The sequence below is a fragment of the Mesorhizobium sp. WSM4817 genome, from assembly GCF_055811135.1.
This window is the reverse complement of the sequence record NZ_JBVVQQ010000004.1, coordinates 170,370-283,887: the sequence shown is the minus strand read 5'-3', so window position 1 is coordinate 283,887 and position 113,518 is coordinate 170,370. Positions and strand designations below refer to the sequence as shown.

Genomic DNA, 113,518 nt, shown 5'->3' with positions numbered 1-113,518 from the left:
GTGTCGATGTCCTCGCGGTGGATCTCGATGAGCTTGAGTGGCAGGTCCAGCTTTGCCGATGCGTTGACCGCCGCATGCACGGCCTTGACCAGCGAGGATTTTCCCATGCCGCGTGCGCCCCACAACAGCACGTTGTTGGCTGTGTAACCGGAGGCGAAACGCTCGGTGTTGTCGACCAGTATATCGCGGACGCGGTCGACGCCGCGGATCAAACCGATGTCGACGCGGTTGACCTTGCGCACCGGCTCCAGATAGCCGGGATCAGCCTGCCAGACGAAGCAGTCGGCCCCGCCGAGATCGGTTTCCGGCACCGGAGGCGGGGCGAGGCGGGCGACCGCCTCGATCAGGCGGTCGAGCTTCCTGTTCAGGGCTTCGATGGTGCTGTCGGTCATTCTTGTCTTTTGTTTTTGCATTCACGAAGCAACGGAACCTATTGATTCCGGCGGTTTCGGAACCGGCTCCAACCTTTTGTTAGGGCACGATCTTTTTCGAGAACCGCGCTCCATCATTCGGGACCATGCTCTAACACGGCTCAACCAGCCGGAAAAGCAGCTGAAATGCTCGGCCGCAGTTGCATTGGCAACTTTACCGACTATATTCCGGCCAAATTTCACGGGGCCGCCAAATTACCCGTTTGGCGGCTGTTTTTCAAAATTCAGGAGTACTTCGATGTTCGTGACACCGGCATATGCCCAAGGCGTCGGCACCTCCCCGGATATGTTCATCAGCATTTTGCCGTTTGTCCTGATTTTCGTGATCATGTATTTTCTGATCATCCGGCCGCAGCGCACGCAGTTGAAGAAGCGCGGCGAGATGCTGGCGGCGGTGCGCCGCGGCGATACGGTCGTCACTGGCGGCGGTTTCGTCGGCAAGGTGACCAAGGTCATCGATGACAACGAACTCGAGATCGATCTCGGCGGTGGCACCAAGGTAACGGCGCTGCGCTCGACGATCGCCGATGTGCGCGTCAAGGGCGAGCCAGTGGCGAACCAGAACGCCAAGAAATAAACCGATTGTCGGCGAACGATCTGCGGAAACACCCAGACCGACAAAGCCATTTGCTGAATTTTCGCGCTTCAGGACGAACCTGATCTGGCTGGCCGCCGGTATCACGGGGCGCCAACGATCTCGTGATGCCATTGCGCGCTGGTCTCATGACGGCAAGATTGACAATAGTTGAAGAAAGCCCGATGGCAGCATCAAAGTGAACTGCCTTGTGCTCGACATCAACCTTTGTGCGGACCACGGCGAGCCAGTGGCGAACCAGAGCGCCTAGAATAACCCAATTCCAGGCGGAACGATCCGCCCGAATGCCGTGACGGACGACGCCATATGCTCTATTTCTCGCGCTTCAAGATGATCCTGATCTGGCTGGCCGTGGCCGCCACAGTGATCCTGGCTGCGCCCAATCTTTTTTCGGCAAGCACGCTCGCCAAGCTTCCCGACTGGGTTCCGAAGCGCCAGATGACGCTCGGCCTCGATCTGCAGGGCGGCTCGCATATCCTGCTCAGGATGGATCCGAACGATCTGATCAAGGATCGGCTGGAGACGACGCGCGACGAAATCAGGACGCGGCTGCGCGATGCCAAGATCGGTTATACCGGCCTTGCCGGATCAGGCCGGGCCGTTCAGGTCCGCATCACAGATCCCGGTCAGGTCGAAGCCGCCAAGACGGCGCTGAAGACATTGACCGACCCGGTGGCCGCCGGCCTGTTCAGCGGCGGCTCTGTCCAAGAAATGTCGCTGGATGATTCCGAGCCCGGCCTGCTCAAATTCGCCTTCACCGATGCCGGCATCAAGTATCGCACGTCGACGGCGCTGGCGCAGTCGCTCGAAGTCGTCGAGCGCCGCGTCAACGAACTCGGCACCACCGAGCCGATCGTGCAACGCCAAGGCGACGACCGCATTCTGGTCCAGGTGCCGGGCCTGCAGGATCCGCAACGGCTGAAGGACATTCTAGGCCAGACCGCCAAGCTGACCTTCCAGATGGTCGACCAGTCGATGCCGGTGCAGGACGCGCTCAACGGTCGTCCGCCGGCCGGATCTTCGGTGTTGTATTCGCAGGATGATCCGCCGGTTCCCTATCTGATCGAGAACCGCGTCATCGTTTCTGGCGAAAATCTCGTCGATGCGCAGGCGACGTACAATTCCCAGACCAATGAGCCGGTGGTTTCGTTCACCTTCGATTCCAAGGGGGCGGCGCGTTTCGGCCAGGCCACCTCGCAGAATGTCGGCAAGCTGTTTGCCATCATCCTCGACAATCAGGTGATTTCGGCGCCGCAGATCCGCGAACCGATCCTTGGCGGCAGCGGCCAGATCTCAGGCAATTTCACCGCCGAGAGCGCCAACGATCTCGCCGTGCTGTTGCGTGCCGGCGCGCTGCCGGCGACGCTGACGGTGATCGAAGAGCGCACGGTAGGCCCTGGGCTCGGCGAGGATTCCATTCACGCCGGCAAGGTTGCCGGCGTGATCGGCTCCATCCTCGTCGTCGTGTTTATGTTCGTGGCCTATGGCTTTCTCGGCTTCATTGCCAACATCGCGCTGGCGGTGCATGTCGCGATGATCATCGGGTTGTTGTCATTGCTTGGCGCGACACTGACATTGCCCGGCATCGCCGGCATCGTGCTGACCATCGGCATGGCGGTCGATTCAAACGTTCTCATCTACGAGCGCATCCGCGAGGAGCGACGAAACGGCCGCTCGGTAATCCAGGCGATCGACACGGGCTTTTCCAAAGCGCTGGCGACCATCGTCGATTCGAACGTCACCTCGCTGATCGCGACCGTGGTGCTGTTCTGGCTCGGGACCGGCCCGGTGAAGGGCTTTGCCGTAACCTTCGCCATCGGCATTCTGACCACCGTCTTCACCGCCTTCACCTTCACCCGCCTGCTGGTGTCGATCTGGCTTCGCCGCGCCCGCCCGAAGGAATTGCCGCGCGCGCCGGTGACCTTCGTCCCGCCGGGCACGCGAATTCCGTTCATGGGCATCCGCCGCTGGACATTCGCGCTGTCCAGCGTGCTGTCGATCCTGGCGGTCGTGCTGTTCATGACCGTCGACATCAATTACGGCATCGACTTCAAGGGGGGGTCGCTGATCGAGGTCCAGGCCAAGGATGGCACCGCCGATATTGCCGACATCCGCGGCAGGCTTTCGGAACTCAACATCGGCGAAGTGCAGGTGCAGCAGTTCGGCGACCCGAACGACGTCTTGATCCGCGTCGGCACGCAGGAGGGCGGCGAGAACGCCGAACAGACCGTCATCGACAAGGTGCGTGGCGAGTTGCAGGACCATTACGATTTCCGCCGCGTCGAGGTGGTGGGACCGACGGTTTCCGGCGAGCTTGCCAAGCAAGGCACCATCGCCATGCTGATCGCGCTGCTCGGAATCCTGGTCTATGTCTGGTTCCGCTTCGAATGGCAGTTCGCGGTCGGTGCCATCATCGCCACGGTCCACGATGTGGTCATGACCATCGGCTTCTTTGTCATCACCGGTCTCGAATTCAACCAATCGTCGCTTGCAGCGATACTCACCATCATCGGCTATTCGCTCAATGACACGATCGTCGTCTATGACCGTGTTCGCGAAGACTTGCGAAAATACAAGAGGATGCCGTTGCCACAATTGTTGAACAACGCCATCAACGAGACGCTGTCGCGAACGACGCTGACCTCGGTGACGACGATGCTCGCGCTGCTGGCGCTGGTGCTATTCGGCGGCGAGGTCATCCGCTCGTTCACGCTGGCGATGCTCTTCGGCGTCGTCTTCGGAACCTATTCGTCGATTTTCATCGCCGCGCCATTGCTCATCCTGTTCAAGCTGCGGCCGGAAACCGCGACGGCCGATGTGGAGAAGCCGGTGAGCGGCGGCAAAGCCATAGCAACCTGACGGGCGGCCAACGAGATGACCAAAGGCATTGTCATCCGTGAGGCGCATTTCCCCGGCCGTGCGCCGATCGAGGCCTATGGCAATGGCGGGTTTCGTTTCGCCGACATGTCGCATCGCGGCTCGCTCCTGTGCCTGCCGTCGGGCATCTATGGCTGGGAGCCGGCTGATCCCCTGGCACTGACGGCGGCGGATTTCGCCAAGCTGCTCAACGAGGCTGACCAGGTCGAGATCCTGCTGGTCGGCGCCGGCAAGGATCTCAGGCCGTTGCCGGCGGCGCTGCGTGCTGTGTTGAAGGCGGCGGGCATTGCGGCCGATCCGATGTCGACTGGTGCTGCCGTGCGGACCTACAATGTTCTCCTGGCGGAAAACCGTGCGGTGGCCGCCGCGCTGATTGCCGTCGAGTGACGTGAGCGAAAACGCCAAAATCGTCATGGAAACGGTGCGCGCCGCCGACCATGATCGCTATGTTTGCGCGCTCTATGCGCCCGAGGACAAGCGTGACGCGCTATTTTCGCTCTATGCCTTCAATGCCGAGATATCAGGCATTCGCGACCGTATCCGCGAGGCACTGCCCGGCGAGGTGCGACTGCAATGGTGGCGCGATGTCATCGCCGCCGAGGACGCCGGGGTAGGCACAGGCCATCCCGTCGCCGACGGGTTGAAGGCGACGATTTCCGCCCATCACCTGCCGAAGCCCGCCTTCGAGAACATGCTCGAAGCCCGTATTTTCGATCTCTATGACGACCCCATGCCGTCGCGCACCGATCTGGAAGGCTATTGCGGCGAGACAGCAGCGGCGCTCATCCAGCTTGCAGCGATGGTGCTCGATCCCGTCGAAGCGCCGCGTTTCGCCGAACTTGCGGGCAGGGCAGGTTGCGCACAAGCGATGACCGGCCTTTTGCTGCTGCTGCCATTGCATCGTAAGCGTGGGCAATGCTTTGTCCCGGCCGACATTCTGGCCGCGGCAGGATCGTCTTCCGAGGAGTTCGTTGCGGGCGATGACGGGCCTGGAGCAAAACGCGCCGTCGCCGCGATGATGGCGTTGGCGCAAGAACATCTTGCAGCATTCGAGCAGGGCGCAGCGTCGTTGCCGGATTCGCTCAGACCAGCATTTTTGCCGCTGGCCTTGTCGCGCGCCTATCTCGGCAAGATGGAAAGTTCTCGTCAGTCACCTCTGAACGAGGTGGCGCGGCTCTCGGCCTGGCGCCGGCATTTTCTGTTGTTGCGCCGCGCGACGCGAGGCTGGCCGGACGCCTGAAGGCTGCCAAGGATGAAGGAATCCGGAAAGCCGGAACTATCACGGCAGCCGTAGACGTCTGTCACGATGGGTCGCTCGATCCGCCATCGCGCATCAGCGCCTCATAGTCGTGACCGCCATAGAAGATGTTGACGATGCGGACGACATCGTCATCGACAACGCAAGCGATGATGGCAGAGTGCTCGAACGGCACTGTTCGCAATCCCGGCGCAATGTCATCGCGCGACCGGCCACCCCGAGGCGCATTGCCGATGCTCTGGCAGCGGTCTTCGATACGCAAGACGAATTTCAGCGCAACTTCCGGACTTCCGCCAGCCTCTACGATGCTCCTGAAAATGTCTGCCAGATCATTCCTGGCGGTTTCTCGATACTCGACTTCAAGCCGTTGAATCATCAGAACGGCTCGAAAGTCGGGCGACGAATCCCCGAAGGTGAGCGCGAACCTCTTCTCCTGAATAGAGCGGCCTTGTATCCTCGATCGATGCCTTCACGCGCGCCCTGATCGAGGCCATGCGCTCGGCATGCTCTTCCTCCTCGCGCTGGAAGGCGCGAAGGGCTGCACGGATGACCTCGCTCGCCGATCCAAAGGTGCCATCCTCGACCTTTTCGCGGATCATGCGCGCCATGGCGGGCGTGACAGTGACGGACAGTTTCTCTGCGGGTTCCATGGAATTGCTCCCTATAGTAGGATATTATCCTACTCTCCTGTCGACCGATCGACAAGAACAGACAGGCGGGCTACTCCGCCGCTTCCGCCTGGGAAGGCAGCCCCAGCCATTCGCGGCAGGCGGCCAGCGCGCGCGATGTCACCGCACGCCGCTTGGCGACGGTCTTGTCCTTGCCGCGCAGGCGTTTTCCCTCGGCTTTCGGCGCTTCCACCGGAGGGAACAAGCCGAAATTGATGTTCATCGGCTGGAATGAGCGCTTTCCTGGCTCGTCGTCGGAAACGATGTGACCGCCGGTAATATGGTTGAGCAGCGCGCCAAAGGCTGTGGTCATCGGCGGCAGCGCCGGCGCGTGGCCCAACCGCTCGGCGGCGGCAAAGCGCCCGGCAAGCAGGCCGATGGCGGCACTTTCGACATAGCCCTCGCAGCCGGTGATCTGGCCGGCGAAGCGCAGGCCAGGTCGTGATTTCAACCGAAGCGATTGGTCAAGCAACGTCGGCGAATTGATATAGGTGTTGCGGTGCAGGCCGCCGAGGCGGGCAAACTCGGCTTTTTCGAGGCCCGGGATGGTGCGGAACACGCGCACCTGTTCGGCGTGCTTCAGCTTGGTCTGGAAGCCGACCATGTTGTAGAGCGTGCCCAGCGCATTGTCCTGGCGAATCTGCACGACGGCATAGGCCTTTACCGACGGATTGTGCGCATTGGTCAGCCCCATCGGCTTCATCGGCCCATGGCGCAGCGTCTCGACGCCGCGCTCGGCCATGATCTCGATCGGCAGGCAGCCGTCGAAATAGGGCGTGCCTTCCCATTGCTTGAATTCGGTCTTTTGGCCGTCGACAAGCGCCTGCACGAAGGCAAGATATTGCTCCTTGTCCATCGGACAGTTGATGTAATCCTTGCCGGTGCCGCCAGGTCCGACCTTGTCGTAGCGCGACTGGAACCAGCAGATGTCCATGTTGATCGTGTCGAAATGGACGATCGGCGCGATGGCGTCGAAGAAGGCGAGCGCATCGGCCCCGGTCACTTCCGCGATCGATTGGGCGAGCCCAGGTGCGGTCAGCGGGCCGGTGGCGATGATCGCCTGGTCCCAATCCGCCGGCGGCAGGCCTGGCACTTCCTCGCGCTGGATGGTGATGAGCGGGTGCGCTTCGAGCTTTTTTGTCACCGCTCCGGAAAACCCGTCGCGGTCGACAGCCAGCGCACCGCCGGCCGGCACCTGGTGCGCGTCGCCGGCGCTCATGATCAGCGAACCGGCCAGCCGCATTTCGGCGTGCAGCAGGCCGACGGCGTTGGTCTGCGCATCGTCGGAGCGGAAGGAATTGGAACAGACGAGTTCGGCCAATCCATCCGTCTTGTGCGCATCGGTGCCGCGGATGGGACGCATTTCATGCAGCACGACGGGAACGCCGGCTTCGGCCGCCTGCCAGGCGGCTTCAGAACCGGCCAGGCCACCGCCGATGACGTGAATGGGATTTTTGTTCATGAGCGCCGAAATAATCCTTTGTAGCTGCGATTGCAATTACACGAGCCGGCCGTGTCGGCCGCGTTGTTGCCGCCAAGCGCTGCAATCGTCTACTGTAGGAGAATGGACGGGATGCTTGGGATCGTTGCCAGAGCGACATTTCTGACAGTCGTGATCGCCGTGGGCGGATCAGCGGCCGCCGGCGAACTGGCCGCGACGGCTTCCAAGCGGATCCCCATCTGCCACGGCTACAGCTGCAACTATCGCACGATGCTGGCGCTTGGCCCCGGTGACGGCGCGCGTTTCCGCTCTATCCTGCGCGCCGGCGCCGGTTCGCCCCAAGCCGAGCGTGCCGCCATTTCGAAGGCTGTTCGCTATTTCGAGCAGCGCATTTTCCGGGCCACCGGCATTCGCGATCTGCCGCAGTCGGAATTCGGCGCATCGCGCATCAGGGGCCAGATGGATTGTGTCGACGAATCGACCAATACACATGCGCTGCTGGCCTATCTTGCCGAGCGAAAATTGCTCAGGTTCCACAAGGTCGAGGACAAGGCCTCGCGAGGCTTGTTTGTCGACGGGCGCTATCCCCATTGGACGGCGGTGATCAGCGACCGCAGAGGCACCGAGTGGGTGGTGGATTCCTGGTATGCGCCGATGGGCGGCGCACCGGACATTTTTCCGCTCAGCCAGTGGAAGAAGAGGGGCGTGCTGGAAAGCGGTGCGCTCGACTGACAACAGGGGCTTCCCCGCCAGGACGAATTCCCAGAACGATTCTCAGAGTGTGCGTCGACCCTGAAAAACAACAACACCCGCCGAGGGAGGATCCGGCGGGTGTCGTTTTGCTGGTCGATCCTCGGGAGGAGGTGAAGATCGACCGTATTCGCCATCGCCGGGGAGGAGGTCGGCTTTGACGAAATTCCTTTCGCCAGATGAAAGGGGGCGAAACCCTTTTGGACGAAATCGCTTCGCCTTGGGGAAACAGCGCCCGCCGCGGGAGGAAGGTGCGGCGGGCGCCGTTTTTGTGGTCAACCCTCGGGAGGAGGTGAAGGCTGACCGTATCCGTCAGGGTCGGGGAGGAGGTCGACCCTGGCGAAATTCTGACTAGATCGCCTTGCGGGCGATGCTCTTGATCTCTTCGCGGACGATGCCGAGATCATGCAGCTGGCGGTTCGAAAGGCGACCCAGCTCGGTAACCGTCGAGCGATAAACGCGCCAGTTACGATAGTTGCGGATCAGGTTCATTGTCGTTCTCTTTTCAAGTCAAACTGGTTCGGACCATTTGCGGTCCGAAGAGGATTAGACCGCCTTGCGGGCGACGTAGTGGATGTCGCTGCGGCTGATGCCGAGGTCGGTCAGTTCACGGTTGCTCAGGCGGCTCAGCTCGGAAACGGTGTCCCGGTAGCGGCGCCAGTTGCGGTAGTTGCGGATCAGGTTCATGGTATTCTCGTTTCGTCTTTCTTCCGGATCATTCCGTCTTTGTGTACGCCATGAAGATAGGTCGGGTCATATCGATTTAAAAGCGCTATTGGTGCATAGCAGCAATGCAAATTGTGCAATGCACAATCCCGGCGATTCTCGTCTTCGACAGAGATAGGCCCGAATCGGAAAATGCCGTAGCGTCAACGGTTTGTCCGGGTCGGCTGAAGAAACGACCAAGCTGGAGGGAAAGGCATGGCGAGCTATTCGTCGCGGGTCAGGGCCGATATCACACGATGGCTGCAGGCTGGCCTGATCGACGCCTCGACGGCCGACGCGCTGACGCGCGACGTCGAGGCCAATGAGCGCAAATCACTGAGCTTCGGCTCGATCCTGGCGATGATGGCGGCGCTGCTTTTTGGTGCGGCCGTGCTGATCTTCGTCGCCGCCAACTGGGAAGCCATCCCGCGACTGGCGCGGGTGGCAGCGCTCTTCGCCATCATCTTCGCCGGCTATGTCGGCGGCGCCGTGCTGAAGACACGCGACCATGCTGCAATCGGCGAGGCACTCTGGATCGTCGCCGCGGCGGCATTCGGCGGATCGATCGCGCTGATCGGCCAGATGTATCATTTGTCAGGCGACGAAGCGTCGGCGTTGATCACCTGGGGCGCGGGCACCGCCCTGGCGGCAGTTGCGCTGCGCTCGAACCCGCTGACCGTCGCTTCTGTCGGCATTGCCGACGCATGGCTGTTCCTGAGAGGGTTCGACTATTTCAGGCGCACGGAATTTCCGCACCTCTTCGTCGTCATGGCGATCGTGTTGTTCGCCATTTCGTTTTGGACCCGCAGCCAGGCGGCGCGGCATCTGATCATCCTGTCGGTCATCTTTTATCTCGTGCTGTTGTTTACGGAATACGAAACGCTGCAGGTCGCCGTCCCGCTCATTGTCGTGTCGGCGCTGCTTTTCGCGGCTGCGATCTTCGCTGCCGAGCCTGTCGACGGGGTCTTGCAACTCGGTGGCAGGTTGCCGTTACACGCGCTGATCGGGTTTCTCACCGGCCTGGCGATGATCCAGTTCGAACTGGCCGGTGACAGCAATAACAGCGGCTTCGGCATTGCCTCGGCCATTGCGCTTGCCGGCATTGTCGCGGCAATCGTGCTGGGCGGCCGCGAGAGCAGGGGCTTGCGCTGGGTTGCCTATGCCGGCTTCGCCTTCGAACTCGCCATCATCTATGTGGTGATGCTGCAGTCGATGCTCGACACGGCAGGCTTCTTCCTTGCAGCCGCTGTGCTTCTTGGCCTGCTTGCCCTTGTCATCCTCCGCGTGGAGAAGCGCATGAGGCTCCCGAGCGTAGAAGGAGCAGCGGCATGATGACCGGCAAGAAACTGATCATTTCAGCGCTGGTGCTGGCACTCGTCCAGATCGGCTTCCTGAGCTGGATCATCGCCGGCCGGGCGGCGATGATCCGCGACGGCAAGCACGTGCTGCTGAGCGTCGAACCGATCGATCCGCGCGATCTCCTGCGCGGCGACTACATTATACTCAGCTATGATATTTCGCGCCTACCGGTGAAGCTGATCGCCAACATTCCGACCGGCAAGCTGGTGAGCGACGATACGCCGATCGTGGTCAGGCTGAGACAGGGCGCCGACGGCTATTGGGGCGCAACCACGGCCTGGTTCGGGCAAGCGCCTGCGCCGGCAGCATCCGATGAAGTCGATATCGTCGGGCATGTGTCAGAAGGCTGGGATCTCAGCGTAGCCACGACGATCGCGCCGGATTACGGCATCGAGCGCTTCTATCTGCCGGAAGGCGAGGGGATGGCGATTCAGAACGACATGCGGGTGCGGCCGTTTGGCGTCCGCGTCGCAATCGCGGCCGATGGCGCCGCGCAGATCAAGGCGCTGATGGACGGCGACAAGACGCTGTTCGAGGAACCGCTCTATTAGAATTGGCCCGGATTGAATTGGCAAAGCGTGGCCGGCTCGGACAGCATCAAACATGACGATTTTCGTGACGAGACGAGAAGACATATGGACGACGGAAGCACGCGCCGGCCGCTGCCGCGATGGCGATGCTGGCGGTGATCGCCTCGCAGGCGGACTCGACCCCAACGCCTTCCGGTACTGGAACCTTGATCCACTGTTCGAGGGGAGCAGTGGTGCGGGTAGAGGGACTCGAACCCCCACGTTCTCACGCCAGAACCTAAATCTGGTGCGTCTACCAATTCCGCCATACCCGCTGGCTTCGTTCACCGTGACATGTCTATGTCACAACCCATGTCACAAGTTCAACACTTAGATTTTCGAGGTTTTTGGGCCTCGCGTTGGTGTCCGGGGGGCAAGGCGCGGACTTTCTGTCCAAAGTAGGCGACGGCGGCGCGAACGAACTCGTCGGCGGCCGGGTCTTCCTGCCCAAGGATGTATTCAAATTCTTCAAATTGATTCGGACTATTTTTCTACCCGTAAGTCACGACCGCAAACATTGTTTCGTGTTAGCGATTCAAACACTCTCTGGGTTCGTTATTGCTAAAGTAGCAAATTTGAAACTGCTGCTGTGGGGTAATTACCAAAGGAGAGTGTCATGGCAAACGTCGTTAACAGCTTCGCCGCAGCTCTGGCCTGTAGTGCACTTGTTTTATCTCTTTTTTTTCCCGCCAGCGCAGGGGGCATTAGCGTCGGCGCCGGCGCATCGGTTGGCGGCCGAGGCGGCGTAAACGCCGGTCTCGGCGCATCGGTTGGCGGCCGAGGCGGTGTAAACGCCGGTCTTGGCGCCTCGATCGGCGGCAGTGGCGGCGTCAATGCGGGAGTCGGCGCTTCGATCGGCGGTAGCCGCGGGGTAAATACGGGAGCCGGCGCCTCGATCGGCGGCAAGAAACGCATTATCGCGGGTGTCGGCGCTTCGATCGGCGGCCGAAGCGGGGTGAATGCCGGCGCCGGTGCATCGATCGGCGGCAGCAGGGGCATTAGCGCTGGTGCCGGCGCCAATGTAGGCGGCACTCGTGGCGTCACGGCTGGCCTGGGCGCCAATGTCGGCGGCACTCGTGGCGTCACGGCCGGCCTGGGTGCCAATCTCGGCGGCACCGGTGGTATCACTGCTGGCGCAGGCGCAAATGTAGGCGGCACCGGCCTCGTTGCAGCGGGTGTGGGTGCCAATGTTGGTGGGACGACCGGGCTCGGCGTCGGTGTAGGCGTCGGCGATGGGACGCTTGCTGGCACACCCGGGACTCCTGGAACACCCGGGACTCTTGGCGTGAGCGTGGTCGCGCAGATGTCCAGCAGCCAGTTGATACGGATGAAGAAGCGCTGCGTCGATGTGCTCGGGAGCGGCGGCACATACGATCGCGACCTGCGTGAGCTTTGCTTGCTGATCGCCCGCCGCTGAGAAGACTGTTGCGCAAACGGGAGTGTCGCATCGGCCGTACAGGCTTTGACAACACTCTCCTGGCCTCGCGGCCGGGCCCGCCACTCGCAAGGTGGCGGGCTTCTCTGCATCAGGACCGCTGCGCTGAGCGGCTGACGACTTCGGGGTAGCTACACCAGCGGGAGCCAAGACGGGAGTGGAACCTAAATCCAGCGCGGCCACCAATTCCGCCACGTCCGCGTGCCCGGCAGGCAGCCATCATTCTGTCAATGTCGCGGTCAAAATAGCGGCCGTTCGCCAGCACATGATCCCGAAAAACGAAAAATCGTATTTTTGGGGATCATGCGCCAAAATCAAGGTGCTCCAGCTTCCTGTGCGCGTCCAAGATGACGCGCGGCGCTGTAGACGCGAAGATGGTTGAAAATCGGCCGCGCCTGTGACAAAAGGCGTGTCGAATGTGACGGGATGCGACGATCCACTTCTGCAGAATGTGATAAGAAGTCGGAAAAACAAAGACTTATTCACATTTTGGAGCGTGTTTCTGGACGATTTTGAGCCGCGTTGAGTGGACAGATCGCCAAGTCCCGCACCAAAAGCCATTCCCGGCAAGATCATACCGGCAGGCTGTAAACGGCAAGAGCCGTTTGGCTGCGGAAACGAAGGTTCTATGATGCAGGTCACCGAAACGCTCAACTCCGGTCTCAAGCGCGAGATCAAGATCACCGTGCCGGCCGGTGACATGGAAGCCAAGCTGATGGCGCGGCTTTCAGATGCCAGGAGCAAGGTCCGCATCAACGGCTTTCGCCCCGGCAAGGTGCCGGTGCAGCACCTGCGCAAGGTCTATGGCAAGTCGTTCATGGCCGAAGTGGTCAACGAGATCCTCAACGATTCGACCCGTTCGATCATTACCGGCCGTGGCGAAAAGGCCGCCATGCAGCCCGAAGTGATCATGACCGAGGACGAGAAGGAGGCCGAAAAGATCCTGGCCGGCGGCGCCGACTTCGAGTTCCGCCTGAATTACGAGATCATTCCGCCGATCGAGATCAAGGATTTCTCCGACATCAAGGTGACGCGCCAGGTGTTCGACGTGCCGGATTCGGAAATCGACGAGCAGGTCAAGCGTGTCGCCGAATCGGCGCGCACCTACGAACCGAAGACCGGCAAGGCCGCCGAGGGCGACCGCGTGACGATCGACTATGTCGGCAAGATCGATGGCGAAGCCTTCAGCGGCGGCGCCGGCACGGACCAGCCGCTGGTGCTCGGCTCCAAGGAATTCATTCCCGGCTTCGAGGATCAACTCATCGGCAGCAAGGCCGGCGACGAGAGGCAGGTCACGGTCACATTCCCGGAAAATTACCAGGCGGCGCATCTTGCCGGCAAGGAAGCCACCTTCGACGTCACCGTCAAGGAAGTGTCCCAGCCCGGTGCGTTGGAGATCAACGACGAAATGGCCAAGAATCTCGGCCTGGAGTCGCTGGAGCGCCTGCGTGAGGTGGTGCGCGGTCAGATCGAGAACCAGTTCGGCTCGATGACGCGCCAGAAGATCAAGCGCCAGCTGCTCGACCAGCTCGATGCCGCCTACTCGTTCGAGGCGCCGTCGAAGCTTGTCGAGGCCGAGTTCAACAACATCTGGAACCAGGTCAACCGCGATCTGGAAGCCGCCGGCCGCACCTTCGCCGACGAGGAGACGACGGAAGAAGAGGCGCGCGCCGAATATATGCGGCTTGCCGAGCGCCGTGTGCGTCTCGGCCTGGTTCTCGCCGAAATCGGCGAGAAGGCCGGCGTCGCCGTGTCGGACGAGGAATTGCAGCGCGGCCTGCTCGAGCAGGTGCGCCGCTATCCGGCCAACCAGCAGCAGGAAGCCTTCGAATTCTACCGCAGCAATCCCGAAGCGCTGAACACGCTGCGCGCGCCGCTGTTCGAGGAGAAGGTGGTCGACCATCTGCTCAGCCAGATTTCGGTCACCGACGTCAAGGTCAGCAAGGAAGAACTGATGGCCGACGACGAGGACAGCGAGACGGCCAAGGCGAAGCCGGCGAAGAAAGCCGCAGCAAAGAAGGCCGACGCCAACAAGTCCGACGCCGATAAGGCCGACGATGCGGAAGAGCCCAAGAAGAAGGCCGCGCCGAAGAAGAAAGCTGCCAAGGACGCCGAATAACACAACATTCTGCTGGATGTGAAAGGCCGCCCTCGATGCGGCCTTTTTCAATGCCGCCGACGTCGCAAGGCCGCTGCCGCCCTATTCGCGCGGCAATTGATTGACGAGGATCCGCATCACCGTGACCCGTTCGGGCAGCTCGACGAGGAACTCTTCGTCGCGCGGCAGGGGATGGATCTTGTGCGGGTCACCGCCGGTGAAGCTCGCCATGGCTTCGACGTCAGGCCAGTACGAGATCGTCACGAACTCTGTTTCTTCTTCACGATCTTCGCGAAGCAACTGCACGCCAAGTGCCTTCTCCTGAAGCGGCGGAATGCCTTCGCGACGTAGATAGGGCTCGTAGACGGCTGCAGATCACGGCGTGTCCTTCCCCGCCAGATCCGGGCGATTGTGGCATTGTCGATCATGGAGTGCGCTCCTTTTGATGGATTGTCATGAGGATGGGGCAGCGATGGCGGAATCCGCTGCGGTGTTGTGCGGGCGATTAATGCAGGACCTTGCCCAGAAACCGTCGCACCAGTGGCAGGGCGACCTCGAAGTGTGTCTCCAGCAGCCAGTGCCCTGCGTCGTCCAGCAAATGCAGCTCGGCCTCGGGGAGATCGCGCAGATAGGCGCGCGCTGCCGGCTCGGGCATGTATTCGTCCTTCGGTCCCCAAAGGATCATCGCCGGTGGCCGGTGCTCGCGCAGGTATGCCTGGTAACGAGGGAACCAGTCGAGATTAGCCTTGAGCTTCTCCATCAGTCCGACGGAAAGCGCACGCCGCACAGGCGTATCCATCAGCGGCCAATGCAACTTCCACAGATCGGGCGGGACACGTCGAGCGACGTCGTCATCGACTTCGCCTACGAACTCGGCGCGAAAGCCGTCTTCGCTCACCGCCTGTTCGAGCGGCGCACGGTTCGCTGGCGAAGGATCATGCCAGAAACGCCGGATCGTTTCATACTTCGGGCCAAGAGCATCGGCGTAGATGTCGCCATTCTGTATGATCAGGGCCCTGATCCGCGATGGGTGCGCTATGGCGTGGCGCAGGCCGATCTGCGAGCCGTAGTCGTGCAGCCATAGCGCGTAGCTGCCGAGCTCCAGCGCGTCGGTGAACCGCTCCAGGAACTTTGCATAGACATCAAAATCATAACCGAACCGTGCCGGATCGCCACTGTAGCCAAAGCCGGGGAAATCCGGCGCGACCGTCCGCCACCGGTCGGCGAGCGCCGGCATCAGCCGGCGATATTGGAAGGATGAGCAGGGATAGCCATGCGGAAGCAGCAACACCGGTGCGGTTTCAGGACCTGCTTCTCTGTAAAAGACGGTCTCGCCGTCGATCGTGCGGGTGCCGTGGCGCACCTCCAGGTCGCTCCTGTCGTTCATAGACACTTCTCTGATCTTTTGATCTTCCAGATGTTTAACCGTAGCTGGTCTAACGCCATTACCCGGTATGCGTTCCGATTGCGCTCGACGCCGATCGGCCTGCCTCGTCGCCTCTGCGGCGATCCCGCGGGTCGACTTCTTCTATCTGCCGGCCGGATTCTGTGGTATGTAGATGCCGCAATTCCATGCGGGAGACGCGAATATTCCGCTCTGTCGTGAAGGGGCGCATGCCGTGTCGGCACGCGCTGATCGTCCAAGGCAGATTTGGCGATCGGGAGGATATGCCATGCGTGCAATCGCGTTTTTCGCAGTCGTGTCCGTTGCGACCTTTGTCACGAGCCAATCCCAGGCACAGGATGCCGCCGCCGGTGAGAAGGTCTTCGCCAAATGCAAGGTTTGTCACGTCGTTGACAAGGACCAGAACAAGGTCGGTCCGTCGCTGAGCGGCGTCATCGGCCGGACGGCCGGCACGCATCCCGGGTTCAAGTATTCCAAAGCCATGACCGAGGCGGGCGCATCCGGCGTCAAATGGGACGACGCCACGCTGACGAATTATCTTCGCGATCCCAAGGCCATGATCAAAGGTGGGAAGATGGCGTTTCCCGGCCTCAAGAAGGACGAGGATCTCGCCAACGTCATCGCCTATCTGAAGCAATTCTCCAAATGAGCCGGTTCTTCCGCCAGGAAGTAACCCGGTTCTTCCGCCAGGAAGTGACCCGGTTCTTCCACCAGGAAGAAACCCGGTTCTTCCGTCGGCCGAGGGGTCGGCCCGATTGCGTGTGCCAACCGGTAGTCGCCTGAAATGTCGGCTCGGGAAAGCGGCCTCAAGGATACCGGTATCCAGATCTCTGAAGCGACGGTCAGTGATTTCTTCGCGCTTCTGAAACCACGCGTCATGGCGCTTGCTGTTTTTACCGCTTTCGTCGGGCTGATGGTGGCGCCCGGGGCGATGAATCCGGTCATCGCCGTGATTGCAATCGGTGCAATTGCGGTTGGAGCGGGCGCGGCCGGGGCACTCAACATGTGGTACGATGCCGATATTGACGCGTTGATGTCGCGTACGTCAAAGCGGCCGGTCCCGTCAGGCCGGGTCACGCCCGGCGAAGCGCTCGGCTTCGGCATGGTGCTTTCCGTACTTTCGATCATGACGCTCGGCGTGCTGGTGGGGTGGCTCGCCGCATCGCTGCTGGCCTTCACCATCTTCTTCTACGTCGTCATCTACACGATGTGGCTGAAACGCTCGACGCCGCAGAACATCGTCATAGGTGGCGCCGCGGGTGCCCTTCCTCCGGTCATCGGGTGGGCGGCCGCCACCGGCGCCGTCGGGATTGAAAGTCTCGTCCTGTTTCTGATCATTTTCCTCTGGACGCCGCCGCATTTCTGGGCGCTCGCGCTGTTCAAGATCGGCGACTATGCCGCGGCCGGCATTCCGATGATGCCGAACGTGGCCGGCCAGGTTTCGACCAGAAAGCAAATCTTCGTCTATTCGCTGATCCTGGCGCCAATCGGCGTGCTCCCTTGGGCTTTCGGATTCGCGAGTGGATTGTACGGGATTGTTTCGGCCGCATTGGGCGCGGGTTTCATCTGGCATGCCTGGAAGCTTCTGGTCGACAAAAGATGGGCTGAAGGATGGGAGATGAAACGCGCAAAGGCGCTGTTTGCCTATTCGATTCTCTATCTTTTCGCGATCTTTGCCGTGCTGCTTGCCGATACCGTTGCAATGCGTGTCGTCATGTCAGCCGGAAATTGACGGCATGACCTGCCTCGTGGCTGCATTGAATCCTGATGTTCTCGGATTTTTTGCCCGGTTGAGAATCGGCGATTGCTGAACGAGGTGCGCCCGAACCTGCTCAAACCTCACGTTGGCACTGCGCAGAATCCCAGCACCAGCAGAATAACTATGCCAAGGCCGAGTATAAGAACGGTCTTTCCATCCATGACCTTCACCCTTCAACCCAGCTTTGAGACTAGCGAAGAAAGGCCGTTAGAGCTAGCGGGATCACCGGAGCCGTCCCCGCAGACAAAGGGCGGCGACAAATGCCATGCAAGAGCGTATGTTGGTCATGGTGCAGGTCGCGGTTTTGCGTGGCCAGTCACGCTGAACGACAGCACCGTGAAATCGCGACCTTTACCGGACCTGGTCTGGAGGAATGGTCATGGCAAGTTTTCACGTGATTGCAGGCGCCAGCGAGACGCTGGAGCACACCAGAATTCGAAAGATAGGCGTTTCCGACCTTTTCGACGCGCTCAAGCGTGGCGTCGACGATTTCATGGTCAAACCGTCGCACATCGTTTTCCTCTGCCTGATTTATCCGCTTGTTGGCGTGGTGCTCGCTGTCTGGACGTCGGGCAACAACGCGTTGCCGCTGTTGTTTCCGCTGGTATCTGGTTTTGCGCTGATCGGTCCATTCGCGGCGCTCGGCCTTTATGAGATCAGCCGGCGGAGAGAGGCCGGGCTCGACGCCTCATGGAGCCACGCTTTCGAGGTCAGGAATTCTCCAGCGCTGCCGGCCATCGCGGCGGTCGGGATCATGCTGCTTGCGATCTTCATCGCCTGGTTGTTGACCGCGCAGATATTTTATCAGCAGGTGTTCGGTTCGGCCCCGCCGGAATCACTGTCCAGCTTCATCAGTGAAATATTCGCCACCGGACGTGGCTGGACGCTGATTATCGTTGGCCACGCGATCGGCTTCGTCTTTGCTGCGGTCGTGTTGTGCACCACGGTCGTCGCGTTCCCGTTGTTGCTCGACCGCGACGTCGGCGCCTACGAAGCCATCCATACCTCGGTGCGGGTGGTCCTGGCGAACCCGATCGTGATGGCTGTCTGGGGGCTGATTGTCGCCGTCGCCCTGATCATAGGCTCGCTGCCGGTGTTCGCCGGGCTGGCGGTGGTGCTGCCGATCCTCGGTCACGCCACCTGGCACGTCTATCGGAAAGTCATGGAATCGCCGGCCTCCACCAGACCGGCGGGCTGAAAAAATCCTGCCTGCCGCACCGGCGAGAGGCCGCTGCGGCAGGTTGGCAAGAGTGCTTAGTAAGCCGGGTAGCTAAAGCGGGCTTGTTGTGCGTCGCTGGTCAGGTTGCGGAAATCCTTGCCGCTGACATGCACGAGCGTCCTGTGGTCGCCACCCTCGAAATAGATATCGCCGGCATTGCCGAGGCTTTCATCGACAATCACCGGCACATCGTAGGCCGCGCCGATCGGCGGGATGGCGCCGGTGTCGCAATCCTCGAAGAGCGAAACCACCTCGTCCTCGGAGGCGAGCCCGATACGCTGGTGCATGACGTCCTGCAACGTGCCGAGCTCGATCCTGTGCGTACTGGGGACCACGGCCAGCGCATAGCCACCGTCGTGGTGAACCACCACCGATTTGGCCATTATGCTGCCGGGCACATGCGCCGCTAAGGCGGACTGCCTGCTTGTCGACGTGCGGTGGTGCTCGACGGTATCGTAGGAAATTCCTTTCTCGTCGATAAAGTCCTTCAATCTGTTTGCGATCGTCATCTTGAGCCTCCCTTCCTGGAGTTCGCGACGGAGAAACGACGAAAATCGTTCTCCTTCTGTCGTTTTCCGGTGGTGACAAAAATGGGCCAGCTGTCGACCGTTTCAAGGCAAGGTGGAGCGGGCCGTGAACAGCCCCTCGACGGGAGATGCTGCCCGACCCGGATTGCGCGTCAGGGCTCGGTCCCAAAAAACAGCGTCCGGGTAATAAGCGTGTACTCCGATTCGAAGACCATCATTGCCACGAACACCAGCACCAGGATCGGCGGCAATATGATCGCATAGGTCAGCGCCAGCCGCTCCCAGGCCATGTGCATGAAGACCGCGACGATCAGGCCGGCCTTGAGCATCATGAAGATCAGGATCAGCGACCATCTGAGATAGCCCTGGAGGCCGACATAATCGACCAGATAGGAGCAGGCGCTGAGGATGAACAGCCATACCCAGACCACCAGATAGAGCTTGATCGGGTGCTCCTGATGAACCTCCGCAGGGACGATGCCGGTTGCTCCCGCATCATGCGCTTGGGTTCCGTGCAGCGTATGTTGCCCCAGACCGTTTGCGGTTGCTTCAGCCATATCTGCCTCTCACCAAAGCCATGTCTGCCTCTCACCAAAGATAGAAGAATGCGAAAATGAACACCCACACCAGGTCGACGAAATGCCAGTAGAGGCCCATGATCTCGACGTGCTCGTAGCGGCCCCTGCGACTGGTGAAGAACCCGGGCCGGCCGGTTTCGTAATCTCCGCGCCAGACCTTTCGCGCCACGATGATCAGGAAGATCACCCCGAACGTCACATGGGTGCCGTGAAAGCCGGTGATCATGAAGAAGGATGACCCGAACTGCGCCGCACCCCACGGATTGCCCCAGGGCCGTACCCCCTCGGAGATCAGCTTGGTCCATTCGAAGGCCTGCATGCCGACGAAAGTTGCGCCGAGTGCTGCGGTCAAAAGCATCAGGATCGCTGTCTTGCGGCGGTCGTGGCGGTAGCCGAAATTCACCGCCATGGCCATCGTTCCGCTGCTTGAGATCAGCACGAAAGTCATGATGGCGATAAGGATCAGTGGAATATCGGAGCCGCCGATGTGAAGCGAAAAGACCTCGCTCGGATTGGGCCACGGCACCCGGGTGGACATGCGGGCGGTCATGTAGGAGAGCAGGAAGCAGCCGAAGACGAAGGTGTCGCTGAGCAGGAAGATCCACATCATGGCCTTGCCCCAGGACACGTTCTTGAACGCCCGCTGATCCGAGGACCAGTCGGCGGCGACGCCTTGCAAACCAGCTGGCCGGGCCTGTGCTTGGCCGGTATGCGTCACGGTCGTGTCTGCCATCCGTCCGCCCTCCTAGGTCAGCAGCTGTCGGCAAATTTCGATAAAAGTCGCGGCCCAGCCGGCCAGAAGTGCAAAAATGGCGAGCCAGACGAAAAGCAGGAAATGCCAGTACATGGCGCACAGTTCGACACTGAGGCGAAGCCGCTCCGGCCGTGCTCCGTTCCAGGCGCCGGCAGTTGTTCTGCCCAGGCCCACCAGCCCGCCCAGTATGTGCAGCCCATGCATCCCGGTTATCAGGTAGAAAAAACTGTTGGCCGGATTGGCGGTTAGCAAGTAGCCGTCGGCGGTCAGTTCCCGCCAAGCCACAAGCTGTCCAACCAGGAAGGCAAGCGCGGTGAGCCCAGCCGTGACGAGGCCGAGTCTGACCGCGTCGATCTCGCCCCGGCGCGCAGCGACCGAGGCGCATTGAAGCGCGATGCTGCTCAGGACCAGCACGCCGGTGTTGAACCAGAGCACGCGCGGCAGCGGCAGCGCCTGCCAGTCCGACAGCGCCATGCGCATGAAGTAGGCGCTGGTGAAAAGCGCAAACAGGCAGCCGACGACGGCGAGGAAGACGCCGAGGCCGATCTTGGCGGTCGGCAGCGCTGATCCTTCCGGGCCGATAATATCCCCGATCACACCTTGCTCGAGCCATGGCTTGGCCATCAGCCGCTGATGGGAAAGCCACCATCCGGCAAAGCCGACGATGACGAGGAGGAAGACCAGAATGACGCTCATGCCGGCTCCCTGGAGGATCCGAAGGAGCCCGGCACGTTTTGCGGGATAAAATCCTCCTTGGCGCCCGGAACGCTGTAGTCATAGGCCCAGCGATAGACGATCGGCAGTTCCTTGCCGAAATTGCCATGGGCGGGCGGTGTTTCCGACGTCTGCCATTCGAGCGTCGTGGCGCGCCACGGATTGCCGCCGGCCTCGCGGCCGTGGCGGATGCTCCAGATCAGATTGAACAGGAACACGATTTGGGCAAAGCCGACGAGGAACGCCATGATGCTGATGAACGCGTTCAGATCGTGGGCCGACTCGGTCATCACCGCCGTGTTGGTCAGTTCGTGGTAGCGGCGCGGCACGCCCATCAGGCCGATGTAGTGCATGGGAAAGAAAATCAGATAGGCACCGAGGAAGGTGACCCAGAAATGGAACTGGCCCATGGCCTCGTTCAGCATCCGGCCAGTGACCTTCGGGTACCAGTGATAGATCGCCCCGAAGATCACCAGGATCGGGGCGACGCCCATGACCATATGGAAATGGGCAACGACGAACATCGTGTCCGACAGCGGAACGTCGACGACGACGTTGCCGAGAAACAGTCCGGTCAGCCCGCCATTGACGAAGGTGACGATGAAGGCCAGCGCAAAAAGCATCGGCACGGTGAGGTGGATGTCGCCGCGCCACAGTGTCAGCACCCAATTGTAGACCTTGATCGCGGTCGGGACGGCAATGATCAGTGTCGTGGTGGCGAAGAAGAAGCCGAAATAGGGATGCATGCCGCTGACATACATATGGTGCGCCCAGACCACGAAGCTCAGCGCGCCGATGCCGACGATGGCCCAGACCATCATCCGGTAGCCGAAGATGTTCTTGCGCGCATGGGTGCTGATCAGGTCGGACACGATGCCGAAGGCCGGCAGCGCCACGATGTAGACCTCGGGGTGGCCGAAGAACCAGAACAGATGCTGGAACAGGATCGGGCTGCCGCCGCCGTGCTGCAGTTGTTCGCCCATCTCGACGATGGCCGGCATGAAGAAGCTGGTGCCGAGCGCACGGTCGAACAGCATCATCACGCAGGCGACAAACAGCGCCGGGAAGGCGAGCAGCGCCATGACTGTCGCGGTGAAGATACCCCAGACGGTCAGCGGCAGGCGCATCAGCGTCATGCCGCGCGTGCGGGCCTGCAGCACCGTCACGACGTAGTTCAAGCCGCCCATGGTGAAGCCGATGATGAACAGGATCAGCGAGACGAGCATCAGGATGATGCCCCAGTCCTGGCCGCCTGGTGTGCCGGTCATGATCGCCTGCGGCGGGTAGAGCGTCCAGCCGGCGCCGGTCGGTCCGCCGGGCGCAAAGAAGCTCGAGACCAAAACCAGCACGGCGAGCAGGTAGATCCAGTAGCTCAGCATGTTGACATAGGGAAAGACCATGTCGCGCGCGCCGACCATCAGCGGGATCAGGTAGTTGCCGAAGCCGCCCAGGAACAGCGCCGTGAGCAGGTAGATCACCATGATCATGCCGTGCATGGTGATGAACTGATAGTAGGCTTCCGGGGTGATGAAGTCGAACGTGCCGGGGAAGCCGAGCTGCAGCCGCATCATCCAGGACAGCACCAGCGCCACCATGCCGATTGCCGTCGCCGTCGCCGAATACTGGATGGCGATGACCTTGGCGTCCTGCGAAAAGACGTATTTCGTCCACCAACTGTGCGGATGATAGAGTTCCATCTCCGCGACTTCGGCTGGCGGTACCGCATCTGCAGGTGTGACATCGACCATATAGGAACACCTCCGTGTCCTTTTCGGCCAGGTTCGACAGTTTCGAGCCCTGCCGCAATTTCAATCCAAATCGCCGTCTTTGCCGGCGTCTAATCTGCCGAGCCCACCTGCTGGGGGGCCGACAATTGCGCAAAAGTCTGCTGTTCGCCGAGCCACGCCAGATAGTCTTCCGGCGTGTCGACCATGACCACGCCATTCATCAACGGGTGCCCCTGGCCACAAAGTTCGGCACACAGGACCTGGAAAGTTCCGGTCTTGGTCGGGGTGAACCAGAAATAGGTGACCGAGCCGGGGATCATGTCCATCTTGGCGCGGAATTCCGGCACGTAGAAATCGTGCAGCACGTCGATCGAGCGGAGCAGCATCTTGACCGGCTTGCCGACCGGCAGATGCAGATCGGCGGCTTCGACGACGACATCGTCCTGGCCGTTGGCGTCACTGGCGTTCACGCCGAGGGGATTTTCAGGGCTGACGTTGCGGGTGTCGGACGTGCCGAGCTTGCCGTCCTTGCCGGGCAAGCGAAAACTCCATTGCCATTGCTGGCCGACGACTTCGACCACTGTTGCGTCGCTTGGGACGCTGACGAACTGGTTCCAGACGAACAGGCCGGGAACCAGCATGGCGGTGACGCCGATTGCGGTGACGATCGTCAGCCACCATTCGAGCCGCTTGTTCTCGGGTTCGTATGCCGCCTGATTGCCTTCCCGATGACGGAAGCGGAAGACGCAATAAGCCATGAATAGGACGACGGCGGCGAAGACGACGCCGGTGATCCAGAAGGTGATGATGATGGTGTTGTCGATATAGTCCCAGTTAGAGGCAATCGGCGTCCACCACCATGGGCTCAGGAAGTGGAACAACACTGAGCCCACAACTACCAAAACGAGTACAAGCGCTATGGCCATATCCCGTTCCTCCTGGCATTCCAAGGGCGCGAAGCCGTCCCAGGAAATGCCAAATGCATCATAGCTCGATTTCCGGTCGAAATTCTAGTGCGGTCTTCCCGTCAGCCGAAAACGCAATGGCGATGATGTGGAAGAACCCAAGAAGAAGACGGCTGCGGCGAAGAAAAAACCTGCTGGCCCACCGAACAACACGGCGTTCTGCCGGATCGTGAAAGGCCGCCCCCTCGCGTGGGCTGAGGCTGGTTCGGGATGGTGCCGACGGGATCAGGCGATTGGTTTTTGAGCAGACCGGCTCCTGCTGTCCTGACGGTTCGGGCTGCTGTCGGGGCGAGGCAAGGCCGATTTCGACCTAACCGGGTTCAGCGAGGCGGTCGGCCGGAATCGCCGCAGCTGCAACGCCGAGTTGCCGCGATCGGATCAGCAACGCTCGCCTTGACCGCTGCGCTTTAAGAGATCCAGCGGGTTCTTCCGGCGCAAACGTCTCGAACGCAGCCGCGCAGCCAGCGGTGCGCCTGATCGGCATCCAGCCGCGGGTGCCACAAAAGTGAGACCGAGATTTCCGGCAGGGGAACCGGCAGAGGGAAACAGAACATTCCATCGCGCAGGTTTCCCGTATAGCGTTCGGGAACGCTGGCGATCAGGTCTGAGGCACGCGCCAGAGCCAGAGCTTCCGAAAAGCCGCCGACGACCGTCACGACCTCCCGTTTCAACCCTAACGGCGCAAGGGCATCGTCGACCGGTCCCCTGTCGAGCCCGCGACGGGAGATGAGGATGTGCCGTCCGGCTGCGTAGCGGGCAGGGGTCATCATCACCTCGCACAATGGATGTCCCATTCGCACGACGCCAACGAAACGATCACGGAACAGCGCTTGCGCGCGAATCTCCGGTCCCGTGGCCTTTCCGACAACGCCGGTCTCCAGGTCTACGCTGCCGTCGCGCAGAGGCGTGCTGTCCTTGTCCGGCTTCAGCACAAAACGCAGCCGCACGCCCGGTGCCTGTTCGCCGACGCGCGCAATGAGATCCGGCCCGAAATTCTCGACAAAGCCGTCCTGGTTTCTGAGCGTGAAGGTCCGCACAAGCCGTTTCAGGTCGAGCATCTCAACAGGGCGCAAAACGGCTTCGGCGTCCTGCACAAGCCAACCGACGCGCTCGCGGAGCTCGAGGGCCCGAGGCGTCGGAACGAGGCCGCGTCCGGCCCTGACCAGCAGCGGATCGCCCGTCGTCTCTCGTAATCGCGCCAGCGCCCGGCTCATCGCCGACGGGCTCAGCCGCAGCCTTCTGGCGGCGCGCGCCACGCTGCCTTCCGTCAACAACACGTCAAGCGTGACAAGCAGATTGAGGTCGGGATGCGACATATGATGATCTTAGCATGGCCGGCACGATCTGACATGGCGTCAAACGCAATGATTACGTGCAAATGATGCGCCTTCCGCCATCTCAAGCAAAGGACTACCTGTCTGCCAGCTCCGTTTCGGGAGTCGCGCCAGAAAACGGAGTTCATGTTGAAGCCAATCGATGCAGGACGGGCAGTCGCCGAAAATCCAGAACGGGCACCTGCGGTTCGGTGGGCGCTCGCCGGCCTTTCGCTATCGATGTTGCTGTCCTCGCTCGGCATCAGCATCGCCAATGTCGCCTTGCCGACGTTGACGCAGGCGTTCGACGCCTCGTTCCAGGAGGTCCAGTGGATCGTGCTGGCTTACCTCCTCGCCATCACCACCCTGATCGTCAGCGTCGGGCGACTAGGTGACATCACCGGTCGCCGGCGGCTGCTGCTGGCCGGGCTGTTCCTGTTTACGGTGGCCTCGGTCCTGTGTGGCGTCGCGCCGACGCTCTGGTTGCTGATTGCAGCCCGGGCGGCCCAGGGCTTGGCGGCGGCCATCATGATGACCCTGACCATGGCTTTTGTCGGTGAGACGGTGCCGAAGGCAAGGACCGGCAGCGCCATGGGGCTGCTCGGAACGATGTCGGCGATTGGCACCGCTCTCGGTCCCTCGCTCGGCGGTCTGCTGATTGCCGGAGCCGGTTGGCGGGCGATCTTCCTCGTCAACGTGCCACTGGGCTTGCTGGCATTTTGTCTCGCCTACCGCTATCTGCCGGTTGATCGCCGGGAGCCGAAGACGGATCGGGCCGGCTTCGACGTTGTCGGCACGCTGCTGCTTGCCCTGACGCTTGGCGCCTATGCGCTCGCGATGACGATCGGGCGTGGCAGTTTTGGTCAGCTCAACCTGGCTCTATTCGTGGCTGCAGTCTTCGCGGCCGGTTTGTTTGTGCTTGTCGAGGCGAGAGTGGCGTCGCCTTTGATCCGATTGGCCGCTTTCGGCAATACGACGTTGAGCGCGAGCCTCGCCACGAGCGCGCTCGTGGCGACGGTGATGATGGCGACACTGGTAGTCGGGCCGTTCTATCTGTCTCGTGCGCTCGGGCTCGACGCCGCTGTTGTTGGCATCGTCATGTCGGTCGGTCCGCTTGTCGCCGCGCTGACAGGTGTGCCGGCTGGTCGCATAGCCGACCGTTTTGGCGCTGGGCGCATGACCGTCATTGGGCTTATCGCGATAGCCGCCGGTTGCTTCATTCTATCCGTGATGCCGGCAATATCGGGCATCCCTGGCTACATCGCCCCGATCGCCGTCATCACATCTGGCTATGCGCTGTTTCAAACGGCAAACAACACCGCTGTCATGTCGGATATCCGCCCGGACCAGCGGGGCGTCATTTCCGGCTTGCTCAATTTGTCGCGCAATCTCGGGCTCATCACCGGCGCATCCGTCATGGGCGCTGTGTTCGCATTCGCCTCAGAGGCCATCGACATCGCAACGGCGCGGCCCGACGCCGTCGCGACCGGTATGCGGATCACGTTTGCAGTCGCGGCAATACTGATCATCGTCGCGCTCGTCGTTGCGGTCGGAGGCCGCGTTCTCGCGGCACGCCCGTCGCTGCCTGGCGTGTCATGACACGAGACCGGACGCTTTGGGGCCGATGCTTGTCCAAACAGGGCGTCAGATCAGCAGCAGGCCCTTCATGCTGGCATGACCCTTCTTGCCGATGATGATGTGATCGTGGACGGCGATGCCGAGCGGTTTGGCCGTCTCGATGACCAGCTTTGTCATCTCGATGTCGGCGCGCGACGGCGTCGGGTCGCCTGACGGATGATTATGCGCCAGAATGATCGCCGTGGCGGAGAGTTCGAGCGCCCGCTTGACCACTTCGCGCGGATAGACCGGCGTGTGGTCGACGGTGCCGACCTGCTGCACCTCGTCGGCGATCAGCGCGTTTTTCTTGTCGAGAAACAGGATACGGAACTGCTCGCGCTCCTCGAAGGCCATGACCGACCGGCAGTATCCGAGAACCTGCGTCCAGGACGACAGGACCTCGCGGCCCTTGATCTCGCTACGCGCCGCGCGTTGGGCGGCCGCGGCAACGATCTTCAGATCGAGTGCCACTGCCGGACCGATACCGCTGACCTCCTCAAGCCGTGCGACGGGGGCGCCAAGCACCTCGGCCAGCGTGCCGAAGCGTGCCAGCAATGCCTTGGCGACGGGCTTGGTGTCGGCGCGGGGGATCAGGCGAAACAGCAAGAGCTCCAGCAATTCGTAGTCGGGGAGGGCGTCGGAACCGGCCGCAAACCGTTGGCGCAAGCGGTCGCGATGGCCGAGATAGTGCGGCTTTTCGGGCGACTTATCGGCCGAATTGGCTTTCGCGAGCGGTTTTATCGGTGTTTCGGGAAAGAAGATCCGTTCGTCATCGTCGCTGGTCTTTCCCATAGGCCGCCCGCATTTTCTTGACCGGAAAGATCCGGCCCTCGCGCAAACACTATGCTGGCAGGCCGGGGCGGTCGAGGTTTTTTGGCGACAGCGTGAAAATCTCGCATCCGGTCTCGGTGACGCCGATCGTGTGCTCGTACTGCGCCGACAGCGAGCGGTCGCGTGTCACCGCCGTCCAGCCATCCGACAGCACTTTTACGTGCGGCCGGCCGAGATTGATCATCGGTTCGACGGTGAAGATCATGCCCGGCCGCATCTCGACGCCCTCGCTGGCGCTGCCATAGTGCAGGATGTTCGGCGCATCGTGAAAGAGCTGGCCGACGCCGTGGCCGCAGAAATCGCGCACCACCGAGCAGCGCTCGGCTTCGGCATAGGTCTGGATGGCGGCGCCGATGGCGCCGGTGCGGGCGCCGGGCCTGATCGCGGCGATGCCGCGCATCAGGCATTCATGCGTGACCTCGAGCAGGCGCTCGGCGGCGCGCTTGATCGTGCCCACCGGATACATGCGCGAGGAATCGCCATGCCAGCCATCGAGGATGTAAGTGACATCGATGTTGACGATGTCGCCGTCCTTCAACGGCTTGCTGTCGGGGATGCCATGGCAGACGACGTGGTTGATCGAGGTGCAGGACGACTTGGTGTAGCCGCGATAGTTGAGCGTCGCCGGCAATGCGCCGTGATCCATGCCGAACTCGAAGACGAAGCGGTCGATGGTTTCGGTGGTGACGCCCGGCGCGACGATCGACACCAGTTCGTCGAGGCAGCGCGCGGTGAGATCGCAGGCCTTGCGCATGCCGGCAAACCCTTCTTCGCCATAGAGGCGGATCTGGCCGGTGTTTCTGAGCGGTGCCGTGGCGGCGTCGAGATAGGTGACCATTGTGTCCATCTTGCCGGGTGAAAGGGCTTCTGTTGAGCCCGCGAGAAAAGTCCCCCAGATTTGGCACCGGACGGCGCCAGGTTCAAGGACGAACTGCCGGCGATTGGGCTCAAGCCGGCGATATTCATGCTTTGCGGCTTCATCTTGTGAGTGTCCGGCCCCATGCCGGGCCGTTCGTCCGCACTGACGACATATTTTGTGAGCAAGAAGTTTCTGGGCAAGAAGCGGGGCCTGAGCGGAAAGCTGGTCAAAGCAACTTTTTGCGGCGAGCGGCGTTGCTGCGCGTTCTGGAGAGACAGGAATGGACAGATTGCAATTCGAGGTGCCGGTGCGCATCACGACCGCGCCTGGTCTGCCGGTCAAGGAAATATACAGCGTCGAACAGGCGCTGGATTTCCTGCAAGGCTGGCCGGTTCGCCGCCAGGGCCCAGTCTATCAGGCCGCGTTCAACGCCTGCTTCGGCGCCACCGTCGACCTGGTCGAGACCGAGGAGGCTTGCCGGGCGTTCATGGCATTCTGCCGGGTGAGCCGCCTGCTGGCCAGGGATATGATGGTCCCGCGCAAGCGCGGAGGCGAGGCGAGGGGGCTGAGGGCTTAACGGCTGAGTGGGCAAGTCCCAGCAAATTGCTTGATGCATGGCTCCGTGTGTTGACGAGTGGCAAATCTGCCCTCGGTGCCAACGCCTGTCGGTGATGCTGTGCCAACCAGCCACGAATCGGCTATGCGTCGCGCATGCAGGAAACGTCTCTTTACATCCCGGTGAAGCGGTTTCTTGAGGGTCTGGACTTCACTGTCAAAGGCGAGGTTGGCGGCTGCGATGTCGTGGGACTGCGTGACGGCGAGCCGCCCGTGCTCGTCATCTGCGAATTGAAGCTGCAGTTCAACCTCGAACTCATTCTTCAAGGTGTTGACCGTGCTGCGTCATGCGATGAGGTCTGGCTCGCGGCGAGGATGTCAAGTCGAGGCAAGGGCCGCGAGCACGATCGCCGGTTCCGTGCGCTGTGCCGGCGGCTCGGCTTCGGCCTTCTCGGGGTTGGCTCCGCCGGCAACGTCGAATTGCTGCTCAGTCCGGCCGCCTTGCCGCCCCGGCGAGACCCGAGGCGAAGATCGCGCCTGGTGGACGAGCATCGGCGCCGGCGCGGCGACCCTGTAGTCGGCGGCGGCTCGCGTACGCCGGTCATGACCGCTTACCGGCAGGACGCGCTGGCCTGCGCCGCTGCCATGGTCGACGGCCCAAAACGCCCGCGCGATCTGAAAACCATTTCGCCACGCGCCGCCAATATCCTGCTTCACAATGTCTATGGCTGGTTCGCCAGGGCCGAGCGCGGCGTTTATGCGCTTACCGACGTTGGCCGTGCTGCGCTACAGCGCTGGCCTCAATCGGCTTCTGACGAGGCGGCACGAGTCGTTTGAGCGACTTGCAGCGGCAGGCAGACAACGAAGCCCCCGTCAAGTGACAGAAGAGGTGGAGCGGCTTACGGTTGCCGGCCGCGCAACCGTGAGCAGAGTGGTCAGCCCCAGCGGCAGCGACGGCTGGATGACGGGCTTCTCGCGCTCAGGTTTCTTTAGAATGTAGAGCGGCTTGGCTGTCCTCAACTGCTGCAATTGTCGCCGGGCCTTGGCGCGCAGGGCGGTTTCCGCGGGTGCGGGCGATCCATTCTCAAGGACCAGAGTGAAAGCCTGGGCCGCCTCATCCGTCCGCTGCAGGGCGAGAAGGCTGCGGCCCAGGGCATAACGCGCCAGAATGAGGCCTGGATTGAGGTCCGTTGCTCGCCCAAACGACTCGATGGCTGCGGAGTGGTCGTTTAGCGACTGCTGGGCAATGCCCAGGCAAAGCCAGGCGTTTACAGATTGCGGCGACATGGCTGCAAGCGCGCCGAAGCATTCCGCAGCCTGACGGTGATCGCCCTTGGTGCCCAGAACGTGACCGAGTCCGTACAGAGCCTGATCATGCGTCGGCTCGGTGTTCAGGATCTGGCGATAGATGTTTTCGGCCTGGATGATCCAACCCTTCTTGTGGAGGCCGGCCGCCTGCTGCAACGCGCCGACCAAGGATCGCCTGTCCAGCCGGTCGCCAAGGTTCCGGCCGGTTTTGGTTCGTACCAATGTGCAGTTGAGGACGGTGTCGTGGGTACCGAAGGAATATTTGTAAGGTTCGTTGCCGCGCAGGAAATCATATGTCCGGAAACCGTTCTCGATCGCGCGGCGGATGCAATAACCGTGCAGGACCAGTCCCGACGGCAGCATGTCGGCCGTCTCGTCGCGCCCGACCATGTGGAACAGCATGCTCTTCTTGACCGGATCGAGGAAGATCGCGAGAGCGCTCAAGGGCCGGTCGCCGTGCCAAAGCACAGGCACATACAGCGTGCCCCGTTCGAAAGCTTGCCTGAAAAGCAGTCGGTTGCTCTTGACCAGGCCGGGAACGAGATTCCCCTTTCGCGGCGTCCACTTGATGCGCCAGAACTCGAGCAGGATGTCGATATCGCGCTCGATGGTAGAGGCGTCGGCATGCGTTATGCGAAACTCGTCAGAGTTCTCCAGCTTCCGGAGAAATCTCCGCATCTTTTGGCGAGTGTTAGCGCTGAGATTGTGCAGAAGATAATCTTCCCATGAGGACGGGAGGTCGATCGCCGGGCATATGCAGTTGTCAACATTGTCAACCTGGTTGACGCGCCTCATTCGACGCATCGTCAGCCGATTGTCGGAAAGCTGCTCCATCAGCCAGCCTATCCTGCGTTCCGACATCCGCAGGTTTTCCAGATGCAGGCTGGCCCAATGCATCGTCTTCAGATGCTTCGCGAAAACCGCGATTGCCCGGTAGGCGTATTCCGGCGCGCAGAGGATGCCGGTATAATCGGCTGCAAGGTTTCCCCCCATATACACTTCATGGTAGATTTCGCCGGTTTTTTTCCTCATGCTGGTGCGCAGCCGGAGCGGCAGAAGCGCGACATAGGGAGAGCCCGGCGGCCCCTTGCGTGCCGCCAAAATGAACCATTCACCGTCGAAGCGTCGAAGATAGTGGGAAAGAAAGTCCCACGAGACGAAGAAATGCGCGTCGGGATCCCTAGCGTAGAGGTCGTCCCAGTTGTCGCGAAGCCCGTTCAGTTCTTCTGGGCGTGTCAAGACGTCGATCTGCATACTTACCCCCCGCCTCTACGGTCAGCGCTCATTAAATGCCCTAGCCATGCTGTCCTTGATCGGCTTGGACAGGTAGCTGAAAAAGGTCCGCTCCGCCGTCTGGATGAGAATTTCAGCGGGCATGCCTGGCGTCGGAACAAATCCAGGCACGCGAGCCAGTTCGCTGACTGGGAGGTTGACGCGCGCCAGATAAACCTCCTTTGCGGTCGGGCCGGAGGCGTCGGGGAGCGAGTCGGCCGAGACGTAGTAAACTTCGCCGTTCAGAACCGGCGTCGTGCGCGCGTTGAGCGCGACCAGCCGTACCGTCGCCTTTTGTCCGACCTTGACATTGTCGATCTCGGTGCGAGGCACCTGCGCTTCTATGATAAGCGGCACATTCGCCGGCAAGATCTCCATGATGCTCTTGCCGCTCTCGATCACGCCGCCGGACGTGTGGTAGAACAGCCGCACGACAGTGCCCGAAACCGGCGCATTGATCGTCGCTCGGCGCAGCACGTTTTGCGCCTCGCGGGACTGTTCGCGGATGCTGTCCAGTTCGGTTTCAACGCCCTCGAGTTCGTCGAGCGCCGCCTGGCGGTAGGCGTTTTCTGTCTGCCGCATCTCCTGTTCGTGCTTGATGACCTGGGCGCCGGTCTCGGATATCTCTGCTGAGAGCCGTCCCATCTGCCCTTCGGCATCTGCTATGGCGCGCTGAATCGCCTTGATCTCGGTCGCGCGGATCAATCCTTGGTCGAGCAGGGTCTTCTTGCCGGTATACTCCTCGCGTAGCAGACCGAGCTGTATCGTGACCGCTTTCAGCAACTGCTCATAACCGCCCGCCCGGAACTTCAGGGCGCCGATGTTCTGGTCGAGCAATCGGATCTCGCTGCTCATTTTGGTGCGCGAGCCCTCGAAGTTGAGACGCTGGCTATGCACGATCGAAGCAATTTCCGGGTCGTCGCGATTTTCGGTTATTGTGGCCGGGAACTGTATAGTCTCCGCCCCGTGCACCTCGGCGGTCAAGCGCGCCACGATCGCTTCAAGGCGCGCCTGGCGGAAGAACAACTGCCGTTCCTTTGCCCGCGCGGCCGTTTCGTCGAGCAGCACCAAAGGCTGATTGGTTACGACATGGTCGCCTTCGCTAACCAGAAGCTGCTTGATGATACCCCCTTCGAGGTGCTGGATGATCTTGTTCTGCCCAGTGGCCACGAAGCTTCCTTGCGCGACGATCGCGGCTGCGAGCGGTGCCGTGAATGCCCAGGTGCCAAATCCGCCGAAGGTGACGGCCATCAGCAGCAATCCGGCGGTCGTCTGCTTCCAAATGGAACGCGGAACGGCGCCATACCATTGAGCGTCTTCGATCTTGGCTATTTCCTTCACGGCCGTTCTCTCTCATTTGACCTGGATATTGGCAAAATGGCCGCCATCGAGGCTCATGCCGCGCGCCGCCAAAGCCTGGAGCACGTCCTGACGCATCCCGAAAAGAGCCACGGTGCCGTTGACGAGCACCAGGATCTTATCCACGGTCTGCAGCAAAGCAGGCCGCTGCGTGATCGTCACCATCGTGATCTTTTGCTCTTTGGCTTGCTGCAGGGCGCGCGACAAAGCCAACTCGCCAGCGGTGTCGAGGTTCGAATTCGGCTCGTCGAGGACCACCAGTTTCGGGCTGCCGAAAAAGGCGCGCGCCAGAGCGATACGCTGCTTCTGCCCGCCAGATAGCGGCGCGCCATCGGCGGCGACAAAGGTCTCGTAGCCATGCGGGAGCGAGGCGATCAGTTCGTGCACGTCGGCTAGCTTGGCGGCTTCGTAAATTGCGCCATCGTCGACGTTTTCGCGCATTCTGGCGATGTTCGCCTTGATCGACCCCGGGAAAAGCTGCACGTCCTGGGGAAGGTAGCCGATGCTTTCACCAAATTGCCGCTGATCCCAGTTCCGCAGGTCCATCAGGTCGAGCCGCACGCTTCCCGAAGTTGGAAGGATCGAGCCGACGAGCATTTTGCCCAGGGTCGTTTTTCCGGCGCCCGAATTGCCGATGATCGCCAGCGAGTCTCCGGCCTCCAGGCCAAAGCCGATGCCATTGAGCACGACACGTTTGGTTCCTTGCGGCACGAACAGCAGCCGCTCGACATCGAGGCGCCCTTCCGGACGCGGCAGCTTCAGGCGTTCGAAGTTCAGCGGGGATTCCTTCAGCAGCGCACTGATGCGGCCAAAGGCGGCGCGTGACTGCACAACCTGGTTCCACCCTTCAATCGCACCCTCGATCGGGCCAAGTGCGCGACCGGCAATGATTGACGCGGCGATGACCATGCCACCCGTGACCGAGCCTTCGATGGCCAGGTAGGCGCCCCAGCCGAGCATTATGACCTGGGTCAGCAGCCGGACGCCCTTGGAAAGAGAAGCAAAGGCTATGTTTCGGTCCTGAGCTATGACCTGCCATTTGAGCGAGTTGCCGGTATCCTTGCCCCAGATCCACACGGCTTCGGGGATCATCGCGAGCGCGTTGATGATCTGCGAGTTGCGCGACATCGAATCGACGTGGAGGTTGGCTTTGGTTTGGCTTGTGTTGGCCTCGCCGAACGGCTTGGCGGTTGCGCGCTGGTTGGCGAGCGTGATGGCCAGCAGCAGCAGCGCCGTCGCCACGACGATAAAGCCGAGGTCGGGGTGGATCAGGAATATCGCCAGCATGAACAACGGGGCCATCGGCGCATCGAGAAGAGACAGCAACGTGCCGGACACCAGAAACGTACGCAGCTGCTGAAGATCCCCCAGCGTCTGATATTCGCGCCCGTTGCTGTGCAGTGAAGCCCTGGCGGCTGCGCTGAGGATTGGTCCGCCCAGTTGGGCGGCGACCTCGACAGCTGTGCGCATGAGGATGAAGCGCCGGATGGCGTCAAATACCGACTGCAGGATGACTGCGCCGACAATCACGACCGTCAGCATCACCAGGGTGTCGACCGAGCGGCTCGTCAGGACGCGATCCGAAATCTGGAAGAGGTAGACAGGTATCGCAAGCACCAGCACGTTGGTCGCGATCGTGAAGATCATCACCGCGATGAGGTTCTTCTTGACCGCGCGAAGGCCGGCTGTGAGGCTTGCCGAGAGATCGACTGGGCCAAGACGCTTGTGGAACCCGCCGCCGCCATTGCCGCCGCCACCGCCACCGCCCTTGCCGGTTCCGGTCGGACCACCGCCGCCAGGCACTTCCCGGGCAAGCAAGGGACCGCGGTCGCCCTCGATTGTCACGCCGGGCAGAACCGGCTTGTTCTTCATCTCCTGCGTGGGCTGCTCGCCCACTCGCGCGCTCGGCTGGTCCTGCTTGCCGGGCGCGTCCTTCGGCGCGTTCGGCGTCTTGCGTTCCAATATTTCCGGCTCCGGCTTGCGCGCCGGTTCTTCCCTTGGTGGTACGGCGCGCTGGGTCGGCTCGGAGATCCGAGGGCTTGGTGGCCGGATCTCCTGCGTGGGCGGCTCTACTCGCGCGCTCGGCTGGTCCTGCTTCGCGGGCGCGTCCTGCAGTGTGCTCGGCGTCTTCCGTTCCAATATTGCCGGCTCGGGCTTGCGCGCGGGTTCTTCCTTTGGTGATACGGCGCGCTGGGCCGGTTCGGAGATCCGAGGGCTCGGTGGCCGGATCTCCTGAGTGGGCGGCTCGCCTGCTCGCGCGCTCGGCTGGTCCTGCTTCCCGGGCTCGTCCTGCAGTGTGCTCGGCGTCTTCCGTTCCAATATTTCCGGCTCGGGCCTGCGCGCAGGTTCTTCCATTAGCGCTACGACACGCTGGGCCGGCTCGGAGATCCGAGGGCTCGGTGGCCGGATGGGGTCGGGCTTTCTAATGCTGTCTGCGGCTGGAGCAGTGGGCGTGGCCGGCGACGGAGCCGAAGGCGCTTTTGCTTGCGGATAGGGTGGTTGCACCTCGCGTGGCTGAGCGCGGCTATCACCAGGTAAAGGCGCGGTGGAAGGGCGCGCTTGTTCGGTGACCCTGGCTTGTTCGGTGACCTTGGCTGGCGTCGCGTCGCGAACCGATGTTGGCGTTTCGGTTGGCCGGGCGCCCACTATGCGCCGCAATTCGGCAACGACATCGTCCAGTTCTTCCACCGAACGATCGACTGCCCTGCTATGACGAAACAAAGACTGTGAGATCGGCTCGGCGGCCTCGATAGACGCCTCGCTTCGCACGCCGTCATCCGGCCGATCCCATTCTGGTTCTTGGGCGAAAGCGCGCCCGGTTTGATCGCGATCTTCGGTCATTGCTGCCACCCCGGTTCGAAAATCACGCGAGAACGCTTTGCATCGGATCGGAATAGGTCTGCTCAGGCACGAGCGAGGGATACGCCACGTTTTGAGAGGCTTCCGGCGCCAGCATGTCGTCGTCGAGGAAAGCGACCGCTTCGTTCACCAGCACGTCGGGATTCTGGCCACCAAGATCGGGGCCGGTGGAAATCAGCTCCGCCTGGATGAGGATCTCGTCCGAATAGATGCCGCCGCCGACATAGGTCTTGCCGGTGGAATCCACGTCGGCAATGTAGGCATAATTGACCAGCGAGTTGGTTCCCGTCGAAACTGTCCAGTCCGCCTCCGGATGCGCCAGCGCATTCATGGCCAGGGCCACCTGATCGCTGTCACCAAGAATGGTGGTCTGTTTGATGTATTGTAGATTGAGGATGTCGCCGGAGACGTAGAGCACCCGAATCGCCCCGATGCCCGCGAATGCGCCATCGTTCAGTATGTCGGAAAGGTCACCGTTGCCGTTCTGCAGGCTTTCACACGCCTTGCGATAAGCTTCAGACATCTCCTCGAAGCGATCGCCGGCGCCGCAATTGACGATGTTGGCCTGGTTCCAAAGCAGATTGTCGCTGGTGGAGGCCGCGCCTTCGCCGGTTGTCTGGAAACCATCGACCGTGCCGATCAGGTCGTTGTCCAGGAGCACGTTCAACTGATGGATGATGTTGGCGTCATAAATGTTTCCGCCGACGACGATCAGGTCGTAATTGAAGCCCAGTTCGTCCAGCGAAATGTCGTTGGCCGCCGTGTTGGCGCCGGCTGTCACCAGCGTCTTGACTCCCGATGACGACAGGACGGAAACGTCATTGTCCATCATGAAGGTGTATTGCTGGATCCAGTTCATGATGAGCAGGTCACCTTCGACCTCGGTGACAACCCAGTGCCTGGGAAAGTCACCCTGGTTGGCCTGCGACGCCGCAGCTTCCGCCGACGGATCGATGCGCTTGAACATCGCGATATTGAAGCCTTGGGTCGGATCGGTGGCGTTCAGGCCCCAACCGTTGATGGAGGCACTGACGAGATCGCTGTCGCACGAAACATTGATCTGAATGATCGCGTTGAGCTCGACATGGTCGCCCATCACCGCGCAAACCGGCGACTGCAGCCAATTGTTGGCCATCGACACGCTGTTGACGAGGAGATTGCCGCCGGCTTCCAGCTCGACCGAAACATCGATGTCGATGCTTCCGGACCCAGGCGTGTAGGAGGGTTGCTCGGGCTCTTCTTCGTCGTCCTCTTCCTCATCGGCCCGACGGTGCTTCTCCGGGAGGTGATCGTCGAGCTTGGGCGCTTCGTCCACGGACTGCCCATTGACGTAAGTGCCTTCGATGACGTCGGCCTTGACGACGAAAACATCGGCTTCGCCATCCGTTTCCTCCGGATAGCCGTTGAGCCGTTCGCCGGCTGTCTTGATGACAGCCACTATCTCCTCGGACGAACCCGGCATTTCCAGATCGTCGATCGGCGACAGATCCGCCGCCGCGCCCAGCAAGGCCGTCATTTCGGCAGCATGGTCGGCTGCTGCGGGGGAGAATTTCAGGCCATGTCCGCCAGCGCCGACATAGTCGTTATCGGAGAGCTGAAGCTCCTGGTTGATAAGGACCGCCACCGAGCCAGGGGGCTCGATATGGGGCAGGATCAGGCGTGAAGGCGCACTCCCCATCGGCGGTGCGTCCGGGTGGAACACGAAACCTGGATAGGCGACGTCCGGCTGCGGGATCGCAGGGATGTCTGGAGGAACGAATTGGAAATCCGACCAGGGTGTCGTCAGGACAAGTTTTGGTGGAACTGGCGAATACTCGATGGAGGGAACGAAATCCTCCAGATCGTATCCTGCGTCGACGTTGACCGTTTGACTGGCAAGCTCGGGCGTTTCTTCCTCGACCGCCTGGGCCGCCTTGAATTCGTCATAGGCTTTCCTGAGACGGGCTTGCTCCAGCGTGATTTCAAAAAGTCCCACAAAGTGGCTGATCGCCTCGGTGATCTTGTCCATATACACGGAAGTTTCCTCCGGTTTTCGAGATCATCCGCGCCCTCGCCGGGTCGCGCTTCTCTTCTCTGGTTGGGAAGACTGCGCGGGGTTTTCCCCCGCGCAGCCCCTTTTTTGCAGGTCTCGCCGCGGCGAGACCGGCTATGCCAGTTATGTCGCGTCGTCTTCGCCAACCAGCGAGCTGGTGAGGTTGCCGCCCACTACAGTCATGTCGACCGAGTGGCCTTGCAGGTTGGCGCCCATCACGATCTGCTGGTTGAAGCCGTTCATGTCGATGGTGCCATTGGCGTTGGCCTGGCTTATGGCTTCGATGTGCTGGTCGTGGCCGATATTCGACCCCCAGCTGCCGCCGCCGCCGCCATCGCCAGCCGCGCCGCCGGTCGCAGTCGCTGCGCCGCCGTTGCCGCCAGCGCCGCCCGTGGCGTCGCCGCTCCAGGCATAGCCGCCGTCCGCTCCGTCAGCCCAAGCGCCGCTGAGAGCAACCGCGCCCGTTCCACCGGTCGCCGTCGAAGCGCCGCCGGTCGCATCGCCGCCAGTCGCGTCGCCGGCCGTGGCCGCACCGCTGGTGGCTGCGCCACCGGTGTTGACGTTGCTCGCCAGGCCGCTGCCGGCACCGCCGCTGCCGGCACCGCCGGTTGCGTCGCCGCTCGTGCCAGCCCCACCCGCGCCGCTGCCGGCGCCGCCGCCGGCGCCGCCGACGCCAGAGCCAGTGCCAGAGCCAGTGCCCGTGCCAGAGCCAGCGCCGCCGGTCGAGCCTGCGCCGCCGCCAGTCGAGCTTGCAGCGCCGCCATCGACATCGGCGAAGTTGCCGGCAACCGCGCCGCCGCCACCGCCACCGCCGCCACCGCCGCCGCCACCACCGGTGTTACCGGCATCGGTGTCGCCATTCGCGGCGATCGGGATAGCTACGGCGACGTTGTCATCGCTTTTGTTCCCACCCCAAGAGGCACCGTTGTCGCTGCCAGCTTCGGCATCGTCCATCAGTGCCAGGGCGACAGGTACCGCGGTCGAGTCGCCGCCGCGTCCACCGTTGCCGCCGGACCCGCCGTCGCCGCCCTTGGCGTCGGCAAAGCCAAGCGCGCCAGCGTCGCCGCCCTTGGCGTCGGCATCGCCGCCGTCGGCCTTGGAGTCGCCGCCGACGCCGACGCCCAGGCCGAGGCCCAGACCGAGCCCGACGCCGTCGCCGCCGTCGCCGCCCTTGGCATCGCCGCTGTCGCCGCCAAAGGCTTCGCCGCTGTCGCCGTAACCGCCCTTGCCGTCACCGCCGAGGCCTGCGCCGACAGCCACGCCGGTCGCGTCGCCGCCCTTGGCGTCGCCGCTAACCGCGATCGGCACGGCGTCGCCGCCATAAGCGCTGCCGCCGTCGGACTTGGCGTCAGCGGAGCCGACGACAATCGGCACGCTCACGGCCACACCGCCGCCCTTGGCGTCGCCAGCCTTGGCGTTGCCGGTATCGGCATCGCCGCCCTTGGCGCCGAAGCCACCCAAAGCGACCGAATCGCCAGCATGGCCGCCGTCGCCGCCGGCATCAATGCCTTCGTCGGACTTGGCGTAACCACCCTTGGCGTCGCCCTTGTTGCCGAAGTAGCCGTTATTCTGGACCGTCGCGCTGCCGAGATAGTCGTTGTCCTTCATGTCGCCGGTCTGGTTGATGATGGTGGCGCTGTGGCCATTGCCAGCGCCGGCAAACGCGCCGTTCAGGACGTCCGAGAAGCTGACGTCATCGCCCGGATCGAAGCTGATGTCGCCGTCGCGGCTGAACATCATGACGCCGCCGAGGCCGACATTCACGTCGTCGAGGTCAATGAAATCGTCGTCCTGCTTTCCGTCCGACGTCGCGCTGGCGCTAACATTGGCGTTAACATTGGTGTTAACGTTGTTGGTGTTGGTGTTGGTGTTGCTGTTGTTGCTGCTGTTGCTGCTCGAATTGCTGTTGTTATTGCCGTTATTGTTGGTGTTGTCGCTGGTCGAATTGGCCGTAGCGTCGCCAATGCCGATGCCAGCTCCGACACCCACACCTACGCCGACGCCTACACCGGTGGCGTCAGCGTCGCTCTTGGCGTCAGCGTCGGATTTGGCATCGGCTTTGGCGTCGGCGCTGGCGTCGCTCTTGGCGTCGGCGCTGGCGTCGCTCTTGGCATCGCCATCTCCGATATCGATTACGGTGTCGTCATCGGAGACATCGCCGATGAACTGCCAACCGGTGTTGGAGTTATTGCTGTTGCGAGTAGTCATTGTCGTTCCCTCGGTTAGAGGCCACGACAACCGAACCACATTCAATCTGACGTGGTCTTGGGCTGCTCGCGGCCGTTAAGTTTTCTCGGTAAGAGGCCGCGACAACCGAACCACATTCAATCTGACGTGGTCTTGGGCTGCTCGCGGCCATTAAGTTTTCATGTGGTTGGTTTTGGATCGCCTGCGCCTAGGGGACTAAGGCCGGAGATCCGGTCATCGTCTGTTTTTATGGCGTCACCTCCCTTTGACGGGGGAGCGAGGCAGCCAGATTGCGCACGAGTTACCGCCTGCGCCGCCCAACGGTGCGGTCGCTCGCTGCTCTCGTGATCTCTGGATGTTCCCCAAACTCCCAATACGGAACATTGGAAGTCTGTGACCGTCAGCCGTAAATTGAAAGCTGATAGTTGGAGCTAGCCCGTTTGGGACGATCTGCTCGCCATGAAGGGTTAAATCCTGGGCGGAAAACCGGGTCGGTAGCAATGGTGATTGGCGGACAGTTGCGCGCCGCGCCGCTGCCAGCATAGGGTTGCCTAGCAATTGCCTAGCTCGTCAGGACTATATTTTTTCGCCTAGTTTTGAGTTAGGAAGTAGTTAACGTGTGTCGTCCGGGTTAGGGGTTCCCGGCCTTTAGTGAGGTTAGTAGACAGGTGGGCCATGAATGGGGTGGATGGGGTGGAGGCGAGCGGACGAGGTCGAGCTGATTCCGCCGATAGAGAATCCTGGGCCCGACGAACCTTGCTGTTCATCGCCCCTGACGACACGATCTCCGAGAGCCTGGTGCATGCCGTCGAAAGGGAATTCCCGTGGATCGGGGTTGAGCGCGTTCGCGACCTGTCCGCCACCTGGACGGCGTTCGAACCTTCGGTTTCCCTTATTCTGATCGATGCGGTGTTTCTGAGCGAGATCGATTCCTGTTCCGCCCAGCTGGCCCGCTTCCACCCGGCAGCCATGACCGCTGTGATGCAGGACGACGGCAGGAGGCCGCTTATCCCCGATGAGGTCTTTGCGTCGCGAGTGGTGCGCGGCGTGCTTCCCATGAACCTGAAGCTGGATGTGTGGCTTTCCGTGATCAGGCTCATGCTGCGCGGAGGCGAATATTTCCCCTTGGCCATGTTTCAGCCGTACCTGAACAACGGCATGCCCCATAGCGAGGCGAAGGAGTCGAAGCCCCCCATCAAACGGCAAGCCGCACTCGAGGAGTCTGGCCAACTGACATGTCGGGAGAGCCAGATCCTGGAGATGGCGTCGCAGGGACTGCAGAATAAAACCATAGCCGCCGCACTTCGCCTTTCCGAACACACCGTCAAAATTCACATGCACAACATCATCAACAAGCTGGGCGCCCACAACAGGACTGAAGCCGCAGCCCTTTTTCATGCCAGACGGGTTGCGGCCGCTGGAATGGTTCCCGGTGCGGATCGCCCGGTGATCTCAACTCTCACGTGAGCAGGTCGATGCCACGCTTCCAGGAGATTTTGCTGCTTGTTGGTCAATTGAACTACACATGGACCAACACAGAAAGCTTGCTGATTTACCTGATTGCCGGTCTGGCGAAAGTAGACAAGGAGACTGCGATCGTCATTTTCCTGACGCTGAACACCACGCGTGCACGGATCGAGTTGGTCGAGCGGTTGGCGAAGATGGCCGGAACACCGGTTGAATGCCGACGCCAGGTTCTGGAGATCGCCAGTCAGCTTACCCGGCAGGGAAAGCTGCGCAACAAATACAGCCACTGCATCTATTCGTTCGACGAAACGGGAACGCACGCGAGCACGCAACTAATGCGCATCTTCGACAGCAAGGATGCAATCAAATATGGGAAGATTGAGGAGCTCGACGATTCCGAGATGAAGAGGATCAGCGCCTCCATCCAGGCGATCAGCGCAATCAACAAGGATATTTGGCGGGTCGTCGAAAGCAATTCCTTTCCGCATTGAATCGCTTGTCCTGTGATGCCGCGCATCGAGGTTGACGTAGGCGGCGAGTCGGGTCCGGGCCGCCGCTGCCTGGACGTATTATCGCGCAGAGCAGGTGAGGTCGCGGCCAACCGTCGGGCTGAGGACGCCAGATCGAAGATAGATCTGGTTTGCGCCCCCAGGAAATCGGCGGGGCGAAATCGATGCGGGGCGATCAAGGCACGGGTGTCAGGATTTTATCCGCGTCCACTTGCCGTTTTCGGACTGGGACTGCCGAGCAAAATAACGGTACGACGTCTGTGACCAATTCCTGATTGCGCCCGTCCTGTTGTCCAGCACCAGATCGCCCTGGTTCGTCCGCACCGTCAGGACCGTATGACCTGCGCCGCCAAGCGTCGCAACGGTCAGCAACATGGCGGATGCGGGCCACCCGCGTTTCAACAACTCGGCTTTCTTGAGGATGGCGAAATCCTCGCAATCGCCTTCGCCGGTCGGCAAGCCCCAAACGTCGGCTCGGCCTGCGGAGTCTCTGTCGCCTCTCTCCTTGATGCGGCGATTGACCGACTTGTTCACACTCGCAAGTTCCGCTTCCAGCCTAGGCGTGAGTTCGACCGCTTTGACCTTGCCGCGCGTGCTGCAGAGCGCCGGATCGCTGGCGCAGAATTTGTAGAAGGCGGCCGGTGCAAAGGCGTAGCCTTGCGTGGCCATCTTCGTTGCTGTTCCGGTGGTTTGATTGCTGCAGCCGGCCAGCAAAATGGCCGCCGCGAGAAGCGCCGCTGAACGAATCACTTAGTGTCCCCTTTGGTGGGCCGTCATAATCTTGAAGGGGCTTGGTAAATCAACCCTGAGAATCGCAATTGCGCAGGAACAAATTGTTTGCCATACTTAATAAAGTGTTACCGATGGTCGGTAACATTGACCCTTCGCGCAACCAAAGGGGACGGGAGCGCCTTTTTTCCCTCAAGGAGGAAGAAATGCACCTGTACCCTGACGTCTCGAGCACGATTCTAAGAATACTGCTCCTTTCATCCGCCGCCTTCACGGTGGCAATGATCACACCGGCAACCGCACAGCAACGTCCTCGGCTTGCGGCTGCACAGTGCCAACCTCTCACTGAAGCCAATTTCGCGCTTTGCTGTATTGCAGCCAACCGCACCAGCATTCTTTCCGCCGCGCAAATCGACATGTGCCCGCCGGTTACCACGGCCCTTATTACCGCCACCTTGAACGATGGCGGCGATGGTGACGGCGATGGCGATGGTGACGGCGACGGCGATGGCGATGGTGACGGCGACGGCGATGGTGATGGCGACGGCGATGGTGACGGCGACGGCGATGGTGACGGCGACGGCGATGGTGACGGCGACGGCGATGGTGACGGCGGCGGCGGCGGCGGTGGCGGTGGCGGCGGCAGCGGTGGAAGCGGCGGCAGTGGTGGAAGCGGCGGCAGTGGTGGTAGCGGCGGCAGCGGTGGTAGCGGCGGCAGCGGTGGTAGCGGCGGCGACGGCGGCAGCGGTGGTAGCGGCGGCAGCGGTGGTAGCGGCGGCAGTGGCGGTGGCGGCGGCAGCGGCGGCTAGCGACCCACCAGATATTCGCTCGATAATCGCGAAGGTGAGCGTCTAAAGGCGCTCACCTTCCGTTTGGGATACTGAACTGGAGGGCCGGCGCGAGGCTGACTATCGGCCGCGAAGCTATCTTCACTCCTCCGCGCCGGGCTTCGTCGCAGACCGGCCCTTCAATGCAGCGACAAACCAGGATCTTCACGGCTCTCTACGCTCATTTGGAGCCCGGCCCTACAGCCGAGGCCGTTGCCACCGCATAGACCCTGCCATTACAGTCGACGGTTGAAGAGCAGCCAAAAACTCGATCAATCTCGGCGAAACCATGTCCGCCCAACGGATTCAAACCTCCAAACGCCTCATGCCGAAGACGAACTTTCATCGCGCCGAACGGTCTCCCGAACGACGGACGGACGTGTCGCTGCCGGAGGAGATGGCAAGGATCCGAGACTTGGCGGAAGTCTGGATAATCCGCAATATTGGAAAAAAGGGCCTGTTTACCTACAGTATCAATCCGTATACGGGCGAGAGATCGGAAAAAAACAATGAACTAAGACAGCTTATGTCATCGCGCACGTTGGCGGAAATGAGCGTAGGAAATCTCTCGCTTCGCGCTGTTCATCGCCGGAATTTGTCATTCATCATGAATACATGGTATCGGGAGGAGGGTGGTATTGGTTATATTGAATATGATGGCAAGTCAAAGCTCGGGGCAAATGCGATGCTGCTTCGCACATTCGCGGCAAGCCCTCATTTTGGACAGTTCCAGTCAAAGGCCAGTGCAGCCGCGGAGGGCATCCTTGCGCTCCAGAATGCAGACGGGTCCTTTCGCCCTTGGCTAAAGGAGCCGAATTATTCCTTCGACGCAAAATACCTTTTAACGTTTTACTCAGGGGAAGCGCTGGTTGCTTTGCTCGAATATTATATCCGGACTGGATTAACCCGTTATTTCGACGAAGCGGCGCGCAGTGCAGAATTCTATTTAGAGGAATATGTCCGCAATATCGCAGATAATTATTACCCGGCATACGTGCCTTGGCACACCATCGCCTATCGGCATCTATATGAGTTGACGAAAGCCGATAAATTCGCGGAGGCGGTGTTTACTCTGAACGACAAATTGCTTGAACTTCAGGACCGGTCGTACAGGATTGGACGATTCTTCAGTCCAGCAACCCCTCAGTACGGCCTTCCGCACGCGTCCTCGGACGGAGTTTATACCGAGGGGCTGGCTTATGCATTCGAGATGGCGCAGCGGACACGGGATGAGGTGAGGGCAGGGCGATACCTTGACGCTATTATGCTCTCGTTGAAAAACATCGCATCCTTGCAGTATAGAGAAAAACTGGATGAATCTTCTCTTCCTTTTTATGCGTACCGCGGAGCCATCAGGACCAATGCAGAGAAAAATAGGTGGGCTCGCATAGACAATGCCCAGCATACGATAGACGCTATCCAGGCCTTGGAGAATTTTCTCGGAAGCAAGCAGGCTTCTAAATTCGAGCTGGGGCTTTGACTCCCGTCAAAGGACAGCCGGGAGCCCCGAACTGCTCCTGCGTTTCTTCACCGGGCAGTGCGGCCAGCATCCCAGTCTGGATCTGTACCATTTCGACCTTCAACGCCACCCAATATATTGCCCGTGGTTCTGCTTGACCGGCTCAAGCCATGATGCAAGCATGGAAAAGCGTTTTGAACACATCAGGCTCATAAATGCCGACGTTGGAATACCTGTTGACCCCATCGCCGGAAGAGCTGGCGCAAACCCATGTGCTGTTTTTGGCGCGTCATGCCCTCGACTCCAGCCCGGAGCGCAGGGCCAAGTACGGCTACCACGTCGTCTACCATGCCATCATGCTCGAAACGCTGCGCGGGCTGGGTTTCAGGGTCACGCCGGCGAGCGAGCACGAGGTGCTGTTCGGGCCTCTCGACTTCGATTTCCTCTATGCCATTCACTCGCATGCGATATTCGATGGTCACGAGCTCCTGGCGCCGGCAATCGCGGCCTATCGTGGCGTCCCGTGTCTCGGCGCATCGGCGTCAAGCCGGGCGGTCTCGGAAGACAAGGTATTGGCCAAGCAACTGGCTGCTTCGCTGGGGCTCGATGTCGCCAAGCACAGGATCATGCAGCCCGGTGAGGTCAGCAATGACAAGTTCAGCCTGCCCGGTTCGTGGATTGTCAAGCCGCGAGGGGGTATCGCTTCCGACGCAATTGTAAAGGTCGAGAATGAAGCGGATTGGCGGGATGCGCTGACAACCATCTCGGATCCGCGTCACGGCGGCCGTGAATTCATTGCAGAAGAGTTTGTGCCGGGCCTCAATCTGACGGTTCCAATTGTCGAGGGCTTCCCCCCGGGTTCATTGGCGGTCTTCGAGGAGCGCGGCCGCCCTGGCGACAATGTTCTGACCAATGAAGCAAAGCGAGGGCTCAACAGTTCCTACAAGTCCGCTCCTTACGACGGACCGGGAGCTGAAGAGGTTTCGGAGGCAACCGCACGAATGGTGGCCGAGATGTCGCCATTCGATTATGCCCGCTTCGACTTCCGTTATGATCCCGACACGCGGCGGACCGTTTTCATCGAAGTGAACATCGCCTGCAACATGGCGCCGGCCTCGGCGGTCTATCGTTCGGCCGCCCTGCATGGGGTCAAGTATGAAGAACTGGTGGGACATGTTTTGACGCACAGTCTCAGGCGTCAGAGAAAGCGGCAAAGGTAACCGCAACGCTGGATAAGGCACTTCAGTGATGGTCAGCGCATGCAAATCGATATGGTCGACAAATTCGAAGCGTTGGAGCCGCTGAGAGAGAATTGGGACCGGATATATGACTCCGATCCGGAGGCGAACTTCTTCCTGTCGTGGCCATGGATGTCGAATTGGCTGCGACGCCCAGGTTGGGTGATTTTGGCCGCGCGGTCTACCGGGTCGAACGAGTATGTCGCCTTCTTCCCTTTGCAACTCGTCACCGGGCTTGATGAGCGGGCGGGGTTTTATAGCAGCATAAGGATGGCCGGCTCGTATTTCGCCACCTATACGGGCTTCATCTGCGTTCCCGAATTCGAAGAGCAAGTCATTTCGTCGTTCGCCGGTCGCCTGCAGGCGCTGAATTGGACAACGTTACACTGCGACGACATTTCGATATCGGCCAGGCGCCGTCAAATGCTGCTTGGAAGCTTTTCCGACAACGAGTTTGTGAAAGAAAAGATTGAACGACGTCGCCATACCACCCGAACAGGCGAGAACATAAATCATGACATCTACATGTATATCGATTTGCCAGCCGATTGGGATGAATTCCTGGACGGCAATCTTGGCTCGAAAACCCGTCGTGATGTCCGCCATTTTCTTCGTCAGGTCGAAAATATCGGAGAATACCGGATAAGTTTGGCAGACTTCGAGACGATCCAAAGCGACCTGGAGGTTTTCTATCAACTTTGGCTTGCGCAGTGGGAGGCCAAAAGCCGCGTCTATGCTCAGGGTGTTATTGCCAACTGCCGCCATATGTTACTTGAGTGCCACAAGGCGGGTGTGCTGTTCTCGCCCGTATTATGGAAAGGCGATACTCCATTAGGAGTACACATTACGTTTATCGACAGGTCGAAGCGTTCACTCGTCTGTTTCCTCGTCAGCCGCAATCTCGCAATTCGGAAGCCTCCACCGGGCTTGGTGCTTCACGCCTACAGCATCCGTTGGGCAATTCAAAACGGCCTCAGGACTTACGACCTTGGCACTGGAGATTTTTCGTACAAGTACAGTTTCGGATCGAAGGAGCGGCTTGTAGAGGGTGTCCGGATCGACTCCACCAACAGCCGCGGGAACAGGCTGGATCGAAGAAGCCTTCCCTCGGTGATTTCGTCGGTGCGAAAGCTGCGTCAGGAGGGGAAGTTCCATCTGGCCGAGCGCGGTTGCAGGCAGGTGCTCGAAACTGAACCGAGCAATCTGGAGGCGCGCCGGCTTCTGGACGAGCTTGTGGCGGCTAGGCGTATTGAGGAGCAATTTGCGCGTGCGCTGCAATGCCATCGGAGCAAGCAATTTTTGGATGCCCAGAGGATTTATCTGCAGGTACTGGCAGCAAGTCCCCGGCATTACGACGCTAATTATCTGTTGGGCGTTCTATGTCTTCAGGCCGGTCGGTATCAGGCAGCGGACACCTACCTGGCTCGCGCCACTGAGATCAATCCGAAAGCCGCAGCTGCGTACAACAACAGGGGGCATGCCTTGCGCGGCCTGAAACGGTATGACGAGGCTCTCGCCTGCTACGAGAAAGCCATCGGGGTGAAACCCGATTTCGTGCAGGCAATGAACAATCGGGGGGTGACGCTGCGGGCGTTGGGGCGCATTGATGAGGCACTCGCCAGCTTCGACGAGGCGCTGACGCTCAAACCGGACTTTGCCAAGGCCTTGTCCAACCGCAACCGGTTGCGAGTGCCTCTGCCGCGCGACCGTTTGTCCATCGCCGATGATGTGGACACCTTAGAGTAAAGCGCATCGCGTTTGCATCTGGTCAAGGACAGGAATGGCCGGATAAACCGTCGACCTGCTAGCCTTTCCACTCCATCGATAGCCCATGCGGATCGCAGATCGCGAGCGTTTTTACCCTGCGCTCGCCATTGAAGTATCTGCTGACCTTGAGAGGATTGAACGTCTCAGTGGGGTTGGGGTGTGCGACCTCGCCTTCCACGGTGACGCGCCAGACCGGCGCCGTCTTGCTCGCCTCCAACAGGATATCGTTTATGCGTCGGTGTTGATCGCCGGAAAGCTGATAGCCCATTATCGTGTGATACACGCACCGGGCTTGATAAGGCGGAATCTCCGCCAGTGCAGAGCTCAGGTTCAACACGGCGTCGCCGCCTTTGATCCGGGGCGGATGCGCGGCGGCGACCTTCAAGGCGCCATCCAGTTTTGTAAGCCGGTCGATGCGCTCGGGCCAGACAAGCGCCTTGAGCCACCGGCGTTCGTTTTCATCCCGAACATCGGTCGGATAAAGTTCGAGGCCGATCCTCGATGAAACGGGGGGCGGGAACGTCCCCAAAACAGGCACGCCAGGCCCTTCAAGGATGCAGGAAAGGACGAAATCCGCATCGGTCCACCGCTCCAGCTTCGGAGCGCCTTTCCCGTCCGTATACCGATATCCATAGCTGTCGAAGTTCAGGTTCAGGCCGGCGCTGGATCCGATCTCGACGAGGCCAAGCGGAGCGGCGGCTTCGCGCGCAACCAGATCGAATGCGGGCAGCAGCAGCGCGCTGCGGCCAGCCTCGTTGGTGTTGGTGGCGCGCTTGGCGATGATGTCGACGAGCTCGGCTTCGTGGGCACCGCAAAAAGCGGCGAAAAGTTCGAATGCGCGATCGTCGGCCGGCCGCGTTCCGCCCAGACTCGGATAATAATCCTTGAGAGGATGATCGACGCCGCCAAGCAGGAGATACTGTACCGCGCCGAAGACAAGGTTCGCCGCCGGCTGGCCCTTCCTGCGCCCTGCCGCCAGGCGCTGCAGCGCGACATTGTCCGCAATCCCGAGCGACAGCTTTTCATAGAGGGGGGAGCCGCCACGACGAGACTCGTTGGCAAAGAAGCGGTAATAGTGAGCGCTAGTTTCAAACACCACCATAGCAGGAACCTAGCGGGCAATAGATGTCTTGGATGTGGATTCCACCTGTAATTGCCTTAATGCTTTCGGCCCAGCGGGTCAAGGAACCGGCGAACAATAGAGGTTTTCGAGCATACATTCCTGAGAGGCTGGCGGATGAACGAAAGCGTGGACGATTCACCTTCGGGATATACTGTCATTGATGGCGCTTTCCGCGACGAATCGCGCAGCCGTTCCGTGCCGTACCGGCTTTATGCCCCAGCTCCCCTCTCTGGCGCTTCCCCGGTGATCCTTGTGTCGCATGGCATTGGCGGATCGCGCGAGGCGATGCCTTACCTCGGGCGGCGCCTGGCGCAAAGCGGCTACGTGGCGGTGCACCTGCAGCATACCGGGACGGACAGTTCGATCTGGCAACAGGCAAACTCCCTTGCGGAAGTCTACCGCATTCTTCGTGAAGCCATGTGGGACGCCAATGCGGCGCGCGCGCGATTTCAGGACGTGCCCTTTGCCCTGCACGAGCTTGCGCGCATGAACGGCGAGGGGCGGCTCGCCGGCCGCCTGGATTTGACACGCATCGGCATGGCCGGACACTCTTATGGAGGCGTCTCGACGATGGTTGCAGCAGGGCAGAGAATGGGTCCGGGCGGGCAGTGGTCGTTCAAGGAGCCAGGAATTCGCGCTGGCCTGGTCATGAGCCCGAACATACCCATCCAGGGCGGCGACTTGGCCGCCCTTTACCGCGATATCAGTATCCCGCTCTTTCACATCACCGGCACGAAAGATGGCAATGCGGTGCCCGGCAACAAGGAATTCGATCCGATACAGCGGACCCTTCCTTACCACGCGCTGACCATCCCTCATCAATATCTGCTCGTTCTCGACGGTGCTGGCCACAATGCGTTTTCCGGCCTGAAGCACGGACCACACGCCCACGGCCCCGAGGAAGAGACCCGCTACACGCGCGTTGTACAAGACGCAGCAGTGCTGCTCTTCGATGCCTACCTGAATGGGAAAACGGCGGCTCTGGCGGCGCTTCGCCAAACGTTTCAATCCAGCCTTGAGCCGACCGACAGGTTTGAGTGGAAATAGCGGGAAAGTCCGCCAGCGGTCACCGACAGTTATTCGACCTGGATCCGACGTGGCAGGATGGGAATGTGCGGTTTTCTGCGCAAGTTGCGACAGGGGAGGGCCGGTAGGTTGTGGATTCACAATCTGGCACGAATTTAGTGGCGATACCATCCGAAGCCGCGGGTTACACGAACCTATTTGGACCTCGCTCATTCTTTTAATATTCTTGAATAATGGGTGCGCTGGCCCTGGCGAACCTGTATTTTCGGTCACCTAACTTCGCCGGATGGGTGGGCGGTTTGCGTAAAGTGCACAATCCAGGACATGCTCGCGAAGTTTTCCTTCGCCGTTCCGGGTGAGGTCCACCGTATGTGTCGCACTATTGATAATATGCTATGACCTGTATGCAGTTACACTTGACCTCGGGAGGAGTGTTGGTGGCGGGAGTTGATGGGATCAACGCGGCAGAAACGGTGCTGATAGCTCAACGCAAATACGCGGACCTGAAGCACCGACAAAGCCAAATCGGTCTCACAATTCCAGAGGCCTTTGTCCACGGCATCCGACATATCGGCTATCTCAGCAATGTCGACGCCATCGCTGAACTAATCGACAATTCCATTCAGGCCTACTCCCAGCGCGTCGACCTCGTTTTCGGCTATGACGGAAGCGTCTCGCTCAAGAAGCCATCCCAACCAGCGGTCGTCGATGATGGGCACGGGATGGCGCCCGAAATGCTCAGGCTTGCGATGATGTGGGGCGGGACCCATCGTGAGAATGATCGCGCTGGTCTGGGCCGCTACGGCTATGGCTTGCCCAGTTCAGCGGTCAGCATCGGACGACGTTTCACGATCGTTTCCAAGGTGGCGGGGGGCCAACTCTTCGCCGTCACATTGGATCTCGATGCCTTAGACGCTGGGAAGTATCGCAATTCCGCCGGGGATGTCGCGCTTCCCTCGGCTCGACGAGCAAGACTCCCGGCCTTCATCAACGAGTATCTCAGACGGACTTTCCCTGAGGGATGGCATTCTGGAACAATCGTGGTCATCGAGAAGCTCGACCGTCTTGATTGGGCCACCACGTTGGGTATACGAATCAACCTCGTCCGACATTTCGGAGTGACCTATCATAAGTTGGCCAAGGAGACTGCGATCCATGTTGATAGTCATCGCGTTCTTCCCATTGATCCTCTGTTCTTGACCCCCGAATGCGAGTTCTTCTTGCTCGACGAAGACCGTGCCCAGTCGCTCGACCGGATAGATATCAAGGTCCGCAATCCTGCTGCACCTGGCCAGGAGGGCCAGATATCCCTCCGTTACGCGTGGCTTCCGCCGAGCTTTGGCGCGATAGACAAGACACGCGACGCCGTGGGCCTCAATGCGAACGCCCGCTTTCCGATCCTCAAGGACTATCATGGGTTAATCTTCAGCCGGAATGGGCGGATCATCGACGTTCAGTCGCGCGTGCCCTGGACAGTATTCATCAACAACGACCGTTACATCCGTGTCGAGGTGGAGTTCTCCGCTTCGCTCGACGAGATGTTCGGCGTCACCACGACCAAGCAGCAGGTTTCCGTATCTACTGCTGTTTGGCACGCGCTCCGCGAAGCCGGCTTGCCTAAGGCGATCGAGCACCTCCGCGGGAAAGTCCGATCGGCAAAACTGGAACGACGCAGTGTCGGCGGTCAGCGCCAGGACCCGACGGGCCTGGAAGAGATATCCAAGCGATTGGTTCAAGTGCCGAGCCATCGACCCGTGCGGACGGTTCCGCTGTTTACCCGAGACGGCGTCAGCCTTGATCTCCGTCCGAGCGACAGACATCCGCTTTTCAACGGAACGGCTTCAAAAATCGAGACCTCTCGAGCGCTTCGGGCGCTCGTGGGCCAAATCATCAATCGCGCCAGTTCGTCAGGAGGCCGTCGCCGGTCCGACTATGAATGCTTGCTTGAGGATTGGTCAGATGTGCTCACACGCACTGGCATCACTGACGCGCCTCAAATACTTGGCAGCACAGATGAATAAGCGCTCGGCCCACTAGCGCACGATGGGCATTTTTGGCATGAGCAGGGTTGGCGCGAAGTGAGACAGGGCAAGGGGGATTCGAACGGAATGTTGGAGCGAAAGGGTCATTTTGCTCAGGATCGATCCCGCTCCTTCGCTCCCTTCCTAGCGCCGCATGAGCGCAAGGAACTCCATTCGCTCCTCAAAATCGGTGAGGGCCCTCCGCCAAGTTTTGCCGATGCACTTCGAACCCTTGCTCGCAGCTATGTCGACGATAGATCAGAAATCCTCCGGGACGGATGGGGGGGCTTTCACTTCCGGTGCTTGGCGCGCGCGCGACCTGAATACTGAGGTGCGCGACGCGTCCGCGATTGTCTCCATTGCGGCAAACCAGTTCACGCCGACTGTGGCCGGCTGGGTCGAGTGGTCAGCCCCAGCAAGCAACGTGGGCATTCACCAAACACGCTTCTACAACGTCACTGACAGCACGGTGGCTGGGACCGGGACGGTTGAACGTTGCTCCGGCGCCGGTGACACGTCGACCCGATCGTTTGGCGGGGCCGCTGTTGTTGCCGGGAAAGCCTACCGCGTCGAACACCAATGCCTGACCACCCAAGCCTCCGGGTTCGGATTGGCTGGCAGCTATGGGACTGAGGTCTACACCCGCGTCAATTTCTGGAGGACGACATGAAATACGCCCGCATTATTGATGGCATGGTGGATTCGATTGCATACGTTCTGCCCTATTTCAAAGGTCGCCCAGAGCCGGGATGGACAGAGGTTCCCGACGATGTTTTCGCCGGCTTTTCATTCGATGGTGAGAATTTCACCGGCCCAGAGCCAACGCCGCCGCCTCGTCCGACAGTTCTGAAATCGCTCGTGCAGGCTCGCATCATCGACGCCGGCAAGATGTCCGATGCCTACGCCGCCTTGACGCAAAACCCGGTCTATTTCGCCCGCTGGTTCGCTCCCGATCGACCCGCGGTCTACTGCGACGACCCGGACGCCATCCTGCTAGTCACGGCTCTTGGCCTCGACCCTGACGCGATTCTCGCTCCTATCGTTTGAAAACGCCTCGGGTGTGTTTCTTAAGCGGAACTTTAGTAAATCCTAATGATTGTCTGTGACCAGCGGGCGACGGTGCCGGCTTTGTTGCCCGCATCGTGTATTTCTGGAGCCTAATATAACCGGAAGGATAGAAGCGCGGTCTGTGTATTCATCAAAGGCGCGCGCAGGCTGTTGTATTTTTGCCACTGAATAGACCTGTTGCGGTCTGGTCTGTTTCGATGACTGGACCGAAAGCTCAAAGCAGCATACGAGCGAGTATCTCTTTATTCTCTCCTTATCAAGGATGGTTTTATGTACCGACTGCTTCTCGCTTCAACCGTCCTGCTCTCCATGACAAGTGTCGCACTTGCTGCTGACGCTGTGTATTCCGATCCGATCGTGGAAACGCCGGTTTCGGCCTACAACTGGTCGGGCTTTTACATCGGCGCGCATGCAGGATACGCTTGGGGCGATTATACGCTGTTCAGTAATTCTGGCGACGGCGCAAATGTAGATGTCGACGGTTTCGTGGGCGGTGCAACTATTGGCTACAACTGGCAGTGGGACTATTTGGTCCTTGGCATCGAAGCTGACATCTCGAATGGCCCCGATGGAACCACTTCCCAAGGTACATCAGGACCAGTTTGGAATTGTACTACAGGCGATTGCAACGCCGAGATTGAGTACTTCGGCACGGTTCGCGGACGTCTCGGTGTCGCATTCGACCGCTGGCTTGTCTACGGCACGGCAGGCTACGCTTACGGAGAAGTCGAAGGGGGCATCGAGAACTCCGAGCAACAGGGCGGCGGATCGGCCGACGGATGGACCGCTGGCCTCGGGACGGAAATCGGCTGGACGGAACACTGGTCGACGAAGGCTGAATATCTGCATGTTGATCTGGGCGATATCCCATTCGGCACAGGGGATGGGACCGAGAATTTCGAAGGAGATGGCGACTTCGACGTATTTCGTTTGGGCGTCAATTACAGGTTCTGAGCGCAACCAGCTTCAGGGGCCCGGCCTAGCGCCGGGCTTTTCGTTCTCGAAGTTTAATAACTGAACAGCTCGGCCAGTATCCTCCTAGGCCTCGATCTTGGCGTTTTCCTTTTGCGTCAGTTGTCGGCCGCGACGAGACGCTTCAACGACTGCATCATCTCGCCGCGCGCCCAGCCTGCCTCGAGCATGCAATCGACGATCGCCTGAAACCCGGGCTCCATGGCCGTCCATGCTTTCTCGCTGAGATGGGGCGGCCCAGCAGCCAGTTGGGAGTTTGGGTGGGTGGCCGCTGGGCCTAACCGACGGGGTTTGGGGGTGTCCGCCGGCTTGGACGAATAATAAGCCGTTTCATGCAGAATTGCTAATTTAGTAAATGATCATGTTCCGTTCCCCTAGCCACCAGATGGGACGGGCCTAGACTCGATTCCGTGCGTAAACCAGTGCGTGCCGGACCCGGCCGGCTTGAGTTCATTCCGCCGATGATGCCTACCTTGGTGGCCAAGCCACCCCAAGGCTATGACTGGATGCATGAAGCCAAATTCGACGGCTACCGCTCCCAGATCATCATCGACGCCGGCGGTGTGCGGATTTTCACCCGCCGCGGGCTAGACTGGACATCGAAGTACCGTGATCTAGTCGAGGCAGCCAAAGGTCTCAACGTACAGAACGCCATCATTGACGGCGAAGTCGTCGTCTTAAATGACGCTGGCCTTTCGGATTTTGCCGCGCTGCGCAAGGCAATCACCAGGCGCCAGCGCGACCTCTATTTCGTCGCGTTCGATCTGCTGCATCTCAACGGGCATGACTTGCGCGACATGGCGCTTGAGGATCGGCGGGAAATCCTGGCCGGCCTTATAGAGCCTGACAGCCGAATCCAGCTCAGTGAGACGATGCCGGGCGAAGCCAACGCGATCTATCATTTGATCGACGCGGCCGGCCTTGAGGGGATGGTATCGAAGCGTCGAGACAGCAAATATCGCAGCGGTCCGACCACCAATTGGCTGAAGACAAAATCCTTCACCGAAAGCGAGTTCGAGCTTCTCGGAGTTGAACGCGAGAGGGGCAAGCCGGCGTTTGCTCTGATGGCTGACCCAGGCACCCGGAAAGATGTCGGCAGTGCGTTCGTGAGCGTCAACCGCGAGATGCGGGAGCGACTTTGGAAGCGCGTCCAGGAGCATGCCGGGCCATCGCCTAAGGACATGCCAAAGCGGCCGGCAACGCAGTGGGTCAAGCCGGGGATAAAAGCCCGCGTGAAGCATCTGAGAGGCGAGGAAGATCTTCGGCACGCCTCGCTGCAGGATTTCTGGGATGACGAGTGAGCTTCCGCTTCGATCTGAATCTCGTTTTGTTGACCCTTAAGCAGCCGCACTTGCGGTAGGTTGATTGAGTCGAGCCTAAGGCGCTTCAGCCCTGCTTGACGAAGCCGGCGGTGACCTCATCTTTGTGGGCGGCGAAAGCTGCCAGGACCTCGGTTTTCTCGGGCTTCGGAACCTTGAAGTGGTCCAGGGTCCGCCCGAGTTCCGCTGCGACCTCATCAAATTCCGCGGGTGAGATCCGGAGATCCCGGTGGGCTTCCTCAAGGCCAAGGTGCGTCGTGCCGGGCTTGGTGGCCACAAACTTGAAGGGCCCGCCAGAAACGTCGCAGACCCACAGCGTGCGCATGAACTTGAGGCCGGGCAGCCTTCCAAGGTTCTTGGTGTGCCATTCGCGCAGCTGCGGGTTCTCGGACGTCTGGCCGACGATGGGGTTCTTCACGATGGCGTCGCTGAAGTGATCCACCACCGCTGCGATGGCGAAGACGCCTCCCAGCCGCTCGTACAGACTGTTCTCAGGCGTGGTTTGGTTGGCCTGCGCGGAGGTATTATCCGCCGCCGCCAAAGCCATCGGGGCGACGGCCAGCCCGGCGACGACGCTTCGTCTTGTGAAAGAGGTCGAAACAACCGTTTTCATCTCTGGTCTCCTTCGAGTTGAGCCAGAGCGGCAGCAGCCTGTCTGGCAGCTTCGTTGAAGTGACATCGGATACTTTGCCGTATCCGGCATGCTCTATGGGACTAACGAGCCACCCGGCGGAATTATTCCGATCGACCGCATTCCATTGGACGAGAGCCATGACCATTAGGTGAGGGGCGATTGGCGCGGCCGCACTTATGGCCAGAGCGTTGCGCCGTGCGTTGTTTCGTATCCCATGGCGGTTTTCGAGATACCGAAACAGGTCTCCCTGTTCCCTCCCTAGGCGGCCTAAAATGCCTGCCGCTCAACCTCAAGAGAACCTAGCGCGACTGTCGCGGGCTGTTTCGCTCAGAGCCGCGACCAATCCGCTTGCCCTTATCATCGAAATCAGGATTATATTCCTCCCCGTTGCGGCGAACCCTTCAACGGATATCGCCATGCCCCAAAAGACCCTCGCCGACACCCTGGCCGCCCGCGAAACCGTCTATGTAAATTGCGGGCATCCGATGTGCTGCAAATCGACGAAGCTCGATATCCAGGCGTTGATTGACAGGCTCGGCCGTGACCACGGCTCGATGCATGACGACCTGGTCGGCCTCTTTGTCTGCTCAAATTGCAAGGCAGCCGGCCGCGACCGTCGCCCGGTGTTCTTCACATGCATTCCTGACTACGAAGGCCAGCAGCGGGCGCGCAATCGCGATTGGAAACCAACATTCGAATGAGGGGGCTGAAAGTGGCCGGCGCCACTAGGGCGGGGTGTTGGGGTAGATTGCGCGTAGGGCGCCGGCCTGGCGGATTGGGGTCCGCAGCTCGACAAGCTAACAGAGGTTGGGGGCCGGCGGAGGTACGCGACCACGGAAGTCCTAAGCGTGGTTAATCCACCATGTCCCGTAGTGGCTTCTTCCGCTTCGGCGGCCGGTACTTCTCGACCAGCCTGACCTTATCCATGTCGACCGTCACCAGCGGTCCCATGGCGATTGTGACCCTGCCGCTTTCCTCGTCTATGCGCGTGACCTCGCCGGTGAGCTCGATCTGCTGCCCCTTCTTCACCTTGGTATGATCGAAGATCGAATGAGGGAAGTTGTAAGAGGGGACTGAGACGCTGACGCGGTCCTCAGTGACCCGTCTCCGGACCGTGGCCGTGATCGCCACCAGATCTCCAATCCCAATTCCCCGCGCCATGAATTTGAGTCTGGAGCGGGCGGCATTTTAGTCAAGATGTCGCTAATATACCGGAACTGGGCGCAGCAGCAGGTAGGCAGGCCGCCATTGCACAGCCGCCCTGCGACATGCGAGTTTGTCAACCAACTGGCTCATTATGGGAGTCTCGTCATGTCCATTCGCCGGATTGCGTTGACCTCGGCAGCGGTGACGCTTGCCTTCACAACCCTCGCCCAGGCCAGGCCGGACACCCGCGCCATGACCTGCCAACAGACGCAGGCGCTAATCCAGAGCCATGGCTCGGCGGTGCTGACCACCGGCCCGAACACCTATGCCCTCTACGTCCGCCGGTACAGCAATGCGTGCGACGGGTCGTTAATCCCAGCGGTAGGGTTTGTGCCGACGCTCGATGGCCAGTGCTTGGTTCATCGATGCAGAGAGCCGCTCTCCACTCCTCCCGGCTGACGGTGACGAGCATAGCTATTCTGCTGCGCCTTTCGGCAGGAAGCCCTTGGCCTCAAGGTCGTCCACTGTGAGTTTCTGGACATAGGCAGCGACCATGCGCCTGTCTGCCTTTGGGTCCTTGGAACCGAGTCACATCATCGGCGTTACCGGCCAACCAAACGCTGCCAACGATATGGAGGAACGCGCGTGATCGAGTTGACCGAGACGGAAAAGCGCTTTCTCAAGCGCGTTGACACCATCACTCACGTTCCCTGGTCGAACAAAGTCACAGCCGCAGATGCCAAAGGCAAGCCCATGCGTATCGCAAGGGCAACGTTTGCCCGATTAAGAGACGACGGTATCATCATCCGATCTACAAGCGACCTGACCTCGAACACCTACGTCATTAATCCTGCACCCGTGACGCCACAAGTCGAGGAAGTGCAGGAAGCGTCCTGATCGGGCGGGGATTAGCAAACCCGCAAAGCCGGGGGCCTTGCGGGATCGCCCAGGATTTCACTCGGCTCTCAGTACCTGGTGTCTGATCAACCAGTCACGAATGATTAATCGGACGGCTTCAGGTCGCGAAACATCATGCTCGGCAACAAATTGATCGACGCCCGCCAGCATGTCCGGTTGAAGGCGGACCATGATCGGCACACCCTTTCCGGTGGGGGCCGGGCCGCGCCGTTTCTTTGATATCACGGTTTCTTGCTTTGGCATAAAAACTCTGATATCAGAATTCCCGTTCTTGCGGAAGCGCTAGAGCCTCACACACAACCGAATTGGAGAAGATCCGATGCCGAACACCCTTGTTCGGGCTGTCGCTGAAGGCATGCCCGATGTCAACCGCCGCCGCCTTCTGCTTGGCCTCGCGGCTACTTCAACCGTCGCTGCCGTGGCGGCGGCCTTGGCTTCCGCTTCAACGATCATCGACGCGACCGCAGCGCCGTCTGTCGCTGACGCGATCCCATCTACGGGCAAAGAAAGTCTCGACGCATTGCTGCTGCAGCTGCCGCCGGGAGAGGCGCACCGATTGAGGATAGAATTTATTGCGATCATCTCCACTGTCAGAGAGATGTGCGCCCGAGGCGAAGATCGCCAATCGATCAGGGATTTTGTCAGAACCCGGTGTCAGCAAAACGAGATGGACTGGAAGAGGGAACAGGGAATATGAGCACCGCACCGATCGAGATTGAACGGAAACCAACCTGATGCCCCGCCTTCGCGAATGCCCCTTCGACAACAGCCGCGATCTCCAGGTCGAGCATTTCAACGGCGACGACTATCACGTCAAGTGCGAGCGCTGCGGCGCACAGGGCCCGACTGCAGACACATGGGCGGAAGCCGAGCGTCTTTGGAACGCCCGCGGCAGCAGCGACAAGCACTAACCCGCACACCAGCAAGCCCGCTGCCCTCGGTGGCTTATCGCCGTTTGGCCTTCGCCAGTTGCAGCCGCAGCCATTGCCAGCCCCAGTTCACCAGCGATCTGATCAGCCGCATAAAGGCCCCCTCCCATGTCGCGTCATGTCGCGTGGACCTGCCGATAGTCGCAGGAAGGTCCGGGAATGCAAGGGAACTGTCCGGAGAACCCGGTGCTTCCCGTGGCGGGCCTTCACTGGCGTCCAATTTGTTGCAGCCTTGCATCCAGCGCAGCCTTTGCTTGGACAAACTGCTCGCAGTTCTGTTCTGCCACCTTATAGAGTGCTTCTGCGATCAGCCTGAGGCGAGTCGGGTATGACAAATTCTCAAATCGCTTGGCGGGCGTGCCCAGGTTTCTCCCTAGACATGCGAAATACCATCTGACGCACTGTGGTGAGGCGTTTGCCTCGTCCTGGGACATCGCACACAGGCCGGCACCAAAGGCTTGGCCGGAGAGTGCTAGCGCCGCAATCACAGCGACAGCTTTTATGTGCAAGTGCGTCTGGAGCAGATATGTGCTCATGGGTTCAACCAGTTTCGTTGTCCGGCATTTTGGAACCCCACCGGAAGTGCGGTGTCGCGCGCGTTGTAAATACCCTTGCAGCTGGGGCAAAGGTTGTGCCCCCCCTGTGCCATGCGAAATCTGGATTTGAAGACCTCGGGTCTGTTCGCAAGTCGGACAAAAGGGTAGCGAAGCTGGCTTGCCGTCTGGGTTAATCCCATAGTTGTACTGGCGAACCCGGATCGTTTTCACCTTTCTGACCGAGAGCACCTTCAGGCGCTTTATCTCTGCGTCCCTTTCCTGGATGGCTTCACGTGCATCAGCCAGCGCCATCTTTGCGTCGCTTAAGGCCGAATACAACTCGGCGATCTTCAGTTTGAACTCAGCGTCAGCGAACGATTTCTCAAACTCTCGAAGCTGCTTGGCTATCTCCAGCGCCTGTCCGACCGCAGCTAACCCGCCGACGATATCCATTCCACTCCCCACCTTTCCGAGCGACAACGCGCACCCCTAGCGATAGTCGCAGGAAACCTTTGGAAAGCAACAAGGCGGGTCCGGCTCACGCCGAATCTGTTCGCTGAAATTCGCGGGGGTTTATTCGGCGGATATTCGATGAAATCAGGCCAAGGAGGCTTAAGTGTTTGATTTGCTGGTACGCCCAAGGGGAATCGAACCCCTGTTACCGCCGTGAAAGGGCGGTGTCCTGACCGCTAGACGATGGGCGCGCTCAGATGTGAGCGCTTATAGTTGCGTTGCACCAAACCGGCAACCCGTCTGCCGCTACCTGCGACAACTTTTTTCGGTGACCGCAAAACCGACGCGGCACCGTATGCCGTCCTGAGACGGCACACTGCGGGCGTTGCATGGACGAGAGGAAGAACCAGCCGTTACCGCCGCCGACGGCAGCGCCAGTTCCAGTCGCGCTCGGGACCGACATCGATGTGAACGGATTCGGTATGGCAGTACGTGCCGACGCCGCCGCGCCCTGGCATGCTGCGAATGTAGCTTGCCAGTTGCGCTTTCGAGACGCCTGGAACCTGGATGTCGGCAGCGGCGCAATACATGTGCAGCGAATTCTTGGCGCCGTTGGCGCGGCGATTGCGGGACGGATCACGATAGCCGGAGGTGACGATCATCTTCTTGCCGTAGTGGCCCTCGATCGTCTTCAGCACGCGGACCAGCGAAGGTTTCAGGCAGGCAACGTCGACATTCTCGGTCTGCTTCAAAAGACCGTTGGGCGCCAGCCGGGCAAGACCGGGAGCGTATGCCACCTGATAGGCGCCGCCTTCATCCTCATTCAGATCGACGTCGCTGTCGTCGTCGAGGCCGGATTTGCGCTTGATCTCGAAAAGCGCGGTCTTGCGCACGCCAGGCAGCGCGTCATCGGTGAAACGGCTGGTATCGCCGAGCGAAGCCAGTTGCACCGGCTTTTCAGCCGTTTTGGCCGAGGCCAGGGTGATGGCGGGTTTTGCCGCCGCCTTGGGCTGTGCGGCCTTGGGCTGCGCCGCCGGCGGCTGCTCGCCCGACCTGTTGCTGGCCTGCGGGGCAGGTGCTGCCGAGGCGGGCGTGGCGCTGAACAAAGAGGCGAGGAACCCCTTCTTCTTCGGCGCATAGGCCTGCGGCTCTGCGGCGGTCACATAGACCGGGTTGTTCATCGCCGGCGCGGCGGAGTTCGGCGCGGCGGTGCCGGCATCGGCGGTTTCAGTCTTCTGCGCAGCAGCGTCGGCCTGTGCAACCGTCTGCGCCGCCTGTGGCTGCGGCGTCTGGCCCGCAGCCGCCTCTGCGCCCGCTTTAGCCGGGATGGGGAAGCCGGCATCCGATTTGGCGCTTCCCTGGGGGGCCTGCGCCCCTGGCTTGGCCGCTGGGACATGAGCGACCTGCTCGGGAAGGCTTGCGTCGCCCCTGGCGGTCATCGTCATTTGTGAAGTCGTCATCTGCGACGATGAATCAGTGGTGACCTGTTGGCTGCCGGAGGCTGTGTCCGGTGCCGAGGCATTGTAGCCGGGCATGCCGACGGACAGGGATGGGTCGCCGGCCGAGGTGCAGGACGCCAGGAGCACGGAGAAAAGCGCGGCCGCAATGGCGCGACTTTCTCCCTTCGCGAGGCGCGATCCTGCTGATTTCAAAACCAAATTCCCCCTCGATGTCCGGTCGGTACTTCATTGGCGGCACCGAAACGTCTCGCCGCAATAAACCCTTGTCCCCGAACGGAAACGAGACCTGTGTCAAATCCGCAAGCCCCAGAGTATTTCGACGGCTAGAGAAGAATCGGGAGTGCTTAAGGGTTGACGAACCCATTTCGCCCTCTTTTACCGGCGCGTCAACTCACCACACATTACAGAAGGTTACACTCGCACCTTGACATAGGTGCCTGGCGCATCGCCCAGGGTTTTCATGTGCTTGCCGGGTTTGCGGGCCGGCACGCGGGTGTCGTCCCTGGCTTCGACCCAGCGTTGCCAGTGCGACCACCAGGAGCCGGGATGGTTGGTGGCCTTGGCGAGCCACTCGTTGAAGTCGCCGGTTGGCTTGCCGCCGGTCCAGTAGTGATATTTCTGCGCCGCCGGCGGATTGACGACGCCGGCGATGTGGCCGGAGCCGGCGAGGACGTAGTCGACCTCGCCGCCGAAATATTTCGAACCGAGGAACACCGAAAGCGCCGGCGCGATATGGTCTTCCTTGGAGGCGAGGTTATAGACCGGGATGGTGACATCCTTCAGCGATACGACGTGGCCCGCCAGTTCCATCTCGCCTTGCGAAAGTCTGTTCTCGAGATAGCAATTGCGCAGGTAGAAGGAATGATTGGCTGCGGCCATGCGGGTCGAATCGGCGTTCCAGTAGAGCAGGTCGAAGGGCAGGGGATCCTTGCCGCGCATGTAGTTGTTGACGACATAGGGCCAGATCAGGTCGCCCGAGCGCAGCATGTTGAAGGCGGTCGCCATCTTGGTGCCGTCGAGATAGCCTTTCTCGTTCATCGCCTTTTCGACGGCCGCGACCTGCTCCTCGTCGACGAACACTTTCAGGTCGCCGGCATGGGTGAAATCGACCTGCGTGGTGAAGAAGGTGGCCGATTTGATGCGGTGGTCGCCCTCCTGCGCCAAAAGCGCCAGGGCGGCTGCCAGCAACGTGCCGCCGACGCAATAGCCGACGGCGTTGACGTCCTGTTCGCCGGTGGCCTTTTCGATCGTATCCAGGCCGTATTGCAGGCCCTCTCTGATATAGGCCTCCCAGCTCTTGGTGCCGTGCCGCTCGTCCGGGTTGATCCAGGAGATGACGAAGACGGTGTGGCCCTGCTCGACGGCCCAGCGGATGAAGGATTTTTGCGGGTTGAGATCGAGAATGTAGAATTTGTTGATCCATGGCGGGCAGATCAGCAGCGGCCGCTTGAGCACGGTTTCGGTCGCCGGATCATATTGCAGGATCTCGGCGACGTCGCTGCGGCCCACCACCTTGCCGGGTGTCGTGGCCAGGTTCTTGCCGATCTCGAAGGACGAATAGTCGGCCTGCCTCAGTTTCAGGTCGCCCTTGCCGGCGGCGATGTCCTCGGCCAGCATCTTCATGCCGCGCACCAGGTTTTCGCCATTCGAGGCGATGGTCTCGCGAAACAGTTCCGGGTTGGTCAGGATGAAATTCGACGGCGAAATGGCGTTAGACACCTGCTTGACGTAGAAACCGGCCTTGTGGCGGGTGTGCTCGTCCAGGCCATCGGCGTGTTCGACCAGGTCGTTCGCCCAGCGCGAGGTGACGAGATAGGCCTGCTTGAGGAAATCGAAGAAAGCGTTGCGGCCCCATTCCGGGTCCTGGAAACGCTTGTCGCCGGGCTCGGGCTTGAACGCGCCTTCGGCGTCTTCGCCGCCGTCGCTGAGGCGCTGGATGGAGTTGGCCCAGACGGTCATGTAGCCGGAGAACAGCCGCGTTTGCGCCTCCAGCGCGCGTTGCGGATCGGAAAGCCAGTATTCGCTGAGTTTGGAGAAGGTTTTCACCATATCGACGACCGGCTCGGCGACATGGTCGCGCACGTCGCCTTTCTCGCGCGGCTCGGCCCATGCGGAAGCCGCCTTGCCGGCCTGCTCGATCATGCGGGCCATGTTCAAGGCGAAGCGCTCCGGATCCTTGACCAGATATTGCTCGACGGTCGAAGGCCGGTCATCTTCCGCTTTGCCCGAATCGGGTGTTTTGGACATGGTTCGCGGGGTTCCTCCCGAAGCGTTTTCTTGACATAGTATCATGGCACATCCAACAGGGTCCAACGCGCTCTATCTTGGCTGCCCGGGAAACAATATGACGACTGATACTGGCAAGACTGTTTTTTCTGGCACTGGTCGTTTTTGCCGCACAGGCGCGGCGGTCGTCTTTTTGGCGATCGCCGGCTGTTCGAGCACCAACATCGAGGGCGCCGCGCCTGTCGCGGCTACCGACGGGCCGAAGAACACCGGCGCCTATCCCAACCTGAATATCCCGCCGCAGGCGGCGGCGGAGCAATTCACCGAGGCGGAAAAGAACGCCAAGCTCGCCCAGTTGAAGGCGGAGGCACAGGCGCAGGGCTCAAAGGGCGGCGCGGTCAAGGTCGCGAACCCGGCGGCGCTGAACACATTGGCGAAGCAGCACGGCGCCGATGCGCTGAAGCAGATCGAAGCCAAATGCGATGCCGCCCTCGACCCTACCTGCAAATAGGATTATATCGCGCGACCGACAACCACCTTTGCCAAAACCACTTTGACCGTCTGGAATTGAACCCACCACTGGAAACGACATGGAAGAATTTCACAAGGTCCGCCGGCTTCCGCCCTACGTCTTCGAGCAGGTCAACCGGCTGAAGGCCAGTGCCCGATCGCGCGGCGCCGACATCATCGACCTTGGCATGGGCAATCCGGACCTGCCGACGCCCAAGGCCATCGTCGACAAATTGTGCGAGGTCGTGCGCGACCCGCGCACGCACCGCTATTCATCGTCGCGCGGCATTCCGGGCCTGCGCCGCGCCCAGGCCAATTACTATGCGCGCCGTTTCGGCGTGAAACTCGACCCGGACACGCAAGTGGTGGCGACGCTGGGCTCGAAGGAGGGCTTCGCCAATATGGCGCAGGCGATCACCGCGCCCGGCGACGTGATCCTGTGCCCAAACCCGACCTATCCGATCCACGCTTTCGGATTCATCATGTCTGGCGGCGTCATCCGCTCGTTGCAGGTGGAACCGGACGACGGCTTCATTCCGGCGCTGGAGCGCGGCATCCGCCATTCGATCCCGAAGCCGCTGGCGTTGATCCTCAATTATCCGTCGAACCCGACGGCGCAGGTCGCCTCGCTCGATTTCTACAAGGAGGTGGTGGCCTTCGCCAAGAAGAACGACATCATCATCCTGTCTGACCTTGCCTATTCGGAAATCTATTTCGACGGCAATCCGCCGCCCTCGGTGCTACAGGTGCAGGGCGCGATCGACGTGGCGGTCGAGTTCACCTCGATGTCGAAGACCTTTTCGATGCCCGGCTGGCGCATGGGTTTTGCCGTCGGCAACGAGCGGCTGATCTCGGCGCTGACCCGGGTGAAATCCTATCTCGACTACGGCGCCTTCACGCCGATCCAGGTGGCGGCGGCGCATGCGCTCAACGGCGACGGCGCCGATATCGCCGAAGTGCGCGATATCTACCACAAGCGCCGCGACGTCATGGTCGACGCCTTCAGCCGCGCCGGCTGGGCCGTTCCGGCGCCGGCGGCGTCGATGTTCGCCTGGGCGCCGATCCCGGAGCCGTTCAAGCATCTCGGCTCGCTCGAATTCTCCAAGCTTCTGATCGAGCACGCCGACGTGGCGGTGGCGCCGGGCGTCGGCTTCGGCGAGCATGGCGACGATCATGTGCGCATCGCGCTGGTCGAGAACGAGCACCGGATCCGGCAGGCGGCGCGCAACATCAAGCGCTTCCTGGCGTCCAGCGCCAAACAGCCCAACAATGTGGTGCCGCTCGCCGCGCATCGTTGAGTTGCCCGATACCACATCGACCAAATCCTTGAGGGGCGTCGCCGGACATGGCTGAAGCGTTGCGTGTTGGAATCGCCGGTCTCGGCACCGTCGGCGCGTCGGTGGCGCGCGTGCTGCGCGACAAGGCGGCGGAACTGACGCGGCAATGCGGCCGCGAGATCGTCGTGTCAGCCGTTTCGGCCCGCGATCGCAAACGCGACCGCGGCGTCGATCTCGACGCGGTCAAGTGGTTCGACGATCCGGTAGCAATGGCGCAGACCGCCGAGATCGATGTCTTCGTCGAGCTGATCGGCGGCGACGAAGGGCCGTCGCATTCATCGGTGAAAGCCGCGCTTGAAGCCGGCCGCCACGTCGTCACCGCCAACAAGGCGCTGCTCGCCAAGCATGGCGTGGCGCTGGCCGAGACCGCCGAGAAGAAGGGTGTTCTGCTCAATTACGAGGCGGCGGTGGCGGGCGGTATTCCGGTCATCAAGACGATGCGCGAGGCGATGGCCGGCAATTCGGTGACCCGCGTCTTCGGCATTCTCAACGGCACCTGCAACTACATCCTGACCCGCATGGAAGCCGAGGGCCTGTCGTTCGACGACTGCCTGAAAGATGCGCAGCGGCTGGGCTATGCCGAGGCCGACCCGACCTTCGACATCGAGGGCCACGACACCGCGCACAAGCTGTCGATCCTGACCAGCCTTGCCTTCGGCACGAGGATTGCCGCCAACGACATCTACATGGAAGGCATTTCCAACATCAGCCAGGCCGACATCCGCGCGGCCGGCGATCTCGGCTACCGGATAAAGCTGCTCGGCGTCGCCCAGCGCACGGAAAGCGGTATCGAACAGCGCGTGCACCCGACCATGGTGCCGACGGCCTCGGTCATCGCGCAGGTGCACGGCGTCACCAATGCCGTGGCCATCGAAACCGATATTCTTGGCGAGCTTTTGCTCTCCGGTCCCGGTGCCGGCGGCAACGCCACCGCATCGGCGGTGGTCGGCGACATTGCCGACATCGCCAAGAGCCGGCCCGGCTTCCAGCACGGTCCGGTCTTCGGCCTGCCGGCGAAGGAATTGCGGCCGTACAAGAAGGCGCAGATGCGCAGCCATGCGGGCGGCTATTTCATCCGGCTGACCGTGCATGACCGCATCGGCGTCTTTGCCGCCATCGCCAAGCGCATGGCCGACAACGACATTTCGCTGGAATCGATCGTGCAGCATGCCGCCGGGCCGGATACCGCCTTGCAGAAGACAGTGATCCTCGTCACCCACGAGACGACGGAAGCGGCGGTCCGCAGGGCTGTCGACGGCATCACCAGGGACGATCATCTGACCGACAAGCCGCAGGTCATCCGCATCGAGCGGGCGGAATAGGCGTATCTCTTTTCTCCTTCAATCGATTGATATCGTTGTGTTTTCAAAAAAGACCCGCTGAGGTCTTGCTGTTGTCATGGAGCTTTGACACAACCGGCGCGCCTCTGGCGGGAGGCAATGTGCCAACGAGGATTGTCCACCGATGAACGTTGCCCAGAACATCGTCGCCGGCCTCGACCGGATACTCACAATGGAACTGGTGCGTGTCACCGAACGCGCCGCCGTTGCGGCAGCCAGATTGCGCGGACGCGGCGACGAAAAGGCCGCCGACCAGGTCGCGGTCGACGCGATGCGCGAAGAGCTCAACCGCCTCGCGATCAACGGCACGGTGGTGATCGGCGAAGGCGAGCGCGACGAGGCGCCGATGCTCTATATCGGCGAAGAGGTCGGTTCCGGCAAAGGCCCGGCGGTCGATATTGCGCTCGATCCGCTCGAAGGCACGACGATCTGCGCCAAGAACCTGCCCAATGCACTGGCGGTCATCGCCATTGCGGAAAAGGGCAGCCTTCTGTTCGCGCCCGACGTCTATATGGACAAGATCGCCATTGGCCCGGGTTATGCGGACGGCGTCATCGACATCGATGCCGCGCCCGCCGAAAACATCGCCAGCCTGGCAAGGGCCAAGGGCGTGGCGGTGTCGGAGATCACCGCCTGCATCCTCGACCGGCCGCGCCATGGCGCGCTGATCGAGGCGGTGCGCGCCACGGGCGCTGCGATCCGGCTGATCGGCGATGGTGACGTCGCCGGCGTCATCCATACCACCGATCCGGACGAAACCGGCATCGACATCTATCTCGGCACCGGCGGCGCGCCGGAGGGTGTGCTGGCGGCGGCAGCGTTGCGTTGCACCGGCGGCCAGATGCAGGGAAGGCTGATCCTCGACACGCCGCAAAAGCTGGCGCGCGCGGCGAAGATGGGCATCCTCGATCCGAAGCGGGTCTACCGCGCGCAAGACATGGCGCGCGGCGACGTGCTGTTCGCGGCAACCGGCGTGACCGACGGCAACATGCTGGCCGGCGTCAAGTTCGGCCGCAATTTTATCACCACGCATACGATCGTGCTGCGCTCGTCGTCGCGCACCGTGCGCGAGATCAAGGCCAGGCACCAGGATCTGGAAAAGTTTTGATTCCCGACTCGGCTGGCCGTCGCATATCGTGAGAAATGACAATCCGCAGACGGCGCGTCGCATGACGGGCGAAAACCGTATCTTCCTCGATGTCAGGCAGTCGGCATCAGGTGTTTCCTGGGAGCACCGGTTGACCGAGCGGCAGGACATGACCGCGCTTGCCATAGCGCAAGGCTATGGCGTGCCGGACATCGTTGCGCGCGTGCTTGCCGGGCGCGGCGTGACCGCCGAGCAGACCGAGCGGTTCCTGGATCCGACCATCCGCGATCTTTTGCCGGACCCGGCGTCGCTGACTGACATGGACAAGGCCGCCGCCCGCATCGCCGGGGCAGTCGTTGCCAGGGAAAAGGTGGCGATCTTCGGCGACTACGATGTCGACGGCGCCGCCTCGTCGGCGCTGCTCAAGCGGTTCCTCACGCATTTCTCGGTGCCTGCGGAGATCTACATACCGGACCGTATCTTCGAAGGGTACGGCCCCAACCCGGAAGCGATGCGTGAACTCGTCTCGCGCGGCGCGACGCTGATCGTCACCGTCGATTGCGGCACCAACAGCGCCGTATCCATCGACGCGGCGAACGCTGGCGGCGCCGATGTCGTGGTGCTCGATCATCACCAGCTCGGCGGTCCGCCGCCGGCAGCGGTTGCGGTCGTCAATCCCAATCGCGAGGACGACCTTTCGGGGCAGGGCCATCTTTGTGCCGCCGGCGTCGTCTTCCTGGCGCTGGTGCAGACGGCGAAGATCCTGCGCGGCCGGTTGCCGGATGCCGCACCGCCGGACCTGCTCGGCTTGCTCGACCTCGTTGCCCTGGCCACCGTTTGCGACGTGGTGCCGCTGACCGGCGTCAACCGCGCCTTCGTGGTCAAGGGACTGCAGATCGCACGCCAGCAGAGGAACGAAGGATTGGCGGCATTGGCGCGGGTCTCGCGCATCGGCGAGCCGGTCAGCACCTTTCATCTGGCCTATCTGATCGGCCCGCGCATCAATGCCGGTGGGCGCATCGGCGACGCAGCACTCGGCAGCCGCCTGCTCGCCACCGACGATCCCGTCGAGGCCCGCACCATCGCCGAGACGCTGGACCGGCTCAATCAGGAGCGGCAGCAGATGGAACTGGAAATGCTGGCCGCGGCACGCGTCGAGGCCGATGCCGAGCTTGCCGGCGGCAACGGGCCAGCCATCGTCGTCACCGCCAGCTCCAACTGGCATCCCGGCATCGTCGGCCTGCTGGCCTCGCGGCTCAAGGACCATGCGCGCCGACCGGCTTTCGCCATCGCCTTCAACGCCAATGGTGTCGGCACCGGGTCGGGCCGTTCGGTGACGGGCTTCGATCTTGGCCGGCTGGTGCGCGAGGCGGCCATTGCCGGGCTGATCGTCAAGGGCGGCGGCCATGGCATGGCGGCCGGCATCACGGTGGAGCGGGCGAAACTTGGCGCGCTCAGGGCCTTCTTCGAGGAACGAGCGGCGGCCGAGGTGTTCCGGCTGCAAGGCGAGGAAAGCCTGGCGATCGACGGCGCGCTGGCCGCCGAGGGCGCGACGCTTGGCCTGCTCGATGCACTGGAGAAAGCCGGCCCGTTCGGCGCCGGGCATGTCGCACCGGTCTTCGCGCTGCCGCGCCATCGCCTTGCCGATGCGAGGCCGGTCGGCACCAATCACATCCGCGCCGAGTTGCAGTCGGAAAGCGGTGGCCGCATCCAGGCGATCGCGTTTCGCGCCGTCGACACGGCGCTCGGCGAATTCCTGTTCAAGAACAGGGGCAAGCCGGTGCATGTCGCCGGTTCGCTGTCGGGCAATCACTGGAACGGCAACCGCACGGTGCAGTTCCGCATCGTCGATGCTGCACGCGCCTGAGGATAGCTTCCGTTTTCTGCGCGGACCTTCAGTTCGGATCGCGCTTCAGGCCAGAACCGCCTGCAGGCGGGCCAACTCGTCGATCTGGGCCATTGTCACCTGATAGCCGATGCGGATCGCCTCGTCGGCGCGATGGAATTCGGTCAGGCCGATGTGGCTGAGTTTTGGCTGCAGCGACATATCGGGCGGGTCGCCGGCAAGTCGCGCCCGCGAAATGCGATCCTGGATGATGTTGAAGGCTTCGACCATAACGCCGGTGATGCCGAGCCGTGTCTGGTACTGGTGCCCTGTGTCGATCAGGCCGGGCCTTGGCGCGTCCTTCTCGACGACCAATTCGCCGGCGCTATGCTTGATGACGGCGGCGCGGCCGAACAGATCGTAGTGAAGGTTCACCGCGACCACGAGCGGCTGCTCGTAGGCGCGGCAGACCGAGACCGGGACCGGATTGACCAGCGCGCCGTCGACCAGCACGCGCCCGTTGCAACTGACCGGTTCGAATACGCCGGGCAGGGCGTAGGAGGCGCGCATGGCGGTGATCAGCGAGCCGCCCGACAGCCAGATTTCATGGCCGGTGCGGATCTCCGTGGTGACGCAGACGAAAGGTTTTGGCAGATCCTCGAAACGGATGCCGGCCATGTGCTCGCGCAGCCGTGCATCGAGCTTCATGCCGCCGAACAGTCCGCTGCCGCGCAGATTGAGATCGAGAAGACCAAAAATACGCCGCTTGGTCAGGCTCCTGGCGAATTCTTCCAGCTCATCCAGCTTGCCGGCAAGGTAGCAGCCGCCGACCAGCGCGCCGATCGAGGTGCCCGCGATCATCGACACTTCGATGCCGGCTTCGTCGAGCGCGTGCAGTACGCCGATATGGGCCCAGCCACGCGCGCAGCCGCCGCCCAGCGCCAGCGAAATGCCTGTTTTCCTGGCGGGGCTCTTTTCGGATGCACCGGCGGACGATGACAGGCCATTGGCCTCCCGAACGTCAGGTCTGTTATGCAATGACGCCCATTCGAGCATCACAATCTCCCTTGTCCCGCGGCTAAATTATCGGCAGGCCGTATCGAAATCATGAATATACGTGATTGCAGTTCGGCGAATGGTTCAAATAGATGGTTCATGAGGCTTTCGATACGTTTCTTGCGCATCGAACAGCGGCTTGCTGCCATCGCTGGCAAGCGTCCCCTTGCCGTCGATCAGTCCCACCGTCCGATAAAAGCAGGAACGCCGGCCGGTGTGGCAGGTTGCGTCGTGGCCCATCACTTTGACGCGCAGCCATATTGCGTCCTGGTCACAATCCGTGAGCATCTCGACGATTTTCTGGACATTCCCGGACGTTTCGCCCTTCTTCCACAGAGCGCTGCGCGAGCGCGACCAGTAGTGGGCAATGCCGGTTTCCAGCGTCAGCGCCAGCGCTTCGGCGTTCATATGCGCGACCATCAGCAGCATGCCGTCTTCGGCATCGGTGACGACGACGGTGACCAGGCCGCCGGCATCGAAGCGCGGCGAAAAGACCGTGCTTTCTTCCAGTGTTTTCTTGTCTGATGGAGCTTTTCGAAATTTCACTGCCGACATCGCCGGTCCTTGTTCAGAGCCTCGCCCAGTCCGAAAGGATCGGAATGGGCGAGGCTCTGTCTTGTTGTTTGGCCATGATCTGATCCGAGAACCGGTTCTCATTTCTCGCGACCATGGCTGGCGGCCGGCGAGGCTCGTTCAGCCCCTGCCGCCGCGCACCATGGTGACGAAACGGACCTGTTCCTCGGGCGTGTCCTTAAAGACGCCGGTGAAGGTCGAGGTCAGCGTCGTGGAGCCTTCCTTGCGGATGCCGCGCATGGCCATGCACATATGCTCGGCTTCGAGCATGACGGCGACGCCGCGAGGATTGAGCACATCCTGGATGACGCCGGCGATCTGTGCGGTCATCGCTTCCTGGGTCTGCAGGCGCTGGGCAAAGATATCGACGACGCGGGCGATCTTGGACAGGCCGACGACCTTGCCGTCCGGCAGATAGCCGACATGCGCCTTGCCGATGATCGGCACCATGTGGTGCTCGCAATGCGAATGGAACGTTATATCCTTGACGAGGACAAGGTCGTCATAGCCGGCGACTTCCTCGAAGGTGCGGCCGAGTTCTTCGGCCGGGCACTTGTCGTAGCCGCCGAACATTTCACGATAGGCCTTCACCACACGCTTTGGCGTATCGACCAGGCCCTCCCGGTCCGGATTGTCGCCGGTCCAGCGCAACAGCGTGCGCACCGCGGCCTCGGCTTCGGCTTCGGTCGGCCGATCGGTGACCGGCTTTTCCATATAGGCAGAAGGGGGCATGAATTTCTTGATGACGGCATCCATAAAGGCGTCTCCCGTAGTTCCCCTCTCAGGAGGAACGAGTTGAACGGACCACGACCTTTCGGGTGTTAGAAACGTGCCCTGTTTCCAGCCCGTAAGCGGCGTGAAGTGAATTGAGCAGGGACGCGGTCGTTGGTCGCCTTGTCCATACCCGAGTACCAGCATTATATATGATCGTTGCGAGCGAAAGGAAGGCCGCCTGCGGCAATCGCTGTTCGCTCGGCGGCAACGGATTGGAAAAATATGATCGACGACGTCTACAATGCGAAAATTCTGGGATTTGCCGGGAATATCGCGCGGATCGGCCGGCTCGACCATCCCGATGCAACCGCGCGCGCGCATTCCAAGCTGTGTGGCTCGACGGTGACCGTCGATCTGAAGATGGATGACGGCATCGTCACCGATTTCGCCCATGACGTCAAAGCCTGCGCGCTTGGCCAGGCGTCGTCCTCAATCATGGCGCGGCATGTCGTCGGCGCCAGCGCGGATGAATTGCGCAGCGTTCGCGAGACCATGCTGAAGATGCTGAAGGAAAACGGCGCGCCGCCACAAGGCCGCTTCGCCGACCTCAGATACCTCGAACCGGTGCGCGACTACAAGGCGCGCCATGCCTCGACCATGCTGACCTTCGATGCGGTGGTCGACGCGATCGGCCAGATCGAGAAGAAGCGCGCCGAACAGGCGGCGTAGCCGTCAAATGGCGACGGATCACACGCATCAGCGGCCGCGATACACGCGCAACTGGCCAGGTCCCTGGCGCAAGACGCCCGGCCGAATTTTGGGCACCTCGCTCGTGCGTTTTTATCAGCTGACGCTGTCCGGCTTTGTCGGCAATTCCTGCCGGCATTTGCCGACCTGCTCCGAATACGCGCACGAAGCGATTGCCCGCCATGGGCTATGGGCCGGCGGCTGGATGGGTTTTTTCCGCGTGCTGCGCTGCGGGCCGGGCGGAACGCATGGCATCGACCGGGTGCCGGAGGTGCTGGCCGAGCGCTATGCCTGGTTCACGCCCTGGCGGTACTGGCGGATCGGAAAGAAGCGCAGTGATCCGGAACCCGATGCCGGTGGGGCGTAAGCTCTGCAAACAGAGCAGGATCTTTACGATTTGCTAGGGTTAACCGCACGTTGCCCATTTAAGACAAAATCGAGACAAGCCGCCTCGCTAAGCCGCTCCTGATAGCCATCAGGAGAGATTGCCAATGCGCCAGATAGACCGCCGTCCATTCGTTTTCGCCGTGGTTATCTACCTTCTGGCCTGGTTTTTGGGTTTTCCGATCCGCGCACAATCGGCGCCGCTGGGGGAGGTCGAATGCACGCTGATCCTGGATGCTGCAAGCGGTGAAACGCTGTATCGGGACGGGGTCTGCGACCAGCGCTTCAGCCCCGCCTCGACTTTCAAGGTCCCATTGGCCCTGATCGGCTATGATTCGGGAATCCTGAGCGACGAGCACACGCCGGCTTGGGACTACAAGCCCGAGTTCAAGGCGGTCAAGCGGGACCAGAAAACCGTAGACCCGACGATCTGGGAAAAGGATTCGGTGCTGTGGTTTTCGCAGGAAATCACCCGCCGGCTCGGCAGCGAGCGGTTTGCCGGCTACGTCTCGAAATTCGACTACGGCAATACCGATGTTGCCGGCATTGCCGGCAGGAATGATGGCCTCACCCGGTCCTGGGTGAATTCTTCCCTTGAGATATCGCCGGTCGAACAGGTGAATTTCCTGCGCCGGCTGCTTGCCGGCGAACTGCCGGTTTCGGCCAAAGCCCACGCGATGACCAAGGCGATCTTGCCGACCTTCCGGTCAGGTGGCTGGACGGTGCAGGGCAAGACCGGGACCACCAGGCTTGGCGAAAGCGCCGACAAGGGCCCGCTTGGCTGGCGCTCGCTTGGCTGGTTTGTCGGCTGGGCGAACAAGGATGCGCGCAGCATCGTCTTTGCCCGCCTGGTAATCGATACGAAACGTTCCGATACGCCGAAGGGTCCTCAGACGCGGACGATATTCCTGAAAGAGCTGCCGAATCTCATCAACAAGAGCAAGTGATCGGCCATTCGCCTTTACGGCACGAAAATCTGCCCATAAAAGACTGCCGCCGGACGCATCCGGCTTTTTACTTTATGCATGTCGGTCGAGCCAAAACCGCTGCACACTTTGGGCGACATGCATTTCACCACCCGCGCTCGTTTGCGGGACTGGATAGGAGAATTTTATGCTGAATTCCGTTTCCCTGACATTTCCCGATGGCTCCGCCCGCGACTACGATGCGGCGATGACCGGCGCCGGCCTGGCGGAATCGATCTCCAAGTCGCTGGCCAGGAAGGCGGTCGCCTACTCGATCGATGGCGTGGTGCGCGATCTTTCCGACCCGCTCGGCAAGTCCGGCAAGATCGAGATCATCACCCGCGAGGATCCGCGCGCGCTGGAGCTCATCCGCCATGACGCAGCGCACGTGCTGGCCGAAGCCGTGCAGGAATTGTGGCCGGGTACGCAGGTGACCATCGGCCCGGTGATCGACAACGGCTTCTACTATGATTTTGCCCGCAACGAGCCGTTCACGCCCGACGATTTCCCGGTGATCGAGAAGAAGATGCGCGAGATCATCGCGCGCAACAAGCCGTTCACCAAAGAGGTGTGGTCGCGTGAGAAGGCGAAAAAGATCTTTGCTGACAAGGGCGAGCGCTACAAGCTGGAACTGATCGACGCCATTCCCGAAGATCAGGACCTCAAGATCTATGCGCAGGGCGATTGGTTCGACCTCTGCCGCGGCCCGCACATGGTCTCGACCGGACAGATCGGCAGCGCCTTCAAGCTGATGAAGGTGGCCGGCGCCTATTGGCGCGGCGATTCGAACAATCCGATGCTGACCCGCATCTACGGCACGGCCTGGGCCGATCAGGCGCAGCTCGATGCCTATCAGACCATGCTGGAGGAAGCCGAAAAGCGCGACCACAGGAAGCTCGGCCGGGAGATGGACCTGTTCCATTTCCAGGAGGAGGGGCCGGGCGTCGTCTTTTGGCATGCCAAGGGCTGGAGGCTGTTCCAGAACCTGGTCAACTACATGCGTCGCCGCCTCGACGAGCAGGGTTATCAGGAAGTCAACGCGCCGCAAGTGCTCGACAAGAGCCTGTGGGAGACGTCAGGTCACTGGGGCTGGTACCGGGACAATATGTTCAAGGTGACGGTTGCCGGCGACGATACCGACGACGACCGGATGTTTGCGCTGAAGCCGATGAACTGCCCCGGCCACGTCCAGATCTTCAAGCACGGGCTGAAGTCCTACCGCGATCTGCCGGTAAAACTTGCGGAATTCGGCAGTGTCCATCGCTATGAGCCGTCCGGCGCGCTGCATGGGCTGATGCGCGTGCGCGGCTTTACCCAGGACGATGCCCACATCTTCTGCACCGAGGAACAGCTCGCCGACGAATGCATCAAGATAAACGACCTGATCCTGTCGACCTATGCCGATTTCGGCTTCGACGAAATCACCGTCAAGCTGGCGACCCGCCCCGAAAAACGGGTCGGCACCGACGCGATGTGGGATCATGCCGAGGGCGTGCTGCAGGACGTGCTCGACAAGATCGCAGCGCGGTCGGGCAACCGGATCAAGACCGGCGTCAATCCGGGCGAGGGCACGTTCTACGGGCCAAAATTCGAATATGTGCTGAAGGACGCCATCGGCCGCGATTGGCAATGCGGGACCACGCAGGTCGATTTCAACCTGCCGGAACGGTTCGGCGCCTTCTACATCGGCTCGGATTCTGAAAAAAAGCAGCCGGTGATGGTGCATCGCGCCATCTGCGGCTCGATGGAGCGCTTCCTCGGCATCCTGATCGAGAACTATTCCGGCCATTTCCCGCTGTGGTTCGCGCCGCTGCAAGTGGTGGTGGCAACGATCACCTCCGATGCCGACGATTACGCGCAAAAGGTCGTCGCGCAGCTAAAGGCGGCCGGACTGCTGGCGGAAGCCGATCTTCGCAACGAGAAGATCAACTACAAGGTGCGCGAGCACTCGCTGGCCAAGGTTCCGGTCATCCTCGTCTGCGGCAAGCGCGAGGCGGAGGAAGAGACGGTCAACATCCGCCGGCTCGGCTCGCGCGACCAGGAGTCGCTTGGCCTTGGCCAGGCGGTGGCGATGCTTGCCGAAGAGGCGGTGACGCCCGACCGCAAGCGCAAACGAGCGGCCTGAGTTCAGCCGGATTGTCGATGAAATGGCGGTGGAGCGATCCACCGCCATTCACATGCACGCCATTCACATGCCCGCCATTTCACACGCTTGTCACGCCGGCCTTGTAACGAGCCTCATGCTCAAGCTGAAGATGCGCGAAAGACCGTTTCCCGAGCTTTCCTACGCCAGCCCGCATCAGCCGGCATTGACGCGCTGGTTCATCCACTCCATCGAAGGCCTGTCCGGCCGCGATCGCTTTCGCGGCGCTCTATGACTTTTGGCGCCGCCATGTGGTGCCGACCGGCGAGCGCGTGTTCAGCCGCATGCTGGAGCTGATCGATGTCAGGGTGCGGACCACCGGCCAATGGCCGCCGGAAAAATTGCCCGACACGCCGCTGGTGATCGTCGCCAACCACCCGTTCGGCATCGGCGACGGCATTGCGGTGCTGTCGCTGGCCGAGCAGCTTCAGCGCCCGTTCCGTGTCATGATCCACAAGGATCTGCTCAAGATCCGCGAGATGGAGCCCTATTCGCTGCCGATCGACTTTTCCGAGACCAAGGACGCGCTCAGGAACAACATGGCGGTGCGCCATGAGGCGGTGCGGCTGCTGAAAGACGGCGTCATCATCGTCGTCTTCCCCGCGGGCGGCGTCGCCACCGCGCCGAAAGGTTTTGGCCGGGCGCGCGACCTGCCGTGGAAGATGTTTCCGGCCCGTCTCGTTAGGGATGCCAAGGCGTCGGTTGTCCCAATGCACTTTTCCGGCCAGAACGGGCGGCTGTTCCACCTGGTCAGCGGACCCATGAAACTGGCCGAGCGTGACGGGCGCGTGGCGAAGTTCGTCGGCAGGGCTTCGCTGACGCTGCGTACTTCGCTGCTCATCCACGAATTCGGTCGGCTGTCCGGCAAATCGATCGACGTGCACGTAGGCGACGTGCTGGGATGGGACGAACTGGAGCAGGTGCGCGACCGCAAGGCTTTGCTCGAGCGGCTTTACCGGGCTGTCTTCGATCTGGCTCCGGCGGAACCGCGCGGCCGCGGCCAGTTTCTGCCGCAACGCATGCGTAACGCGGCTTGATCGGCAATCATACGCTGCTGGACCGGTTCCCGCACAGGGTTCGGACGTCTAGTCCGCGCCTTCCTGAGGATCGATCGCCGAGGCCTCCGTGGCCAAAACCTGGATTTCCTGGTTCTGCCCGGCCACGACCGTAAAATCTTTCTGGTAGATGCGGTCGCGGTTCTTGGCGATGATTGTGTAGTCGCCCTCGGCAAGCACCATCGAAGCAAAGGCGCCGACGGTTTCCTGGATGGGATCGCCGGATTCGTTGAGCAACGACCAGGAGGTGTCGGCGATCGCCTCTCCGCCCGCCTCGCGCACCAGCTTCATGGTCATCTCCGCCGCACGATGCTCGACGGCTGCTTCGGTCAGCTTGCCGGCCTCGACGCGGATGTCTGAGCGGATGACCGCATTCACCGAGCCATAAGTCGAGACGACGTGATAGACGCCCGCGTTCAGCCGCACGACGCTGTTCGGCTCGACGTCGGGTATGATCAGGGCGCGATCGTGATTGGCTTCGGCCTGGCCTTCATAGATCGAAAAGCGCAGTTTCTTCGGCGGTATGCGCACCCCGCCCGACAGCACGGCGTCGAGCTTGAGTCCGCCGGCATCGAGCACGAGGCTTTCGCGCTTGGCGTCTTTGCCGACGGTGATGCGCTTGGTGGCTCCGGCCCGGCCGTAAGAGGCGTGGACCAGATAGCTGCCGGGCTCGAGCTGGAACACCGCGCTGCCGCCATGGGCGGAAGCGACCATCGGCAGCTTGCCGTCGCCGGTGGCGTCAGGCTTGAAGACGCGCCAGACGATGCCGCGTGTGATGTCGGCGCCCTTGTCGGTCAATTGCGCCGACAGCGTGATCGCTCCGCTGCTCGCCGCTGCCAGCGGTGCCTCGCTTTTTGGGGGCGCATAGTTCGACATTCCGGGAAGTTTCAGATCACCGAGGCCGTCCGCATCCTGCGCGACGGCAAGCGAAACCGGCACCATCAACAGTGCGGCTGCGAGCCAGATCGGGAAAAGTCGCGATGTCCCCTCAAACATGGCTTGCGTTGAAGCCCAAGGCGGTGGCAATTTCAAGGCTCAAAAGTCCGATCAGATCCTGCTAGAGGGCTCTTTGTGCGGCGCACCGCGCCAATGCCCGAGCCGCCCGATGTCCCGATGGTGCGCTTCAGCTCAAATTCCAAGGAGACTTGCGCCCATGGCGTCGCCGATCATCGACTTTCTGCTGACCCGGAATTCCGCGCCGATCCCGGAGTTGAAGGAACCGGCGCCCTGCGACGCTGACATCGCGACGATGATTGCCGCCGCCTCGCGGGTGCCGGACCACGGCCGGCTCGAGCCGTGGCGCTTCATCCTCTACCGGGGCGAGGCGCGCGTCGAGATCGGCAAGAAGCTGGCGGCCCTTGCCGCACAGCGCGAAGGGCCGCTGCCGGAAGGCCGCCATAACCAGGAACTGGCGCGCTTTTCGCGCGCGCCTTTGGTGATCGGCGTGGTGTCGAGCCCGAAGGAAAACCCAAAAATCCCGCAATGGGAGATGTTCCTGTCCGGCGGCATGGCGGCGATGAACCTGATGCTATCAGCCAATGCGCTGGGCTATGGCACCAACATGATCAGCAACTGGTATTCCGACGTGCCGGAGGGCAGGGCGATCCTGGGGCTGGCGCCGCATGAGCGGGTGGTCGGCTTCATCCATATCGGCTCCTATCAGGGGCCGGCGCCCGAGCGGCCACGGCCGGATCCGGCAAAGCTCTATGGCGATTATGCAGGGCCATGGGTGGGCTGAATGTTCTACGAGCCGTCTAAAGGCCACGGGCTGCCGCATGACCCGTCCAAGGCGATCGTGGCGCCACGGCCGATCGGCTGGATCTCGACGGTGAACAAGGCCGGCGAGGTCAACCTCGCCCCCTATTCATTCTTCAATGCGTTTTCGACGCGGCCCTTCATCGTCTGGTTTTCATCCGAAGGCGAGAAGGACAGCGCCACATTCGCCGAAGAAACGGGCGAGTTCGTCGCCAATCTCGTCAGCCGCGATCTCGCTGAAAAAATGGTCCGCACCGCGGTCGATGCGCCGCGCGGCGTCACCGAATTCGACTATGCCGATCTCGCCATGGCGCCGTCGCGGCTGGTTGCGCCACCCCGCGTGGCGGCGGCGCCCGCGGCGCTTGAATGCCGGGTGACGGAGATCATGCGGCCAAAGGCGCTGGACGGGACACCGACCGGCGCCATCGTCGTCGCCGGCGAAGTCGTCGGTGTGCATATCGACGATGCATTCCTGAAAGACGGCATCTTCGATATCGTCAGGGCGGGCAATGTCGGCCGTCTCGGCTACATGGATTATGCCAGCGTCAGCGAGATATTCTCGATGCGCCGGCCTCATTGGGGAAAAAGTTAGGGCTGGGGAAAAGGTCAGGCCGAAATCCCCGCCGCCCTGGCGCGTGCCAGAAGCCGCTCGGCCAGCTTGAGATGCGGCCGGTCGTACATCTTGCCGCCGATGCCGACGACGCCGGGATTTCCAGCCGCCTCGAATGCCTGGACGATTGCCAGGGAGTGTTTCACCGCCTCGGTCGACGGCGTGAAGGCGGCGTTGATGACAGGCACCTGCGCCGGATGGATCGCCATCTTGCCGGTGAAGCCGTCGCGCTCGGCCTCGGCGCATTCCGCCGCGAAGCCGGTCATGTCGCGAAAATCTGGGAAAACCGTGTCGATCGCCGCGACTTCCGCGGCACCGGCGGCGAGGATGGTCATGGTGCGGGCGAAGCGGAACACATCGGTGTAGCGGCCATTCTCGTCGCGGGCCGTGCGCGCACCGATTGCTGCCGATAGATCTTCCGCACCCCAGGTCACGCCGACAAGCCGCGCACTTGCGTTGGCGTAGGTCGCAGCCGCCAGCACGCCGGCAGCTGTTTCGGTGATGATCGGCAGGATTTTTATCGCACCGTCCGGCAGCCCGCTTTCGGCCTCGTGCACCCTGAGCTTGGCCGAGAGCTGCTGGACATCCTGTCCGCTGTTCGACTTCGGCAGCATGATGCCGTCGGGTTTCACTGGCACGAGTGCCGCCAGATCCTCGTCGGTCAGGTCGGTCGAGAGATCGTTGATGCGGACATAGATCGCGGATCTGGTCTGATGCCTGTGTCCGGTGATGAAGCGTACGGCGATATCGCGGGCCAAGGTTTTGTTTTTTGGCGCGACCGAATCCTCGAGATCGACGATGACCACGTCGGCGTCGGCGCCAATCGCCTTTTCCAGCTTCTTTTCCGAATCGCCGGGAACGAACAGCAGCGAGCGCATCGGTCAGGCCGCCTTCTTCATCATCATCGCCTGCCTCGTGCATTTGGCGACGAGCACGTCGTCCTGGTTGTAGGCGCGGTGCTCGAATTCGACGATGCCGCGGTCCGGCTTCGACCTGGAGTCGCGCACCGACACCACCGTCGTCTCGACGCGGATGGTGTCGCCGTGGAAGACCGGATGCGGAAACACCGTCTCCTTCATGCCGAGATTGGCGACGGTGGTGCCGACGGTGATGTCGTTCACCGAAATACCGATCATCAGGCCCAGCGTGAACAGCGAATTGACCAGCGGCTTGCCCCATTCGCTCTTGGCGGCGAAGTCGAAATCGATGTGCAGCGGCTGCGGGTTCAGCGTCATTACCGAAAACAGCATGTTGTCGCTTTCAGTGACGGTTTTCCGCAGCGTGTGCCGGAAGACATGGCCGACGACGAACTCTTCCAGATAAAGCCCGGTCATGGTCGATCTCCTCCGCTGCCGCATCGCCCCGAAAATCGGAATCGAGTTTTGGAAAGCACGATGCGAAGATTCAAAGTGTTAGCGTACTTTCCGAAACCGCGCACGTCGCCAGGCGCTGCATACCGCGCTGGCAAGCAAAGTTAACAAACAGGGGGCCAGTTAACAAAGATGGGCCAGTTAACAAACATGGTGAACCGTTCGTAAACCATTTCTACCTAGGGTCTTCACTGGGCGGGAACGGACTCGGGCTAGGGGCATAGCGGACGGCATGGTTGTTTCGCATTTCCTGAAATGGATTCATACGGCAAGGGTCTCTGAGCGCGCCGCGGCAGCAAGCGCATTGGCTCGCGCCTACATCAATGCCGAGCTGCCTTTCGAGGATCGCTGCGCGGCGGAGGCGGCGCTGACGCTGCTGCTCGACGATGCCTCGTCGAAAGTGCGGCTGGCGATGGCAGAGGCGCTGTCGATGAGCCATCACGCGCCGCTGCAGATCATCAGCGCGCTGGCGTCCGATCAGCCGGAAGTCGCCAGCCTGGTGCTGGCACGTTCGCCGCTGCTTACCGATGCCGATCTGATCGACCGGGTTGCCGGCGGCCAGAAGGCGATCCAGAAACTGATCGCCGATCGTCCGCGCGTCTCCATGGCGGTCGCCGCCGCGATCGCCGAAATCGGCGAGCCGGAAGCCTGCGCCACGCTTCTCGCCAACAGCGGCGCCGACATCGCTTCGCTCAGCTTCCGCCGTATCGCCGAACGCCATGGCCATCTGCCTTCGCTGCGCGAAGCGCTGATATCGGATGCGCGTCTGCCCGCTGACTGCCGGCATATGCTGCTGATAAAACTTGGTGAAACGCTAAAAGGTTCGCCGCTGGTGCTGGCGCTGATGGGCCGTGCCAGAACCGAGCGCGTCATGCGCGACGCCTGCGTCAAGGCGTCGATGACGCTGATCGAAGGCACCCACCAGGAAGAACATGCGGCACTCATCGAGCATCTGCGCCTGCGCGGCGACCTGACCGCAAGCTTCATCATTCGCACCATTGCGCACGGCAAGGTCGATTTCTTCGGCTCGGCGCTGGTCGCGCTCAGCCAGCAATCCGAACAACGGGTGAGGGCGCTGCTGGCCGGCGGGCACGACGTGGCGCTGCAGGCGCTGCTCCGCAGCGCCGGCCTGGCCGCGGCCACGCACGCCATCATCCTGCGCGCGCTGAAGATCTGGCGCGAGGTCGCCAATGGCAAGCGCCTCGCCGGCGTCCAGGAAGTCAGCTGGCTGATGCTGAAGGAATTGGGCGGGCAGTCCGCCGAAGGCGATCTCGCCGGATTGGTCAAATCGATCCACCTCGATGCGCTGCGCGAAAACGCGCGCGGTCACGCGCTGGCGATCGCGGCGGCTTAGGCCTTATCCTTCACGAAGAACTCCGGGAACTCCGCATTCGACGCGAGCGGGTTAGCTCAGATGTCCAGCACTTCCGTCTCGGCGAATTCCGCGCGTTCCTGGATGAAGCGGAAGCGGGCTTCCGGCTTGGTGCCCATCAGCGCGTCGACCGCATCCTTGGTCGCCGCCTCGGCATCGATCACGTCGACCCTGAGCAGCGTGCGCTTTCTCGGGTCCATGGTGGTTTCCTTGAGCTGGGCGGCCATCATTTCGCCCAACCCCTTGAAGCGGCCGATTTCGACCTTGCCGCGCCCGGTGAACTCGGTGCGCAGCAGTTCGTCCTTGTGCGCATCGTCGCGGGCATAGGCGACCTTGCCGCCTTGGCGGATCGAGTAGAGCGGCGGCACCGCCAGGTAGAGATGGCCGTCGCGGACCAGGCTCGGCATCTCCTGATAGAAGAAGGTGATCAGCAGCGAAGCGATGTGGGCGCCGTCGACGTCGGCGTCGGTCATGATGATGACCCGGTCGTAGCGCAGATCCTGATCGCGGTATTTTGACCGCGTGCCACAGCCAAGCGCCTGGATCAGGTCGGAAATCTGCTGGTTGCCAGCCAGCTTGTCGTTGCCGGCGCTGGCGACGTTGAGAATCTTGCCGCGCAGCGGCAGCACTGCCTGGCTGGCGCGGTCGCGCGCCTGTTTCGCCGAGCCGCCGGCCGAATCGCCCTCGACGATGAAGAGCTCGGCGCCGGCCGCGGCATTCTGCGTGCAGTCGGCGAGCTTGCCGGGCAGGCGCAGCTTGCGCACCGCGCTCTTGCGCGAGACTTCCTTCTCCTGGCGGCGGCGCACCCGCTCGTCAGCACGCGCGATCACCCATTCGAGCAGCTTCGAAGCTTCCTGCGGGTTGTCGGCCAGCCAGTGGTCGAAGGGGTCGCGGATCGCGGCCTCGACGATCCTGATCGCCTCGATCGTCGCCAGCCGGTCCTTGGTCTGGCCGACGAATTCCGGCTCGCGGATGAACACCGACAGCATGCCCGCCGCCGAGATCATGACGTCTTCCGAGGTGACGATCGAAGCGCGCTTGTTGCCGACCAGCTCGGCATAGGCGCGCAGGCCGCGCGTCAAGACGTTGCGGAAGCCGGCCTCGTGGGTGCCGCCTTCGCCGGTCGGAATGGTGTTGCAGTAGGAATTGAGGAACCCGTCGCCGCCGAACCAGGTCACCGCCCATTCGAGCGAGCCGTGGCCGCCTTGCCTGTCGCTTTTGCCGGCAAAGATTTCGCGGGTGACCTGGAATTCGTCGCCGAGCGAGGCTTTCAGATAATCCTTGAGGCCACCGGGAAAATGGAACTCGGCCTTGGCCGGCGTCGTGTCCTTCTCCTTGATCAGCGAGGGGTCGCAGGTCCAGCGGATCTCGACGCCACCGAACAGATAGGCTTTCGAGCGCGTCATCCGGTAGAGCCGCGCCGGCTCGAACGCCGCACCCTTGCCGAAGATCTGCTCGTCGGGATGGAAGCGTATCCTGGTGCCGCGGCGGTTATGCACCTCGCCGAGCTGCTCCAGACCGGTCACCGGAACGCCGCGCGAAAAGCGCTGGCGATAGAGCTGGCGGCCGCGCGCGACCTCGACCTCGAGATGGTCCGACAGCGCGTTGACGACGGAGACGCCGACGCCGTGCAGGCCGCCCGAGGTTTCGTAGACCTTGCTGTCGAACTTGCCGCCCGAATGCAGCGTCGTCATGATGACTTCGAGCGCCGGCTTCTTGAATTTCGGATGCGTATCGACCGGAATGCCGCGGCCATTGTCGGTCACCGCCAGATATCCGTCGGCCGAAAGCTCGACATCGATGAACGTCGCGTGGCCGGCGACCGCCTCGTCCATCGAATTGTCGATGACCTCGGCGAACAGATGGTGCATCGCCTTGTCGTCCGTGCCGCCGATATACATGCCGGGCCGCCGCCGCACCGGCTCCAGCCCTTCCAGAACCTCGATGTCGGCGGCACTGTAGCTCTCGCTGCCGTCGCGGGATGCCGGGCGCTTCGCCGCCTGCACCAGCGGGTCGGCCGGGCGCGCGGTGGCGCGAACCGGTTGCGGCTGCTTGTCCAAATTGCCGAAAAGATCGTTGCTGTCGTTCATGCTGGTCCTGGATTGCGATGCTGCGAATCACCACCCGATACTGCCACGCTTTTTGCGGGCAGGCGACGGAGGTTCCCGTTACGTTCGAGGATAGAGCCTCTTACTGCAAAACCATTCGACAACCAAGCGGCGGAAACGGGCCGAGGGCATCGACGCTTTGTAAACCTTGTCCGGAGGTTACGCCGGAAGGTTGGCCGAAAAAGGGTATTCGCGGATTGCTGCTGACCTAGAATGCGGCAGAACCCGAGAAGAGGCTGTCGCTTACGCATGTTGGATTACAGTTCGCTCCTGCTTGCGGCAGCGCTGTCGGGCACGTGCCTCAGCATCACCCTGTTTGCGATCTGGTGCACCGCGCCACAGGCACGCTTTGTGCTGACGGTGGCGTGCGGCATTCTCGTGCTCGTCGCACATGTGGTCTTGTTCTGGCACTATGCCAAGCATCCCAGCCCCTGGCTTTGCCAGATTGTACTTGCGCTTCTCAGCCTGGGCCTTCTGACCCTCTGCCTGTCGGCCATGCAGTATCTCGGCGTCCATGACTACAGGCGCGCCATCTTGCCGACCCTGGCTGCGATGGCGGTTTGCGCAGGCGCGACGTCGCTGGGCTTTGACGGCGTCGGCTTCATCGTCACCTACGCGACGGTAACGGCGCTGCTCTCGCTTATCGGGGTGATGTTCTGGATCAAAGGTGGTCATGATCGCCGGATATTGCTGGTCGTTTCGTTCCTGAGCGGCGTCTGTGCGCTGTCCTTCGGACTTTGCGGCGCGGTCCTGCTGGTCAAGGGCCAATGGGTGCTCGGCGTTGCGCCCGACAACTGGGCCGAACGGTTGAATTCCGCCGTGGCGGTCGCCTGCATGACGGGGCTCGGCGCATTGACGCTCTCCCTGCACCATTTGCAGGCGCAGATCGAACTGAAGGCCGAGACCATGACCGACCCATTGACCGGGCTGATGAACCGGCGGGCGTTGACGGCATTCTACGGCGAGCGGATTTTCGGCCCGTTCATGTCCGTCGCCATGTTCGACCTCGACCATTTCAAGAAGACGAACGATGTATTCGGTCATCCGGTTGGCGATCAGGTTCTGCGCCGCTTCGCCGCTGTCGTCAGAAAATACTCCAGGACCGGCGTCGACGCCTTCCGGCTGGGCGGCGAGGAATTCGTCCTCGTCATGTCGCGGATGACTGAAGAGAAGGCTTACGACATTGCGAGCAAGATCAGCGTCGCCTTCGGCACGGAAGTCGTCGCCACCCAGCTTGGTCCGTTGCGCAGCACAGTCAGTGGCGGCATCGGCTTTGGCGGGACGGATGGCACCAGTCTCGACAATGTGCTGGCCGAAGCCGACGCCGCACTCTATGCGGCAAAGCGCGCCGGGCGAAATCGCGTCGTCGCCCAGAACAAGGCGAGCAAGGCCGACGCGCCGGCCTTGCGTTCTGCCTGATTGAGGCTTCTATCTTCTTGTTAGACCATGATCTTGTCCGAAAACCGGATTCCACTTTTCGGGATCATGGTCTACTCCGCCGCCCCCAGATATTCCGACAGCGGCGGGCAGGAGCAGACGAGGTTGCGGTCGCCGGCGACATTGTCGATGCGCGACACCGGCGGCCAGTATTTGGCTGACGTGTCGGCATCGCCGGCGGGGTAGGCCGCCTCCAGGCGCGAATAGGGATGGGTCCACTGGCCGGCCAGCGCCTCGGCGGCGGTATGCGGCGCATTGACCAGCGGATTGTCGGCTAGGGGCCATTCGCCTTTCGCCACCTTGGCTGCCTCGCCTGATATCGCGATCATCGCCTCGCAGAAGCGATCGAGCTCGCGCTTGGGCTCGGACTCGGTCGGCTCGACCATCAGCGTGCCGGCGACCGGAAACGACATGGTCGGCGCATGGAAACCATAGTCGATCAGCCGCTTGGCGACGTCGTCGACGCTGATGCCGGCACTGTCCTTGAGCACGCGGGTATCGAGGATGCATTCATGCGCGACGCGCTCGTGCCTGCCCTTGTAGAGCACCGGGAAATGCGCTCCGAGCCGCGTCGCCACATAATTGGCGGAAATGATCGCCGTCTCGGTCGCCTGCTTCAGGCCCGAAGCGCCCATCATCCGGATATACATCCAGGTGATCGGCAGGATCGAAGCGCTGCCGAACGGTGCAGCCGACACGGCATGGCCCGAGCCTTCGACGACGTGGCCGGGCAGATAGGGTTGCAAATGCGCCTTGACGCCGATCGGGCCGACGCCGGGACCGCCGCCGCCATGCGGGATGCAGAACGTCTTGTGCAGGTTCATGTGGCAGACGTCGGCGCCGATGTCGCCGGGGCGGGCGAGACCGACCAGCGCGTTGAGGTTGGCGCCGTCGAAATAGACCTGGCCGCCATGCTCATGGACAAGGGCGCAGAGGTCGCGCGCGCCTTCCTCGAAAACGCCGTGCGTCGAGGGATAGGTGAACATCAGCGCCGCAAGGTCTTGCGCATGCTCGTCCGCCTTGGCTTTCAGGTCGTCGACGTCGATGTTGCCGTCTTCGGTGCAGCGCACGACGACGACGTTCATGCCGGCCATCGCCGCACTCGCCGGATTGGTGCCATGCGCCGATGACGGGATCAGGCAGACCGTGCGGTGAGCTTCGCCGCGTGAGCGGTGATAGCCGCCAATGGCGAGCAGCCCGGCATACTCGCCCTGGCTGCCCGCGTTGGGCTGCAGGGTCACCGCGTCGAAGCCGGTGATCTCCGCCAGCCAGGCTTCCAGTTCGTCGATCATGGCGCGGTAACCGGCCGAATGGCTTGCCGGGGCGAAGGGATGCAAATTGGCGATATCAGGCCAGCTTACCGGCATCATCTCGGCGGCGGCATTGAGTTTCATCGTGCAGGAGCCGAGCGGGATCATGGCGCGGTCGAGCGCCAGGTCCTTGTCGGCCAGCCGGCGCAGGAAGCGCATCATGTCGGTTTCCGAGTGGTTTTCGCGGAAGACAGGCTGCGTGAGAAACGCCTTGCCGCGCGGTTTTCCGGGCATGGTGCTGCCGACGGCTGCGCCCGGCTTGGCGCCGAACAGCGCCGCGATCGCCTCCAGATCGGCATCGGTCGAGGTCTCGTCGAAGCTGATGCCGATGCGGTCGGCGTCAATGACGCGCAGCAATCGGCCGGTCTTTTCGGCTGCGGCGCCAATCGCCCCGGCTCTGCCTTTCACTTCCACCGTCACCGTGTCGAATCGGCTTGCGCCAAGCACCGAGATTCCTGCTGCCTTGAGACCGTCAGCCAGCCGGTTGGCCAATGCATGGATTCGGCCGGCAATCGCCTGCAGCCCGGCAGGGCCGTGCCAGATCGCATAGGCGGTCGCCATGTTGGCGAGCAGCGCCTGCGCGGTGCAGATGTTGGAGGTCGCCTTGTCGCGGCGGATATGCTGTTCACGCGTCTGCAAGGCGAGGCGATAGCCGGGCCGGCCCTTGCTGTCGGTGGACTGGCCGACCAGGCGGCCGGGCATCAGCCGCGTCAGCCTGTCGGAAACGGCGCAATAAGCGGCATGCGGCCCGCCAAAGCCCATCGGCACGCCGAAGCGCTGCATCGGGCCGACGGCGATGTCGGCGCCAAGCGCAGCCGGCGCGTCGGTCAGCGTCAGGGCGAGCGGATCGGCAATGAAGACGACCAGCGCGCCGGTGGCGCGAGCTTTCTCAATTGCCGCCCTGTGGTCGCCATAGACGCCAAACGTATCGGGCCAGGAGACCAGCAGAGCGGCTGTGTTGTCGTCGATCGTGTCACCGTCGACCTCGATGCCGAGCGGCTCGGCGCGGGTGCGCACGACGTCAAGCGTCTGCGGATGCGGCGTGCCGGCCAGCGCCACCTTGGTCCGCTTATCGCGGTGGTGGCGTAACGCGATGCCGACTGCTTCGGCCACCGCCGTCGCCTCGTCGAGCAACGAGGCCGACGCGACCGGCAGCCCGGTCAGTTCGGTGACCAAGGTCTGGAAATTGAACAGCATTTCGAGCCGGCCCTGGCTGATCTCGGCCTGGTAGGGCGTGTAAGCCGTATACCAGGCCGGGTTCTCGAACAGGTTGCGCTGGATGACCGGCGGCACGTGGACGCCGTGATAGCCGGCGCCGATGAAGCTCTTCAAAACTGTATTTTTCGCCATTGTCGCTGACAGCTCGGCCAGCGCCTCGGCTTCGCTCGCCGGGGCCGGCAAGGCCAGCGGCCGGTCGAGCCGGATCGATTTCGGCACAGCCTGGCTGATCAGCGTCTCGACCGACGGAACGCCGATCGTCGCCAGCATGGCTCTGACATCATTGAGGCCGGGGCCGATATGGCGGGCCGAGAAGGAGTAGGGTGCTGCGGTCATCTTTCCTGGTCCTGCTCTCTCAACCAATATGGGCTTTGTAGGCGGCCTCATCCAGGAGACCTTCGAGTTGGCTTTCATCGGCCAGCTTCATCTTCCACAGCCAGCCGTCGCTGGCCGCCGCCGAATTGACCAGGGACGGATCAGACGAAAGCGCGGTGTTGGCCTCGGTGATCTCGCCGTCGACCGGCGCATAGACGTCCGATGCCGCCTTGACCGATTCGACCACGACGGCGGTATCGCCCTTGGCCAGCTTTTTCCCAGGCTCCGGCAATTCGACGAAGACGAGATCGCCGAGCTGTTCCTGCGCGTAGTCGGTGATGCCGATGGTGGCGATACCGCCTTCGACGCGGAGCCATTCGTGATCTTCAGTGAAATAGGTCTTTGCCATGAAGTTCATCCTTTGCGGTAGCGATGCGGCGTGAAGGGCAGGGGATTGATATCGATCGGGATTTTGGTCCCGCGAACGTCGGCGAAGAGTTTTGCGCCGGGTTTGGCCAGCGACGCCTGGACGTAGCCCATGGCGACCGGATGGCCGGCCGAGGGGCCGAAGCCGCCGGAGGTGACGTGGCCGGCGGGTTTGCCGTCGGCATCGAAAAGGGTTGCACCGGGGCGCACCGGCTGGCGGCCCTCCGGCTTCAGGCCGACGCGTTTTTGCGCCGGGCCGCGCTCCAGGATTGCACGCAATGCGTCGGCGCCGATGAAAGCGCCGGAGGCGCGAACCTCCTTCGGGATCGCCCACATCAGCCCGGCGCTGGCCGGGTCGATCTCAGGCGTGATGTCCAGTCCGTGCAGGCACAGCCCTGCTTCGAGCCGCAGGCTGTCGCGGGCGGCCAGCCCAACCCACATCACTCGCTCGTCCTCGAGCAGTTTGGCGACGAGATTTCGCGCATCCGCTTCCGGCAGGCCGACCTCGAAGCCGTCCTCGCCGGTATAGCCCGAGCGGCTCATGAACCAGTTTTCGCGCGGCTCGAAGCCGTGCATGAACAGCAGCGATCCGGTTTCGATGCCGGCGCGCGACAGGGCGGCCCAGGCTTCGGGACCCTGGATTGCCAGGAAGACGCGGTCGAGTGCTTCAATCTTGGCGTCAAAGTCCGCCTTGGCATCAAAGTCGGCAAGCTCACGAAGGTGTTTTTCGTCGGCCTCAGCATTGCCGGCATTGGCGACGACCATGAAGCGTTGCCGGCCGAGCCTGGTGACGATCAGATCGTCGATGATGCCGGCGGCTTCATTGAGAAAGAACGTGTATTTGGACTGGGAAATCTCAAGCGCGCCGGCGTCGAACGGGCAGGCACGATTGAGCAGTGCTTCAGCGCCCAAGCCACTGATCTCGAACAGCTTCATGTGTGAGATGTCGAACAGGCCGGCATGTTCGCGGGTATGAAGGTGCTCCTTCATCACGCCGGCCGGATAGGTGAGCGGCATCGACCAGCCGGCGAACGCGCCAAAGCGCGCACTGGCGGCCACGTGCAGGTCTTCTAGGGGAAGGTGTTTGGTGTCGTCGCCCGTCATGTCGTCTCCAGAGTCGCACGCAATCGGCCGCGAATGGCGACCAGTCCGTGCCCCTCTGTCTGAAGCCTGAGAGACTCGCGCCCCGTAACTCTGTCGGCAGCGCTTACACCTTCGGCGCGGGGCGAAAAAAGCCCCGACTTTCCAGAGTGTCTTTCCCGTCTACGGTTCTTTTTGCCTGAGAGATTTCGGGCGATTTCCCCTTCGGCGGCAGCTCTCGCTGCTCTCTCCCGCAAACAGGTAGGACTCAATTTGAGCCCTCGACTCGTCATCCATAGCCTGTCGGCGACACCTTGTCACCTGCCAGCGACAGCGTTGCGATCAAATGCCGCCGTACCAGTCGTAGCCATTGTCCTCCCAGTAGCCGCCCCTGCCGCCGCCGATGGCGGCGAAACTGTCGACCAGTTCGATCTTGCGGAGATACTTTGGCATCTTGTAGCCGATCTGGCGCTCGACGCGGACGCGCAGCGGCGCACCGTTCTCGACCGGCAGCGGCTTGCCGTTCAGGCCATAGGCAAGGATCGTCTGCGGGTGACGGGCATCGATCAGGTCGATCGAGCCGTAATATTTGATGTCGCCGGACAGGCTGCGGTCGATCGTGTCGAGGCAATGGAACATGACATAGCGTGCCTGCGGCTTGACCACCGCCTGGTCCAGCACCAGCGACAGCGGCGTGCCGGTCCATTTGGCGATGCAACTCCAGCCTTCGACGCAGTCGTGGCGGGTGATCTGGGTGCGGCTCGGCATGTTCATCAATTGCTCGCGGGTCAGCGACAGCGGCTTTTCGACGAGGCCGGAAACCTCGAGCCGCCAGTCGGCGAAATTGTTGGCGAGCAGGCCCTTGTAGACATCGTCGTCCGGCGCGGTGACGCCGTTCGGCCGCTGCGGCTGGCGAATGTCGGCTTCGGTGAATTCCGGCGCAAGCGAATCGCCGGCGAGCAGGCGTTGCGCGCGCCAGGTCAGGCCGTTGGCGTCTTCAAGGAAGCTGCGCAGGCCCTCGCCGACACGAAGCTGGCTGTCGAAGGCATCGCAACCCGACAGCATGATGCCGGAGACGCCGAGGCTTGCCGAGGTCAGGAATTTTCTGCGGCTGATCACAAACTTCGCCATCTCACGCACTCCTCTGCGGCGTCTTGCTGCCATGCTCCGGCGGATCGGTTCGGTACCAACCGGTGATGATGGAACGCAGCTCGTTGATCGGGCCGGCGGCGAAGATCATCAGCATATGGATGATGAAGAAGGCGACGAGCAGCAGCATTACTATGAAATGAATGGTCCGCGCCGTCTGCCGGCCGCCAAGCAGATCGTTGAGGAACGGCAGCGCCGCGTTCATGCTCGGCGACATGGCAAGGCCGGTGATGATCATCAACGGCAGCAGCACGAACATCACGCCGCCATAGGCCATCTTCTGCAGCGTGTTGTATTCGCGCGTTTGGTGAAACTTGAATTTGGCATGATCGACGATGTCTCGCGGCAAGCGCCTGAGATCGGGGATGCGCGGGACAAGATCGCGGCGCAGATGACCGTTGATCAGGCTGGCGACCAGCCACACGACCAGGGTCGTGGTCAGTATCCAGGCAAAGAAGAAATGGACGACGCGGGCCGTGCCGAGGTCGTAGTAGGAGGGGATCGTCGCCCAGGACGGGAAGGCGCGGGCCGTCTCCCGACCCGCCGGCCCCGACCAGCCGAGCACACCGGTTGTGTCGAAGCGCTTGCCGAAGATTTCGGTGTAGCCGCGCGGGCCGTTTGCGGTGTTCTCGGCGCCGATGGCGAAGATGGTGTTGTTATAGGCGAATCCCGATTCCTTGCCGATATAGAGCTGCGGGCGGGCGTTGAAGATCTGCAGGCCGGAAAGCAGCATGAAGAACAGCGAAATGGCCCAGAGCCAGTGCGTCAGCCGCGTCCAGCGCGACTGCCGGTAGATCAGCGTCGCATCCTTCGGCGCGGCAGTATCTGGCCCGACGGTTGATTGGCTCCTGGCCACCGATTGCATTTTTTCGCGTCCTTCCGGCCGCTCAGTCGGCCTTTCCGATCGTTCTCCTCCCAATACGTCGCCGGCCAAAGCGATGTTTCATCCGATCACGGAATTATTACAGCCTGCCCGGTGCTACCGGCTCCCGAAACTGACGGCGAGGTTGACCGCGGCAGCGACGATCACTGTATTGATAAAGAACGACACGATCGAATGCAAAAGCACGATACGACGCATTTGCGTGGTCGAGACCGCGGTATCGGAGGTCTGTGAGGTCATACCGATGGTGGCCGAGACGTAGAGAAAATCCCAGCCGTCCGGCTCCTCCTTGCCGGGAAACGAAAGGCCGCCGACGGGCTTTTTCTGCTTCGATTTGCTGCCGGGATCGGTCTCTTCGTCGTTGACCCAGTAAACATGTGCGTAGTGCAGCGCGGTCATGGCGTGGATGGTGAACCAGCCGAGCGGGATCGACAGCAGCGCAAAGGTGAGTTCGACACGATGCGCGCTGCCCTCGCGATTGATCACTTGGAACAACGAGATCAAGGCGACGGCGACGACAATCAGAGTCACGGCAAAGATGACCAGCACCGGCTGGTCGGTGGCGCGGGCATGCTTGCTCACATAGCGGCCGGTGAGCAGCGGCATCTGGGCGACGACAATGGCGGTGTAGGCGGCGAAAAACGCATTGGCGCCGATGGAGAAGGCGAGCAGAGTGCGCAAGGCCAGCGCGATCGCCAGTGCCACCACGCCGATGCAGGCCGACACCGCGAACTGGATGCGGCGGTGCAGTGGTTTCTTCAGGGCAGCTCGGTCGTCATGGCCCGGCCTCTGATGCGGTCCGTCTTCTACACCGCCGCTCGTCCTCTAAGACTCGGACATTATAGCACTTTTGATTGTGCGCATGTTATTCTGGTTTGCTGCGCTGACCTCCGGTCCGAGGTGAAAGCGCTAGCCCAGCGCGGCGGATTTCAGCGCACGCCGCAAGATGCGGTCGAGCTCGCCAAGAAACCGCGAGCGGTCCTGCGGCGCGAAACTGGCATTGTAGCCCTTGCTTTCGCCGGTCTCGCGCAGATGCTGCTTGAGGTCGCGCATCGCCACCGCCATGCCGATCGTTTCCGGCGTGAACGGGCGTCCGGTCGGCCCAAGCACATGGGCGCCGAGCGCCACCGTGCGGGCCGCAAGCGGGATGTCTGATGTCACAACGATGTCGTTGGGCTTGGCATTGTCGACGATCCAGTCGTCCGCCGCGTCGGCGCCTTTGGACACGACGACGTTGCGGATCATCGGATCGCGCGACGGGCGCAGGCCGCCATTGGAGACAAAGGTGACGACGACGCCATGGCGCTCGGCGACCTTCTCGACCTCGGCCTTCACCGGACAGGCATCGGCATCGACGTAAATGGCGGGTGCGAGCATGGTTCGTCCAACGCGTATGGAGCCGGGCGATTGTGCCTGGCTCTGTCGATGATATTCGAGCGGTCGCCATCCCAGCAACGCTCCGGACCTGTTGGTGCAGCGCAATCGCTTCAAAGGTCGGCGCCGCCCCTCATTGCCCTGCCGGGCATTTCTCCCCGTATAGTGACGGGGAGAAAGACGCCTTCGCAAAGGATTTCGCCAATCTTCAGCGTGGCAGAAAGCGTGCCGACGTTGCGATCAGCCCCTTCTCCCAGTCACTATACGGGGAGAAGATGCCGGCAGGGCAATGAGGGGCGGCGCAGACCTGAAGCGATTGCCTTGCTTCCTCCCGGCCACGTCGCAAATTCTCAATAGACCACCACGCTCCTGATGCTCTTGCCCTCATGCATCAGATCAAAACCCTCGTTGATGTCCTCCAGCTTCAGCGTGTGGGTGATCATCGGGTCGATCTCGATCTTGCCGTCCATGTACCAGTCGACGATCTTCGGCACGTCGGTGCGGCCGCGCGCGCCGCCGAACGCGGTGCCCATCCAGGTGCGTCCGGTGACCAACTGGAACGGCCGCGTCGAGATCTCCTGACCGGCGCCGGCAACGCCGATGACCACCGACTTGCCCCAGCCGCGGTGCGATGCCTCAAGCGCCTGGCGCATCACCTTGGTGCTGCCGGTGCAGTCGAACGTATAGTCGGCGCCGCCGATCTGGTCGGCGCCGCGTTTTGTCATGTTGACGAGATAGGGCACGATATCGCCGTCGATCTCCTTCGGATTGACGAAATGCGTCATGCCGAATTTCTCGCCCCATTCCTTCTTGTCGTTGTTCAGGTCGACGCCGATGATCATGTCGGCGCCGGCCAGGCGCAGTCCCTGGATAACGTTGAGTCCGATGCCGCCGAGGCCGAAGACGGCGGCCGTGGCGCCGATCTCGACCTTGGCTGTGTTGATCACCGCGCCGATGCCGGTGGTGACGCCGCAGCCGATGTAGCAGATCTTGTCGAAGGGCGCGTCGGGATTGACCTTGGCCACCGCAATCTCGGGCAGCACGGTGAAGTTGGAGAAGGTCGAGCAGCCCATATAGTGGAAGATCTTGTCCTTGCCGATCGAGAAGCGCGACGAGCCGTCCGGCATCAGCCCTTGCCCCTGCGTGGCGCGGATCGCGGTGCACAGATTGGTCTTTCTGGACAGGCAGGACGGGCATTGCCGGCATTCCGGCGTGTAGAGCGGGATGACGTGGTCACCCTTCTTGACCGAGGTGACGCCCTTGCCGACATCGACGACGATTCCGGCGCCCTCATGGCCGAGGATCGCCGGAAAAATGCCTTCGGGATCGGCGCCCGACAGCGTGAATTCGTCGGTGTGGCAAATGCCGGTCGCCTTGATCTCGACCAGCACCTCGCCGGGCTGAGGGCCGTCGAGGTCGACCTCCAGGATTTCCAGCGGCTTTCCGGCGGCGACAGCGACAGCGGCACGGGTTTTCATCGGGGCTCTCCTCTCAAGCCAAATCGGCAATCGAGGCGAGCTTTAGCGTATCTGCAGGTTCAGGACTATGGGACGAATTGACAGTTCGGTGCCCGGTTTTGGTCGGCACCAGGCGCGACTCGGCACCCCGGATATGCGCCTACGTGCCTTGACCGGCCGGGCCAAGCCCATAAAAGAAAGGCAGCCGAGGGAATAAAACCCGCATGTTCACAAAAATCCTGATCGCCAATCGTGGCGAGATCGCCTGCCGCGTCATCAAGACGGCTCGCAAGATGGGCATCGCCACCGTCGCGGTCTATTCGGACGCCGATCGTGACGCCGTGCATGTCGAGATGGCCGACGAGGCTGTCCATATCGGGCCTTCGCCGGCGTCTGAGAGCTATCTGGTGCCGGAGAAGATCATCGCCGCCTGCAAGGCGACGGGTGCTGAAGCCGTGCACCCCGGCTACGGGTTTTTGTCCGAACGCGCCTCCTTCTGTGAAGCGCTGGAGAACGAAGGCATCGTCTTCATCGGCCCGAAACCCGGAGCGATCAGGGCGATGGGCGACAAGATCGAATCGAAGAAATTCGCCAATGCGGCCAAGGTCAGCACGGTGCCCGGCTGGCTTGGCGTCATCGAGAATGCCGGTCATGCCGAGAAAATAGCCGGCGAGATCGGCTATCCCGTGATGATCAAGGCCTCGGCCGGCGGCGGCGGCAAGGGCATGCGCATCGCCTGGAGCAAGGCCGAGGTGCGCGACGGGTTCGACCGGGCGCGGTCGGAGGCCAAAAGCTCGTTCGGTGACGACCGCGTCTTCATCGAAAAGTTCGTGGTCGATCCGCGCCACATCGAAATCCAGGTGCTGGCCGACGCGCATGGCAATGCGCTTTATCTCGGCGAGCGCGAATGCTCGATCCAGCGCCGCAACCAGAAGGTCGTCGAAGAGGCGCCTTCCCCTTTCCTCGATGCCAGGACCCGGAAAGCCATGGGCGAGCAGGCGGTGGCGCTGGCCAGGGCGGTCGACTACCAGAGCGCCGGCACGGTGGAGTTCATCGTCGATAGTGAAAAGAACTTCTATTTCCTTGAAATGAATACACGATTGCAGGTCGAGCACCCGGTGACCGAGCTCGTCACCGGCATTGACCTGGTCGAGCAGATGATCCGCATAGCAGCCGGCGAAAAGCTCGCTATCAAGCAAAGCGACGTCAGGCTGAACGGCTGGGCGGTGGAAAGCCGGCTCTACGCCGAGGACCCGTATCGCAATTTCCTGCCGTCGATCGGCCGGCTGACGAGATACCGGCCGCCGCAAGAGGGACAGTTCGGCGACATCGTCATCCGCAACGATACCGGGGTTGCCGAGGGTTCGGAAATCTCGATGTTCTATGACCCGATGGTCGCCAAGCTGTGCACCTGGGCGCCGACGCGGCTCGCAGCGATAGACGCCATGTCCGAAGCGCTCGACAGTTTTGTCGTCGACGGCATCGAGCACAACATGCCGTTCCTGGCAGCACTTATGCAGCATCCGCGCTGGCGGGAAGGGCGGATATCGACCGCATTCATATCAGAGGAATATCCGGACGGCTTCGCGCCGATCGTGCCTGATAGCGAGGAAACGGCCGTGCTCGCAGCGATCGCCACCGCGGTCGAACTGCTGCGCCGCGACCGGCTCGACCGGCTCGGCGGGCGGCTGGCGCCGCATTCGGGTGTCCTGAAACGCGACTGGGTGGTAAAGATCGGCAAGGATTACCTTTCGGCCTCGGTTCTCGAAGGCATGATCTCAATTCCGCTGGCGATTGGTCTGTCGATTGACGGCGGCACGGCGCTGACGGTCACGTCCGACTGGCGTCCGGGCGACCTGATCTGGCGCGGCACGGTCGGCGACCGAAGAATCGCCGCGCAGGTCAGGCCGGTGCTGAACGGGCTTCGCGTCGCCTGGAAAGGCATGTCGGTGAGCGTACGCGCCATGCTGCCGCGCACCGCCGAACTCGAAAGGCTGATGCCGGAAAAAGTGGCGCCCGACACCTCGAAGATGCTGCTCTGCCCGATGCCCGGCCTTGTCGTGTCGATCGCCGTTGCCGAAGGGCAGGAGGTCAAGGCCGGCGAGACGCTGGCGGTCGTCGAGGCGATGAAGATGGAAAACGTGCTGCGCGCCGAGCGCGATCTCACCGTGTCGAAACTCAAGGCAAAACCGGGCGACAGTCTCGCCGTCGACGCGGTGATCATGGAATTTGCGTGAGGATACAAGGCAATCGCATTGGTTGGCGCTGCCCCTCATTGCCCTGCCGGGCATTTCTCCCCGTATAGTGACGGGGAGAAAGACGCCTTCGCACAGGATTTCGCCAATCTCCGGCGTTGCAGAAAGCGAGCCGAGGTTGCGGCCAGCCCCTTCGCCCCGTCACTATACGGGAGAAGGTGCCGGCAGGCGGATGAGGGGCAGCGCCAGCATCGACAATTGGCCTGTCGCTGGACTCGCATCGTCCAGTGCCGGACAATACATCCTCATCGACTGAGTCCTCTCAAACGGCGATAAAAAAATGGCGAATGAGACACTTCCCCGCGATCCGTTGCGGCGCGAGGCCTTTATGAAGGCGTCGCGGCCGGAAGCGCCTGCGCGGCCGTTCATTCATCTGCGCGTGCATTCGGCCTATTCGCTGCTCGAAGGCGCTTTGCAGCTCGGCACGGTTGTCGGCCATGCGGTCAAAGATGACGCACCGGCCATTGCCGTCACCGACACCAACAATCTGTTCGGCGCACTCGAATTTGCGCAAAAGGCGGTGAAGGAGGGTATTCAGCCGATCATCGGCTGCCAGACCGCTCTGGCTTTTTCCGGTGAAGCCAGCGACAGCCAGCGCGACCGCAGGCGGCAGGGCCCGGAAATGCGGCCGGTGGTTTTGATCGCGGCGACCGAGGCTGGCTACAGCAATCTGGTCAGGCTGGTCAGCCGGGTCTATCTGGAAACGCCGCCCGGCGAGGCCGTGCATCTGACGACCGAGATGCTGCAAGGCCATTGCGACGGCCTGATCTGTCTCAGCGGCGGGCCGCGCGGCCCGATCGGCAACGCGCTGAAAGAGGACCGCCGCGACCTCGCCGAGACGCGGCTTCTGGCGCTCAAGGCGCTGTTCGGCGACCGGCTCTATGTCGAGCTGGAACGGGTTTCCGGTTATGACCGGGCCATCGAGAAATCGTCAGTCGACCTCGCCTATATCAATGACTTGCCGCTGGTCGCCACCAACGAGGCGTTTTTCTCCTCGCGCGACGACTATGAGGCGCATGATGCGCTGATCGCCATCGCCGAAGGGTCGGTCGTCGCCGTCGACAATCGCCGGCGGCTGTCGCCCGACAATTTTCTGAGAAGCCAGGCCGACATGGCGAGGCTGTTCGCCGATCTGCCGGAGGCGATCGACAACACCGTCGAGATCGCGCTGCGCTGCTCCTACTATCCCAAGACCCGCAACCCGATCCTGCCGCGCTTTGCCGGCGGCGATGTCGCCGACGCCGATGCGGCGGTGAAGGCGGAGGCGCAGGAGCTTGCCAGACAGGCGCATGAAGGGCTGGAGGCGCGGCTCGCCGCGCACGGCCTAGCCCCTGGCTACGCGGTCGAGCAATACCGCGAAAGGCTGGAATTCGAGCTCGGCATCATCGAGAAAATGAAGTTCCCCGGCTATTTCCTGATCGTCGCCGACTTCATCAAATGGGCGAAGGCGCAAGGCATCCCGGTCGGGCCGGGGCGCGGTTCGGGCGCCGGTTCGCTGGTCGCCTATTCGACGACGATCACCGACATCGACCCGCTGCGCTTCTCGCTGCTGTTCGAGCGCTTCCTCAATCCCGACCGCGTGTCGATGCCCGACTTCGACATCGATTTCTGCCAGGACCGGCGCGAGGAGGTCATCCGCTACGTCCAGCATAAATACGGACGCGACCAGGTCGGCCAGATCATCACCTTCGGCACGCTGCAGGCCCGCGCGGTGCTGCGCGATGTCGGCCGCGTGCTGCAGATGCCCTATGGCCAGGTCGACAAGCTCAGCAAAATGGTGCCGTCGAACCCGGCCAATCCGGTCAAGCTCGCCGACGCCATCGCCAACGAGCCGCGCTTTGCCGAGGAGGCGGAGCGCGAGCCGATCGTGCAGACGCTGCTCGACATGGCGCAAAAGCTGGAAGGGCTCTACCGCCACGCCTCGACGCACGCCGCCGGCATCGTCATCGGCGACCGGCCGCTGTGGGAGCTGGTGCCGATGTACCGCGACCCGCGCTCCGACATGCCGGTCACCCAGTTCAACATGAAGTATGTCGAGCAGGCCGGCCTGGTGAAGTTCGACTTCCTCGGCCTGAAGACGCTGACGGTGCTGGAGACCGCGGTCAAGCTGATCCGCCGCCGCGGCATCGAGATCGATCTTGCCCATATTCCGCTCGACGACCCCGACACCTATGCCATGCTGTCACGCGGCGAAGTGGTCGGCGTGTTCCAGGTGGAAAGTGCCGGCATGCGCAAGGCGCTGATCGGCATGCGGCCCGACTGCATCGAGGACATCATTGCGTTGGTCGCGCTTTACCGGCCGGGCCCGATGGAGAACATCCCGACCTACAACGCCAGAAAGCATGGCGAGGAGGAGATGGCTTCGATCCATCCGAAGATCGACCATCTGGTGAAGGAGACGCAAGGCGTCATCGTCTACCAGGAGCAGGTGATGCAGATCGCGCAGGAGCTTGCCGGCTATTCGCTGGGCGAAGCCGACCTGCTGCGCCGCGCCATGGGCAAGAAGATCCGCGCCGAGATGGACAAGCAGCGCGAGCGCTTCGTCTCGGGGGCGATCGAGCGCGGCGTCGGCAAGCCGCAAGCCGACTTCATCTTCGACCTGCTGGCAAAGTTCGCCGACTATGGTTTCAATAAGTCGCATGCCGCCGCCTATGCGGTCGTCTCCTACCAGACGGCCTATCTGAAGGCGCACTACCCGGTCGAATTCCTGGCCGCGTCGATGACGCTCGACATGGGCAACACCGATAAACTCGCTGATTTCCGCCAGGATGCGCTGCGCCTCGGTATCGATGTCGTGGCGCCGTCGGTGATATCAAGCTTCCGCGCCTTCGAAGTCGCCGAGAACCGGATCTTCTATTCGCTGGCCGCGCTCAAGGGCGTCGGCGACGCGGCGGTCGAGCATATCGTCGCCATGCGCGGCGAAAAACCGTTCAAGAACCTCGCCGATTTTTGCGAAAGGGTCGACCCGAAGATCGTCGGCAAGCGCGTCTTCGAAAGCCTGATCATGGCCGGCGCGCTCGACTGCTTCGGTCACGACCGCGCCGCGATGATGGCGGGCGTCGAGCGGATGATGGGGCTGGCGTCGCTTGCGCAGCAGAATGCAATGTCGGGCCAGCACGACATTTTCGGCGCCTCGCTCGGCGCGCAGTCGCAGGCGCTCAACCTGCCGGCGACCGACCCGTGGCTTGCCGCCGACCGCCTGCACCGTGAATTCCAGGTGGTCGGCTTCTATCTCTCGGCGCACCCGCTGGACGAATACAAGGCGGCGCTGCAGAAGATGCGGGTGCAGACCTGGGCCGAGTTCTCGGGCGCCGTCAAACGCGGCGCTGCCGCCGGGCGGCTTGCCGGCACCGTCACCACCAAGCAGGAGCGCAAGACGCGCACCGGCAACAGGATGGGCGTCGTGCAGTTCTCCGACACGTCGGGCCAGTATGAAGCAGTGCTGTTTTCCGAAGGTCTGGCGCAATATCGCGACCTGCTCGAGCCCGGCCGTTCGGTGGTGGTCACAGTTTCGGCCGAGGACAGGCCCGAAGGCGTCAATCTGCGCATCCAGACGGTGCAGTCGCTGGAGGACGAGGCAAGCCGCATCCAAAAAGCCTTGCGTATCTTTGTCAGGGATGATCGGCCGGCGTCGGCGATTCAATCGCAGCTTACCCAGCGCGGCGACAGCCTGGTGAGCATTATCGTCATCAAGGACGAGGCGCAGGGCGAGGTCGAGATCGAACTGCCCAACCGTTACCGCGTCTCGCCACAGATCGCCTCGGCCATGCGGGCGGTGCCGGGCGTGGTGGAGGTGGAGTTGGTGTGAGCTAACGACCGTATTCCGCCAGGTCGCATTGCTCGGTGACGATGCCGCTGGTATTGTGGGCTCGGCGGCCTGGGTCTTTTGGCGGCCGGGGGAGTGCGTCATGGATGAGCGGGATGCCGCTGCCGAACTCCAGAAAATGGTCAATGGCTTCCAGGTATCTCAGGCGATATGCGTCGCCGCCACGCTGGGCATTGCAGACCATCTCAAGAACGGAAAACGCAGCAGCGGCGAACTGGCCGTGCTGACCAATACCCATCCGCAGGCGCTCTACCGGCTGCTGCGCGCCCTTGCGTCCGTCGGCGTGTTCCATGAAGCGAAAGACCGGTCCTTCTCGCTGACCCCGGTTGGCGGCGCGTTGCGATCCGACGTTCAGCATTCGGTCGCGTCGTGGGCAATTCTGGCCGGACGGCCGTATTTCCGTCAGGCATGGAGCGATCTGCTGCACAGTGTCAGCACCGGCGAAAACGCCTTTCGCCACGCTTATGGCAAGGGCGTTTGGGAATACCGGGCGGAGCATCCGGAAGAGTCCGTCGTTTTCGACCGGGCGATGACGGCGATGTCGCGTGGCGTCGCCGCTGCGGTGCTCGCGGCCTATGACTTCCGGCAGTTCTCCGTCGTTATGGATGTAGGCGGCGGGCAGGGCGCGCTGCTTGCCGAAATCCTCCGCCGCAATCCCGGCCAGCGCGGCATTCTATTCGATCAGCCGCAGGTCGTGGCGAAGGCCGGCCCGGTCTTCGACGCCGCGGCTGTGGCCGATCGCTGCGACATCGTCGCCGGCGATTTCTTCGTCTCGGTGCCCGAAGGAGCCGATGCTATTGTGCTTAAATGGATCCTGCATGACTGGGACGACGACACAAACATCCGGATCCTGAAAAGCTGCCGCCGGGCGATTCGCCCAGAAGGCAAACTGCTGGTGCTCGAGAGCATTCTGGCGCCGCCCAATGAAGGCGCCGTCGCAAAATTCGGCGATCTGAACATGCTGGTCATGCCGGGCGGGCAGGAGCGCACGGCGGAAGAATTCAGGTTGCTGCTTGCGGCGTCGGATTTTCGGGTCGCCAATATCGTTGAAGCCGGACCTCGCATCAGCATCATCGAGGCGGAACCGGTCTGATTGCTTTCCGGGTCTGGAACGCTCCGGATGTTCTCAAGCCACAGCGGCTTGCCTCTGCTCTGCCCACTGGACGGCTGTCGCAGCGAGCGTTATCGCAGTCGTCATGAAGACGCCGAAAAGGGACGGAGTGCAGGATTTTTCAGCCTTGACGCGGCTGCGCGACACGCTGCGCAAACTCTATCACGGGCGCACGCCTGCGGCTTTCCGGTTTCAGCTGGCGGCTATTATCATCGACCTTGCCATCATCGCCTTCTTCATCGCCGCACCGGTGATCCAGGAATCGTCCTCGTTCCTCTGGCTCGATTATTCAGTGGCAGCGCTTGTCGCCGCCGACATGATTGCCCGGCTACTGGCGTCAAACGACATGCTGCGCCTGATGAAGCAGCCGACGTCGTGGGTCGACGGCTTCATCCTGCTGACGCTGCTGATGCCTTCGGCGCTGGCCAATTTGGGATTCCTGCGCATATTGCGGCTGTGGTCGCTGTCGCGCAGCGGCGCGCTGTGGCGGTTTTTCGAGATGCGCGGCCTCAAAAAATGGCGCGAGGCAAGCCATGCAGTCATCAATCTCCTGACATTCCTGTTTGTCGTCACCGGTTTCGTCTACACCTTCTTCTTCCGCACTGGGGCCGGTCTCGAAGGCTATGTCGATGCGCTGTATTTCACCGTCGCCACGGTGACCACGACCGGCTTCGGCGACATCGTCCTGCCGGGGATAGCCGGCAAGCTCACCGCGATCGTTACCATGATCATCGGCATATCGCTGTTCGTCAGGCTGGCACAGGCGCTCTTCCGTCCCAACAAGGTCTTCTTCCCGTGCCCGCAATGTGGCCTTCAGCGGCATGAAGCCGACGCCGTCCACTGCAAGGCCTGCGGGCATCTCCTCAACATACCCGACGAAGGCGACTGAAATGCGAGGCTAAGCGCGGTTTTGTGGAAACAAAACCGCGCGGTAGCTCTTTGCTTTGACGCATTTTGTCGGACGCCAAACGAAGCCGTTTGGCTGCAAAATGCTAAGACGCTGCCACTTCCGCTGGTTTGGTCGCCTTTTTCTGCAGATTAAGCAGATTGCCCAGCAGGATCAGCAAGGCGCCCCCGGCGGTGAAGGCGTCGATCTGCTCCTGATACAGCAGCCAGCCGATCAGCGCCGACAGCGGAACGCGCAAAAAGTCCATCGGCGAGATGACGGTGGCGTCGGCATAGGCGAGTGCACGCGCCATGCAGAAATGCGACGACATGCCGGTGAAGGCGATCAGCAGGATCCACGGCCACAGTTCGAGCGGCGGGTTGCGCCATTCGTAGAGCGCCGGGACAAGGCCGAGCACGGACTGGATGACCAGCATCCAGAAGATGATGGACACGACGCTGTCCGTCCGCGTCAGCGATTTGACCAGGACCACGGATATGCCGAAGCAGACCGCGGCACCCAGCACGACAACATGTCCCGGATCGACGGAGCCGACGCCCGGACGGACGATGACCAGCACACCGATCAGCCCGAGCACGATCGCTGCAAGTCTGGGCCGGCTTAGTCTTTCACCAAGAAAGCCGACCGCCAGAATGGCCGTCCAGATCGGCGTCGTGAATTCGATGGAGATCAGCACGGCCAGCGGGATCAATGTCAAGGCGTAGAGCCATGCCGCCTGGCCGACAAAATGGACGACGTTGCGGGCGATATGGGCGGTGGGGCGTTTGCTGCGCATCGCCGCAAAACCGCCTGACATCATCACCAGCGGCAGGAGGATGAACAGGCCGATCACCGATCGCAGCTCCAGCACCTGGAATACATTGAGCTCGGCCGTCGTGGCGCGGCCGGCGACCGACATCGTCAGAAACGATGCGATCGACAGCGCCATCCAGAACGCAGCCTTGGGGATCGAGGGCGAGGGTGCCATGCGCGCTATGTCGCAAGTCGGGACTTTCACCGCAACCGCTAGTCGACGCATTCGGCTGGGCCAGAGCGGCGCGTTGCAAAACGGTCATGTTGAGGGCGGAACTTGCCGTCACGGCGAACGTTGGTCCAACAGCCAGTTCAAGGGGAGAGATCCAATGAAATCATGTGCACGATTTGCACTGGCCGGCTGCCTGACGGCTGCCGCCGGCGCGGCTCATGCCGACGAGGCCGATTTTCTTCGCTCGTTCGAGGGGAATTTTGCCGGCAAGGGCACCGTCAAGGTAACCACCGAGGCGCCGACGGTGAACGTCTCCTGCCGCTTCAATTCCGACGCGACATCGAGTTCACTGTCGCTGGACGGCACCTGCCGCGGTCTCGTCGTGGTGACGCGCGCCATCAGTGCCGACCTGAAGTCCAGCGGGACGAAGTACACCGGCACCTATGTCGGATCCCGCACCGGGCCGGCGCAGCTCAGCGGCAAGCGCTCGGGCAATGCGATCAATCTCGGCATCCGCTGGGCGAAGAAGGTCAACGGCGATCGTACCGCGCAAATGACCGTCGAGAAAAACGGCGAGGACGGCATGCGGCTGACCGTTATCGACGTCGACCCAAAAACCGGCGAGCGCGTGACGACCAGCCGGATCGATTTGCGACGCATCTGAAGAGGCCCGCTCTATGATATCAGCGATTTGCGTCACGATGGTGCTGCGGGCTTGAACGCCGTCTGCGACACGGGGCGGCAATAGCGCGGTCTTGCCTTCTCCCCTTGTGGGAGAAGGTGGATCGGCGCGCATCGCCGAGACGGTTGAGGGGTGTTGGACGGAGTGCTGTTGGTGCCCAGCTGGAACACCCCTCATCCGACCGAGCTTCGCTCGGCCCCCTTCTCCCACACGGGGAGAAGGGGGAGCCAATCTCGGTTCGGGGTCATGCTTAAACTAGTCCTCGATCGGCTCGGGCGGGTGGGCGTTGCGGCCCTTGCCGAAGGTGTAGCCGGTCTCCACCGCCTTGCGGCCGAACTTGTCGCGCAGCGTGTCGATCGCGCCTTCGGCCATGGCACGCTTGCGCGACTGGATATCGACGAGGTCGGGCGGATCGGCCTTTTCGTCCTTCGAGAGGTCGCTGACGCCGATGCCGAGCAGCCGGTATCTGGTGCCGTCCGCCTCCCTGCGCAGCAGCTCGAGCCCGGTCGAGAAAATGCGGTCGGCCAGCCGTGTCGGGTCGCCGAGCTGCCGGTTGCGCGTGCGGGTCTTGAAATCCTGCGTCTTCAGCTTCAGCACGACGGTGCGCCCGGCAATGCCGGATTTCTTCAGCCGCCCCGAGACTTTTTCCGACAGCGCTCTCAGCACCGAAACCAGTTCCTCGGGGGAGGCGATGTCGGTGTCGAAAGTGGTCTCCGCCGAGACGCTTTTCGCATCCTGGTCGGGGTGCACGCGGCGGTCGTCCTCGCCGCGTGAAAGATGGTAGAGCCGGTCGCCCATCACGCCGTAGCGGCGCATCAGGTCGCCGCGCTCCATGCGCTGCAACTGGCCGATGGTGCGGATGCCGTCGCGCTCAAGCGTGGCGGCGAAGGCTTTTCCCACCCCCCAGATCAGCGTCACCGGCTGCTCGGCCAGAAAGCCGGTCACCTCGGCCTCGCCGATCACCGAATAGCCGCGCGGCTTGCGAAAGTCCGACGCCACCTTGGCCAGGAACTTGCAGTAGGAAAGGCCTGATGAAACGGTGATGCCGATCTCTTTCTCCACACCCAACGCGAAGCGCGCCAGCACCACCGCCGGCGGCACGCCATGCAGGCGCTCGGTGCCGGCAAGGTCCAGAAACGCTTCGTCGATGGAGATCGGCTCGACCAGCGGCGTCAGCGCCTCCATCATGGCGCGCACCTCGCGGCCGACGCGACCATATTTTTCCATGTCCGGCGGGATGACGACCGCTTCCGGACAGGCTTCGAGCGCCTTGAACATCGGCATCGCCGAGCGCACCCCGTGGACGCGGGCGATGTAGCAAGCGGTGGAGACGACGCCGCGCTTGCCGCCGCCGATGATCAACGGCCGGTCCTTCAGCGCCGGGTTGTCGCGCTTTTCGACCGCCGCATAAAACGCGTCGCAATCGATATGGGCGAGATGCAGCCGATAGAGCTCCGGATGGCGGGCCAGCCGTGGACTGCCGCAGCGCTCACAGCGCCGTGCCTCACCGCGCTGAAAGGTCAGGCAGTCGCGGCAAAAACCGTGATCGGGATTGTTGACAGGAACCGCCATCGCTGCGAACATAAAGAGAACAAAAGCAATGGTACGTCAGGACGGACGCCACGACAAGGCGGTGGGCCGGGAGAGAGTTCGTGAATACGACCATAGCGCCGCTGGTGCCCGAGCTTTGGGCGGATTTTGAAGATCTTTTCGGTAAGCAGGGTGCCTGCTACGGCTGTTGGTGCACACATTTCCGGCTGTCGCCGGCAGCGCGGCGCGCCGGCAATCGGGAACGCAACAAGGACCACATCAAGGCGCGGATCGAGGCCGGGCCGCCACCGGGCGTGCTGGCGTTCGAGGATGGCAAGGCGGTCGGCTGGATGCAGATCGGCCCGCGCGCCGACGTGCCCGAATGGAACAACAAGGGCAGGGGGTCGGCGCCGGTCGATCCCGCCGACGCCACCGATCCGGGCGTCTGGGCGATTTCCTGCTTCTTCATCCGCGTCAAGGCGCGCGGCCGGGGCGTGACGCACCGGCTGGTCGAAGGCGGCATCGAATTTGCTCGCCAGAATGGCGCGCGGCTGGTCGAGGCATGTCCGATCGACCTGTCGAAAGATTCGCGTTCGATCGGGCTGTTCGTCGGCTCGTCGCGGGTCTTCGAGAAAGCCGGCTTCGAGAGGCTGGTCGAGCGCAAGGCAGGCCGGCCGCTGATGCGATTGGTGCTTTAGACAATGCTGCTGTGCGCGCCGCGGCGACCGAACTATCGTCGTCGGCCTGCATATCAGACGCCCACCCGGGAATAAATCCGGCTGCGGCCCGTTCCTCCTCGGATTTTTCCAAGGAGGCCATCGATGTTTCATTTTTCCCAGACTTCTCAGAAGACCTCTCGCTCGATCCGGTTTTCCTGTCGGCCGGAAGATCATGGGGTCATCGCGCCGCCAGTGGCGGCCAAGACGGTCCTGCCGGATTGGTTTCGCAAACTGCCGCCGGTCGATGCGCAGCAAGCCTCGGCCACCAACAATGGCCTGACCGTCAAGCGCTGCATGCCTTTTCTCGACGCGATGACAACCGGCTGGATCCTGCCGCTCGCGGCGACCGTCCGCCTTGAGGTCAAGGATGGCGGCAGCGCCGTCGATGCCGGCTGGGAGTTCGACAGGGTGATGGTCAGCAATCATGGCGCGCATCAGGTCGCCGGCAATCCGAGGGAACCGGCACCGCCATGCAAATTTCACAATTACTGGTCGATCCGTACCCCGCCGGGCTGGAGTTGTCTGTTCCTGCCGCCGCTCAATCGGCCGGCTCAGCCTTTCGAATGCGTCGCCGGCATCGTCGATACCGACACCTACGCAGCCCACATCCATTTTCCGTTCTTTGCGACGGCGCCGGATGGCCTCTACGTCATCGAAAAGGGAACGCCGCTGGTCCAGGTCATATCGTTTCGCCGCAAAGATGCGGCGCTCAAGGCCGAGATCCAGGCGGAGACCGGAGCCGAGGCGACCGAGCGCGAAACGGTCTACCGCAACACGATTGCCAGCGAAGGCTGGTATCGCAAATGGGCCCGCGCGGCCCGCTAGGCTTTTTCTGGAGAACAATGCGAAACGGGGCCGCTAGGTCCCGTTTCCTTGTGGAGCGCGGCCGACTTTTAGTCGAAGCGCACCGCCGCTCTATCTTGACGCATCGGGGCCGGTCGCCACGGTCCCTTTCAGCGGAATCGCAGACTTTTGAGATTGGCCGAAAACACCCTCCACTTCGTCATCCTAGGGCGAAGCAAGGAGCGAAGCGACGCGGCGCAGACCCTAGGATCCATGCCGTTACCCAAGCCGAAGAATGCAGCGGACCAGAACCGAACGCCTACCACCCCGTTCCGCGAAAAAGCTCGAACCATTCCGGATTGGTCTTCTCGATCAGGTCGATCTTCCATTTGGTGCGGCGAGCGCTTCAGCGACTTTTCGCGCTGGATGGCCGAGATCGATATAGATCGCGCCGCGCTTCTGGCTCGCGGTCATGTAGGCATAGCCGGTCATGGTAGAAGGGTAGCTGGCTCCGTTGCGGATACAAGGCGCCATCCTGCTCCGCTGCATTTTTCGACTGGCGTAACGGCATGGATCCCAGGGTCTGCGCCGCGTCGCTTCGCTCCTTGCTTGCCCTAGGATGACGAAGGTGTAGTAGCGTGTGGCTACTCGCCAACGTTGGAGATCGATGGTTGCGGGCCGGCCGACAGCGACCGTCGACACCAAATCCTCTGTGCGCGAGAGCGAGGCCAACAGCGAATGCGAAACGGGGGCCGGCTGGCCCCCGTTTGTCTGTGGATTGTTTTGAAGCGGCGGACACAAGTTGAAGCGCGCCGCCGCTCTATCGCCCGGCCCGCGTCAACGCCGCCAGTTGCGCGACCACCCGCGATCCGAACCGTTCGAGTTCGAGTTGGAGGAACTGTTCGACGATGAGTTCGAATTCGAATTGCTCGAGGAATTGGAGCTGGAGTTCGAAGACGAGTTCGAATTCGAATTGCTCGACGAATTAGAGCTGGAATTCGACGAACCGTTGGACGACGAATTGGAGCTCGAATTTGAAGAGCTGTTGCCAGCGACGATGAAGGAACCGTCGCTTTGGCTGGACATTGCCGCCGGCGGACGCTCGGTTTCCGGCGCTCCCGCGGGAGACTCCTTCGCCTGCGCCGTGGTGCTCGCGAGCGCTGCCATTCCTGCGACCAGTGTCGACTTGAGCTTCCAGTGTCTTGTCATGGTAGTTACTCCTTGTTTCAGACCGGACCGGCAGTTGCGGCCCGGCGGAGTAACGGGCGATCGCCGGCTTTATTCCATTCAAAGAAAGTTGGATTCCATTTCAGAGCAAGCCGGGCCAGAGCAAGCCGGGCCAGAGCAAGCCGGGTCAGAGCGGGCCGGGCCGTCGCAGTTTCACTTCCGGTCCTTTTGACGGATCTCGTCCAGCGCCTTGACTTCCTCCTCGGCTGACATCGGAGCGCCTGCTTCGATCGCCGAAAGATAGGCGTCGAGGGCTTCGGTCGACGAGGCCGGGGCATAGCCTCCGGCGTCGCCGGGCGCCACGACCGCGAAGCTGACGCGCCATTCGTCGCCGGAACGGCAGGCGACCGACATCACCGTGGAGCGGTCCTGCGAGTCGACCTCGAATTCGCGGCACAAATCCTGCGAATCGTTACGGAACGTAGCGATGGCCCGGAACCGGTCGCTGATCCCGGCGAGCTTGATTTCCTTGCCGGACTCGACCGTTTCAAGGGCTTGGGCCAAGCCCGGCCTGATGACGCCGGCAACCCACAAACCGCCCTGCGTGCGTTCGTTGGTGCCTGCTGCCCAATAGCCGGCGAGCCCGCCGCCAATTGCCGCCGCGAGAGAGGCGGCAATTGGCAGCATCCATCGAGACCTCAAAGCAGGCCCTGCCAAGCGCCTGCTGCCGAAGGGCAATATCGATGCCGTCGCCGCTTTCTCGCCGGCACGCCTGGCCTCGATCATCTGCTCGACGGCCGCGACAAGTTTTTCGGGAACCGGCTCGTCGAGCAGCGGCTTCAGCGCGGCCTGCGCCTGCGCTCTGGTTTCGATGAACACAGCAATCCTGGCAACTAGACGGTCGTCCGTTTCCATCGCCTGCTCGATCCTGGCGACCACGTCTGGATCAAGCTCACCGTCGGCGAACCGCATCAGGATTTCGTCCGAAAAAGTCTCTTCGGTCATTTTGCAGCCCCTTTTGTGACCGGAGAACGGGTGGGCGCCGAAGATATTCCAGTCGCCTCCGCCAGATTCCTCCTCGCTCGGGCCAGCCTGCTCATCACCGTCCCGATCGGCACGGCAAGGACTTCCGCGGCCTCCTTGTAGGAAAGCTCTTCGACGCAGACCAGAAGCAGCACGTCGCGCTGGTCGGCGGCGAGCTCGCCTATGGCTTGCGCCACGCTGTTCAGCGCCAGCCGCACCTCCATCTCGCGCTCACCGGAAACGCCGGCGATGTCATGGCGCTCGTCGATATCGTCCTGCGCGCCGGCGACCTTGCGCTTGCGGATGTCGTCGATCCACAGATTTCTCAGAATCTTGAACATCCACGCGTCGAAGCGCGTCCCTGGCTCGAAACGCTGCTCGTTGGCGAGCGCCCGTTCGCAGGCGCGCTGGACAAGATCGTCCGCGATGTCGCGGGACCGGCACAGCGCAATCGCGAACCGGCGCAGATTCGGCAGAAAAGCGACAAGCTGATCTTGGACGCGGTCGGCTTGTTCCGGCATGTTGCTCCAGGTTCTGGAATAAAGCGGCCCCGCGCCCGTTCCTCGCAAGGCTAGCTTATTGCCGGACAGCTCCGCTAGCCTCGTGACGTTGAAAATCGGCGACGGCCGGAAATGTGAGGGAGACCATGCGCACCACCTCCTGGTTGAGACCAAAAGCCCTGCTGCTTTTCTGGGTCGCCGTCGCATTGCTCGTCGATCCTCAGGCGCCGGGCGGCCAGCTGGCGCTCGGCGAGTTCGGGCCAAGATCGGCGTTGGCCGATGACGACGGTGGCGGTGACGATGGCGGTGGTGATGACGGCGGTCGGTCCGGCGCTTCGCCCGGTGGGTCGCGAACGACGTCCAGCCGATCGACCGGCCCGAACCTGTTTCGCGCGCTGACGGATCGGTTTCTTCCGCGCCCGCCAAGGCGCAGCGGCAGGCGCGCGCAACGGCCAGCCGCCCCTTTGCCGTCTCGGGTACCGGACCAGATCGTGGCGACCGGGCTGAATTCGGCTGAGATCGGTCGGCTTCAGGCAACCGGCTTCACCGTACTGGACCGTGCCGACATTCAGCTTCTTGGATCGGAGCTGATTCGGCTGCGCATTCCACCCAACATGCCGCTGGAGGCTGCGCGCGATCTTGTCATCGATGCCGCTCCGCAGTCGACGGCAGATTTCGTGCATTACTACCGGCCCGGACAGGAAGCTGAATGTGCCGGGCCGCACTGCGCCGCCGCGGGCCTGATCGGCTGGCCGGCCGGTAGCGGACTGCCAGCCGGCTGCGGTGGCAATGTCACGATCGGCCTTATCGACACCGCGATCAATCCTGCGCATGACGCCTTCTCGAAAGGCCGGGTCGAAGTTCTTCGCCTGTCGGACGACGGCGTTCCCGAGTCCGGCCGCCAGCACGGCACCGCCGTCGCGGCCCTGCTTGTCGGCGGCGCCGACAGCCGTACTCCCGGCCTGCTGCCGCACGCCAGGCTCATCGCGGTCGATGCGTTTCATCGGGGCGATCGCCAGGATGACCGCTCGGACGCCTACGATCTGCTTCGCGCGCTCGACCTTCTTTCGGCGCGCGGCGTGCAGGTGACGAATATGAGCCTGTCGGGTCCTGCGAATGCGCTTCTCGAGCAGGTTGTCCGAAGACTCTCCGAACGCGGCATGGTGATCGTCGCCGCCGCCGGCAATGGCGGCCCAAAAGCCGGGCCTGCCTATCCGGCGGCCTATGCTGAAGTGATCGCGGTGACGGCGGTCGACCGCATGAAACGCCCCTACAGGCGCGCCGGCCGCGGCGAGCATATCGACCTGGCCGCTCCCGGCGTCCAAGTGTGGACGGCCGCGTCGGTCAGCGGCGCACGGCCGAAGACCGGCACCTCCTTCGCGGCGCCCTTCGTCACCGCAGCCGCTGCCTTGATGAAATCTGCAAACGGCAACGCCACCGCAGCCGACATTCAAGACGCGCTCGGCAAGTCGGCGGAAGATCTCGGCGCGCCGGGCAAGGACGACGTCTTCGGCTGGGGCCTGCTCAATGCCAGCGCCGCTTGCCTCGTCACGTCGAAGAAGGCGACCTGAAGCTCCACTGTCGATGCCGGAGGATAGCGCGGAGGGCGAAGGCTGGTTATAGACCGGCTTCCAGCCCCAACGAGGGGATTGCACCCCGACGGTTTCCGATTACGGTTGCGGCTGGAGTTTTTACCACAGAAACAGCAACGGAGATTCTGCGTGAATCGTGTTCTGCCGGCCGTCTTTGTCCTCGCGCTCAGCGCGCCTGCCTTCGGCCAGACCGTCGACGGCGAGGGTGCCAAGCAGCTCTCCGAAGATCTGTCCCGCTATTTCGGCAGCAAGGCGATCGACAGCGGCTTCCTGAAGGTTTCGGTGGAAGGCGACGCCTATAAACTCGCCGTCGACTTCAAACCTGTCGTCGACCTGCTGGCGGCGCAGAATTCCTTCAAGTTCGACTTCAGCCCCTACGCATTGCTCGTCAAGCCAGGCAGCAACGGGACATGGAGCGTCTCGGCGGACGTGTCGCAAAGCGGGTCCTTCGAGTTCAAGGGGCCAGAGGGCCCGCAAAGCATGCAGTTCTCGATTACAGACGGCAAGTTTTCCGGCGTCTACGATCCCGAACTGGCGGCTTTCACCAGCGCCACACAGTCGATAGCCGGGATGACGATGAATTCCCGGGACGCCGTGCAGCGCGCCAAGGTGAGCACCGGCGCCGGTAAGGCCACCATGAACGCAAGCAAAGCTGCGAATGGCGGCGTGGATTTTACCGCGACGCAGTCGCTCGCCGATTTCGCCGAAGCGCTCGACTTTGACGATCCCAAGAGCGGGCTGAAATTCCCGCTCACGATCAAATCGCCAAAGCTGTCGGTGAACGCGACCGGCAAAGGCGTGCGGACCAAGCCGCTTCTCGATCTGCTGGCATTTGCCGTCGCCAATGAAGACGAGGCCAGACTGAAGGCCAACCAGGCGCAGCTCAAATCGCTGCTGCTCGCCGCGCTGCCGCTGTGGGAGCGGCTCGACGGAACCTACGGGTTCAAGGATCTCACCGTCGAAAGCCCGGTCGGGCTTTTCGGGGCGACTGAGCTGGACACAGGCT

General features: G+C 61.9%; 104 protein-coding genes, 2 tRNA genes, 2 pseudogenes and 1 riboswitch (2 of these 109 only partly in view). Of the genes and pseudogenes, 56 read left to right on the top strand and 52 right to left on the bottom strand.

The window, feature by feature from the left end:
* Window positions 1-392, bottom strand: partial view of an ATP-binding protein gene (locus AC0L2K_RS08400; RefSeq protein ID WP_473531101.1) — the 5' portion only. Its footprint begins 484 nt before the window's first position; 392 of the gene's 876 nt are visible here — the first part of the coding sequence; the start codon lies at window positions 390-392; its stop codon lies beyond the left edge, outside the window.
* Window positions 393-669: 277 nt separating this feature from the next.
* Here AC0L2K_RS08400 and yajC point away from each other — a divergent pair, with 277 nt between their 5' ends.
* The 4 genes from yajC (at window position 670) to AC0L2K_RS08380 (ending at window position 5,143) form a co-directional block, all read left to right on the top strand.
* Window positions 670-1,008, top strand: coding sequence for a preprotein translocase subunit YajC (gene yajC / locus AC0L2K_RS08395; protein WP_023802565.1), 339 nt, complete (start codon window positions 670-672; stop codon window positions 1,006-1,008).
* A gap of 324 nt (window positions 1,009-1,332) precedes the next feature.
* Window positions 1,333-3,885: a protein translocase subunit SecDF gene (gene secDF, locus AC0L2K_RS08390; RefSeq protein ID WP_287185418.1), complete on the top strand. Its 2,553-nt coding sequence runs from the start codon at window positions 1,333-1,335 to the stop codon at window positions 3,883-3,885.
* Window positions 3,886-3,900: 15 nt separating this feature from the next.
* Window positions 3,901-4,290, top strand: a complete 390-nt coding sequence (locus AC0L2K_RS08385) for an Mth938-like domain-containing protein (protein ID WP_023802563.1) — start codon at window positions 3,901-3,903, stop codon at window positions 4,288-4,290.
* 1 nt (window position 4,291) lies between these two features.
* Entirely contained in the window at window positions 4,292-5,143 is an 852-nt protein-coding gene (locus tag AC0L2K_RS08380; RefSeq protein ID WP_473531100.1) for a phytoene/squalene synthase family protein, read from the top strand.
* Between the two features lie 61 nt (window positions 5,144-5,204).
* Here the strand turns inward: AC0L2K_RS08380 and AC0L2K_RS08375 are convergent, their stop codons facing one another.
* From AC0L2K_RS08375 to trmFO, 3 genes are all read right to left on the bottom strand, one after another.
* Window positions 5,205-5,537, bottom strand: coding sequence for a type II toxin-antitoxin system RelE/ParE family toxin (locus AC0L2K_RS08375; RefSeq protein ID WP_473531099.1), 333 nt, complete (start codon window positions 5,535-5,537; stop codon window positions 5,205-5,207).
* Window positions 5,521-5,811, bottom strand: a complete 291-nt coding sequence (locus tag AC0L2K_RS08370; RefSeq protein ID WP_473531098.1) for a type II toxin-antitoxin system ParD family antitoxin — start codon at window positions 5,809-5,811, stop codon at window positions 5,521-5,523. The genes AC0L2K_RS08375 and AC0L2K_RS08370 overlap by 17 nt, the downstream gene beginning before the upstream one ends.
* A gap of 70 nt (window positions 5,812-5,881) precedes the next feature.
* Window positions 5,882-7,291: a methylenetetrahydrofolate--tRNA-(uracil(54)-C(5))-methyltransferase (FADH(2)-oxidizing) TrmFO gene (gene trmFO / locus AC0L2K_RS08365; protein ID WP_473531097.1), complete on the bottom strand. Its 1,410-nt coding sequence runs from the start codon at window positions 7,289-7,291 to the stop codon at window positions 5,882-5,884.
* A 111-nt stretch (window positions 7,292-7,402) separates the two neighbouring features.
* Between trmFO and AC0L2K_RS08360 the strand changes: the two genes are divergently transcribed.
* Window positions 7,403-8,002: a hypothetical protein gene (locus tag AC0L2K_RS08360; RefSeq protein ID WP_473531096.1), complete on the top strand. Its 600-nt coding sequence runs from the start codon at window positions 7,403-7,405 to the stop codon at window positions 8,000-8,002.
* 369 nt (window positions 8,003-8,371) lie between these two features.
* On the opposite strand, the gene AC0L2K_RS08355 is transcribed toward AC0L2K_RS08360, so the two are convergent.
* On the bottom strand, window positions 8,372-8,512 hold the full coding sequence (locus AC0L2K_RS08355) for a DUF1127 domain-containing protein (protein ID WP_023802557.1): 141 nt from the start codon (window positions 8,510-8,512) through the stop codon (window positions 8,372-8,374).
* Window positions 8,513-8,566: 54 nt separating this feature from the next.
* Window positions 8,567-8,707 (bottom strand): DUF1127 domain-containing protein, encoded by a 141-nt coding sequence (locus AC0L2K_RS08350; RefSeq protein ID WP_006335194.1) that lies wholly within the window; start codon window positions 8,705-8,707, stop codon window positions 8,567-8,569.
* A gap of 234 nt (window positions 8,708-8,941) precedes the next feature.
* Here AC0L2K_RS08350 and AC0L2K_RS08345 point away from each other — a divergent pair, with 234 nt between their 5' ends.
* The gene (locus AC0L2K_RS08345) at window positions 8,942-10,057 is read left to right on the top strand and encodes a DUF2157 domain-containing protein (protein WP_128246772.1); all 1,116 of its coding nucleotides are present in this window, start codon (window positions 8,942-8,944) and stop codon (window positions 10,055-10,057) included.
* A complete protein-coding gene (locus tag AC0L2K_RS08340) occupies window positions 10,054-10,635 on the top strand; it encodes a GDYXXLXY domain-containing protein (protein ID WP_287240605.1) in 582 nt (193 codons plus the stop codon). The genes AC0L2K_RS08345 and AC0L2K_RS08340 overlap by 4 nt, the downstream gene beginning before the upstream one ends.
* A gap of 210 nt (window positions 10,636-10,845) precedes the next feature.
* Here the strand turns inward: AC0L2K_RS08340 and AC0L2K_RS08335 are convergent.
* A tRNA-Leu gene (locus tag AC0L2K_RS08335) sits at window positions 10,846-10,928 on the bottom strand.
* A 341-nt stretch (window positions 10,929-11,269) separates the two neighbouring features.
* On the opposite strand from AC0L2K_RS08335, the gene AC0L2K_RS08330 reads away from it, so the two are divergent.
* On the top strand, window positions 11,270-12,070 hold the full coding sequence (locus tag AC0L2K_RS08330) for a hypothetical protein (protein WP_128246770.1): 801 nt from the start codon (window positions 11,270-11,272) through the stop codon (window positions 12,068-12,070).
* Between the two features lie 237 nt (window positions 12,071-12,307).
* Here AC0L2K_RS08330 and AC0L2K_RS08325 read toward each other — a convergent pair whose 3' ends face one another.
* Window positions 12,308-12,742 carry a hypothetical protein gene (locus AC0L2K_RS08325; protein ID WP_128246769.1) on the bottom strand — a complete coding sequence of 145 codons (435 nt, stop codon included), beginning with the start codon at window positions 12,740-12,742 and terminating at the stop codon, window positions 12,308-12,310.
* Here AC0L2K_RS08325 and tig point away from each other — a divergent pair.
* Window positions 12,720-14,207, top strand: a complete 1,488-nt coding sequence (tig, locus tag AC0L2K_RS08320; RefSeq protein WP_473531137.1) for a trigger factor — start codon at window positions 12,720-12,722, stop codon at window positions 14,205-14,207. The genes AC0L2K_RS08325 and tig overlap by 23 nt on opposite strands.
* A gap of 81 nt (window positions 14,208-14,288) precedes the next feature.
* Here the strand turns inward: tig and AC0L2K_RS08315 are convergent.
* Window positions 14,289-14,614, bottom strand: a pseudogene (locus AC0L2K_RS08315) (hypothetical protein).
* 77 nt (window positions 14,615-14,691) lie between these two features.
* Window positions 14,692-15,573 carry an alpha/beta fold hydrolase gene (locus AC0L2K_RS08310; RefSeq protein ID WP_128246768.1) on the bottom strand — a complete coding sequence of 294 codons (882 nt, stop codon included), beginning with the start codon at window positions 15,571-15,573 and terminating at the stop codon, window positions 14,692-14,694.
* Window positions 15,574-15,859: 286 nt separating this feature from the next.
* On the opposite strand from AC0L2K_RS08310, the gene AC0L2K_RS08305 reads away from it, so the two are divergent.
* The 3 genes from AC0L2K_RS08305 to AC0L2K_RS08295 all read left to right on the top strand — a co-directional run bounded on the left by AC0L2K_RS08305 (window position 15,860) and on the right by AC0L2K_RS08295 (window position 18,548).
* A complete protein-coding gene (locus tag AC0L2K_RS08305; RefSeq protein ID WP_091596987.1) occupies window positions 15,860-16,240 on the top strand; it encodes a c-type cytochrome in 381 nt (126 codons plus the stop codon).
* A 135-nt stretch (window positions 16,241-16,375) separates the two neighbouring features.
* Complete coding sequence (locus AC0L2K_RS08300; protein WP_287063579.1) at window positions 16,376-17,323, top strand: heme o synthase; 948 nt, start codon at window positions 16,376-16,378, stop codon at window positions 17,321-17,323.
* A gap of 406 nt (window positions 17,324-17,729) precedes the next feature.
* Complete coding sequence (locus AC0L2K_RS08295; protein ID WP_473531095.1) at window positions 17,730-18,548, top strand: DUF2189 domain-containing protein; 819 nt, start codon at window positions 17,730-17,732, stop codon at window positions 18,546-18,548.
* 56 nt (window positions 18,549-18,604) lie between these two features.
* Here AC0L2K_RS08295 and AC0L2K_RS08290 read toward each other — a convergent pair whose 3' ends face one another.
* The 7 genes from AC0L2K_RS08290 to AC0L2K_RS08260 all read right to left on the bottom strand — a co-directional run bounded on the left by AC0L2K_RS08290 (window position 18,605) and on the right by AC0L2K_RS08260 (window position 25,150).
* Entirely contained in the window at window positions 18,605-19,078 is a 474-nt protein-coding gene (locus tag AC0L2K_RS08290; protein ID WP_023802548.1) for an aminoacyl-tRNA deacylase, read from the bottom strand.
* Window positions 19,079-19,248: 170 nt separating this feature from the next.
* Window positions 19,249-19,653, bottom strand: a complete 405-nt coding sequence (locus AC0L2K_RS08285; RefSeq protein WP_473531094.1) for a cytochrome C oxidase subunit IV family protein — start codon at window positions 19,651-19,653, stop codon at window positions 19,249-19,251.
* A 31-nt stretch (window positions 19,654-19,684) separates the two neighbouring features.
* Window positions 19,685-20,407, bottom strand: coding sequence for a heme-copper oxidase subunit III family protein (locus AC0L2K_RS08280; protein ID WP_128246763.1), 723 nt, complete (start codon window positions 20,405-20,407; stop codon window positions 19,685-19,687).
* Window positions 20,408-20,419: 12 nt separating this feature from the next.
* Window positions 20,420-21,124, bottom strand: a complete 705-nt coding sequence (locus tag AC0L2K_RS08275) for a cytochrome c oxidase subunit 3 (RefSeq protein WP_128169953.1) — start codon at window positions 21,122-21,124, stop codon at window positions 20,420-20,422.
* Window positions 21,121-22,890: a cytochrome c oxidase subunit I gene (gene ctaD, locus AC0L2K_RS08270; protein ID WP_287058174.1), complete on the bottom strand. Its 1,770-nt coding sequence runs from the start codon at window positions 22,888-22,890 to the stop codon at window positions 21,121-21,123. The genes AC0L2K_RS08275 and ctaD overlap by 4 nt, the downstream gene beginning before the upstream one ends.
* 89 nt (window positions 22,891-22,979) lie before the next feature.
* Window positions 22,980-23,795 carry a cytochrome c oxidase subunit II gene (gene coxB, locus AC0L2K_RS08265; protein WP_128169951.1) on the bottom strand — a complete coding sequence of 272 codons (816 nt, stop codon included), beginning with the start codon at window positions 23,793-23,795 and terminating at the stop codon, window positions 22,980-22,982.
* 446 nt (window positions 23,796-24,241) lie between these two features.
* The gene (locus AC0L2K_RS08260) at window positions 24,242-25,150 is read right to left on the bottom strand and encodes a LysR family transcriptional regulator (RefSeq protein WP_473531093.1); all 909 of its coding nucleotides are present in this window, start codon (window positions 25,148-25,150) and stop codon (window positions 24,242-24,244) included.
* 147 nt (window positions 25,151-25,297) lie between these two features.
* On the opposite strand from AC0L2K_RS08260, the gene AC0L2K_RS08255 reads away from it, so the two are divergent.
* Window positions 25,298-26,746 (top strand): MFS transporter, encoded by a 1,449-nt coding sequence (locus AC0L2K_RS08255; protein ID WP_473531136.1) that lies wholly within the window; start codon window positions 25,298-25,300, stop codon window positions 26,744-26,746.
* A gap of 45 nt (window positions 26,747-26,791) precedes the next feature.
* Here the strand turns inward: AC0L2K_RS08255 and radC are convergent, their stop codons facing one another.
* Both radC and map read right to left on the bottom strand, forming a co-directional pair.
* Window positions 26,792-27,556, bottom strand: a complete 765-nt coding sequence (gene radC / locus AC0L2K_RS08250; RefSeq protein ID WP_473531092.1) for a RadC family protein — start codon at window positions 27,554-27,556, stop codon at window positions 26,792-26,794.
* Between the two features lie 49 nt (window positions 27,557-27,605).
* A complete protein-coding gene (map, locus tag AC0L2K_RS08245) occupies window positions 27,606-28,433 on the bottom strand; it encodes a type I methionyl aminopeptidase (RefSeq protein WP_023802538.1) in 828 nt (275 codons plus the stop codon).
* A gap of 301 nt (window positions 28,434-28,734) precedes the next feature.
* Between map and AC0L2K_RS08240 the strand changes: the two genes are divergently transcribed.
* Both AC0L2K_RS08240 and AC0L2K_RS08235 read left to right on the top strand, forming a co-directional pair.
* Entirely contained in the window at window positions 28,735-29,031 is a 297-nt protein-coding gene (locus AC0L2K_RS08240; RefSeq protein ID WP_473531091.1) for a DUF982 domain-containing protein, read from the top strand.
* Between the two features lie 134 nt (window positions 29,032-29,165).
* Window positions 29,166-29,846 (top strand): DUF2161 domain-containing phosphodiesterase, encoded by a 681-nt coding sequence (locus AC0L2K_RS08235; RefSeq protein ID WP_473531090.1) that lies wholly within the window; start codon window positions 29,166-29,168, stop codon window positions 29,844-29,846.
* Between the two features lie 36 nt (window positions 29,847-29,882).
* Here the strand turns inward: AC0L2K_RS08235 and AC0L2K_RS08230 are convergent, their stop codons facing one another.
* From AC0L2K_RS08230 to AC0L2K_RS08210, 5 genes are all read right to left on the bottom strand, one after another.
* Window positions 29,883-31,571: a GNAT family N-acetyltransferase gene (locus AC0L2K_RS08230; RefSeq protein WP_473531089.1), complete on the bottom strand. Its 1,689-nt coding sequence runs from the start codon at window positions 31,569-31,571 to the stop codon at window positions 29,883-29,885.
* 21 nt (window positions 31,572-31,592) lie between these two features.
* Complete coding sequence (locus AC0L2K_RS08225) at window positions 31,593-32,930, bottom strand: HlyD family type I secretion periplasmic adaptor subunit (RefSeq protein WP_128169944.1); 1,338 nt, start codon at window positions 32,928-32,930, stop codon at window positions 31,593-31,595.
* 12 nt (window positions 32,931-32,942) lie between these two features.
* Window positions 32,943-35,087, bottom strand: coding sequence for a type I secretion system permease/ATPase (locus AC0L2K_RS08220; RefSeq protein ID WP_473531088.1), 2,145 nt, complete (start codon window positions 35,085-35,087; stop codon window positions 32,943-32,945).
* Between the two features lie 724 nt (window positions 35,088-35,811).
* The gene (locus tag AC0L2K_RS08215; protein ID WP_473531135.1) at window positions 35,812-37,815 is read right to left on the bottom strand and encodes a type I secretion protein; all 2,004 of its coding nucleotides are present in this window, start codon (window positions 37,813-37,815) and stop codon (window positions 35,812-35,814) included.
* Between the two features lie 147 nt (window positions 37,816-37,962).
* A complete protein-coding gene (locus AC0L2K_RS08210) occupies window positions 37,963-40,047 on the bottom strand; it encodes a hypothetical protein (RefSeq protein WP_473531087.1) in 2,085 nt (694 codons plus the stop codon).
* 735 nt (window positions 40,048-40,782) lie between these two features.
* Between AC0L2K_RS08210 and AC0L2K_RS08205 the strand changes: the two genes are divergently transcribed.
* Both AC0L2K_RS08205 and AC0L2K_RS08200 read left to right on the top strand, forming a co-directional pair.
* On the top strand, window positions 40,783-41,493 hold the full coding sequence (locus AC0L2K_RS08205) for a response regulator transcription factor (RefSeq protein ID WP_473531086.1): 711 nt from the start codon (window positions 40,783-40,785) through the stop codon (window positions 41,491-41,493).
* A gap of 8 nt (window positions 41,494-41,501) precedes the next feature.
* Entirely contained in the window at window positions 41,502-41,984 is a 483-nt protein-coding gene (locus AC0L2K_RS08200) for a hypothetical protein (RefSeq protein ID WP_027156248.1), read from the top strand.
* Window positions 41,985-42,191: 207 nt separating this feature from the next.
* Here the strand turns inward: AC0L2K_RS08200 and AC0L2K_RS08195 are convergent, their stop codons facing one another.
* A complete protein-coding gene (locus tag AC0L2K_RS08195) occupies window positions 42,192-42,719 on the bottom strand; it encodes a transglutaminase-like cysteine peptidase (protein ID WP_287123610.1) in 528 nt (175 codons plus the stop codon).
* Window positions 42,720-43,202: 483 nt separating this feature from the next.
* Between AC0L2K_RS08195 and AC0L2K_RS08190 the strand changes: the two genes are divergently transcribed.
* From AC0L2K_RS08190 to AC0L2K_RS08175, 4 genes are all read left to right on the top strand, one after another.
* Entirely contained in the window at window positions 43,203-43,586 is a 384-nt protein-coding gene (locus AC0L2K_RS08190) for a hypothetical protein (RefSeq protein ID WP_473531085.1), read from the top strand.
* A 261-nt stretch (window positions 43,587-43,847) separates the two neighbouring features.
* A complete protein-coding gene (locus AC0L2K_RS08185; RefSeq protein WP_473531084.1) occupies window positions 43,848-45,038 on the top strand; it encodes a glycoside hydrolase family 88 protein in 1,191 nt (396 codons plus the stop codon).
* Between the two features lie 215 nt (window positions 45,039-45,253).
* On the top strand, window positions 45,254-46,237 hold the full coding sequence (locus AC0L2K_RS08180; RefSeq protein WP_473531083.1) for a D-alanine--D-alanine ligase family protein: 984 nt from the start codon (window positions 45,254-45,256) through the stop codon (window positions 46,235-46,237).
* Window positions 46,238-46,288: 51 nt separating this feature from the next.
* The gene (locus tag AC0L2K_RS08175) at window positions 46,289-48,001 is read left to right on the top strand and encodes a GNAT family N-acetyltransferase (protein WP_473531082.1); all 1,713 of its coding nucleotides are present in this window, start codon (window positions 46,289-46,291) and stop codon (window positions 47,999-48,001) included.
* 58 nt (window positions 48,002-48,059) lie between these two features.
* On the opposite strand, the gene AC0L2K_RS08170 is transcribed toward AC0L2K_RS08175, so the two are convergent.
* On the bottom strand, window positions 48,060-49,124 hold the full coding sequence (locus AC0L2K_RS08170) for a DUF2332 domain-containing protein (protein ID WP_473531081.1): 1,065 nt from the start codon (window positions 49,122-49,124) through the stop codon (window positions 48,060-48,062).
* 135 nt (window positions 49,125-49,259) lie between these two features.
* Between AC0L2K_RS08170 and AC0L2K_RS08165 the strand changes: the two genes are divergently transcribed.
* The 6 genes from AC0L2K_RS08165 (at window position 49,260) to AC0L2K_RS08140 (ending at window position 55,533) form a co-directional block, all read left to right on the top strand.
* Window positions 49,260-50,192: an alpha/beta hydrolase family protein gene (locus AC0L2K_RS08165; RefSeq protein WP_473531080.1), complete on the top strand. Its 933-nt coding sequence runs from the start codon at window positions 49,260-49,262 to the stop codon at window positions 50,190-50,192.
* 416 nt (window positions 50,193-50,608) lie between these two features.
* Window positions 50,609-52,192, top strand: a complete 1,584-nt coding sequence (locus tag AC0L2K_RS08160) for an ATP-binding protein (protein ID WP_473531079.1) — start codon at window positions 50,609-50,611, stop codon at window positions 52,190-52,192.
* A gap of 217 nt (window positions 52,193-52,409) precedes the next feature.
* A complete protein-coding gene (locus tag AC0L2K_RS08155) occupies window positions 52,410-52,862 on the top strand; it encodes a hypothetical protein (RefSeq protein WP_473531078.1) in 453 nt (150 codons plus the stop codon).
* Window positions 52,859-53,239 carry a hypothetical protein gene (locus AC0L2K_RS08150; RefSeq protein ID WP_473531077.1) on the top strand — a complete coding sequence of 127 codons (381 nt, stop codon included), beginning with the start codon at window positions 52,859-52,861 and terminating at the stop codon, window positions 53,237-53,239. Before AC0L2K_RS08155 ends, AC0L2K_RS08150 begins: the two co-directional genes overlap by 4 nt.
* Before the next feature lie 291 nt (window positions 53,240-53,530).
* Window positions 53,531-54,214 (top strand): outer membrane protein, encoded by a 684-nt coding sequence (locus AC0L2K_RS08145; protein ID WP_023801786.1) that lies wholly within the window; start codon window positions 53,531-53,533, stop codon window positions 54,212-54,214.
* 479 nt (window positions 54,215-54,693) lie between these two features.
* On the top strand, window positions 54,694-55,533 hold the full coding sequence (locus AC0L2K_RS08140; protein ID WP_473531076.1) for an ATP-dependent DNA ligase: 840 nt from the start codon (window positions 54,694-54,696) through the stop codon (window positions 55,531-55,533).
* 85 nt (window positions 55,534-55,618) lie between these two features.
* On the opposite strand, the gene AC0L2K_RS08135 is transcribed toward AC0L2K_RS08140, so the two are convergent.
* Complete coding sequence (locus AC0L2K_RS08135; protein ID WP_128171168.1) at window positions 55,619-56,164, bottom strand: group I truncated hemoglobin; 546 nt, start codon at window positions 56,162-56,164, stop codon at window positions 55,619-55,621.
* Window positions 56,165-56,601: 437 nt separating this feature from the next.
* On the opposite strand from AC0L2K_RS08135, the gene AC0L2K_RS08130 reads away from it, so the two are divergent.
* Window positions 56,602-56,886 carry a hypothetical protein gene (locus AC0L2K_RS08130; RefSeq protein ID WP_473531075.1) on the top strand — a complete coding sequence of 95 codons (285 nt, stop codon included), beginning with the start codon at window positions 56,602-56,604 and terminating at the stop codon, window positions 56,884-56,886.
* Between the two features lie 151 nt (window positions 56,887-57,037).
* Here AC0L2K_RS08130 and AC0L2K_RS08125 read toward each other — a convergent pair whose 3' ends face one another.
* Complete coding sequence (locus tag AC0L2K_RS08125; protein WP_473531074.1) at window positions 57,038-57,346, bottom strand: hypothetical protein; 309 nt, start codon at window positions 57,344-57,346, stop codon at window positions 57,038-57,040.
* A gap of 150 nt (window positions 57,347-57,496) precedes the next feature.
* Here AC0L2K_RS08125 and AC0L2K_RS08120 point away from each other — a divergent pair, with 150 nt between their 5' ends.
* Window positions 57,497-57,790 (top strand): hypothetical protein, encoded by a 294-nt coding sequence (locus tag AC0L2K_RS08120; protein WP_128172286.1) that lies wholly within the window; start codon window positions 57,497-57,499, stop codon window positions 57,788-57,790.
* A gap of 186 nt (window positions 57,791-57,976) precedes the next feature.
* On the top strand, window positions 57,977-58,228 hold the full coding sequence (locus AC0L2K_RS08115) for a hypothetical protein (RefSeq protein WP_287247135.1): 252 nt from the start codon (window positions 57,977-57,979) through the stop codon (window positions 58,226-58,228).
* Between the two features lie 57 nt (window positions 58,229-58,285).
* On the opposite strand, the gene AC0L2K_RS08110 is transcribed toward AC0L2K_RS08115, so the two are convergent.
* Window positions 58,286-58,420, bottom strand: a complete 135-nt coding sequence (locus AC0L2K_RS08110) for a ribbon-helix-helix protein, CopG family (RefSeq protein WP_023802594.1) — start codon at window positions 58,418-58,420, stop codon at window positions 58,286-58,288.
* A gap of 148 nt (window positions 58,421-58,568) precedes the next feature.
* Between AC0L2K_RS08110 and AC0L2K_RS08105 the strand changes: the two genes are divergently transcribed.
* Both AC0L2K_RS08105 and AC0L2K_RS08100 read left to right on the top strand, forming a co-directional pair.
* Window positions 58,569-58,946: a hypothetical protein gene (locus AC0L2K_RS08105; RefSeq protein ID WP_473531073.1), complete on the top strand. Its 378-nt coding sequence runs from the start codon at window positions 58,569-58,571 to the stop codon at window positions 58,944-58,946.
* Between the two features lie 37 nt (window positions 58,947-58,983).
* Entirely contained in the window at window positions 58,984-59,160 is a 177-nt protein-coding gene (locus AC0L2K_RS08100) for a hypothetical protein (RefSeq protein ID WP_473531072.1), read from the top strand.
* 224 nt (window positions 59,161-59,384) lie between these two features.
* Here the strand turns inward: AC0L2K_RS08100 and AC0L2K_RS08095 are convergent, their stop codons facing one another.
* The 4 genes from AC0L2K_RS08095 to phaC all read right to left on the bottom strand — a co-directional run bounded on the left by AC0L2K_RS08095 (window position 59,385) and on the right by phaC (window position 63,874).
* Window positions 59,385-60,167, bottom strand: coding sequence for a hypothetical protein (locus tag AC0L2K_RS08095; RefSeq protein WP_473531071.1), 783 nt, complete (start codon window positions 60,165-60,167; stop codon window positions 59,385-59,387).
* 176 nt (window positions 60,168-60,343) lie between these two features.
* Window positions 60,344-60,418: transfer RNA gene (locus tag AC0L2K_RS08090), tRNA-Glu, on the bottom strand.
* A gap of 162 nt (window positions 60,419-60,580) precedes the next feature.
* On the bottom strand, window positions 60,581-61,825 hold the full coding sequence (locus AC0L2K_RS08085) for a YcbK family protein (RefSeq protein ID WP_473531070.1): 1,245 nt from the start codon (window positions 61,823-61,825) through the stop codon (window positions 60,581-60,583).
* Window positions 61,826-62,038: 213 nt separating this feature from the next.
* Complete coding sequence (gene phaC, locus AC0L2K_RS08080) at window positions 62,039-63,874, bottom strand: class I poly(R)-hydroxyalkanoic acid synthase (RefSeq protein WP_473531069.1); 1,836 nt, start codon at window positions 63,872-63,874, stop codon at window positions 62,039-62,041.
* Between the two features lie 172 nt (window positions 63,875-64,046).
* On the opposite strand from phaC, the gene AC0L2K_RS08075 reads away from it, so the two are divergent.
* The 5 genes from AC0L2K_RS08075 (at window position 64,047) to recJ (ending at window position 69,994) form a co-directional block, all read left to right on the top strand.
* A complete protein-coding gene (locus AC0L2K_RS08075) occupies window positions 64,047-64,364 on the top strand; it encodes a hypothetical protein (RefSeq protein ID WP_473531068.1) in 318 nt (105 codons plus the stop codon).
* Between the two features lie 79 nt (window positions 64,365-64,443).
* Window positions 64,444-65,661 (top strand): LL-diaminopimelate aminotransferase, encoded by a 1,218-nt coding sequence (locus AC0L2K_RS08070; RefSeq protein WP_027156255.1) that lies wholly within the window; start codon window positions 64,444-64,446, stop codon window positions 65,659-65,661.
* A gap of 47 nt (window positions 65,662-65,708) precedes the next feature.
* Window positions 65,709-67,022: a homoserine dehydrogenase gene (locus tag AC0L2K_RS08065; RefSeq protein WP_473531067.1), complete on the top strand. Its 1,314-nt coding sequence runs from the start codon at window positions 65,709-65,711 to the stop codon at window positions 67,020-67,022.
* A gap of 142 nt (window positions 67,023-67,164) precedes the next feature.
* Entirely contained in the window at window positions 67,165-68,148 is a 984-nt protein-coding gene (glpX, locus tag AC0L2K_RS08060; protein ID WP_023801039.1) for a class II fructose-bisphosphatase, read from the top strand.
* Window positions 68,149-68,209: 61 nt separating this feature from the next.
* Window positions 68,210-69,994 (top strand): single-stranded-DNA-specific exonuclease RecJ, encoded by a 1,785-nt coding sequence (gene recJ, locus AC0L2K_RS08055; protein WP_473531066.1) that lies wholly within the window; start codon window positions 68,210-68,212, stop codon window positions 69,992-69,994.
* 45 nt (window positions 69,995-70,039) lie between these two features.
* Here recJ and AC0L2K_RS08050 read toward each other — a convergent pair whose 3' ends face one another.
* The 3 genes from AC0L2K_RS08050 to folE all read right to left on the bottom strand — a co-directional run bounded on the left by AC0L2K_RS08050 (window position 70,040) and on the right by folE (window position 72,337).
* Window positions 70,040-71,008, bottom strand: a complete 969-nt coding sequence (locus AC0L2K_RS08050; protein ID WP_128186154.1) for a patatin family protein — start codon at window positions 71,006-71,008, stop codon at window positions 70,040-70,042.
* Window positions 71,009-71,092: 84 nt separating this feature from the next.
* Window positions 71,093-71,563 (bottom strand): phosphoribosyl-AMP cyclohydrolase, encoded by a 471-nt coding sequence (gene hisI, locus AC0L2K_RS08045; RefSeq protein WP_473531065.1) that lies wholly within the window; start codon window positions 71,561-71,563, stop codon window positions 71,093-71,095.
* Between the two features lie 138 nt (window positions 71,564-71,701).
* Window positions 71,702-72,337, bottom strand: a complete 636-nt coding sequence (gene folE, locus AC0L2K_RS08040) for a GTP cyclohydrolase I FolE (RefSeq protein ID WP_023801043.1) — start codon at window positions 72,335-72,337, stop codon at window positions 71,702-71,704.
* A 240-nt stretch (window positions 72,338-72,577) separates the two neighbouring features.
* Between folE and AC0L2K_RS08035 the strand changes: the two genes are divergently transcribed.
* From AC0L2K_RS08035 to AC0L2K_RS08015, 5 genes and pseudogenes are all read left to right on the top strand, one after another.
* Window positions 72,578-73,024 (top strand): iron-sulfur cluster assembly scaffold protein, encoded by a 447-nt coding sequence (locus AC0L2K_RS08035; RefSeq protein ID WP_473531064.1) that lies wholly within the window; start codon window positions 72,578-72,580, stop codon window positions 73,022-73,024.
* 7 nt (window positions 73,025-73,031) lie between these two features.
* Complete coding sequence (gene yidD, locus AC0L2K_RS08030; protein WP_128244790.1) at window positions 73,032-73,409, top strand: membrane protein insertion efficiency factor YidD; 378 nt, start codon at window positions 73,032-73,034, stop codon at window positions 73,407-73,409.
* 124 nt (window positions 73,410-73,533) lie between these two features.
* On the top strand, window positions 73,534-74,373 hold the full coding sequence (gene blaOXA / locus AC0L2K_RS08025) for a class D beta-lactamase (RefSeq protein WP_473531063.1): 840 nt from the start codon (window positions 73,534-73,536) through the stop codon (window positions 74,371-74,373).
* A gap of 166 nt (window positions 74,374-74,539) precedes the next feature.
* On the top strand, window positions 74,540-76,516 hold the full coding sequence (thrS, locus tag AC0L2K_RS08020; protein ID WP_473531062.1) for a threonine--tRNA ligase: 1,977 nt from the start codon (window positions 74,540-74,542) through the stop codon (window positions 76,514-76,516).
* 115 nt (window positions 76,517-76,631) lie between these two features.
* Window positions 76,632-77,571, top strand: a pseudogene (locus tag AC0L2K_RS08015) (lysophospholipid acyltransferase family protein).
* Window positions 77,572-77,619: 48 nt separating this feature from the next.
* On the opposite strand, the gene AC0L2K_RS08010 reads toward AC0L2K_RS08015, so the two are convergent.
* Window positions 77,620-78,585, bottom strand: a complete 966-nt coding sequence (locus AC0L2K_RS08010; protein ID WP_473531061.1) for a hypothetical protein — start codon at window positions 78,583-78,585, stop codon at window positions 77,620-77,622.
* A 157-nt stretch (window positions 78,586-78,742) separates the two neighbouring features.
* On the opposite strand from AC0L2K_RS08010, the gene AC0L2K_RS08005 reads away from it, so the two are divergent.
* Complete coding sequence (locus tag AC0L2K_RS08005) at window positions 78,743-79,327, top strand: nitroreductase family protein (protein WP_128172303.1); 585 nt, start codon at window positions 78,743-78,745, stop codon at window positions 79,325-79,327.
* Complete coding sequence (locus AC0L2K_RS08000) at window positions 79,328-79,936, top strand: flavin reductase family protein (protein WP_473531060.1); 609 nt, start codon at window positions 79,328-79,330, stop codon at window positions 79,934-79,936. It abuts the gene before it with no gap.
* 14 nt (window positions 79,937-79,950) lie between these two features.
* On the opposite strand, the gene AC0L2K_RS07995 is transcribed toward AC0L2K_RS08000, so the two are convergent.
* The gene (locus AC0L2K_RS07995) at window positions 79,951-80,832 is read right to left on the bottom strand and encodes an HpcH/HpaI aldolase/citrate lyase family protein (RefSeq protein WP_473531059.1); all 882 of its coding nucleotides are present in this window, start codon (window positions 80,830-80,832) and stop codon (window positions 79,951-79,953) included.
* Between the two features lie 3 nt (window positions 80,833-80,835).
* On the bottom strand, window positions 80,836-81,312 hold the full coding sequence (locus AC0L2K_RS07990; protein ID WP_473531058.1) for a MaoC family dehydratase: 477 nt from the start codon (window positions 81,310-81,312) through the stop codon (window positions 80,836-80,838).
* 244 nt (window positions 81,313-81,556) lie between these two features.
* On the opposite strand from AC0L2K_RS07990, the gene AC0L2K_RS07985 reads away from it, so the two are divergent.
* Entirely contained in the window at window positions 81,557-82,678 is a 1,122-nt protein-coding gene (locus AC0L2K_RS07985; protein WP_128172307.1) for a DUF2336 domain-containing protein, read from the top strand.
* A gap of 56 nt (window positions 82,679-82,734) precedes the next feature.
* Here the strand turns inward: AC0L2K_RS07985 and parE are convergent, their stop codons facing one another.
* Entirely contained in the window at window positions 82,735-84,786 is a 2,052-nt protein-coding gene (gene parE, locus AC0L2K_RS07980) for a DNA topoisomerase IV subunit B (protein ID WP_473531057.1), read from the bottom strand.
* A 267-nt stretch (window positions 84,787-85,053) separates the two neighbouring features.
* On the opposite strand from parE, the gene AC0L2K_RS07975 reads away from it, so the two are divergent.
* Window positions 85,054-86,223 (top strand): GGDEF domain-containing protein, encoded by a 1,170-nt coding sequence (locus tag AC0L2K_RS07975; protein ID WP_027156274.1) that lies wholly within the window; start codon window positions 85,054-85,056, stop codon window positions 86,221-86,223.
* Window positions 86,224-86,294: 71 nt separating this feature from the next.
* Here AC0L2K_RS07975 and gcvP read toward each other — a convergent pair whose 3' ends face one another.
* The 8 genes from gcvP to AC0L2K_RS07935 all read right to left on the bottom strand — a co-directional run bounded on the left by gcvP (window position 86,295) and on the right by AC0L2K_RS07935 (window position 95,474).
* Entirely contained in the window at window positions 86,295-89,105 is a 2,811-nt protein-coding gene (gcvP, locus tag AC0L2K_RS07970) for an aminomethyl-transferring glycine dehydrogenase (RefSeq protein ID WP_473531056.1), read from the bottom strand.
* A gap of 19 nt (window positions 89,106-89,124) precedes the next feature.
* Window positions 89,125-89,493 (bottom strand): glycine cleavage system protein GcvH, encoded by a 369-nt coding sequence (gene gcvH, locus AC0L2K_RS07965; RefSeq protein ID WP_027156276.1) that lies wholly within the window; start codon window positions 89,491-89,493, stop codon window positions 89,125-89,127.
* A 5-nt stretch (window positions 89,494-89,498) separates the two neighbouring features.
* Window positions 89,499-90,614 carry a glycine cleavage system aminomethyltransferase GcvT gene (gene gcvT, locus AC0L2K_RS07960; protein WP_473531055.1) on the bottom strand — a complete coding sequence of 372 codons (1,116 nt, stop codon included), beginning with the start codon at window positions 90,612-90,614 and terminating at the stop codon, window positions 89,499-89,501.
* A 152-nt stretch (window positions 90,615-90,766) separates the two neighbouring features.
* Window positions 90,767-90,854, bottom strand: a riboswitch (glycine riboswitch).
* A gap of 78 nt (window positions 90,855-90,932) precedes the next feature.
* Complete coding sequence (locus AC0L2K_RS07955) at window positions 90,933-91,721, bottom strand: molybdopterin-binding protein (protein ID WP_473531054.1); 789 nt, start codon at window positions 91,719-91,721, stop codon at window positions 90,933-90,935.
* 1 nt (window position 91,722) lies between these two features.
* Entirely contained in the window at window positions 91,723-92,604 is an 882-nt protein-coding gene (locus AC0L2K_RS07950) for a cytochrome b/b6 domain-containing protein (protein WP_287257977.1), read from the bottom strand.
* A gap of 114 nt (window positions 92,605-92,718) precedes the next feature.
* Window positions 92,719-93,348: a DUF1345 domain-containing protein gene (locus AC0L2K_RS07945; RefSeq protein WP_473531053.1), complete on the bottom strand. Its 630-nt coding sequence runs from the start codon at window positions 93,346-93,348 to the stop codon at window positions 92,719-92,721.
* Between the two features lie 183 nt (window positions 93,349-93,531).
* Window positions 93,532-93,999 carry a YaiI/YqxD family protein gene (locus tag AC0L2K_RS07940; RefSeq protein WP_287174027.1) on the bottom strand — a complete coding sequence of 156 codons (468 nt, stop codon included), beginning with the start codon at window positions 93,997-93,999 and terminating at the stop codon, window positions 93,532-93,534.
* A gap of 347 nt (window positions 94,000-94,346) precedes the next feature.
* The gene (locus AC0L2K_RS07935; RefSeq protein WP_473531052.1) at window positions 94,347-95,474 is read right to left on the bottom strand and encodes an S-(hydroxymethyl)glutathione dehydrogenase/class III alcohol dehydrogenase; all 1,128 of its coding nucleotides are present in this window, start codon (window positions 95,472-95,474) and stop codon (window positions 94,347-94,349) included.
* A 203-nt stretch (window positions 95,475-95,677) separates the two neighbouring features.
* Between AC0L2K_RS07935 and AC0L2K_RS07930 the strand changes: the two genes are divergently transcribed.
* The 4 genes from AC0L2K_RS07930 (at window position 95,678) to AC0L2K_RS07915 (ending at window position 103,534) form a co-directional block, all read left to right on the top strand.
* Window positions 95,678-97,690: an acetyl-CoA carboxylase biotin carboxylase subunit gene (locus AC0L2K_RS07930; RefSeq protein ID WP_473531051.1), complete on the top strand. Its 2,013-nt coding sequence runs from the start codon at window positions 95,678-95,680 to the stop codon at window positions 97,688-97,690.
* 346 nt (window positions 97,691-98,036) lie between these two features.
* Window positions 98,037-101,516: a DNA polymerase III subunit alpha gene (gene dnaE, locus AC0L2K_RS07925; RefSeq protein ID WP_473531134.1), complete on the top strand. Its 3,480-nt coding sequence runs from the start codon at window positions 98,037-98,039 to the stop codon at window positions 101,514-101,516.
* Window positions 101,517-101,616: 100 nt separating this feature from the next.
* On the top strand, window positions 101,617-102,627 hold the full coding sequence (locus AC0L2K_RS07920; protein ID WP_128172314.1) for a methyltransferase: 1,011 nt from the start codon (window positions 101,617-101,619) through the stop codon (window positions 102,625-102,627).
* A gap of 103 nt (window positions 102,628-102,730) precedes the next feature.
* Window positions 102,731-103,534 carry a potassium channel family protein gene (locus AC0L2K_RS07915; protein WP_473531050.1) on the top strand — a complete coding sequence of 268 codons (804 nt, stop codon included), beginning with the start codon at window positions 102,731-102,733 and terminating at the stop codon, window positions 103,532-103,534.
* 103 nt (window positions 103,535-103,637) lie between these two features.
* Here AC0L2K_RS07915 and AC0L2K_RS07910 read toward each other — a convergent pair whose 3' ends face one another.
* A complete protein-coding gene (locus tag AC0L2K_RS07910; RefSeq protein ID WP_473531049.1) occupies window positions 103,638-104,519 on the bottom strand; it encodes a DMT family transporter in 882 nt (293 codons plus the stop codon).
* A gap of 154 nt (window positions 104,520-104,673) precedes the next feature.
* Here AC0L2K_RS07910 and AC0L2K_RS07905 point away from each other — a divergent pair, with 154 nt between their 5' ends.
* Complete coding sequence (locus AC0L2K_RS07905; RefSeq protein WP_473476899.1) at window positions 104,674-105,180, top strand: hypothetical protein; 507 nt, start codon at window positions 104,674-104,676, stop codon at window positions 105,178-105,180.
* A gap of 273 nt (window positions 105,181-105,453) precedes the next feature.
* Here AC0L2K_RS07905 and AC0L2K_RS07900 read toward each other — a convergent pair whose 3' ends face one another.
* The gene (locus tag AC0L2K_RS07900) at window positions 105,454-106,782 is read right to left on the bottom strand and encodes a DNA polymerase IV (protein ID WP_473531048.1); all 1,329 of its coding nucleotides are present in this window, start codon (window positions 106,780-106,782) and stop codon (window positions 105,454-105,456) included.
* Window positions 106,783-106,850: 68 nt separating this feature from the next.
* Between AC0L2K_RS07900 and AC0L2K_RS07895 the strand changes: the two genes are divergently transcribed.
* From AC0L2K_RS07895 to AC0L2K_RS07885, 3 genes are all read left to right on the top strand, one after another.
* A complete protein-coding gene (locus tag AC0L2K_RS07895; protein ID WP_128244814.1) occupies window positions 106,851-107,426 on the top strand; it encodes a GNAT family N-acetyltransferase in 576 nt (191 codons plus the stop codon).
* Window positions 107,427-107,549: 123 nt separating this feature from the next.
* Window positions 107,550-108,272, top strand: a complete 723-nt coding sequence (locus AC0L2K_RS07890) for a DUF6065 family protein (RefSeq protein ID WP_473531047.1) — start codon at window positions 107,550-107,552, stop codon at window positions 108,270-108,272.
* Between the two features lie 760 nt (window positions 108,273-109,032).
* Complete coding sequence (locus AC0L2K_RS07885) at window positions 109,033-109,629, top strand: hypothetical protein (protein ID WP_473531046.1); 597 nt, start codon at window positions 109,033-109,035, stop codon at window positions 109,627-109,629.
* Here AC0L2K_RS07885 and AC0L2K_RS07880 read toward each other — a convergent pair.
* Both AC0L2K_RS07880 and AC0L2K_RS07875 read right to left on the bottom strand, forming a co-directional pair.
* Window positions 109,611-110,402, bottom strand: coding sequence for an anti-sigma factor family protein (locus tag AC0L2K_RS07880; RefSeq protein WP_473531045.1), 792 nt, complete (start codon window positions 110,400-110,402; stop codon window positions 109,611-109,613). The genes AC0L2K_RS07885 and AC0L2K_RS07880 overlap by 19 nt on opposite strands.
* Window positions 110,399-110,941 carry an RNA polymerase sigma factor gene (locus AC0L2K_RS07875; RefSeq protein ID WP_473531044.1) on the bottom strand — a complete coding sequence of 181 codons (543 nt, stop codon included), beginning with the start codon at window positions 110,939-110,941 and terminating at the stop codon, window positions 110,399-110,401. Before AC0L2K_RS07875 ends, AC0L2K_RS07880 begins: the two co-directional genes overlap by 4 nt.
* A 125-nt stretch (window positions 110,942-111,066) precedes the next feature.
* On the opposite strand from AC0L2K_RS07875, the gene AC0L2K_RS07870 reads away from it, so the two are divergent.
* Window positions 111,067-112,491, top strand: coding sequence for a S8 family serine peptidase (locus AC0L2K_RS07870; protein ID WP_473531043.1), 1,425 nt, complete (start codon window positions 111,067-111,069; stop codon window positions 112,489-112,491).
* Window positions 112,492-112,641: 150 nt separating this feature from the next.
* A protein-coding gene (locus AC0L2K_RS07865) for a hypothetical protein (protein ID WP_473531042.1) crosses the window boundary here: on the top strand, window positions 112,642-113,518 show its 5' portion. 617 nt of this gene lie beyond the right edge of the window; 877 of the gene's 1,494 nt are visible here — the first part of the coding sequence; it begins with the start codon at window positions 112,642-112,644; the stop codon falls past the right edge of the window.

Bases quoted from the DNA above. Each gene is read 5' to 3' on its own strand.
- AC0L2K_RS08310 (WP_128246768.1), bottom strand. From the start codon at position 15,573: ATGAACGACAGGAGCGACCTGGAGGTGCGCCACGGCACCCGCACGATC.
- AC0L2K_RS08110 (WP_023802594.1), bottom strand. From the start codon at position 58,420: ATGGTCCGCCTTCAACCGGACATGCTGGCGGGCGTCGATCAATTTGTT.
- AC0L2K_RS08275 (WP_128169953.1), bottom strand. From the start codon at position 21,124: ATGAGCGTCATTCTGGTCTTCCTCCTCGTCATCGTCGGCTTTGCCGGA.
- AC0L2K_RS07905 (WP_473476899.1), top strand. From the start codon at position 104,674: ATGAAATCATGTGCACGATTTGCACTGGCCGGCTGCCTGACGGCTGCC.
- AC0L2K_RS07930 (WP_473531051.1), top strand. From the start codon at position 95,678: ATGTTCACAAAAATCCTGATCGCCAATCGTGGCGAGATCGCCTGCCGC.
- glpX (WP_023801039.1), top strand. From the start codon at position 67,165: ATGAACGTTGCCCAGAACATCGTCGCCGGCCTCGACCGGATACTCACA.
- yajC (WP_023802565.1), top strand. From the start codon at position 670: ATGTTCGTGACACCGGCATATGCCCAAGGCGTCGGCACCTCCCCGGAT.
- AC0L2K_RS08305 (WP_091596987.1), top strand. From the start codon at position 15,860: ATGCGTGCAATCGCGTTTTTCGCAGTCGTGTCCGTTGCGACCTTTGTC.
- dnaE (WP_473531134.1), top strand. From the start codon at position 98,037: ATGAAGGCGTCGCGGCCGGAAGCGCCTGCGCGGCCGTTCATTCATCTG.
- AC0L2K_RS07975 (WP_027156274.1), top strand. From the start codon at position 85,054: ATGTTGGATTACAGTTCGCTCCTGCTTGCGGCAGCGCTGTCGGGCACG.
- AC0L2K_RS08170 (WP_473531081.1), bottom strand. From the start codon at position 49,124: ATGGTGGTGTTTGAAACTAGCGCTCACTATTACCGCTTCTTTGCCAAC.
- AC0L2K_RS08235 (WP_473531090.1), top strand. From the start codon at position 29,166: ATGCAGGAAACGTCTCTTTACATCCCGGTGAAGCGGTTTCTTGAGGGT.
- gcvP (WP_473531056.1), bottom strand. From the start codon at position 89,105: ATGACCGCAGCACCCTACTCCTTCTCGGCCCGCCATATCGGCCCCGGC.
- AC0L2K_RS07880 (WP_473531045.1), bottom strand. From the start codon at position 110,402: ATGACCGAAGAGACTTTTTCGGACGAAATCCTGATGCGGTTCGCCGAC.
- AC0L2K_RS08120 (WP_128172286.1), top strand. From the start codon at position 57,497: ATGTCCATTCGCCGGATTGCGTTGACCTCGGCAGCGGTGACGCTTGCC.
- AC0L2K_RS08280 (WP_128246763.1), bottom strand. From the start codon at position 20,407: ATGGCAGACACGACCGTGACGCATACCGGCCAAGCACAGGCCCGGCCA.
- AC0L2K_RS08230 (WP_473531089.1), bottom strand. From the start codon at position 31,571: ATGCAGATCGACGTCTTGACACGCCCAGAAGAACTGAACGGGCTTCGC.
- parE (WP_473531057.1), bottom strand. From the start codon at position 84,786: ATGAACGACAGCAACGATCTTTTCGGCAATTTGGACAAGCAGCCGCAA.
- AC0L2K_RS08065 (WP_473531067.1), top strand. From the start codon at position 65,709: ATGGCTGAAGCGTTGCGTGTTGGAATCGCCGGTCTCGGCACCGTCGGC.
- AC0L2K_RS07955 (WP_473531054.1), bottom strand. From the start codon at position 91,721: ATGGCGAAGTTTGTGATCAGCCGCAGAAAATTCCTGACCTCGGCAAGC.
- recJ (WP_473531066.1), top strand. From the start codon at position 68,210: ATGACGGGCGAAAACCGTATCTTCCTCGATGTCAGGCAGTCGGCATCA.
- AC0L2K_RS08300 (WP_287063579.1), top strand. From the start codon at position 16,376: ATGTCGGCTCGGGAAAGCGGCCTCAAGGATACCGGTATCCAGATCTCT.
- trmFO (WP_473531097.1), bottom strand. From the start codon at position 7,291: ATGAACAAAAATCCCATTCACGTCATCGGCGGTGGCCTGGCCGGTTCT.
- yidD (WP_128244790.1), top strand. From the start codon at position 73,032: ATGGCGACGGATCACACGCATCAGCGGCCGCGATACACGCGCAACTGG.
- AC0L2K_RS08385 (WP_023802563.1), top strand. From the start codon at position 3,901: ATGACCAAAGGCATTGTCATCCGTGAGGCGCATTTCCCCGGCCGTGCG.
- AC0L2K_RS08000 (WP_473531060.1), top strand. From the start codon at position 79,328: ATGTTCTACGAGCCGTCTAAAGGCCACGGGCTGCCGCATGACCCGTCC.
- AC0L2K_RS08215 (WP_473531135.1), bottom strand. From the start codon at position 37,815: ATGGACAAGATCACCGAGGCGATCAGCCACTTTGTGGGACTTTTTGAA.
- map (WP_023802538.1), bottom strand. From the start codon at position 28,433: ATGGTCACCTATCTCGACGCCGCCACGGCACCGCTCAGAAACACCGGC.
- AC0L2K_RS07990 (WP_473531058.1), bottom strand. From the start codon at position 81,312: ATGCGGCAGCGGAGGAGATCGACCATGACCGGGCTTTATCTGGAAGAG.
- AC0L2K_RS08005 (WP_128172303.1), top strand. From the start codon at position 78,743: ATGGCGTCGCCGATCATCGACTTTCTGCTGACCCGGAATTCCGCGCCG.
- ctaD (WP_287058174.1), bottom strand. From the start codon at position 22,890: ATGGTCGATGTCACACCTGCAGATGCGGTACCGCCAGCCGAAGTCGCG.
- AC0L2K_RS07950 (WP_287257977.1), bottom strand. From the start codon at position 92,604: ATGCAATCGGTGGCCAGGAGCCAATCAACCGTCGGGCCAGATACTGCC.
- AC0L2K_RS08095 (WP_473531071.1), bottom strand. From the start codon at position 60,167: ATGGATATCGTCGGCGGGTTAGCTGCGGTCGGACAGGCGCTGGAGATA.
- gcvT (WP_473531055.1), bottom strand. From the start codon at position 90,614: ATGACGGGCGACGACACCAAACACCTTCCCCTAGAAGACCTGCACGTG.
- AC0L2K_RS07935 (WP_473531052.1), bottom strand. From the start codon at position 95,474: ATGAAAACCCGTGCCGCTGTCGCTGTCGCCGCCGGAAAGCCGCTGGAA.
- AC0L2K_RS07915 (WP_473531050.1), top strand. From the start codon at position 102,731: ATGAAGACGCCGAAAAGGGACGGAGTGCAGGATTTTTCAGCCTTGACG.
- AC0L2K_RS08140 (WP_473531076.1), top strand. From the start codon at position 54,694: ATGATGCCTACCTTGGTGGCCAAGCCACCCCAAGGCTATGACTGGATG.
- AC0L2K_RS07920 (WP_128172314.1), top strand. From the start codon at position 101,617: ATGGATGAGCGGGATGCCGCTGCCGAACTCCAGAAAATGGTCAATGGC.
- AC0L2K_RS08145 (WP_023801786.1), top strand. From the start codon at position 53,531: ATGTACCGACTGCTTCTCGCTTCAACCGTCCTGCTCTCCATGACAAGT.
- AC0L2K_RS08100 (WP_473531072.1), top strand. From the start codon at position 58,984: ATGCCCCGCCTTCGCGAATGCCCCTTCGACAACAGCCGCGATCTCCAG.
- AC0L2K_RS08165 (WP_473531080.1), top strand. From the start codon at position 49,260: ATGAACGAAAGCGTGGACGATTCACCTTCGGGATATACTGTCATTGAT.
- AC0L2K_RS08375 (WP_473531099.1), bottom strand. From the start codon at position 5,537: ATGATTCAACGGCTTGAAGTCGAGTATCGAGAAACCGCCAGGAATGAT.
- phaC (WP_473531069.1), bottom strand. From the start codon at position 63,874: ATGTCCAAAACACCCGATTCGGGCAAAGCGGAAGATGACCGGCCTTCG.
- tig (WP_473531137.1), top strand. From the start codon at position 12,720: ATGCAGGTCACCGAAACGCTCAACTCCGGTCTCAAGCGCGAGATCAAG.
- AC0L2K_RS07875 (WP_473531044.1), bottom strand. From the start codon at position 110,941: ATGCCGGAACAAGCCGACCGCGTCCAAGATCAGCTTGTCGCTTTTCTG.
- AC0L2K_RS08200 (WP_027156248.1), top strand. From the start codon at position 41,502: ATGCCACGCTTCCAGGAGATTTTGCTGCTTGTTGGTCAATTGAACTAC.
- AC0L2K_RS07995 (WP_473531059.1), bottom strand. From the start codon at position 80,832: ATGCGCTCGCTGCTGTTCGTTCCCGGCGATTCGGAAAAGAAGCTGGAA.
- hisI (WP_473531065.1), bottom strand. From the start codon at position 71,563: ATGTCGGCAGTGAAATTTCGAAAAGCTCCATCAGACAAGAAAACACTG.
- AC0L2K_RS08155 (WP_473531078.1), top strand. From the start codon at position 52,410: ATGCACTTCGAACCCTTGCTCGCAGCTATGTCGACGATAGATCAGAAA.
- AC0L2K_RS08010 (WP_473531061.1), bottom strand. From the start codon at position 78,585: ATGTTTGAGGGGACATCGCGACTTTTCCCGATCTGGCTCGCAGCCGCA.
- AC0L2K_RS08150 (WP_473531077.1), top strand. From the start codon at position 52,859: ATGAAATACGCCCGCATTATTGATGGCATGGTGGATTCGATTGCATAC.
- AC0L2K_RS08125 (WP_473531074.1), bottom strand. From the start codon at position 57,346: ATGGCGCGGGGAATTGGGATTGGAGATCTGGTGGCGATCACGGCCACG.
- AC0L2K_RS07890 (WP_473531047.1), top strand. From the start codon at position 107,550: ATGTTTCATTTTTCCCAGACTTCTCAGAAGACCTCTCGCTCGATCCGG.
- AC0L2K_RS08130 (WP_473531075.1), top strand. From the start codon at position 56,602: ATGCCCCAAAAGACCCTCGCCGACACCCTGGCCGCCCGCGAAACCGTC.
- AC0L2K_RS08185 (WP_473531084.1), top strand. From the start codon at position 43,848: ATGTCCGCCCAACGGATTCAAACCTCCAAACGCCTCATGCCGAAGACG.
- AC0L2K_RS08285 (WP_473531094.1), bottom strand. From the start codon at position 19,653: ATGGCTGAAGCAACCGCAAACGGTCTGGGGCAACATACGCTGCACGGA.
- AC0L2K_RS08175 (WP_473531082.1), top strand. From the start codon at position 46,289: ATGGTCGACAAATTCGAAGCGTTGGAGCCGCTGAGAGAGAATTGGGAC.
- AC0L2K_RS08360 (WP_473531096.1), top strand. From the start codon at position 7,403: ATGCTTGGGATCGTTGCCAGAGCGACATTTCTGACAGTCGTGATCGCC.
- AC0L2K_RS08350 (WP_006335194.1), bottom strand. From the start codon at position 8,707: ATGAACCTGATCCGCAACTACCGCAACTGGCGCCGCTACCGGGACACC.
- AC0L2K_RS07940 (WP_287174027.1), bottom strand. From the start codon at position 93,999: ATGCTCGCACCCGCCATTTACGTCGATGCCGATGCCTGTCCGGTGAAG.
- AC0L2K_RS08210 (WP_473531087.1), bottom strand. From the start codon at position 40,047: ATGACTACTCGCAACAGCAATAACTCCAACACCGGTTGGCAGTTCATC.
- AC0L2K_RS08340 (WP_287240605.1), top strand. From the start codon at position 10,054: ATGATGACCGGCAAGAAACTGATCATTTCAGCGCTGGTGCTGGCACTC.
- AC0L2K_RS08070 (WP_027156255.1), top strand. From the start codon at position 64,444: ATGGAAGAATTTCACAAGGTCCGCCGGCTTCCGCCCTACGTCTTCGAG.
- AC0L2K_RS08035 (WP_473531064.1), top strand. From the start codon at position 72,578: ATGATCGACGACGTCTACAATGCGAAAATTCTGGGATTTGCCGGGAAT.
- AC0L2K_RS08190 (WP_473531085.1), top strand. From the start codon at position 43,203: ATGGTGACGGCGATGGCGATGGTGACGGCGACGGCGATGGCGATGGTG.
- thrS (WP_473531062.1), top strand. From the start codon at position 74,540: ATGCTGAATTCCGTTTCCCTGACATTTCCCGATGGCTCCGCCCGCGAC.
- folE (WP_023801043.1), bottom strand. From the start codon at position 72,337: ATGGATGCCGTCATCAAGAAATTCATGCCCCCTTCTGCCTATATGGAA.
- AC0L2K_RS08345 (WP_128246772.1), top strand. From the start codon at position 8,942: ATGGCGAGCTATTCGTCGCGGGTCAGGGCCGATATCACACGATGGCTG.
- AC0L2K_RS08135 (WP_128171168.1), bottom strand. From the start codon at position 56,164: ATGAAAACGGTTGTTTCGACCTCTTTCACAAGACGAAGCGTCGTCGCC.
- AC0L2K_RS08240 (WP_473531091.1), top strand. From the start codon at position 28,735: ATGGACAGATTGCAATTCGAGGTGCCGGTGCGCATCACGACCGCGCCT.
- AC0L2K_RS08295 (WP_473531095.1), top strand. From the start codon at position 17,730: ATGGCAAGTTTTCACGTGATTGCAGGCGCCAGCGAGACGCTGGAGCAC.
- AC0L2K_RS08370 (WP_473531098.1), bottom strand. From the start codon at position 5,811: ATGGAACCCGCAGAGAAACTGTCCGTCACTGTCACGCCCGCCATGGCG.
- gcvH (WP_027156276.1), bottom strand. From the start codon at position 89,493: ATGGCAAAGACCTATTTCACTGAAGATCACGAATGGCTCCGCGTCGAA.
- AC0L2K_RS08290 (WP_023802548.1), bottom strand. From the start codon at position 19,078: ATGACGATCGCAAACAGATTGAAGGACTTTATCGACGAGAAAGGAATT.
- secDF (WP_287185418.1), top strand. From the start codon at position 1,333: ATGCTCTATTTCTCGCGCTTCAAGATGATCCTGATCTGGCTGGCCGTG.
- AC0L2K_RS08105 (WP_473531073.1), top strand. From the start codon at position 58,569: ATGCCGAACACCCTTGTTCGGGCTGTCGCTGAAGGCATGCCCGATGTC.
- AC0L2K_RS07870 (WP_473531043.1), top strand. From the start codon at position 111,067: ATGCGCACCACCTCCTGGTTGAGACCAAAAGCCCTGCTGCTTTTCTGG.
- AC0L2K_RS08050 (WP_128186154.1), bottom strand. From the start codon at position 71,008: ATGCTCGAATGGGCGTCATTGCATAACAGACCTGACGTTCGGGAGGCC.
- coxB (WP_128169951.1), bottom strand. From the start codon at position 23,795: ATGGCCATAGCGCTTGTACTCGTTTTGGTAGTTGTGGGCTCAGTGTTG.
- AC0L2K_RS07985 (WP_128172307.1), top strand. From the start codon at position 81,557: ATGGTTGTTTCGCATTTCCTGAAATGGATTCATACGGCAAGGGTCTCT.
- AC0L2K_RS08330 (WP_128246770.1), top strand. From the start codon at position 11,270: ATGGCAAACGTCGTTAACAGCTTCGCCGCAGCTCTGGCCTGTAGTGCA.
- AC0L2K_RS08355 (WP_023802557.1), bottom strand. From the start codon at position 8,512: ATGAACCTGATCCGCAACTATCGTAACTGGCGCGTTTATCGCTCGACG.
- AC0L2K_RS08260 (WP_473531093.1), bottom strand. From the start codon at position 25,150: ATGTCGCATCCCGACCTCAATCTGCTTGTCACGCTTGACGTGTTGTTG.
- radC (WP_473531092.1), bottom strand. From the start codon at position 27,556: ATGGGAAAGACCAGCGACGATGACGAACGGATCTTCTTTCCCGAAACA.
- AC0L2K_RS07910 (WP_473531049.1), bottom strand. From the start codon at position 104,519: ATGGCACCCTCGCCCTCGATCCCCAAGGCTGCGTTCTGGATGGCGCTG.
- blaOXA (WP_473531063.1), top strand. From the start codon at position 73,534: ATGCGCCAGATAGACCGCCGTCCATTCGTTTTCGCCGTGGTTATCTAC.
- AC0L2K_RS07900 (WP_473531048.1), bottom strand. From the start codon at position 106,782: ATGTTCGCAGCGATGGCGGTTCCTGTCAACAATCCCGATCACGGTTTT.